General features: G+C 49.0%; 104 protein-coding genes, 1 tRNA gene and 1 riboswitch (1 of these 106 running past the window's edge). Of the genes, 37 read left to right on the top strand and 68 right to left on the bottom strand.

Features of this window, described 5'->3' with window-relative positions:
- Window positions 1-539, top strand: the final stretch of a protein-coding gene (corA, locus tag RBH92_RS07060) for a magnesium/cobalt transporter CorA (RefSeq protein WP_307933877.1). Its footprint begins 577 nt before the window's first position; the window shows 539 of its 1,116 coding nt (coding positions 578-1,116); the start codon falls outside the window, past its left edge; it ends in the stop codon at window positions 537-539.
- A 139-nt stretch (window positions 540-678) separates the two neighbouring features.
- Here corA and RBH92_RS07055 read toward each other — a convergent pair whose 3' ends face one another.
- The 6 genes from RBH92_RS07055 to RBH92_RS07030 form a co-directional block, all read right to left on the bottom strand.
- Entirely contained in the window at window positions 679-1,362 is a 684-nt protein-coding gene (locus tag RBH92_RS07055; RefSeq protein WP_307933876.1) for a PEP-CTERM sorting domain-containing protein, read from the bottom strand.
- Between the two features lie 393 nt (window positions 1,363-1,755).
- Window positions 1,756-2,385 carry a dienelactone hydrolase family protein gene (locus RBH92_RS07050; protein WP_307933875.1) on the bottom strand — a complete coding sequence of 210 codons (630 nt, stop codon included), beginning with the start codon at window positions 2,383-2,385 and terminating at the stop codon, window positions 1,756-1,758.
- Complete coding sequence (gene amrS, locus RBH92_RS07045; protein ID WP_307933874.1) at window positions 2,382-3,479, bottom strand: AmmeMemoRadiSam system radical SAM enzyme; 1,098 nt, start codon at window positions 3,477-3,479, stop codon at window positions 2,382-2,384. The genes RBH92_RS07050 and amrS overlap by 4 nt, the downstream gene beginning before the upstream one ends.
- Entirely contained in the window at window positions 3,472-4,062 is a 591-nt protein-coding gene (amrA, locus tag RBH92_RS07040; protein ID WP_307933873.1) for an AmmeMemoRadiSam system protein A, read from the bottom strand. The genes amrS and amrA overlap by 8 nt, the downstream gene beginning before the upstream one ends.
- 13 nt (window positions 4,063-4,075) lie before the next feature.
- Window positions 4,076-4,858, bottom strand: a complete 783-nt coding sequence (gene amrB / locus RBH92_RS07035; RefSeq protein WP_307933872.1) for an AmmeMemoRadiSam system protein B — start codon at window positions 4,856-4,858, stop codon at window positions 4,076-4,078.
- Between the two features lie 285 nt (window positions 4,859-5,143).
- On the bottom strand, window positions 5,144-6,328 hold the full coding sequence (locus tag RBH92_RS07030) for a Tle-like phospholipase domain-containing protein (protein WP_307933871.1): 1,185 nt from the start codon (window positions 6,326-6,328) through the stop codon (window positions 5,144-5,146).
- 490 nt (window positions 6,329-6,818) lie between these two features.
- Between RBH92_RS07030 and RBH92_RS07025 the strand changes: the two genes are divergently transcribed.
- A complete protein-coding gene (locus RBH92_RS07025) occupies window positions 6,819-7,265 on the top strand; it encodes a hypothetical protein (RefSeq protein ID WP_307933870.1) in 447 nt (148 codons plus the stop codon).
- A gap of 206 nt (window positions 7,266-7,471) precedes the next feature.
- On the opposite strand, the gene lpdA is transcribed toward RBH92_RS07025, so the two are convergent.
- The 14 genes from lpdA to RBH92_RS06955 form a co-directional block, all read right to left on the bottom strand.
- Window positions 7,472-8,932, bottom strand: a complete 1,461-nt coding sequence (gene lpdA / locus RBH92_RS07020; RefSeq protein WP_307933869.1) for a dihydrolipoyl dehydrogenase — start codon at window positions 8,930-8,932, stop codon at window positions 7,472-7,474.
- Between the two features lie 101 nt (window positions 8,933-9,033).
- Window positions 9,034-10,083: a beta-N-acetylhexosaminidase gene (nagZ, locus tag RBH92_RS07015; protein WP_307933868.1), complete on the bottom strand. Its 1,050-nt coding sequence runs from the start codon at window positions 10,081-10,083 to the stop codon at window positions 9,034-9,036.
- Between the two features lie 2 nt (window positions 10,084-10,085).
- On the bottom strand, window positions 10,086-10,463 hold the full coding sequence (acpS, locus tag RBH92_RS07010) for a holo-ACP synthase (RefSeq protein ID WP_292924491.1): 378 nt from the start codon (window positions 10,461-10,463) through the stop codon (window positions 10,086-10,088).
- Complete coding sequence (gene pdxJ / locus RBH92_RS07005; protein WP_292924553.1) at window positions 10,460-11,185, bottom strand: pyridoxine 5'-phosphate synthase; 726 nt, start codon at window positions 11,183-11,185, stop codon at window positions 10,460-10,462. The genes acpS and pdxJ overlap by 4 nt, the downstream gene beginning before the upstream one ends.
- Window positions 11,186-11,230: 45 nt before the next feature.
- Window positions 11,231-12,124, bottom strand: a complete 894-nt coding sequence (era, locus tag RBH92_RS07000) for a GTPase Era (protein ID WP_307933867.1) — start codon at window positions 12,122-12,124, stop codon at window positions 11,231-11,233.
- A gap of 45 nt (window positions 12,125-12,169) precedes the next feature.
- The gene (rnc, locus tag RBH92_RS06995; RefSeq protein ID WP_307933866.1) at window positions 12,170-12,871 is read right to left on the bottom strand and encodes a ribonuclease III; all 702 of its coding nucleotides are present in this window, start codon (window positions 12,869-12,871) and stop codon (window positions 12,170-12,172) included.
- 29 nt (window positions 12,872-12,900) lie between these two features.
- Window positions 12,901-13,272 carry a DUF4845 domain-containing protein gene (locus RBH92_RS06990; protein ID WP_292924495.1) on the bottom strand — a complete coding sequence of 124 codons (372 nt, stop codon included), beginning with the start codon at window positions 13,270-13,272 and terminating at the stop codon, window positions 12,901-12,903.
- A 33-nt stretch (window positions 13,273-13,305) separates the two neighbouring features.
- Window positions 13,306-14,109: a signal peptidase I gene (gene lepB, locus RBH92_RS06985; protein ID WP_292924497.1), complete on the bottom strand. Its 804-nt coding sequence runs from the start codon at window positions 14,107-14,109 to the stop codon at window positions 13,306-13,308.
- 94 nt (window positions 14,110-14,203) lie between these two features.
- Window positions 14,204-15,997 (bottom strand): translation elongation factor 4, encoded by a 1,794-nt coding sequence (lepA, locus tag RBH92_RS06980; protein ID WP_307933865.1) that lies wholly within the window; start codon window positions 15,995-15,997, stop codon window positions 14,204-14,206.
- 95 nt (window positions 15,998-16,092) lie between these two features.
- Entirely contained in the window at window positions 16,093-16,383 is a 291-nt protein-coding gene (locus RBH92_RS06975) for a glutaredoxin family protein (protein ID WP_292924500.1), read from the bottom strand.
- Window positions 16,367-17,782 (bottom strand): DegQ family serine endoprotease, encoded by a 1,416-nt coding sequence (locus RBH92_RS06970; protein ID WP_307933864.1) that lies wholly within the window; start codon window positions 17,780-17,782, stop codon window positions 16,367-16,369. The genes RBH92_RS06975 and RBH92_RS06970 overlap by 17 nt, the downstream gene beginning before the upstream one ends.
- Window positions 17,783-18,279: 497 nt before the next feature.
- Complete coding sequence (locus RBH92_RS06965; protein WP_307933863.1) at window positions 18,280-18,843, bottom strand: sigma-E factor negative regulatory protein; 564 nt, start codon at window positions 18,841-18,843, stop codon at window positions 18,280-18,282.
- A 1-nt stretch (window position 18,844) separates the two neighbouring features.
- Window positions 18,845-19,444, bottom strand: coding sequence for an RNA polymerase sigma factor RpoE (gene rpoE, locus RBH92_RS06960; RefSeq protein WP_292924504.1), 600 nt, complete (start codon window positions 19,442-19,444; stop codon window positions 18,845-18,847).
- A 192-nt stretch (window positions 19,445-19,636) separates the two neighbouring features.
- The gene (locus RBH92_RS06955; protein WP_307933862.1) at window positions 19,637-19,825 is read right to left on the bottom strand and encodes a hypothetical protein; all 189 of its coding nucleotides are present in this window, start codon (window positions 19,823-19,825) and stop codon (window positions 19,637-19,639) included.
- A gap of 322 nt (window positions 19,826-20,147) precedes the next feature.
- Between RBH92_RS06955 and RBH92_RS06950 the strand changes: the two genes are divergently transcribed.
- Window positions 20,148-20,579 carry a hypothetical protein gene (locus RBH92_RS06950; protein WP_307933861.1) on the top strand — a complete coding sequence of 144 codons (432 nt, stop codon included), beginning with the start codon at window positions 20,148-20,150 and terminating at the stop codon, window positions 20,577-20,579.
- A gap of 13 nt (window positions 20,580-20,592) precedes the next feature.
- Window positions 20,593-27,990 (top strand): calcium-binding protein, encoded by a 7,398-nt coding sequence (locus RBH92_RS06945; RefSeq protein ID WP_307933860.1) that lies wholly within the window; start codon window positions 20,593-20,595, stop codon window positions 27,988-27,990.
- A gap of 9 nt (window positions 27,991-27,999) precedes the next feature.
- Here the strand turns inward: RBH92_RS06945 and rng are convergent, their stop codons facing one another.
- The 12 genes from rng to metK form a co-directional block, all read right to left on the bottom strand.
- Window positions 28,000-29,454: a ribonuclease G gene (gene rng / locus RBH92_RS06940; RefSeq protein ID WP_307933859.1), complete on the bottom strand. Its 1,455-nt coding sequence runs from the start codon at window positions 29,452-29,454 to the stop codon at window positions 28,000-28,002.
- A 93-nt stretch (window positions 29,455-29,547) separates the two neighbouring features.
- Window positions 29,548-30,165: a Maf family protein gene (locus tag RBH92_RS06935; RefSeq protein ID WP_307933858.1), complete on the bottom strand. Its 618-nt coding sequence runs from the start codon at window positions 30,163-30,165 to the stop codon at window positions 29,548-29,550.
- Window positions 30,166-30,274: 109 nt separating this feature from the next.
- Window positions 30,275-30,745 carry a 23S rRNA (pseudouridine(1915)-N(3))-methyltransferase RlmH gene (gene rlmH / locus RBH92_RS06930; RefSeq protein WP_307933857.1) on the bottom strand — a complete coding sequence of 157 codons (471 nt, stop codon included), beginning with the start codon at window positions 30,743-30,745 and terminating at the stop codon, window positions 30,275-30,277.
- A 12-nt stretch (window positions 30,746-30,757) separates the two neighbouring features.
- Complete coding sequence (gene rsfS / locus RBH92_RS06925; RefSeq protein ID WP_292924512.1) at window positions 30,758-31,105, bottom strand: ribosome silencing factor; 348 nt, start codon at window positions 31,103-31,105, stop codon at window positions 30,758-30,760.
- Between the two features lie 5 nt (window positions 31,106-31,110).
- Window positions 31,111-31,779, bottom strand: coding sequence for a nicotinate-nucleotide adenylyltransferase (gene nadD / locus RBH92_RS06920; protein ID WP_307933856.1), 669 nt, complete (start codon window positions 31,777-31,779; stop codon window positions 31,111-31,113).
- Window positions 31,780-31,805: 26 nt separating this feature from the next.
- Window positions 31,806-33,116 (bottom strand): dihydrolipoyllysine-residue acetyltransferase, encoded by a 1,311-nt coding sequence (gene aceF, locus RBH92_RS06915; RefSeq protein ID WP_307933855.1) that lies wholly within the window; start codon window positions 33,114-33,116, stop codon window positions 31,806-31,808.
- A gap of 85 nt (window positions 33,117-33,201) precedes the next feature.
- Entirely contained in the window at window positions 33,202-35,862 is a 2,661-nt protein-coding gene (gene aceE, locus RBH92_RS06910; protein WP_307933854.1) for a pyruvate dehydrogenase (acetyl-transferring), homodimeric type, read from the bottom strand.
- 21 nt (window positions 35,863-35,883) lie between these two features.
- Entirely contained in the window at window positions 35,884-36,759 is an 876-nt protein-coding gene (gene folD / locus RBH92_RS06905) for a bifunctional methylenetetrahydrofolate dehydrogenase/methenyltetrahydrofolate cyclohydrolase FolD (protein ID WP_307933853.1), read from the bottom strand.
- 86 nt (window positions 36,760-36,845) lie between these two features.
- Entirely contained in the window at window positions 36,846-37,538 is a 693-nt protein-coding gene (locus tag RBH92_RS06900; protein WP_307933852.1) for a hypothetical protein, read from the bottom strand.
- 163 nt (window positions 37,539-37,701) lie between these two features.
- Window positions 37,702-38,559 (bottom strand): methylenetetrahydrofolate reductase [NAD(P)H], encoded by an 858-nt coding sequence (gene metF / locus RBH92_RS06895; protein ID WP_292924519.1) that lies wholly within the window; start codon window positions 38,557-38,559, stop codon window positions 37,702-37,704.
- Between the two features lie 119 nt (window positions 38,560-38,678).
- Window positions 38,679-40,112: an adenosylhomocysteinase gene (gene ahcY / locus RBH92_RS06890; protein WP_307933851.1), complete on the bottom strand. Its 1,434-nt coding sequence runs from the start codon at window positions 40,110-40,112 to the stop codon at window positions 38,679-38,681.
- A gap of 16 nt (window positions 40,113-40,128) precedes the next feature.
- A riboswitch (S-adenosyl-L-homocysteine riboswitch) is annotated at window positions 40,129-40,206 on the bottom strand.
- Window positions 40,207-40,252: 46 nt separating this feature from the next.
- The gene (gene metK / locus RBH92_RS06885; RefSeq protein WP_292924522.1) at window positions 40,253-41,416 is read right to left on the bottom strand and encodes a methionine adenosyltransferase; all 1,164 of its coding nucleotides are present in this window, start codon (window positions 41,414-41,416) and stop codon (window positions 40,253-40,255) included.
- 272 nt (window positions 41,417-41,688) lie between these two features.
- Here metK and epsL point away from each other — a divergent pair, with 272 nt between their 5' ends.
- Both epsL and RBH92_RS06875 read left to right on the top strand, forming a co-directional pair.
- Complete coding sequence (gene epsL, locus RBH92_RS06880) at window positions 41,689-42,987, top strand: XrtB/PEP-CTERM-associated polysaccharide biosynthesis outer membrane protein EpsL (protein WP_307933850.1); 1,299 nt, start codon at window positions 41,689-41,691, stop codon at window positions 42,985-42,987.
- Window positions 42,984-44,429 carry an undecaprenyl-phosphate glucose phosphotransferase gene (locus RBH92_RS06875; protein WP_307933849.1) on the top strand — a complete coding sequence of 482 codons (1,446 nt, stop codon included), beginning with the start codon at window positions 42,984-42,986 and terminating at the stop codon, window positions 44,427-44,429. Before epsL ends, RBH92_RS06875 begins: the two co-directional genes overlap by 4 nt.
- Before the next feature lie 124 nt (window positions 44,430-44,553).
- Here the strand turns inward: RBH92_RS06875 and RBH92_RS06870 are convergent, their stop codons facing one another.
- The gene (locus RBH92_RS06870; protein ID WP_307933848.1) at window positions 44,554-47,298 is read right to left on the bottom strand and encodes an nSTAND1 domain-containing NTPase; all 2,745 of its coding nucleotides are present in this window, start codon (window positions 47,296-47,298) and stop codon (window positions 44,554-44,556) included.
- Between the two features lie 230 nt (window positions 47,299-47,528).
- On the opposite strand from RBH92_RS06870, the gene RBH92_RS06865 reads away from it, so the two are divergent.
- Window positions 47,529-49,232 (top strand): PQQ-dependent sugar dehydrogenase, encoded by a 1,704-nt coding sequence (locus RBH92_RS06865; RefSeq protein ID WP_307933847.1) that lies wholly within the window; start codon window positions 47,529-47,531, stop codon window positions 49,230-49,232.
- A gap of 65 nt (window positions 49,233-49,297) precedes the next feature.
- Here the strand turns inward: RBH92_RS06865 and RBH92_RS06860 are convergent, their stop codons facing one another.
- The 3 genes from RBH92_RS06860 to RBH92_RS06850 all read right to left on the bottom strand — a co-directional run bounded on the left by RBH92_RS06860 (window position 49,298) and on the right by RBH92_RS06850 (window position 52,705).
- Window positions 49,298-52,090, bottom strand: coding sequence for an EAL domain-containing protein (locus tag RBH92_RS06860; RefSeq protein ID WP_307933846.1), 2,793 nt, complete (start codon window positions 52,088-52,090; stop codon window positions 49,298-49,300).
- Between the two features lie 47 nt (window positions 52,091-52,137).
- The gene (locus tag RBH92_RS06855; RefSeq protein ID WP_307933845.1) at window positions 52,138-52,317 is read right to left on the bottom strand and encodes a hypothetical protein; all 180 of its coding nucleotides are present in this window, start codon (window positions 52,315-52,317) and stop codon (window positions 52,138-52,140) included.
- A 303-nt stretch (window positions 52,318-52,620) separates the two neighbouring features.
- Window positions 52,621-52,705 (bottom strand) — tRNA-Leu (locus RBH92_RS06850).
- 57 nt (window positions 52,706-52,762) lie between these two features.
- Between RBH92_RS06850 and rnr the strand changes: the two genes are divergently transcribed.
- The 11 genes from rnr to RBH92_RS06795 all read left to right on the top strand — a co-directional run bounded on the left by rnr (window position 52,763) and on the right by RBH92_RS06795 (window position 66,760).
- Complete coding sequence (gene rnr, locus RBH92_RS06845) at window positions 52,763-54,988, top strand: ribonuclease R (RefSeq protein ID WP_307933844.1); 2,226 nt, start codon at window positions 52,763-52,765, stop codon at window positions 54,986-54,988.
- Between the two features lie 83 nt (window positions 54,989-55,071).
- A complete protein-coding gene (gene rlmB, locus RBH92_RS06840) occupies window positions 55,072-55,812 on the top strand; it encodes a 23S rRNA (guanosine(2251)-2'-O)-methyltransferase RlmB (RefSeq protein ID WP_307933843.1) in 741 nt (246 codons plus the stop codon).
- An 84-nt stretch (window positions 55,813-55,896) separates the two neighbouring features.
- Window positions 55,897-57,654, top strand: a complete 1,758-nt coding sequence (argS, locus tag RBH92_RS06835) for an arginine--tRNA ligase (RefSeq protein WP_307933842.1) — start codon at window positions 55,897-55,899, stop codon at window positions 57,652-57,654.
- 23 nt (window positions 57,655-57,677) lie between these two features.
- Window positions 57,678-58,484 carry an SPOR domain-containing protein gene (locus RBH92_RS06830; RefSeq protein WP_307933841.1) on the top strand — a complete coding sequence of 269 codons (807 nt, stop codon included), beginning with the start codon at window positions 57,678-57,680 and terminating at the stop codon, window positions 58,482-58,484.
- A gap of 65 nt (window positions 58,485-58,549) precedes the next feature.
- Window positions 58,550-59,587: an IS630 family transposase gene (locus RBH92_RS06825; protein WP_307931811.1), complete on the top strand. Its 1,038-nt coding sequence runs from the start codon at window positions 58,550-58,552 to the stop codon at window positions 59,585-59,587.
- 112 nt (window positions 59,588-59,699) lie between these two features.
- On the top strand, window positions 59,700-60,338 hold the full coding sequence (locus RBH92_RS06820; protein ID WP_307933840.1) for a thiol:disulfide interchange protein DsbA/DsbL: 639 nt from the start codon (window positions 59,700-59,702) through the stop codon (window positions 60,336-60,338).
- Window positions 60,339-60,778: 440 nt separating this feature from the next.
- Window positions 60,779-62,401: an HDOD domain-containing protein gene (locus tag RBH92_RS06815; RefSeq protein WP_307933839.1), complete on the top strand. Its 1,623-nt coding sequence runs from the start codon at window positions 60,779-60,781 to the stop codon at window positions 62,399-62,401.
- 36 nt (window positions 62,402-62,437) lie between these two features.
- Window positions 62,438-63,472 (top strand): IS630 family transposase, encoded by a 1,035-nt coding sequence (locus RBH92_RS06810; RefSeq protein WP_307931601.1) that lies wholly within the window; start codon window positions 62,438-62,440, stop codon window positions 63,470-63,472.
- Window positions 63,473-63,533: 61 nt separating this feature from the next.
- Window positions 63,534-64,151, top strand: coding sequence for a guanylate kinase (gene gmk / locus RBH92_RS06805; protein WP_307933838.1), 618 nt, complete (start codon window positions 63,534-63,536; stop codon window positions 64,149-64,151).
- A 164-nt stretch (window positions 64,152-64,315) separates the two neighbouring features.
- Window positions 64,316-64,519: a DNA-directed RNA polymerase subunit omega gene (gene rpoZ, locus RBH92_RS06800; RefSeq protein ID WP_307933837.1), complete on the top strand. Its 204-nt coding sequence runs from the start codon at window positions 64,316-64,318 to the stop codon at window positions 64,517-64,519.
- Window positions 64,520-64,657: 138 nt separating this feature from the next.
- Complete coding sequence (locus tag RBH92_RS06795; RefSeq protein WP_292924537.1) at window positions 64,658-66,760, top strand: RelA/SpoT family protein; 2,103 nt, start codon at window positions 64,658-64,660, stop codon at window positions 66,758-66,760.
- A gap of 71 nt (window positions 66,761-66,831) precedes the next feature.
- On the opposite strand, the gene RBH92_RS06790 is transcribed toward RBH92_RS06795, so the two are convergent.
- The gene (locus RBH92_RS06790) at window positions 66,832-67,668 is read right to left on the bottom strand and encodes a cytochrome C assembly family protein (protein ID WP_307933836.1); all 837 of its coding nucleotides are present in this window, start codon (window positions 67,666-67,668) and stop codon (window positions 66,832-66,834) included.
- A gap of 143 nt (window positions 67,669-67,811) precedes the next feature.
- Here RBH92_RS06790 and ffh point away from each other — a divergent pair, with 143 nt between their 5' ends.
- Window positions 67,812-69,161 carry a signal recognition particle protein gene (gene ffh, locus RBH92_RS06785; RefSeq protein ID WP_307933835.1) on the top strand — a complete coding sequence of 450 codons (1,350 nt, stop codon included), beginning with the start codon at window positions 67,812-67,814 and terminating at the stop codon, window positions 69,159-69,161.
- Between the two features lie 38 nt (window positions 69,162-69,199).
- Here ffh and dut read toward each other — a convergent pair whose 3' ends face one another.
- Together dut and coaBC are read right to left on the bottom strand one after the other, a co-directional pair.
- Window positions 69,200-69,649 (bottom strand): dUTP diphosphatase, encoded by a 450-nt coding sequence (gene dut / locus RBH92_RS06780; protein ID WP_307933834.1) that lies wholly within the window; start codon window positions 69,647-69,649, stop codon window positions 69,200-69,202.
- Window positions 69,636-70,862, bottom strand: a complete 1,227-nt coding sequence (gene coaBC, locus RBH92_RS06775) for a bifunctional phosphopantothenoylcysteine decarboxylase/phosphopantothenate--cysteine ligase CoaBC (protein WP_307933833.1) — start codon at window positions 70,860-70,862, stop codon at window positions 69,636-69,638. Before coaBC ends, dut begins: the two co-directional genes overlap by 14 nt.
- A gap of 185 nt (window positions 70,863-71,047) precedes the next feature.
- Here coaBC and radC point away from each other — a divergent pair, with 185 nt between their 5' ends.
- The 3 genes from radC to rpmG are packed head-to-tail and all read left to right on the top strand — an operon-like array spanning window position 71,048 to window position 72,219.
- Window positions 71,048-71,722: a RadC family protein gene (gene radC / locus RBH92_RS06770; RefSeq protein ID WP_292924544.1), complete on the top strand. Its 675-nt coding sequence runs from the start codon at window positions 71,048-71,050 to the stop codon at window positions 71,720-71,722.
- A gap of 60 nt (window positions 71,723-71,782) precedes the next feature.
- Window positions 71,783-72,019: a 50S ribosomal protein L28 gene (rpmB, locus tag RBH92_RS06765; RefSeq protein WP_307933832.1), complete on the top strand. Its 237-nt coding sequence runs from the start codon at window positions 71,783-71,785 to the stop codon at window positions 72,017-72,019.
- Window positions 72,020-72,063: 44 nt separating this feature from the next.
- Window positions 72,064-72,219, top strand: a complete 156-nt coding sequence (gene rpmG / locus RBH92_RS06760) for a 50S ribosomal protein L33 (protein WP_292913584.1) — start codon at window positions 72,064-72,066, stop codon at window positions 72,217-72,219.
- Window positions 72,220-72,365: 146 nt separating this feature from the next.
- Here rpmG and RBH92_RS06755 read toward each other — a convergent pair whose 3' ends face one another.
- Together RBH92_RS06755 and RBH92_RS06750 are read right to left on the bottom strand one after the other, a co-directional pair.
- On the bottom strand, window positions 72,366-73,592 hold the full coding sequence (locus RBH92_RS06755; protein WP_307933831.1) for an EAL domain-containing response regulator: 1,227 nt from the start codon (window positions 73,590-73,592) through the stop codon (window positions 72,366-72,368).
- A 102-nt stretch (window positions 73,593-73,694) separates the two neighbouring features.
- Window positions 73,695-74,264 (bottom strand): hypothetical protein, encoded by a 570-nt coding sequence (locus RBH92_RS06750; RefSeq protein ID WP_307933830.1) that lies wholly within the window; start codon window positions 74,262-74,264, stop codon window positions 73,695-73,697.
- A 176-nt stretch (window positions 74,265-74,440) separates the two neighbouring features.
- Here RBH92_RS06750 and RBH92_RS06745 point away from each other — a divergent pair, with 176 nt between their 5' ends.
- Both RBH92_RS06745 and nudF read left to right on the top strand, forming a co-directional pair.
- Complete coding sequence (locus tag RBH92_RS06745) at window positions 74,441-74,674, top strand: hypothetical protein (RefSeq protein ID WP_307933829.1); 234 nt, start codon at window positions 74,441-74,443, stop codon at window positions 74,672-74,674.
- A gap of 75 nt (window positions 74,675-74,749) precedes the next feature.
- Window positions 74,750-75,352, top strand: coding sequence for an ADP-ribose diphosphatase (gene nudF / locus RBH92_RS06740; protein ID WP_307933828.1), 603 nt, complete (start codon window positions 74,750-74,752; stop codon window positions 75,350-75,352).
- 29 nt (window positions 75,353-75,381) lie between these two features.
- On the opposite strand, the gene RBH92_RS06735 is transcribed toward nudF, so the two are convergent.
- The 17 genes from RBH92_RS06735 to RBH92_RS06655 all read right to left on the bottom strand — a co-directional run bounded on the left by RBH92_RS06735 (window position 75,382) and on the right by RBH92_RS06655 (window position 92,247).
- Complete coding sequence (locus RBH92_RS06735) at window positions 75,382-75,696, bottom strand: type II toxin-antitoxin system RelE/ParE family toxin (RefSeq protein ID WP_307933827.1); 315 nt, start codon at window positions 75,694-75,696, stop codon at window positions 75,382-75,384.
- The gene (locus tag RBH92_RS06730; protein WP_307933826.1) at window positions 75,696-75,947 is read right to left on the bottom strand and encodes a type II toxin -antitoxin system TacA 1-like antitoxin; all 252 of its coding nucleotides are present in this window, start codon (window positions 75,945-75,947) and stop codon (window positions 75,696-75,698) included. The genes RBH92_RS06735 and RBH92_RS06730 overlap by 1 nt, the downstream gene beginning before the upstream one ends.
- A 145-nt stretch (window positions 75,948-76,092) precedes the next feature.
- Window positions 76,093-77,394: an MFS transporter gene (locus RBH92_RS06725; RefSeq protein WP_307933825.1), complete on the bottom strand. Its 1,302-nt coding sequence runs from the start codon at window positions 77,392-77,394 to the stop codon at window positions 76,093-76,095.
- A 6-nt stretch (window positions 77,395-77,400) separates the two neighbouring features.
- A complete protein-coding gene (fumC, locus tag RBH92_RS06720) occupies window positions 77,401-78,786 on the bottom strand; it encodes a class II fumarate hydratase (protein ID WP_307933824.1) in 1,386 nt (461 codons plus the stop codon).
- A 238-nt stretch (window positions 78,787-79,024) separates the two neighbouring features.
- Window positions 79,025-79,528, bottom strand: coding sequence for a mobile mystery protein B (locus tag RBH92_RS06715; RefSeq protein WP_307933823.1), 504 nt, complete (start codon window positions 79,526-79,528; stop codon window positions 79,025-79,027).
- A gap of 97 nt (window positions 79,529-79,625) precedes the next feature.
- The gene (locus RBH92_RS06710) at window positions 79,626-80,090 is read right to left on the bottom strand and encodes a mobile mystery protein A (RefSeq protein ID WP_307933822.1); all 465 of its coding nucleotides are present in this window, start codon (window positions 80,088-80,090) and stop codon (window positions 79,626-79,628) included.
- Window positions 80,091-80,178: 88 nt separating this feature from the next.
- Window positions 80,179-80,880 carry a transposase gene (locus tag RBH92_RS06705; RefSeq protein ID WP_307933821.1) on the bottom strand — a complete coding sequence of 234 codons (702 nt, stop codon included), beginning with the start codon at window positions 80,878-80,880 and terminating at the stop codon, window positions 80,179-80,181.
- Window positions 80,880-81,320: a type II toxin-antitoxin system VapC family toxin gene (locus RBH92_RS06700; RefSeq protein WP_307933820.1), complete on the bottom strand. Its 441-nt coding sequence runs from the start codon at window positions 81,318-81,320 to the stop codon at window positions 80,880-80,882. Before RBH92_RS06700 ends, RBH92_RS06705 begins: the two co-directional genes overlap by 1 nt.
- The gene (locus RBH92_RS06695; RefSeq protein ID WP_307933819.1) at window positions 81,320-81,553 is read right to left on the bottom strand and encodes a hypothetical protein; all 234 of its coding nucleotides are present in this window, start codon (window positions 81,551-81,553) and stop codon (window positions 81,320-81,322) included. The genes RBH92_RS06700 and RBH92_RS06695 overlap by 1 nt, the downstream gene beginning before the upstream one ends.
- A gap of 27 nt (window positions 81,554-81,580) precedes the next feature.
- Window positions 81,581-81,709 (bottom strand): hypothetical protein, encoded by a 129-nt coding sequence (locus RBH92_RS06690; protein WP_307933818.1) that lies wholly within the window; start codon window positions 81,707-81,709, stop codon window positions 81,581-81,583.
- 423 nt (window positions 81,710-82,132) lie between these two features.
- The gene (locus tag RBH92_RS06685) at window positions 82,133-82,447 is read right to left on the bottom strand and encodes a hypothetical protein (RefSeq protein WP_307933817.1); all 315 of its coding nucleotides are present in this window, start codon (window positions 82,445-82,447) and stop codon (window positions 82,133-82,135) included.
- 286 nt (window positions 82,448-82,733) lie between these two features.
- Window positions 82,734-83,195 (bottom strand): hypothetical protein, encoded by a 462-nt coding sequence (locus RBH92_RS06680; protein WP_307933816.1) that lies wholly within the window; start codon window positions 83,193-83,195, stop codon window positions 82,734-82,736.
- Between the two features lie 76 nt (window positions 83,196-83,271).
- Window positions 83,272-84,459 (bottom strand): ribonucleotide-diphosphate reductase subunit beta, encoded by a 1,188-nt coding sequence (locus RBH92_RS06675; RefSeq protein WP_307933815.1) that lies wholly within the window; start codon window positions 84,457-84,459, stop codon window positions 83,272-83,274.
- Between the two features lie 30 nt (window positions 84,460-84,489).
- A complete protein-coding gene (locus RBH92_RS06670; protein WP_307933814.1) occupies window positions 84,490-87,291 on the bottom strand; it encodes a ribonucleoside-diphosphate reductase subunit alpha in 2,802 nt (933 codons plus the stop codon).
- A 504-nt stretch (window positions 87,292-87,795) separates the two neighbouring features.
- Window positions 87,796-88,584, bottom strand: coding sequence for a hypothetical protein (locus RBH92_RS06665; protein ID WP_307933813.1), 789 nt, complete (start codon window positions 88,582-88,584; stop codon window positions 87,796-87,798).
- Between the two features lie 36 nt (window positions 88,585-88,620).
- Window positions 88,621-90,012 carry a hypothetical protein gene (locus tag RBH92_RS06660; protein ID WP_307933812.1) on the bottom strand — a complete coding sequence of 464 codons (1,392 nt, stop codon included), beginning with the start codon at window positions 90,010-90,012 and terminating at the stop codon, window positions 88,621-88,623.
- A gap of 3 nt (window positions 90,013-90,015) precedes the next feature.
- On the bottom strand, window positions 90,016-92,247 hold the full coding sequence (locus RBH92_RS06655; RefSeq protein ID WP_307933811.1) for a TonB-dependent receptor: 2,232 nt from the start codon (window positions 92,245-92,247) through the stop codon (window positions 90,016-90,018).
- A 258-nt stretch (window positions 92,248-92,505) separates the two neighbouring features.
- On the opposite strand from RBH92_RS06655, the gene zigA reads away from it, so the two are divergent.
- From zigA to RBH92_RS06635, 4 genes are all read left to right on the top strand, one after another.
- Window positions 92,506-93,720, top strand: a complete 1,215-nt coding sequence (gene zigA, locus RBH92_RS06650; RefSeq protein ID WP_307933810.1) for a zinc metallochaperone GTPase ZigA — start codon at window positions 92,506-92,508, stop codon at window positions 93,718-93,720.
- A 99-nt stretch (window positions 93,721-93,819) separates the two neighbouring features.
- The gene (locus RBH92_RS06645; RefSeq protein ID WP_292925495.1) at window positions 93,820-94,284 is read left to right on the top strand and encodes a Fur family transcriptional regulator; all 465 of its coding nucleotides are present in this window, start codon (window positions 93,820-93,822) and stop codon (window positions 94,282-94,284) included.
- A gap of 23 nt (window positions 94,285-94,307) precedes the next feature.
- Window positions 94,308-95,414, top strand: coding sequence for a CobW family GTP-binding protein (locus RBH92_RS06640; protein WP_307933809.1), 1,107 nt, complete (start codon window positions 94,308-94,310; stop codon window positions 95,412-95,414).
- The gene (locus RBH92_RS06635) at window positions 95,404-95,958 is read left to right on the top strand and encodes a DUF2796 domain-containing protein (protein ID WP_307933808.1); all 555 of its coding nucleotides are present in this window, start codon (window positions 95,404-95,406) and stop codon (window positions 95,956-95,958) included. The genes RBH92_RS06640 and RBH92_RS06635 overlap by 11 nt, the downstream gene beginning before the upstream one ends.
- Window positions 95,959-95,971: 13 nt before the next feature.
- On the opposite strand, the gene RBH92_RS06630 is transcribed toward RBH92_RS06635, so the two are convergent.
- A complete protein-coding gene (locus RBH92_RS06630; RefSeq protein ID WP_307933807.1) occupies window positions 95,972-96,592 on the bottom strand; it encodes a DUF3299 domain-containing protein in 621 nt (206 codons plus the stop codon).
- A gap of 53 nt (window positions 96,593-96,645) precedes the next feature.
- Between RBH92_RS06630 and RBH92_RS06625 the strand changes: the two genes are divergently transcribed.
- Window positions 96,646-97,386 (top strand): ABC transporter ATP-binding protein, encoded by a 741-nt coding sequence (locus tag RBH92_RS06625; RefSeq protein ID WP_307933806.1) that lies wholly within the window; start codon window positions 96,646-96,648, stop codon window positions 97,384-97,386.
- Complete coding sequence (locus RBH92_RS06620) at window positions 97,376-98,632, top strand: ABC transporter permease (protein ID WP_307933805.1); 1,257 nt, start codon at window positions 97,376-97,378, stop codon at window positions 98,630-98,632. The genes RBH92_RS06625 and RBH92_RS06620 overlap by 11 nt, the downstream gene beginning before the upstream one ends.
- Window positions 98,633-98,683: 51 nt before the next feature.
- Here the strand turns inward: RBH92_RS06620 and aroG are convergent, their stop codons facing one another.
- Both aroG and hrpA read right to left on the bottom strand, forming a co-directional pair.
- On the bottom strand, window positions 98,684-99,748 hold the full coding sequence (aroG, locus tag RBH92_RS06615) for a 3-deoxy-7-phosphoheptulonate synthase AroG (RefSeq protein WP_307933804.1): 1,065 nt from the start codon (window positions 99,746-99,748) through the stop codon (window positions 98,684-98,686).
- Between the two features lie 249 nt (window positions 99,749-99,997).
- The gene (hrpA, locus tag RBH92_RS06610) at window positions 99,998-103,759 is read right to left on the bottom strand and encodes an ATP-dependent RNA helicase HrpA (RefSeq protein ID WP_307933803.1); all 3,762 of its coding nucleotides are present in this window, start codon (window positions 103,757-103,759) and stop codon (window positions 99,998-100,000) included.
- Between the two features lie 208 nt (window positions 103,760-103,967).
- Between hrpA and RBH92_RS06605 the strand changes: the two genes are divergently transcribed.
- From RBH92_RS06605 to RBH92_RS06590, 4 genes are all read left to right on the top strand, one after another.
- The gene (locus RBH92_RS06605) at window positions 103,968-104,633 is read left to right on the top strand and encodes a hypothetical protein (RefSeq protein WP_307933802.1); all 666 of its coding nucleotides are present in this window, start codon (window positions 103,968-103,970) and stop codon (window positions 104,631-104,633) included.
- A gap of 365 nt (window positions 104,634-104,998) precedes the next feature.
- A complete protein-coding gene (locus tag RBH92_RS06600; RefSeq protein WP_307933801.1) occupies window positions 104,999-105,268 on the top strand; it encodes a type II toxin-antitoxin system Phd/YefM family antitoxin in 270 nt (89 codons plus the stop codon).
- On the top strand, window positions 105,269-105,577 hold the full coding sequence (locus tag RBH92_RS06595; RefSeq protein ID WP_307933800.1) for a type II toxin-antitoxin system RelE/ParE family toxin: 309 nt from the start codon (window positions 105,269-105,271) through the stop codon (window positions 105,575-105,577).
- A 46-nt stretch (window positions 105,578-105,623) separates the two neighbouring features.
- The gene (locus RBH92_RS06590) at window positions 105,624-106,073 is read left to right on the top strand and encodes a hypothetical protein (protein ID WP_307933799.1); all 450 of its coding nucleotides are present in this window, start codon (window positions 105,624-105,626) and stop codon (window positions 106,071-106,073) included.
- Window positions 106,074-106,097: 24 nt separating this feature from the next.
- Here the strand turns inward: RBH92_RS06590 and RBH92_RS06585 are convergent, their stop codons facing one another.
- Window positions 106,098-107,357 (bottom strand): hypothetical protein, encoded by a 1,260-nt coding sequence (locus tag RBH92_RS06585; RefSeq protein ID WP_307933798.1) that lies wholly within the window; start codon window positions 107,355-107,357, stop codon window positions 106,098-106,100.
- A 272-nt stretch (window positions 107,358-107,629) separates the two neighbouring features.
- Here RBH92_RS06585 and RBH92_RS06580 point away from each other — a divergent pair, with 272 nt between their 5' ends.
- Window positions 107,630-108,160: a Slp family lipoprotein gene (locus RBH92_RS06580; protein WP_307933797.1), complete on the top strand. Its 531-nt coding sequence runs from the start codon at window positions 107,630-107,632 to the stop codon at window positions 108,158-108,160.
- 27 nt (window positions 108,161-108,187) lie between these two features.
- On the opposite strand, the gene RBH92_RS06575 is transcribed toward RBH92_RS06580, so the two are convergent.
- Window positions 108,188-109,270 carry a GGDEF domain-containing protein gene (locus RBH92_RS06575; RefSeq protein WP_307933796.1) on the bottom strand — a complete coding sequence of 361 codons (1,083 nt, stop codon included), beginning with the start codon at window positions 109,268-109,270 and terminating at the stop codon, window positions 108,188-108,190.
- 161 nt (window positions 109,271-109,431) lie between these two features.
- Here RBH92_RS06575 and RBH92_RS06570 point away from each other — a divergent pair, with 161 nt between their 5' ends.
- Together RBH92_RS06570 and RBH92_RS06565 are read left to right on the top strand one after the other, a co-directional pair.
- Entirely contained in the window at window positions 109,432-109,734 is a 303-nt protein-coding gene (locus tag RBH92_RS06570) for an antibiotic biosynthesis monooxygenase (protein WP_292925480.1), read from the top strand.
- On the top strand, window positions 109,734-110,918 hold the full coding sequence (locus RBH92_RS06565) for an iron-containing alcohol dehydrogenase (RefSeq protein ID WP_307933795.1): 1,185 nt from the start codon (window positions 109,734-109,736) through the stop codon (window positions 110,916-110,918). The genes RBH92_RS06570 and RBH92_RS06565 overlap by 1 nt, the downstream gene beginning before the upstream one ends.
- A 65-nt stretch (window positions 110,919-110,983) precedes the next feature.
- On the opposite strand, the gene RBH92_RS06560 is transcribed toward RBH92_RS06565, so the two are convergent.
- The 5 genes from RBH92_RS06560 to aroQ all read right to left on the bottom strand — a co-directional run bounded on the left by RBH92_RS06560 (window position 110,984) and on the right by aroQ (window position 115,267).
- A complete protein-coding gene (locus tag RBH92_RS06560) occupies window positions 110,984-111,790 on the bottom strand; it encodes a zinc-ribbon and DUF3426 domain-containing protein (protein WP_307933794.1) in 807 nt (268 codons plus the stop codon).
- Window positions 111,791-111,875: 85 nt separating this feature from the next.
- Window positions 111,876-112,793, bottom strand: coding sequence for a 50S ribosomal protein L11 methyltransferase (gene prmA / locus RBH92_RS06555; RefSeq protein WP_307933793.1), 918 nt, complete (start codon window positions 112,791-112,793; stop codon window positions 111,876-111,878).
- Between the two features lie 32 nt (window positions 112,794-112,825).
- Window positions 112,826-114,181 carry an acetyl-CoA carboxylase biotin carboxylase subunit gene (accC, locus tag RBH92_RS06550; protein ID WP_307933792.1) on the bottom strand — a complete coding sequence of 452 codons (1,356 nt, stop codon included), beginning with the start codon at window positions 114,179-114,181 and terminating at the stop codon, window positions 112,826-112,828.
- A 24-nt stretch (window positions 114,182-114,205) separates the two neighbouring features.
- Window positions 114,206-114,688, bottom strand: a complete 483-nt coding sequence (gene accB / locus RBH92_RS06545; RefSeq protein WP_307933791.1) for an acetyl-CoA carboxylase biotin carboxyl carrier protein — start codon at window positions 114,686-114,688, stop codon at window positions 114,206-114,208.
- A gap of 123 nt (window positions 114,689-114,811) precedes the next feature.
- Window positions 114,812-115,267, bottom strand: a complete 456-nt coding sequence (gene aroQ / locus RBH92_RS06540; protein WP_292925474.1) for a type II 3-dehydroquinate dehydratase — start codon at window positions 115,265-115,267, stop codon at window positions 114,812-114,814.
- Window positions 115,268-115,343: the final 76 nt, after the last annotated feature.

Genomic DNA, 115,343 nt, shown 5'->3' with positions numbered 1-115,343 from the left:
TCCTTGATACCATCGTCGATGAATATTTTGTCGTGGAAGATAATCTCGACGATATCATGGATCCGCTGGAAGACAATATTCTGTTCAATTCCGGCAAAGAAATGCTGCAGACTGTTCAGCAAATCCGCCGGGGTTTGATTTCAATGAAGCGCAATATCTCGCCATTACGCGAGTTGCTCGCCACCATCCAGCGCATCGATTCACCGCTGCTGCAACCCAAAACATTGCGCTATTACGGTGACGTCTACGATCATGTTTTGCGCGTCAGCGATGCGCTCGAATCGTACCGGGAAAGAATTTCCGCCATGCACGATCTTTATTTGTCGAGTATCAGCAATAAAATGAATGAAACCATAAAATTTCTGACCATTTTTGCAACCATTTTCATCCCGCTGACATTCATCGCGGGTATTTACGGGATGAACTTTGAATATATGCCGGAATTAAAATGGCGCTGGGCTTATCCGGCCATCTGGGGCGTATTTATTACGATTGGTGCCGGCTTGCTGATCTATTTTAGAAAGAAGAAGTGGATGTAACAGGAGATGCGAGGCTTGAATGGAATACGAATTAATTGATTTGAGTCTTATGACAATCTTATAAAAAAGAGAGATTCAAATTACGTCTTGAATCCCTCTTTGAGTGTTTCCTTACTAAAAAAGCAAGAAAAAAGTTTTATTATGCTTTTTTGTTACGCAATGAAAAGCCTAACAATCCTAAGCCAGCCAGCAGCATGGCATAGGTTTCTGGTTCTGGAACAGCCGATGTGACCCAATTCGATGGTGTTGGATGTGGATCCGTCAGAGAATACGGATCAACAGAAATGATACCGAAAATCGGATCTGGCTTACCAGCGGTATGATGCGCTAATGTTCCAGTAAAATCAGTAATATCTACGCCTGTACCGGATATTGTCCAAATACTGTTGGCATGATCGCCATCGAACCGTTCAGCTTGATTAGGCTTAAACCAATCAATCGAAATATACTGATCGTCGGATTTATAACCGCTGTCCATATTCGGATTGGTATGATAATCAAAAGTTTTAATATCCGCACCGTGAACTAATGGTTGTGCGAATGTTGGCGAGGCTGGTCCTTGGTAAACGAATTCGAGGTGATTTACAGTCGAGTCAGAAGGATCAGCAAAACCGGGCGATGACCAATTCGGTATCAACTCAAATGTAACGACACCACTGGCTGTTTCAGTTAATTTAAGTTCAGCTACTACAGGGTATCCAGAACCAAATGATGCCGTAGAAGGTAAGTCAAACTTAAAAGTCACGGTATCACCGATGGCGGCAAGTGCAGGTGTTGCACCGACACTCATTAACAAGGCTGTAACTACTGCTATTTTTTTCATTATTGACTCCTTTATAAAAATTCCAATAAGATCGAAAAGAGTTTCGACCCTCATCGAGTTTTTTTAGATCGCAAAAACTCATTAAAAAAACAAAAATAAATGACTCAGTTGAAGGTAAAGAAAAAACTATAATATTGTTATTACTATTATTATTGTTGTTCTTTCAAATATACTAAAAAAACAATTACACACAATAGCTCATCATGCCTGAATTGATTAGTCTATTTGTCCTAGACAAAGCTAGTAATTTCTTAGTTATGCGCGTAACAAATTCTCACTCACGCGCGTGAATTATAACGCATTCGCAAGCTATCTTTTTGTTTTTTTGATAATTTCTTAATGTTATGGATAAGTTTATACCGGTATCCAAATGAAATTAAATAGAAAATCCATTTAGGACAAGTAGCCAGAAAACCAATCGGCCGCGTACTTTGCCGCTTGCTCCAAAGTGCCCGGTTCTTCGAACAAGTGTGTTGCACCGGCAATGAGCGTCAGCTTCTTTTCACATTTCAGCAACGCATACGCTTGTTCGTTCAATTCGATCACACCGTAATCCTCGCTACCCACGATCAATAGCGTCGGCGCGATGATCTGGCTCAAAGCGCTTTTCCCCGCCAAATCGGGGCGGCCGCCACGGAAAACGACAGCGGCAATCGCATCCCCCATGGCGGCGGCTGCCTGTAACGCCGCAGCCGCGCCGGTACTCGCGCCAAAATAACCATATTTCAGAGATTTCGTTGCGGGATTATTTTGTAACCAGCGGGTAGCGGCGAGCAAACGCTCTGTCAGCAACTCGATATCAAACCGCGCGTCGTAATCCTGATCCTCCGCACGTGTCAGCAAATCGAATAACAGCGTGGCAATACCGTTTTGCTGCAATACGTTGGCGACATACATATTACGCGGACTGAAACGGCTGCTGCCGCTGCCGTGCGCAAACAGCACGACACCCGTAGCATCGGGCGGCACGATCAATTCACCGTTTAGTGTCGCGGAACCCGCTGGAATCTTAACCGATGTCATGCCGATGCTCCGATTCTAACCGGAATACGCTGCCTGCCGAATTGACCGGTAAATTGTTCATAACGTCCGGCAATCCTGGCGTTGCAATGATTGCAATGACCATCCGCCGTCAAATGATAATGTTTGATTTCGTACCAATCGCGCACGATCAATTCGCTGCCGCAGGAGGGACAATACGTCGTATCGCCTTCCACGTGATGCACATTGCCGGTATAGACATAATGCAATCCCGCATCCAATGCGATTTGACGCGCGCGAATCAGGGTTTCAACCGGTGTAGACGGAATATCGGTCAGCTTATAATCCGGATGGAAGGCACTGAAATGCAACGGTACGTCCGGCCCGAGTTCCTGGATGATCCAATCACTCATCGCGCGGATTTCCTGGCTAGAGTCGTTTAAACCCGGAACCAGAAGTGTCGTCAGTTCCAGCCACACATCGGTTTCGTGTTTCAAGTAACGCAACGTATCGAGTATGGGTTGCAAATGCGACCCCGTTTGCTTAACGTAGAATTCCTCGGTAAATGCTTTAAGGTCTACATTCGCGGCATCCATTTTGGCAAAAAATTCGCGCCGCGGTTGCGCATGAATGTAACCCGCGGTCACCGCAACGGTTTTGATGCCATGCGCATGGCAAGCATCCGCCACGTCCATGGCATATTCGGCAAAAATCACCGGATCGTTGTAAGTGAATGCCACGCTTTTACAACCGTGCTTTTTCGCAGACTGTGCAATCGCCTCCGGACTGGCCTGATCCATCAGTTTATCGAAACTGCGCGATTTGGAAATATCCCAGTTTTGGCAAAACTTACACGCCAGATTACAACCGGCTGTTCCAAACGACAGAATGCTGCTGCCCGGATAAAACTGATTGAGCGGTTTTTTTTCAACCGGATCGATACAAAAGCCGGACGAGCGCCCATACGTCGTCAATACCATTGCATCCCCAATTCTGCCGCGGACAAAACAAGCACCGCGCTGGCCATCGTGCAATTTGCAATCGCGCGGGCACAAATCGCATTGAATCCGGCCATCGTCGAGTTTGTGCCAGTATTTTGCCGGATGCCGCTGAGCGGCGCTAATCGGTTCATCCATGAACTGACTCCTCACGAAAATCGGCTTCACGCCATTTTGTTACGGTGTAACGGGATAATTGAACATTACCCGCCCAGAAATCTTGCGGCAATCGGGCTTTCAACTTCAATTGCGCAAGAAATTGCCGCGGCTGCGGCAAGCTTTCCCATACCTGCGGTAAAAACGTGCTGCGATAAGGGCCGCACTCAAATACCACGCCATCGATTGCCGGGCGCAGTTGCCGCAAGGCATCCGCTTCCGTTGCGCAATTCAGCGGCTCCAATTCCGACAGTAATGAAACTTCGATTTCGACGGCTCCAAGTTCAGTAACCGTTAAGGGATTGAATCGAGGGTCATGCAACGCCGCCGACACCGCATTGTTTGTGACGTCATCAATCAACGGATAGAGCGCCTGCAAGGAACCGATACAACCGCGCAATTCTCCTTGCTGAGTCAAGGTGACAAACGTTGCGCCCGGTTTCGATAACCAAATGTTATGCACATCGATTGCCGCCGGTTCCGTTGGCAGCCGCAACGCATCGGCAATGGCTGTGCGGGCGACTTGCAGTAAAACTTTTCCCTGCTCGTTTTTATCCGGTGTCATTGTTTCCTCCTCATCAGGAAAATGCGATCGCAGCATAACCCACCACATGATCGCGCGAACCCGCGGTATCTCCGGAATTTCTTAAATCCAATAGCTGCGGCTTCAGATGATGTTTCCGGGCTGCCAGGATTAAACCATTAATCGGGATATTACCGCATGCTTGCGCTTGCTCAATGGATCGACTGAACTGCAAAATGGATTGCACTGTTCCCAAATCCGTTTGCTGCGCCGCGTCATACGGCAAATAATGCGACAAATCGGAACTGACAACGATCAAAGTTTCCTCGCCACCCCACAAATGATCCAGTACTTCCGCCACCGCTTCCGCCGACGTCATGCCAACCGCCAGCGGCAGTAAAGAAAATTCACCCAGCATGCTTTGCAAAAACGGCAGTTGTACTTCCAGCGAATGTTCCAGCGCATGCGCGGCGTCACTCACCATTACCTGCGGCAAGTGCTCGATTTCTTGGATCAATTTTGTATCCAGTTGCACCGGTCCTAATGGCGTCGCAAAAACATCCACGCTTGGCAATGCCATACCATAGACCGCAACCCGATGAGCCGGCCCGAGTAACACGACCCGTTGAATCCGAGTTGAAATTGTTTTCAAACTGACATAAGCCGTTGCGGCAATGGCACCGGAATAGATATACCCGGCGTGAGGAACGATCAATGCTTTGGGTTTGGTATCGTGAAATTTTGCGTGTGATAGCAATTGCTGCACATCGTGCCGCAATTGCTGAATATCTGCGGGATAAAACAGACCTGCGACCGCAGGTGATCGAATCATTGCCATTGCGCCTCCACAAAACTCAAATTTTAAATAAAACTTTCAAATACAAACACGATTCACAAGCTGCTTTGAATCTTGTTCGTACAGATACATGCCTCGTTTTATTAACAACTTTGAATTGTTGAGGCCCCTACTGATACATTGATTTGTTTAATATGGGCGTAATATATAAATATCAAGAAACAAATTTTATTTCATTCAACTTCTTTCAAGATTGATTAATGAGTACATCAATGGGCAAAAGTAAAACCGCTCCGTGCAATTTTTAACCAGAAGGTACGGTTCCGATCACCAACCATCCCGGTACAAATTCATCAGCCGGGTGGCATTATTGGCCAATCGCGTGATACTGTGCCGGTCAAAGCGCAAATCTTCCAGATCCACTTTGCGGCTGGTCAGCATTTCTTTCAAATCGAAATTGAATTGAATCAAAGATGTAACATGATGAGAATCCAAATAGATGTCGCCGGTTTCATTGGTATTCGATACCGGATCATGCACATCGGCAATCACGTAAATCAAATCCTCGAGTTCCTCGTAAGGCAGTGTAATCCTGTATGTATCGAAAAAATGATCCGGAACCGGCGAAGAGTTGAATGCAAATGTCTCTAAACCCAATGTTGCGCCCACCGCTTGCGCCAATCCGCCGCCTAGCGAATGCCCTGCTACGGTAATTTTTGCGCCTGGATGCTTACTGATTACACTTTGTGCAAAATTGAAGGCATCTTTAAATTGATCGCTGACCCTGCCAATCCCGATTGCCGCATCCGCTAAGGCGTCCCGGGTTGTATCTTCCAATTCTTTAAATGAGCAAGGAAAATCACATGTTTCAGTACCCCGGAATACTAGCGCTAATTCATTTGTATCGCGATTCCTGAAAACGCCCGCGTCCATTCCGGAGCTTTTGCCATTGGACTGAATCAGAACCCAGTTATCGACTGTCACATTATCAAAATCGTAAATCGCATCCGCCAGCTTCGCAAATGGTATCGACCGGATCATCAGATCCACCGCCCGGCGTTCGTTGGAAAGCAGCATTCCGTAAGGTTTCCATGTGACATTGGGTACATATCCGGGGTTGTTGTACAATGCCACATCGGCCAGTTCAAACACAGAAACGATGTCATCGGCATCTTTAACCCAATTCAGGCTGACGTCAAAACGCTCGATTCCATAAAGCTTGGGAACGTCTATCTTGGGCAACCTGAGTTCACCGTTTACGATTGAGAAAGCTGGGCTATCCGCACGCGGGCCTTCATCAAATGCCACGCTGATCAGTTTGAATTGCTTGGGATTTTCAACCCCCAGCCACTGAAGCGCGGCTTTATAGAATTGTTCGCCCGATGCGTCCGTTACTTTGATATTTTGCAAGCAGACTAACCCATCGGATTCAAAAAATGCCGCTGGCGCGGTCAAATCATTGCAATCCTCCGGCATTGCCCGCGTTGCGCCGGTTGCGACGAGAGCAAACACAAAAAATATAAATCGTAATAATTGTACATGCCATTTTTTCATAAACATACCCGAAAAGCTTGAGGTTACAGCATACCGATCAAGAACCGTCGCTGGAGAGAAATAAACAATTAAATTCAGAAGTATATCAAATCGACCCCAGGCGCGTGCCGGATTCCGTAATTTCTTAGTTTTCAGAAACGCAATCGCATCCGGTTAATTTACAACGTTAATCATTTCCGGCCATCAACAAAGCGTGCCGATCTCCCATCACACTCTGATCGCTATTCGTAATTTTCTGAAGAAATTGCTAAAAAATGCTGGCGCATCCCGCACTTGACTTGGCATATCCGCTTCGTCCGTATCCGTCTTTTCTGATACGGGACAATAATGTCCAAAAGCTTATTTTCGAGTATACTGCCCCGCTGTCAGCGTTATCCGGGTTAAAGAATAACTTGGGAATACAACACACTGAATTAAAAAATTTAATTGCAAACCACCAGGAGAACTTATGCGTAAACTAGTAATCAGCCTGTTTTTTATCGCTATTTTCACTCTGCCGTGCAGCATTTCAGCGCATGAAGGGGAAGACCATGATCACGATGAGGCAGCGGAAGATACATCAGCCACGAACCAGGAGAGTGGCATCGGATGGAAGCTCATCCGTAGCCTTGAAATGGGCAATTCCGGGAAATTTGTTCACATGGTACTTGTTGACCATGCTGTCTACACCGATAAAACGGTATATAGCGCCGCTATTAACAGACTCTGCCGCGCTGACGATGAATTTTGCCGGATCCGGTTTTGGAGTCAGGAAAAGTATATTCCTGAAAAAGCTTCTCTGACAACCGAGCAAAACAAACACCTAAGAGCCGATTATTTGGTCAATAAATCCGCGGGCATGCAGCATCTGCGCTGGTCTTGCAGCGTTGATCCGGATAAAGCCAAATGCTTCTAAGCTAAAACACCGGTTATAATCCGGTTAGTATAAGCGCGAGATGCCCGGAACACCGCAACCAAACTATATCAATCCGATAAACAAGGATGCGAGTTCCGCGCAAATAAAGCAATTGGCTCGCGCAACCAATCAATCATGAATTCCACTAATCAACCCAGTATCATTAAGCCCGGATAAGAGAGCGAAAAATCTGCCTGGCGTTTACTTTAAATGTGTAAGGCGCGCTTATCCACACCAAGTGCTGCTTCGTGAAAAACCTCGGATAACGATGGGTGCGCGTGGACAATACAAGCAATGTCTTGACTGCTGGCCGAGAATTTCATTGCCACGACCGCTTCTGTGATCAACTCCGAAACATGCGGTCCTATCATATGAACACCCAGTATCCGGTCCGACTGTTCATCCGCCAAAACTTTGATAAAACCGCTTGTTTCACCCATTGCCCGGGCGCGTCCATTGGCTATAAATGGAAACTGGCCGGCTTTATAGGCAATACCCGCGGCTTTGAGTTGCTGTTCATTTTTTCCCACCCAAGCTATTTCCGGTGCCGTGTAGATCACCCAAGGTATGGTATTAAAATCAACTGCTTCATGCGGATTTTCATGGCCTTGTTCTATCAGTTGGATCATTTCTGCGACCGCGACACCTTCCTCGGATGCCTTATGCGCCAGCATCGGCCCTCGCACCACATCCCCCACGGCATACACATGCGTCAAATTAGTTCGGCAATAATCGTCGACCACGATAAAACCGCGTTCATCCAAAGCCAAGCCTGCTTCTTTAGCGCCTAAACCGGCGGTATTCGGAATCCGCCCGATCGCCGCGATTAATTTATCCACTTCCAGTTGCTGTTCCTGGTTATTGGCGTCACTATAATTCACCACCACTGAGTCTCCGGATAGCTTGACCGAATTGATATTAATACCGGTATTAATCTGCAACCCCGGCTCTTTGGCAAACAAACTTTTAGCTTCCTTGGCGATCTGTTCATCCGCAGCCATCAAAAAACCCGGCATGGCTTCCAGAATAGTCACTTCCGATCCAAGGCGGCGCCATACACTCCCCATTTCCAAGCCGATCACTCCCGCGCCGATGACACCCAATCGCTTGGGCACTTCCGTTAACGCCAGAGCACCGGCGTTATCCAGAATCATGGCATTGTCGATGGACGCAAACGGCAGTGGTCTCGGTGTCGAGCCGGTGGCCACGATCACGTGCTTCGCTTGAATCGTTTCCATCGCGCCATTGTCGTCAACTTTAATTGTCCAGAGATTGTTCGATGCATCATGCGTCAATAACGATCCGCGCCCATGCATCGACTTCACTTTATTCTTTTTAAATAGCGACGCGATACCGGTCGTGAATGTGGTAACAATCTTGTCTTTACGCGCGATCATCACGGGAATATCCGCTGTAACCTGCTGCGCGGTAATCCCATGTGCGGAAACTTTATGCCGGATCTGAAAAAACTTTTCCGAAGACTCTAATAACGCCTTGGAAGGAATACAGCCAACATTCAGGCAAGTGCCGCCAAGACTTGGTTTCCCCTTTGAGTTCTTCCATTCGTCAATGCAAATAGTGTTCAATCCAAGCTGCGCAGCCCGAATAGCTGCAACATAACCACCAGGGCCTGCACCAATGACCGCGACATCAAATGTTTCTGACATAATTCATCCTACGTAAATAGCTTAAAAAAAGTAATTTTAAAATAAAAAACCTGAGCGATATTGATCTTCTACGTCATTCGCTGTTTTTTGTGGCAACCTTACTACAAGGGTAATTCGCCGCTTCCACACCCAATGCCGCTGATTTCCCGGACAGCTTGCACATAATCTCCGCGTTCGCGCAGCTTCGTCATGGAACCGGTTTGGTTCTTTGCATGCAAACGCGCCAACCGGGCCAAACTTGCCGCCGGCATCTCCCAGCGCAACCCATTTAGTACTTCGTCCGCACCCGCCGGGTTGTTGCACACCAATATCATGTCGCATCCTGCGGTTAAAGCGGTCTGCGCTCGTAACAGCATTGAATCGAGGAGTATTCCGGCGCCGCGCATGTTGAGGTCGTCACTAAAAATGCATCCTTCAAACCCCAGCGTCTTCCGTAAAATTTTTTGTAACCAGATTTTAGAAAACCCAGCCGGATTGGGGTCGATTTCCGTATAAATCACATGAGCCGGCATAATACCGGCAATTCCGCTATCAATCAGATGTTGAAACGGAATCAAGTCATTTGCTTCGATCTCGCTATAACAACGTTGATCGACAGCTTTTTCGAGATGAGTATCGGCGCGAATATAGCCATGTCCGGGAAAATGCTTGCCGATTGCCAACATACCGCCTTGCTTAAGTCCCAGCATCAATTGATGCGCCAGATCCGACACGGCATGCGGGTTGCTGTGAAAAGCACGATCTCCGATCACGCTGCTCTGACCGTGATCGATATCCAATACCGGAGTAAAACTGAAGTCGACGCCGCAAGCATTCAATTCAGCGGCTAATACATAACCAACTTGTCTAGCAAGATGACGGGCTTTGGCAGGTTGTTTATCCCACACTTTACCCAGTTCACGCATAGCCGGCAATTGCGTGAAATCCTGTTGAAAACGCTGCACACGCCCGCCTTCATGATCCACTGCAATCAACAGGTGAGGGGTGCGTAACGCATGAATTTGCCGGGTTAATCCGGTTAATTGCCGGTGATCGACATAATTGCGCGTAAAAAGAATAACGCCACCGGTGAGCGGGTGAGTCAGCCTTTTGATGTCATCCTCGGATAGTTCCGTACCGGCAATATCAAGCATGACGGGCCCAAGCGCCACAATTACTTCTCCAATACTACAAATGCACAAACCATGTTGATTTCATCACTAATCGACAGATGATGCTGGATAATACCCTTATCGCTGATCAATTGATTCAGTTCCGGATGAAATTGAAAAAAAGGTTTCCCTAAATTGTCGTGGCTTATCGTGATGTATGTCAAACTAACCGGGTGACGGAGTCCGGTGCCCATTGCTTTGGATAAAGCTTCCTTGGCGGCAAACCGGCTCGCCAGAAATGCGATTGGTTTACTGCTGTTATGATATTCCCGCCACTCCGGATCCGTTAAAATGCGCCGGGCGAAGCGATCGCCATACCGTTCCAGCGACTGCGCAATCCGGGTGGATTCGACAATATCGGTTCCGATACCGTAGATCACTGCCGCGCCTCGATCATCAGTCGTTTCATTTCCTCAACGGCGTGCTTGAAACCGGTAAAAATCGCCCGAGCTACGATGGCATGACCGATATTTAATTCAGAGATTCCGGGAAGTGCGGCAATCGCTTGCACATTCTCATAATGCAATCCATGACCGGCATTGACTTTCAGCCCCAGATCAAGTCCTAGGGCAGTTGCCTTTTGCACCGCAGAGAATTGCAGCTGCTGCATTTCAATCGTGGGTGCATCGGCATAACTGCCCGTGTGAATTTCAATGACCGGCGCAGCCGCGCGCGCAGCCGCCTCGATCTGCCGCGGATCGGCATTGATGAATAACGAAACCCGTATTCCTGCTTCCTTTAATCGCAGACACGCATGCCGGACTTGATCAAAGTGCCGGATCACATCGAGTCCGCCTTCCGTCGTTAGTTCCTCGCGCCTCTCCGGAACCAGGCAAATATCATGCGGTTTAATTCTTAACGCGATGGCGATCATCTCGTCGGTTACAGCGCTTTCCAGGTTCATCCGGGTCGTTAACCGCTCGCGCAATATCTCCACGTCACGGTCTTGAATATGACGGCGATCTTCGCGCAAATGCAGCGTAATGGCATCCGCACCCGCAGATTCCGCGATCAGCGCTGCGGCAATCGGATCCGGATAAGCCGTTCCCCGTGCCTGCCTTAGTGTTGCAACATGATCAATATTGACACCCAGTTCAATCATGGTGCTGCAATTTCCCATACAATCGTGATATCAATCTTTTTTCCCTCACTCATATCCAAGGCTTTTCAGCGTTGCTTCGCTATCCGCCCAACCGTTTCTAACTTTTACCCAAACTTCCAAGTACACTTTCTCACTGAACAATCGTTCCATATCCTTACGCGCTTCGGTCGCGATTTGTTTCAGTTTTTCACCCTTCTTTCCAATCAAAATTGTCTTCTGATTCGCTTTATCGACAAGAATCGTGGCATAAATCTTATATAAATGATTTTCCACATTAAATTGATCGATCACGACACTGGTTGAATAAGGTATTTCATCACCAACCAAGCGAAACAATTTTTCCCGGATAAATTCACTGGCCAAAAATCGTTCACTGCGGTCTGTTATATCATCTTTTTCATAAATAGGCGGATTTCGCGGCAAGAAACCACGGATCGTATTGAGCAATTCCGGTAATTGAATTTTATGCGTGGCACTGACCGGTATGATGGTAGAGAAATCAAAAGCTCCTGCAATGCTGTTCAAGAAAGGCAGCAGCTGATTTTTATCTGCAACCTTATCAATCTTATTGATCACCAGTATGACCGGGATATTCTTCGGTAAGATTTTGAGCGCATCACGGTCTCTTTGATCAAAGCGCATTGCCTCAATGACAAACAATATGGCATCAACATTCTGCACACTTTGAGTCACGACCCGGTTCATGAATGCATTCAACCGGTTAGTATACTGAGTCTGAAAACCCGGTGTGTCCACAAAAATATACTGCGCTTGTTGATCCGTTAGAATCCCGTGAATCCTAAAACGTGTCGTCTGCGCTTTTTTGGATGTGATGCTAATTTTTTGATGCAATAACTTGTTCAACAAGGTTGACTTGCCAACATTTGGCCGGCCGATTATTGCGATATAGCCAGCACGAAACTCATTATCATTAATCATTCGGGAAAAACTTATTCAATGTGCAGCATTACCAGATGCAACGCTTCAGGATTGGCGTTCATGAGGCAAGCAGATTTTTTCATACGCTAGTTTGGCAGCCGCTTGCTCCGCGCCCCGCCGGCTTGCGCCTTCTCCAATCGTGCGGATGTCAAACGATGGAATCATGCATTCAACCTGAAATTTCTGTTTGTGCGCTTTACCTGTTGTTGTTACGACATTATATTCCGGCAACGCTAATTTGCGGCCTTGGAGAAATTCTTGCAGCAATGTTTTGGAATCTTTTCCCTGTGTCTTCAAATCAATAGTTTGGAAAAGAGGCGAATACAACTGGCTGATAACTTGTTCCGCCTGTTCGAAACCGCTATCCAAATAGATAGCACCTAAGATGGCTTCGAATGCATCCGCGAGTATCGAAGGCCGGCTCGCCCCGCCACTTCTCAATTCGCCCTCTCCCAATTTCATCAGTTTATCGATTTGCAAATTTAGTGCAACATTGGAGAGAGCCGCTTGATTGACAAAATTTGCACGTAACCGCGACAAATGCCCTTCCGGTAAATCCGGAAAACTTTTATAGATCAAGCCAGCGATGGCGCAATTCAACACCGCATCGCCAAGAAATTCAAGCCGTTCATTGTGAGGCGCGCTATGACTTCGATGCGTCAAAGCTTCCTGCAATAATTTAGGATCGCTAAAGGAATAACCAAGGCGCTTGCAAAATGCCGCTAAAAATTGATTATCTGTCTGCATGGCTCCATGAGTCATGGTATTTCCAAATATCAATCATTCTCAGCCTGAAAATCAATGTTTAATGAAATATTAGCCGCAAGCGGTATTTTTGCAGTGTATTTCGCGCTTAAAACAAGCCGCCCGTTTTCTTTTTTCATCTGGATATCTTGAGCACCGATGGATTTAATATTGTCGACGGAAGCGCGCTTGACGAAAGACATCCTGATTTGCTGTAAATCCGGAGCTTGCGGATTGGTTTCTTTGGAAATGGATGTGAGATTTCTTTTTATCGAGAAATACTCAAAATAAGCAGGCGCAACTTTTAAAGCGAAAATAGCGAGCATTACGATAACCACCGCCCACAGCAACAGGTCTGAAACCCCCAGACCTTTTTGCTTGTGAAGCGTATTGTGATATCTCATGCTTGCTCCTTTTTAATGAAAATGCATCAAGCATTAATCGATAGACAGCCCGATACGGCTTAGATCGCTGAAATTCCACCAAATCATGAAAGCTTTCCCGACAATATTTTCTTCCGGAACGAATCCCCAGTATCGGCTATCACTGCTGCTGTCGCGATTATCTCCAAGCGTGAAATAACTTCCGGGAGGCACCTCGCAAGTAAATCCCGATCGCCGGTATTTGCAGTTATCGCGAAACTCGAATTGCCTGACATTCGCATACTGAATTCCTTTCACATCCTGGTTAATCAGGATAGAGTGATTTTTTTCAGAGAGATATTCCGTGAATCGATCGGCATAGATATATCCCAATCCCGACTCGATATATTTATAGTCGCCTTCATATTCCAGCTTAACAACTTCACCATTAATGATTAATTGCTTATTATGATACGTGATGGTGTCGCCGGGGATTCCGATCACGCGTTTGATGTAATCGATTGTTGGATCTTCCGGGTACCGGAAAACCAGAACATCACCGCGTTGCGGCTCATTGACATCGATAATTTTCTTATTGATTACTGGCAACCTGATTCCATAGGTATATTTATTAACCAAGATAAAATCACCAACCAGCAGTGTGGGAATCATCGAGCCGGATGGAATTTTAAATGGCTCAATCACAAACGACCGTAAACTGAAAACTATCAGAATAATTGGAAAGAAACTTTTCGGATACTCGATCCACCAAGGTTCACTTTCACCTTCAGCGCGCGTCTTACTCCAGAATAAATAATCCAATAAGTAGATTATGCCTGTTACGACAAGCAATACAAACAAAATCAAGGGAAAATTCATAATAAATCCCTTGATTTCATTTGAGTTTGTTTTTCATTTACGCACGCCAGTTTCTGTTTAAAGCTGGAGACTGGGTCAACATTTTTATTCAACATTATTTATTATCAACCTGCAAAATTGCTAGAAATGCTTCTTGCGGAATTTCCACATTACCTACCCGCTTCATCCTCTTTTTACCTGCTTTTTGTTTCTCCAGCAACTTTCGTTTGCGGGTTATATCGCCACCGTAACATTTTGCCAACACATTCTTGCGCAACGCTTTAACCGTCTCGCGCGCAATGATGTGCGCTCCGATTGCAGCTTGAACGGCGATATCAAACATTTGACGCGGGATTAGTTCGCGCATTTTTTGCACCAATTCACGGCCCCGGTATTGGCTATTGCTTCGATGGATTATCAGTGACAGCGCATCAACCTTATCGCCATTGATCAATACATCGAGCTTGACGAGATCGGAAGCCCGGAATTCTTTGAACTCATAATCCAACGATGCATAACCGCGGCTGGTGGATTTCAAGCGATCAAAAAAATCCATGACGACTTCATTAAGCGGCATCTCATAAGTCAACATCACCTGCTTGCCCATATATTGCATATTGGTTTGGTTACCACGCTTGCTGACGCACAGCTTGATCACGGCGCCAAGATATTCTTCCGGTACGATAATGGTCGAAGTGATGATCGGTTCACGTATCTCAGCGATTTTTGAAAGATCGGGAATCTTGGATGGGTTTTCAATTTCAATGACCGACCCGTCTCGCATCAGCACTTGATAAATCACGGTTGGCGCAGTGGTAATCAAATCCATATCGTATTCGCGTTCCAGCCGTTCCTGCACGATATCCATATGCAGCAACCCCAGAAAACCGCAACGGAAACCAAAACCCAGCGCTTGCGAAACTTCTGGTTCGAAATGCAGCGATGAATCGTTTAGTTTCAGTTTCTCAAGCGCTGAACGCAATGCATCGTATTGATTGGATTCGACCGGATATAACCCGGCAAACACTTGCGGCTTGATCTCCTTGAAGCCCTGTAGCGGTTTATCCGCCGGGCGCGAAACAGAAGTTATCGTATCGCCCACTTTTGCCGCATCGAGCTCTTTAATACCGGAAATGATAAATCCCACTTCCCCTGCACTGAGAGATTCGCGTTGCAGGGATTTGGGAACAAATACGCCCACCTGTTCGCACAGATGCTCGGCTTTCGTCGCCATCAGCAACATCTTCTCACCCGGTTTAAGCGTGCCTTCCATCACTCTGACCAAAACCACGACACCGACATAATTATCAAACCATGAATCGATAATCAGTGCTTTAAGCGGCGCATTCGGGTCACCGGCGGGACCGGGAATCTTTGCGATCAAAGCTTCCAGCACATCTTCAACACCTTGCCCGGTCTTGGCGCTGACACGCACTGCATCTTGCGCATCAATTCCAATGACATCTTCAATGTTTTGGATGACGCGATCGGGATCCGCCGCCGGCAAATCGATCTTATTTAATACTGGAATAACTTCGACACCCTGCTCAATTGCGGTATAGCAATTGGCGACTGTCTGCGCTTCCACACCTTGCGACGCGTCAACTACCAGCAATGCACCTTCGCAAGCCGCCAGTGAACGTGAAACTTCATAAGAGAAATCGACATGTCCGGGTGTGTCAATCAGATTTAGCAAATAAACTTGACCATTTCTTGCTTTATATTGCAATGCTACGGTCTGGGCCTTGATGGTAATGCCTCTTTCACGCTCCAAGTCCATGGAATCCAACACTTGCTCTTCCATCTCGCGATCTGAAAGACCACCGCATAAATGAATAATACGGTCCGCCAAAGTAGATTTGCCATGATCAATATGGGCAATGATGGAAAAATTGCGAATATGCTGCATTGAGATATGAAATTATTTAAATTAACTTCCAGAGCAAACGAAAAAATCAATCCGGAAATTAAAATATTGTATCAATAGATAAAAGAGGCAGCATTCTAACGAAATTTAGCAAGATAATCATCTAATGCTGCTAAATTCAGAAAGTGGTGGCAGATTTCCTGATCGGTAGCCGTCGACATCAGCACGGGGACTTTCTCTCCATACAAAGCAACCAGCCTTGGATCGCTATCAATATCAATGACTTGAAAATCAAATGATACTTGCGTTTGCAACTCTCGTAATGCAAGTATCATGTTCTGACAAAGATGACATTCCTCACGCCCATACAATATCAATGTCTTTGCGGGTTCAGAAACATCCGAATCCGATTTATGGTTTGTTGTCATCGTCAGTAAGTTTCATCGTAATAAAAGTCGTCATTTCGCCTCGCTTAACCAATAAAGCGATATTTTTTCCGTTCTTCACTTGACTGAGCAGCTCGTTAAACTGTTCAAGGGTTCTAATATCTTTACTATTAAAACCCATAATAATATCCCCGATACGTATTCCTGATTGGCTGGCAATTCCCGGTTGCATATCCTCGACCAGCAATCCATTTGCGATCTCCAGTTGTTTCTTTTGCGCGACTGTGATTTCACTCAATATTAACCCCAAACGATTCGGGCGTTCGGTCTTTATGTCCGGTTTTTGTTTACGTTTTTCCACGGCTTTATCAGAAGGCGTATCCCCGACTTCGATCTTGATTTTTTTCAAAGCACCATCCCGCCAGACTTGCAGGAACACTTTTGAACCCGGTTTGGTATTTCCGACTATCCGCGGCAGGTCAGCAGATGTCGCAACTTCTTTCTCGTCAAACAACAGAATAATGTCGCGCGCTTTTATACCAGCCCGGTCTGCTGGACTGCCTTTTTCAACTGATACCACCAGAGCGCCCTTGCTTTCGGATAATCCAAAAGATTCCGCCAATTCTTTGGTAATTTCCTGAATCATCACACCAATTCTTCCACGGCTTACTTTGCCGCTGTCTTTCAATTGATCAGCGATTTCAGTTGCAACATTGATAGGTATGGCAAATGATAGTCCCATAAACCCGCCAGTCCGGCTGTAAATCTGGGAATTAATTCCAACCACTTCACCTTTCATGTTAAATAATGGTCCACCCGAATTGCCGGGATTAATAGCCACGTCGGTTTGAATAAACGGAACATAATTTTCCTGAGCTAAAGAACGTCCTTTTGCACTCACAATCCCTGCCGTTACACTGTGTTCAAAACCGAATGGAGAACCGATGGCAATCACCCATTCACCGACTTTTAAATTATCCGGATTGCCTTGTGTCACTTCGGGTAAGTCGGTCGCATCGATTTTGATCAGTGCAATGTCGGTTTTCCGATCGGTGCCGATAATCTCTGCAGCATATTCACGCTTATCATTGAGTTTCACGGTAATTTCATCCGCAGTCTCAATTACATGTGCATTCGTCAGAATGTAACCATCGGAACTAATGATAAACCCCGATCCCAAAGACTTCGGTTCCGATTTTCGCGGCCCTGGAAACGGCTGCATATGCCGCTTGAAAAACTCATAAAAAGGAGAATTCTCCGGGATTCCTGGCAACTCAGGAATCATTTGATTATTTGATGTGCTCGCGCTTTGTACGGCGCTAATATTAACTACTGCAGCCCCATGTTTTTCAACAAGTCCTGTAAAGTCGGGAAGCTCATTAGCTTGCGCATAAACAAAAGTTGAGAATAATGCTAATGGAAAAAATAGAAACTGAAACATGGCACTGATCCTTACGGTACGGAACTAGCAGTTATTTTATGAAAAGATTTAGCGGTAATTGAACGTTCAATCCAACAACCTATATCGAGAATGCCATATTCATCCTTATAGTAATTCTCATCAATATCATCAAGCAAATGTGGAATGTAATTTAGAAGAAACTTTCAAAACCCGTGTTTTCTCGTGTGAATCATGCTCGCCGGTAAAAAATATTTGATTTCATCATTACGACGAAAAACATTGCGGGCGCACGCGCTCACCTATAACTTCGATTCTTTGATACTCACCGGACATCAATTTTGTGAGAAATACGAAAGGCTTCTATCTGGATGATCCGTATGATACGTAGATGTGCTCGAGAAATTGTATTGGCGGAGTGCACTGATCATTTTTTATCCAAGCTAACGAGCCTTCCGAAGAAGGTGGTAACTCTTGTGCCCATGCTGCATGTAAACAAATAATAAAAGAATAGAAACAATCCGACTATTATGCCCCCATCATCTCCCATATCTTTCATGATATTCAGTAGCACTGTTTACAGTGGTTACATGTCCTCGCGGAGTTACCCCTGGTGAAAATTCCCGATGAACAAACAGATAGTCATTCATTTCAATGGGCGGATGCGAGAAATTATGAATAGATGGTGGAGTTGAAACCATGGCAGGCGCAACATTCAAGTTACTTTCACGATTGGTTTGTTCAGCAATTAATAAAGTTGGTGGTTCATATATGTTTTGCATCACCAACCATCCGGAAACCATGGCAACGACCGAGGCTGCAATTGAAAAAGCAAATACCTTATATCTTTGTTTTTTAGTATTACTGGTTGAGGTCATTGAAACAACTGGAGAGAAAACGGTGGGCTCGGATTTTAATTTCTTACTGACGCTAGGAGAAATATTCATCGATAGTCGTGATGATTGCCGCAGTGAATCTCCAATTAAATGATAAATTTTCCACTGCTCATACAATTCACCTTCTTCTTTGATCGCAGTAATAACATTTGATATATCCTTCTGTTCAAGCTCACCATCCATAAATGAAGATAACTTATTTTTCACCTTACCACCTCTTGTCTTTACTTGTCCCCAGCAAAGGACGCAATTGTTCAGATATCGCTTCTCGCGCACGAAAAATGCGCGAACGTACGGTCCCAATGGGACAATTCATAATATTTGCAATTTCTTCATAACTTAACCCATCAATCTCTCTTAAGACAATCGCGGTTCTTAACTCCTCAGGCAATGAATCTAAAGTCTGATTAACTGTTTGAGCAATCTGTTGGCTCATCAGTTCACTTTCAGGAGTATTCATTTCCTTTAATAAACCGCTATCCTCGAAGTCATCACCGTCCTCGTTCTCAAAACCTTGCAAGGTTGGCAATTTACGACCTTGAGATACTAGAAAATTCTTGGCGGTATTAATGCCAATCCGATATAGCCAGGTATAAAAAGCACTATCACCACGAAATGAGGGTAACGCTCTATAGGCTTTTATAAAAGCTTCTTGTGTAACGTCCTCAACTTCGGCCGAATCACGTATAAATTGCGACAATAAACGTGCGAGCTTACGTTGATACTTAATAACTAGTAGATCAAATGCATGCTTATCCCCGGCTTGAACTCTTTCTACTAACTGTTGATCGATCTCCCGATCACCCATACAACTTGATCCCTGAGCATTTTGAATGAATTTAAATTTTATACTTGTTACATTATCGGTTACATAATGACACAACAAATCAAGTATACCTATCCAATTCAATCTCGGGAACTAGGTTAACGACGTTACTGGTGACAAAGACAATTAACCCTACTGATAAGTTCACAATTAATCATACTTATTCAGGACGGTTTACTTCCATAATGCCGCTCGACAATCCCGATATACAATCGCAGCTGGCCACATCGACGAGGCAACTACCCCGACGCTGCGCTCGCCGGCAGTATAACTCTCGACCACGATGCACTCCCCGCTCACATTCCTGACTGCTTGCCGCTCGACCAGCAGATCGTTTAATGTCGATGATAGATAGACGCGCATCGATGGGATTAGAAAAATGCCAGTGAAAGAAAAATTCGAGTGGCTTGTCGCGTCATAACGCTTGACAGCGAAAAAGAAAACTCGAGCAATTGCAGCAGTGCTCCATTACGGAAACCATCCCTGCGTAAATTTGATAACTTGCCATGGCAGGCCTTTGATAAAAGAATCATTCATCATAACAATCGCACAAATATTACATCTAAAAATATATTCACTTTAATTTGATTTAGTGCCGTTAGCATTGCATCCTGGTTTGAATGGATAAGCAACGGCGCACTGCGTTCCGCTTAATATCACCTCACACTATCAAGGAATTATCTCTATGAGAATCATTTTTTGGCTGGCATTCGCTTCAACTCTGATCTATGCCTCTTTTTTTACAGAAAAAGACCGCCTGGACAGGGAAGTAAAACGACTTTGCGCGATTGATGGAGGGATTAAAGTTTATGAAACGGTAAAGTTGCCGGCGGAGCGGTTTACTCAACTCGGCTTTATAAGCATTCCTTACAAGGAGATTGCTAAGCCTGAAGATGAATATTATTACGAATCATATACAGACTATTTAATAAGAGGAAATCCAGAATTAGTCAAATATCGTTACTTAGTTTATCGGCAATTCGATCGCAAATTACTCGGAGAAATTACCCATTATGCAAGGCGTGGTGGAGGCGTGCCAGGACCGTGGCATATGCCAGCATTTCGTTGCCCCGAAGAAACGGATGCAGATTTAAACAAGCTAATTTTCACAAAATAACCAGGAGAAGGTCATGGGGCAACAAATTGAATATTTTAAACAAGCAGAATTGGCATTAGCTGCTTATGCTAACTTTACTTCGGATATACCAACTCAAGCTGAGTTGAGAGATGCCGATTTTTCTACTAGTCAAGCAAATATTTTCGCCTCCACCTACCGTATAGCCGATCGTCAATATAACGACCCAATAACCGGCCTTTCTGCAACAGTGTTTATCGACAAAGTTTCCGGAGAAACCTTCCTCGCCGTACGAGGTACTGAGATTAACGATGTCAGAGATTTTGCTACTGGAGTCTTTGATATTATGCTATTTGGCAGTACTCAATTGCATCCGCAATATCATAGCCTTAAAGCTAAAGTTACAGAATGGCTGAACGATGGCACATTATCCCCAACGTTCACTGTCACTGGCCACAGTATGGGTGGTTTTCTGGCGATTGGCTTAGCCGACGATCCGCTTTTTACTAATAATGTTTCTCACGCTTATCTTTTTAATGCGCCGGGATTAGGTGGTTTCACAGGGCCTTTTATCAATACCGTGCTTGACTGGATGGGTCTTGCCCCCGCCTACGATCAATCTAAAATCAGCAATATCATCGCGGCAACGGGTGTCAGTCCCATCGCGGGTCTCGGTTTCGATGTCGCTCCGCCGGTTGACATCATAATCGAAGACCAAATGGCTTCCGATATCAGCAATCCTCCCGGAGCACGCAATCATAGCCAACAAGTATTAACTGATGCCTTAGCCATTTACTCCATTTTTTCGCAACTGGCTCCTAGTCTGGAATTGCCGAAGCTCAGCAGCCTGGTCGACGCATTCGGCTCGACCAAGGATGTCATCGGGGCATCGAACAGCAAAACGCTGGAAGCCGCGCTCGATGCATTGCGCATCATTATTTTGAATTCCGCGGACGGCAAGATTGCATTGGCTGATACTCAGAAAACGGAAACGGGTAATCGCGATAAATTCTATTCAAGTCTTTATGAGCTGCAGAACAGTGCAAAATTTCAAGAACTGGCGGGAAAGGCTCAATTGACGATGCTATCCGATCTATCTCCGGGTGAATTCATTACCAAATTGGAAAGAAATGACCAGCAAGGGCTGGCAGCCCGCTTTGCATTGGTTGCGCTGAATCCTTTTATATTGGAAAACGAAAATCTCGATTACAGCATTTTTAACGGAAGCGATGCATTGGCGCGTTTTGATCCAGTATCGGGGAATGGCGCGTTAACATCCGCGTATTTAGTGGATCGCATGACCATGCTGATTCGCAAGAATTGGTTCAATACCGAGGACAAAAATCCGCTGGATTCATCGGTTACGTTCAGTTCAAACAACCATAGTTTTCAAAACATCAATGATTATTTTGAAGATGTCACTTCCGGTTACAAGATTTCTCAAGGCGAATTAACTGCTGAAACACCGCGTTATTTCTTTGGCGGAGGTGACGCGGACAACCCGGCTGCTTCCGCTGTTGAAGATCACCTATATGGGGGTGGTGGAGATGACACACTGAAAGGCCTTGAGGGTAATGATTATCTGGAAGGTGGGTTCGGGGTAGATACCTATATCATCAATCCCGGTCATGGTACCGATACGGTATTGGATACCGACGGACTCGGTGTCATTCAATTCGGTGCCGTCATCGCACAAGGCAGAAGCGGTGTCGGTAGCAATAAAAACTGGATCAAGGTGGGCGGATCATGGATGGATCTGCAGAACGATTTAGTCTATCTCCTCGTGGCCCAAGAGAACGGATCCAATGATTTGCTTGTAAGCTTTGTCGGCTCCAGCAATAGCGCCAGAGTCAGAATTAAAAATTGGAGCGACGGCAAACTGGGTATCACACTCGGGGATAATGCCCCTGCCGATACGCCGGTTCTGGATCATGTCATTACCGGTGATTTAAAACCCGAAGAACCGATGGATTATGATGAACTGGGTAATCTTATCGTCGGCGCGGAAGAAGATCCTGATCGCGAAGATTTTTTGTACGGCAGCGCTGAGAATGATCATATCCGGGGTCGCGGCGGTAATGACGAAATCGATGGCAAAGACGGCAAAGATAGAATTGAGGGCGGCAGTGGAGACGATATGCTGACAGGCGGTGTTGGCGACGATATCGTGCTGGGAGGTAGCGGCAACGATATCGTTAAAGGGCACTTGCACAACGACCGGCTGTATGCGGACACCGAATACAGTCTGGATACGGCTTATTTGCTGAGCAACACGCAAACCGGAACCGGTAAAAGAGGCGATCTGCTGGATGGTTATACCGGCGACGATACGCTTATCGGCGATGCCGGAGACGACATTTTGATGGGAGGTCACGGCAACGATATTTTGATTAGTCTGGGCGGCGACGATACCATTGAAGGCGACTGCAACATTGAATTGGCGGATCGCGATTGGAAAGTCACGCGATCAACCGATACCAAGGACAAATTAATCACGTACCTCCGGGATTACAAATTCAGCGTGTCACCTGCCGAAACCGCCATGATTTCAGGCGGTGACGATGTAATTTCAAGCGGCGCCGGTAGAGATTGGATTTTCGCAGGCGGTGGTAACGATTTTGTCGATACCGGATCCGATAGTGATGTCACCTTCGGCGACGCCGGCAACGATACTATATTGGGGAATGACGGCGATGATGCGTTATTTGGCGATAATCACCCTAGCAGAGTTGATCCATCGCTGCATGGCAACGATTATTTAAACGGCGGTAGCGGTAATGATCAGCTGATCGGATTCGGGGGGTCCGATTATCTATCCGGCGATGCTGGAAGAGATATCCTGGTTGGCGATGACAATGGAATTTCTCTGCAATTCCATGGCGATGATTATCTCGACGGCGGCAACGATGATGATCTGCTGATAGGCGGCGGCGGTAGCGATACGCTGGTTGGCGGCACTGGAAACGACGGATTATTCGGCGGCGCGGGCAATGATATCTATATTGATGTTGAAGCCGGCGATTTCATCAGCGATCTGGAAGGCCAGAATACGATTTTGCTGGCTGAAACCAACACCGCCATTCCTCAAGCGGATTTTTCAGTTAAATTCAATGCCGATCCTCAGGACTCAGTTGCTGCGACCGCGGCTGCCAATGCCGCAACTTCAGGCAGATTGATGAATCTTGCCTGGTCAGGTGAAACCAGTACTCTGCAAATCTTCCTTAACACCGGTGGCACATTGGATCTGCAAGATGCGCTGTATGGCATGAATGCGCAATTCCAGTTTGATCACGGCCGCAATTCAATCGATTTGGAAGCTTGGGTCAGCGAGAATTTGCATCAAGCGGTTGTTCTGAATTTATCCACCTTTGCCGGAAATACTGAACAGCCGGTTACAAAAGCATACGGCGGCAAGGGCGCTGATTTAATCCAAGGCGGCATCAACAACGACACCATTAACGGCTACGGCGGTGACGATTATCTCCTTAGCGGCGGCGGCGATGACAAACTTATGGGCGGATCAGGCAATGATGCGTTATTCGGGCAAGCCGGCAGCGATTCCTTGCAAGGCAGTATTGGTGACGATCTTCTTACCGGCGGCAGCGGCGATGATATTTTTATGTTCAATCTCGGAGACGGCGCTGACACTATCATTATCGCAACCGCGGATGATGCTGTCGGCGATATGGTGCAATTGGGAGCCGGTATCGCTGCAACGGATCTTCGTTTCTTCAAGCTGGCCGATAGCAGTCTAATGATGCGGATTGCAGGTACTCAGGACAGTATCCTTTTCAAAGACTGGTTTACTCAAGGACCCAATGTCGCAGCATTGCGACTGAGCGATTCTTCACTCATCGATGCCAATAAAATGGCGATGCTCGCAACCGGTATTCTCGGCGGCACAATGGGCGATGACATTCTTACAGGCACGGCCGCCGATGATCATATCGAAGGATACGCGGGTAACGATAGCCTGGAAGGTAATGAAGGTAACGATTTATTACTCGGCGGCGATGGCGTTGATAGCTATCCGTTCGGCTGGAATTCACTCGGTGACGATGTAGTCGTCGAGGATCCAACCGGTGCGAACACTATAAAATTGACCGCAGATACATCACTGAATGATTTACGGCACGTGCGAACCGGTGATGATTTGGTTCTGATGCTACGAGGCGGCGGTACGACATTGACGCTGAAAGATTATTTTCAATCAGAACAAATCTGGAACATTCACGCAGATAATGATGTTGTCGTGGATCTGGCCGAGTGGTTATCCAAACCGAAGCCGACCATCGATATCACGCAACTCAAAACGGATTTCCTGGATGCCGCGCATGCGCAATGGTTAAATGACCTGAGAAATAACGCGGGAGATCCGCATTTTGGTTTATATACACGAATCGATGATACAACTTATCGTGGGCGTTCGATTTCAGAAAATGAAGTCCGCATTGCTGAACAACGCTTTACGATAATCGACACCGTGAATGATGCGCCCACGATTCGCCGTCTATCTGACGGTTTGGATTCGTCCGTCACGACAGTCAATCTCGTCCAACCACCGCCTCTGGAGATACCGGAAGACCTACCGCCGTTCGAACAGCGATTCATTTCTATTCTCGAATGGCATCGGATCACCAACAATCAAGGTCTGCCGATAGGCGTTACCAGCATCAACGGTATGTACCCTGTTTACGATGGCGATATCTTGATAGGCTTCATTGCCGACAACCGGTTTCCGGAAACGCCTGATGCGATCCGGAGTTTCTTGCAAACAACCGTCGCTGTTGATACACAGATCGAGCGTATAGAGGGAAGCGCCGGTGACAATATCATTGAAGGCTTTAAGAAAGGGAATTTTTATCAGTCTAGTAACGGTAGCGGCCACAGCGACTTGATCCGGGGAAGCGAAATCTCACTAATTGACGGTGGTGGCGGGAATGATACTCTCTATGCTTCCGGAACAATTCGATTGAATGATGAAGTGTTCTATTTTGCCGATACAGCGCCGAATCTTGGCGGGTTTCTTTACGGCAATTCAGGAAACGATAAACTGTATGGGAGTTATGCGAGAGATACTTTAATTGGCGGTGACGGCAATGATTACCTGGATGGCCGATTCAGCCAGGACACTTATGGCGTATTTGCAGATGACTCCGGTGTCGATACCATTTGGGATTCCGGAACGCAATTATGGCAAATCAAAAACACCGGCGCCGAAACCCTCGAGTCTTATCTGTACTTAAGTAACCGGCTCGAGCCACGTCCGATCGCACAGGATACTTTGAAATTATTCGGTGTTGACCCGGATCACATTCGCTTTGCTTGGGGACAACGTGTGGTCGAAGGAGCACGTGATTACTGGCAAGGTGCCGTCGAGGAATTTGCCGACGTATTGTACAGCCAAACCGCGCACGCTACCCTTATCATGTCGTGGGCAGGCGGCGGCGTCGAAATCGTTTTACCGAACTCGACCGATTTGCCTGGAATGGGGCTTGAGCGCGTACAGTTTGATGACGGTACGGTACTCACTTTACCGGAATTGCTAGCGCTTGCCGCTCCTGTACCGGAACTGAATCCACAAGATACCGATAATCTTATCGCAGGCCGGAATGAAAATGACGTGATTTATGGCGAAGGTGGAAACGATACGCTGAATGGCAACGGCGGCGACGATGTTCTGAACGGCGGTACCGGCAATGATTTTCTAACAGGCGGCAGTGGTAACGATGTCTACTTGTTCGGCAAGAATTCCGGTCACGATACGGTTAACAGCTATGACACGGGTGCCGGTAAAATAGATACGATTTTACTGGATTATGGGATTTTCCCCGATGATATACGCCTCAGCCGCTCCGGCAATAATTTAGTTCTTACTATTATCAGTAGCCACGATACACTCACTGTCCAGAATTACTTGGAAAACGACGGTATCACGCCCTTCTCCGTTGAACGGATCACATTTAACGAAAATGGTGCAACCTGGGATCTGGCGACAGTCAAAACCAAACTGGCGAATAGTAATCAAGCGCCAGTGTTACTCGCTGCTATCCCGGATCAATCCGCTTTTGAAGGAACAGTGTTTAATTTCTCGATTGATCCCGGCGCATTCATTGACTTCGAGGGTGATACGCTCAGATTTGTCGCCTCACTGGCGGACGGCAACCCATTGCCCGCCTGGCTTCATTTCGATGAAATCACACGTACTTTCAGTGGAATACCGATTACATCGGACACATTGAGCATAATGATCACAGCTAACGATGTTGAAAATTTAGCAGTATCAGACACCTTCGATATCAACATCGCGGCTCAAAATCTTACGCTGAGCGGTACTTCAAAACCGGATATCCTGACTGGCGGAAATGGAAATGACATGCTGAGCGGTTTCGCCGGTAATGATGTGCTGGAAGGCAAAGGCGGCGATGACCGGTTGAATGGCGGAAAAGGCATCGACATTATGACTGGTGGAGCCGGAAATGATATCTACTGGACCGATCATTTAGAAGATAATGTTATCGAATATCCTCTTGAAGGAATTGACATCATTAGATCAAGCATTAGCTACGCACTTACAAGCAACGTTGAAAATCTGATACTTACCGGAACTGAGAAAATTACTGGCAGCGGCAATGAACTGGATAATGAATTGACCGGAAACAGCGCTGACAACGTACTAATTGGGAATGCCGGCAACGACAAACTCGACGGCAAGAGCGGCGCAGATATCATGTATGGCGGCGATGACGATGATATTTACATCGTTAATCACCCGGGTGATTTAGCAGTCGAACCATTTAGCGGCGGCCATGATACGGTAATTGCATCGGTTGCTTACACTCTCGGTGATCATTTGGAAAATCTTACACTTTCCGGTGCTTCAGCGATTGCCGGCGCTGGTAACTCAGAAAATAATGCGATTACAGGAAATAAAGCCGCGAATGACTTGTGGGGCCGGGCCGGAGACGACTCGCTTTTTGGGGATGGCGGCGCGGATACGCTATATGGTGAAACCGGAAATGATACGCTGGATGGCGGGTACGGCAAGGACATCCTCGTCGGCGGCGTAGGAAATGACTCTTACGTTTTCGGGCGCGGATATGGAAAAGATACGATCATCGAAGATGATTCTGCGATTGATACCGCCGATCGAGTGACTTTTTTACCGGCTATCAATCCGGATCAAATCTGGTTCCAGCATATTGGGGATAACTTGGAAGTCAGCATCATCGGTACCCATGACAAATTGATCATCAACGATTGGTATTTAAAATCAAATCCTCTCATTGAACAATTCACGACTGCGAATGGTTTCACGGTACAACATCAGAACATTGAAAATTTGGTGACAGTCATGGCGACTCTCGCGCGTCCGGAAACCGGCCAAACCGATCTGCCTGCGGGGTATGAAGCAGTTCTCGATCCGCTGATTTCAGCTTTGTGGCTGGCATAATGCCAGCCGCTACATCAAAATGACATCGTACTGTTCCTGCGTATACGATTCTTCGACTTGCAGGCTGATCGGTTTCGCGATGAAATCACCCAATTGCGCCAGACTTTGCGATTCTTCGTCGAGGAACAGGTCGATGACTTGCTGGGATGCCAGTATGCGAAATTCGTTGGCTTCGAACTGCCTGGCTTCGCGCAACAATTCACGCAGAATCTCGTAACAGACGGTTTGGGCGGTTCGAATCTCCCCTCGCCCCTGGCAGGTCGGGCAGGTTTCGCACAATACCTGCGCGAGGCTTTCGCGGGTGCGTTTACGCGTCATCTCGACCAGCCCCAGCGCGCTGAATCCGCTGACGGTAATACGGGTCCGGTCTTTTTGCAGCGCCTTATTCAGCTCCGCCAGAACCGCGTTACGATGCTCTTCGGAATCCATGTCGATAAAGTCGATGATGATGATGCCGCCGAGGTTGCGCAGCCGCAGTTGCCTGGCAATGACTTGCGCGGCTTCAAGGTTGGTTTTAAAAACGGTATCGTCAAAATTGCGGATGCCGACAAAACCGCCGGTATTCACATCCATCGTGGCAAGCGCTTCGGTCTGATCGATGATGACATAGCCGCCCGATTTCAAATTGACGCGTTTCGCCAGCGATTTGCCGATCTCTTCTTCAACGCCGTAGAGATCGAACAACGGCCGGTCGCCGGTGTACAACGTCACTCTTTCAGCGATATTGGTCATGTAATTCCTGGCGAACCGCACCAGGCGGTGATAATTTTCACGCGAATCCACCAGAATGCGGCCGGTATCGCCGACGACAAAATCACGGAGCACCCGGTGGCTCAAGTCCAGGTCCTGATACAACAGCATCGGCGCCGCAATCAAGATCGATTGCTGCTCGATATCGTGCCACAGCCGATGCAAATATTCGAAGTCGGCGCGCAAGTCATCTTCGTCCGCCGTTTCCGCCATGGTGCGGATGATATACCCGCCCTTTTCTTCGGGAGGCAGGATTTGCTGCAGTCTTTCACGGAGCATTTCGCGTTCGCTGTTGTCTTCAATCCGCTGCGATATGCCGATATAGGATTCTTGCGGCAAATAGACCAGCAGCCGCCCTGCCAGGCTGATTTGTGTCGAGAGCCGCGCCCCCTTGGTGCCGATCGCATCCTTGATCACTTGCACCAGAATGGAATTGCCTTCATACAGGAGCTTCTCGATCGGCTTGACCACATCTCCCTCTTGCGCTGAATTGCGGATATCGGCTACGTGCAGAAATGCCGCCCGGTCTAGGCCGATATCGACGAAAGCCGATTGCATGCCCGGCAGAACCCGGCTGACGCGGCCGTTATAGATATTCCCGACGATACCCCGGCCGCTGGTGCGTTCGATATGTAATTCCTGCGTCACCCCTTGTTCCAGAATTGCCACCCGGGTTTCTTGCGGTGTGATATTCACCAGAATTTCATTACTCATGCCAGTGACGAATTATTTCCAATAAATCAATTGAGTGATTTCGAGCGTGCATTTCAATTTTTGGTATTTTATAACGTGCGATAAATTGCCTGATCAAATGATTGTTATACCCGCTTCCTCCAGTAACTGCGCGGTTTCATAGAGGGGCAACCCCATAATCCCGCTGTAACTGCCGGAAATATCCACGATAAATGCTGCCGCCATCCCTTGAATCGCGTAAGCGCCCGCTTTATCAAGCACATGATGATTGGTTACATAATTCCGGATTTCTTTTTCACTGAGTTCACGAAAGCGGACTGTCGATGTGGATAGCCGGATTTGCAAAACATCGTTTACCGCGACGCTTATCGCGGTCATCACTTGATGCGAGCGGCCGGACAAGGTTTTCAGCATTTCCACGGCATCCTCTTTATCGCGCGGTTTCCCGAGAATGCAACCGTCTATCGTCACAACGGTATCGGCCGCGAGCACCGGAAAAATCGGCAGGCGCCGTTGCAACACTTTATTCCAGCCTTCACTGGCTTTGGTTCGTGTAATCCGATAAATGTAATCCGTTGGCGCTTCGTTATCGAGTGGTTGCTCATCAATGTCGATAGCGCGGCCAGCGGTTTCACGCATCATCAATAAATTAAATTTCACGCCGATTTGTCTCAACAATTCGCGCCTTCTGGGGCTTCGTGAAGCGAGGTATATTTGATTATCAAGAAACATAAAGAGAGCAAATTACAATCAAAGAAACATTAAGTGGCGGTTGCGATCAATCAGTTTTTGCATCTTACAATGAAGAGAATTGTTCGTGATTCACGGTAACTGCCAATAATCAATCCCGGTGATAGGGATGATTCTTGATAATCGATACCGCGCGATATAATTGTTCCGCCAGCAATACCCGGGCGAGCCCGTGCGGCAAAGTGAGTTTCGACAGCGCGATCAATTCGTTACCGGCGCTTTTGATATCGTGGTGAAGACCATCAGCGCCACCGATCACAAACGCCACCGGATCGCCGCGAACCATCCACTCTTGCAGAGCGAGCGCAAATTCTTTGGTGGACCGATGCTGACCGCGTTCATCGAGTACTTTGATTTGGCATTGCGGCGGCATCGCGATCTTGATTCGCTGATATTCTGACGATAATAGCTGCTCGATCGACTTTCCGGCGGTACGTTTTTCGGGTTTCACCTCAATCAGATTGATCATGATTTCTCTTGGCAGCCGCTTGATATATTCGTTATAACCGCTGTTGATCCAGTCAGGCAACTTATTTCCCACGGCAATGATGAATAGTTTCATGATTGCCAATTATCAAGCGGTATCGGATGAAACCGCAACCTGGCCCGACCATAAAGCCTTTAAGTTGTAATAATCACGAATGGCCGGCAGCATGATATGCACGATTACGTCTCCCAGATCGACCAATAGCCATTCTCCGGTTTGTTCTCCTTCCACGCTGTAGACCCTACCGCCGGCGGCCTTGATTTTTTCTTGCACGTTGCCCGCGAGCGCTTTTGCTTGCCGGGTCGAATCGGCGCTGGCAATAACAATGTATTCAAACATAGAAGTGATTTTTGCGACATCGATCACCTCAATATCGCGCGCCTTGATTTCTTCCAGCGCATCAATCACATGGGTAATAAGTTCTTTAGAATTCATATTGTTCAGGTATATAACCGGTTGCTTTTAATATAGCCGAGCACCTTCTCCGGAAGCAGGTAGCGAGCACTTTTACCGGTGGAAAACAATGTTCGGATTTGCGATGCGGATATCTCCAGCATCGAAGTCTGTGCAGTATAGATGAAACCGCTGGATTGAAGGGCTAAATCAGAGCCGTTCACGATATGGCGGGAGAAAAGTTCCTGCTGAACGGCGGCAGACAATTGCCGGGTTTCTCTCAATGAAGTAAAGCCAGGGCGAGGGACAATAATAAAATGGCACAAATTGAATAATTCCGGCCATTCGGTCCAATGATCGATCTTAGTGAAAGCATCGATCCCCAGAATAAAACAAAGTGCGGCATTATCCCCTGCTTCATGTTGATATTCCCGTAATGTTTGCACCGTCGCCGTGACACCCGGCCGGTTGATTTCCCGGGTATCCAATTCGAATCTCGGATTATCCTCGATTGCCAGACGCACCATTGCTGCGCGATGATCTCTGGATGCTGCGGGCGCTTGCCGCAAACGGGGAACGCCTGAAGGTACAAAGGAAATTTTGCGGAAACCGATCATGTCGCACAGCTCTTCGGCAATCCGCAAATGACCGAAGTGGATCGGATCGAATGTGCCGCCATAGATGCCGGTTAAAGGCAGTTTATTGATAATTGGCACCTTTTATCAATAACAATGCGAAATCATCAGAGTAAAGCCAGGCGCATATCGGTCAGCACTTCCGACAAATGCGTTGTAAACCGTGCTGCGGTGGCGCCATCAATGACGCGGTGATCATACGATAGCGATAATGGCAGCATTAAGCGCGGAATGAATTGATTGTCACGAAAAACCGGTTTAATACCGGCTTTTGAAATCCCTAAAATAGCAACTTCCGGCGCGTTAATAATCGGAGTAAACGCAGTCCCTCCAATGCCGCCGAGACTCGAAATGGTGAAACTGGCGCCTTGCATGTCGGCTGGCTTGATTTTTCCTTCCCGGGCCAGCGACGATAACCGGGTCAATTCCTCCGCAATCGTGATAATTCCTTTCTGATCGACATCTTTAATCACCGGCACAACCAGGCCATTGGCGGTATCGACTGCAAAACCGATATGATAATAGTGTTTGATGATCAGATTGAGTTCACCCTCGACATTTCTATCCAACGATGCATTGAATTCCGGAAATTTCTTCAGCGGCGCCACCAATGCTTTCATTAAAAAAGCTAAAAGCGTCAGTTTCACCGGACTGGTTTTGGCATGCTCATTCGATTCTTTTCGTAAGGCTTCCAGTTCCGTGATATCCGCTTCATCAAACTGGGTGACATGAGGAATCATCACCCAATTCCGATGCAGATTGGCGCCGGAAATTTGTTTAATGCGCGTCAGTGACTTGATTTCAATCGCACCGAATTTTGCAAAATTAACTTGCGGCCACGGCAGCAAATCCAGTGCGGTTCCATTGCCATTTGTCTTGGATTTTGCAAGCTCGGCTTTCACGTACGCTTGAACATCTTCTTTTAGAATGCGATGTTTAGGGCCACTGCCCGTCACCAAGTCGAGATTCACGCCAAGTTCCCGCGCAAAACGCCGGATCGACGGGCTGGCGTGCGCTTTGGAAAAAACAATGCGAGTGGTTGCGACTTGTTGCGGTAGCGGTTTGGGTATTTCTTGAGCCGCTTCCGGCAGGTTTGCCGGTGCGGATAAAGCAGTATCCGTTTGCACAGAAATTGTACTGGCTTCAAGTTGTCCAGCAGCCTCCGTTTGCGTATCCCCAGTTATCTCAATGGCGAGTATGGCATTACCTTCGGATGTCTTGTCGCCGGCTTTGACAAATATCTCCTTGATAACTCCCGCATAAGGCGAAGGGATCTCGATGGTGGCTTTGTCGGATTCCAGCGTTATCAGCGAATCTTCCACACTGACGGCATCGCCGGGCTTCACCAGGATATCGATTACCGGAACGTCTTTAAAATCACCGATATCAGGAATTAAAACTTTTTTTATTTCCGCCACAGGTTATCCCTCGAAAAACTCATCTAACAACGAAGCCTCTCGTTAATTCAATCAAGAAATGCTATTCGTCTGCTTTTTCATGTACTCAGCTAATCACCGGATCGGGTTTCTCCGGGTTGATGCCATAGCGTTGTATTGCGTCGGCCGCTTGCTGTTGAGGAATCTTTCCATCTTCCGCGAGCGCATTGAGCGCTGCGACAGTAATATAATATCGATCCACTTCAAAAAAATGCCGCAGCTTTTCCCTTGTATCCGAGCGTCCGAAGCCATCGGTTCCCAATACGCGGTATTTTCCCGGTATAAATTCCCGGATCTGATCGGCGTATATTTTCATAAAATCCGATGCCGCGATAACGGGTCCGGATCGGTCATTCAAGCAATTTTGCACATGCGATAACCGCTTTGGTTGCGCGGGATGGAGCATATTCCAGCGTGCCACGCTTAAAGCTTCACGCCGCAATTCATTGAAACTGGTTACGCTCCAGATATCGGCATGGATCTGGTACTCGGATTTGAGAATCTCGCTGGCCGCAATGACTTCTCGCAGAATGGTACCGGCTCCGAGCAACTGCACACGCGGGTTGCCATCATCGCTACCGCCTTCCTTGAACAAGTACATGCCCTTGAGAATGTCATTCTCCACACCGTTTGGCATAGCGGGATGCGAGTAGTTTTCGTTCATGACGGTGATGTAATAATAGATGTCTTGTTGCTCTTGATACATCCGCCGCAAGCCGTCCTGAACAATCACCGCCAGTTCATAAGCGAAAGCGGGATCATACGATACGCAGTTCGGAATGGTCGAGGCAACGATATGACTGTGACCGTCTTCATGCTGCAATCCTTCGCCATTCAATGTCGTACGCCCCGCCGTACCGCCGATCAGAAAGCCGCGGCAGCGCATATCGCCGGCAGCCCAGGCTAAATCACCAATGCGTTGAAAGCCGAACATCGAATAAAAAATAAAAAACGGGATCATCTGAACACCATGCGTGCTATACGAAGTCGCCGCGGCTATCCAGGATGACATGGCGCCCGCTTCACAGATTCCTTCTTGCAAAATCTGGCCGTGCTTGTCTTCTTTGTAATACATCAACTGATCCGCGTCTTGCGGTGTATAAAGCTGACCGACTGAAGACCAAATACCCAATTGCCGGAACATCCCTTCCATGCCGAAAGTACGCGACTCATCCGCCACGATGGGAACAATATGCTTGCCGATCTGCTTATCCTTAACCAGGATATTCAGTATGCGCACATACGCCATGGTCGTCGATGATTCGTGTCCTTCACCGCTGGCTTTGAGTAACGGTTCAAAAGCCGATAATGGCGGCACTTGCAATGATGGCGCCGAGGTTTTGCGCCGGTGAAAGTTACCGCCCAGCGCATCCCGGCGTTCTTTCATATACTTAAATTCGGGAGAGTCTTTAGCGAAGGTGAGATAAGGTATTTCGTCGATTTGGTCATCCGGTATATCCAAACCGAACCGATTCCGGAACGCCTTCAGCGAAGTCGTTCCCATTTTTTTCTGCTGATGCGTGATATTTTGGGCTTCTCCGGCTTCGCCCATGCCATAGCCTTTGATCGTCTTGGCTAAAATTACGGTTGGCTGTCCGGTGTGCTTGGCCGCCGCTGCATAGGCCGCATAAACTTTATAAGGGTCATGCCCGCCTCGATTCAGCCGCCAGATGTCATCGTCCGACATATTGGCGACCATTTCCAGCAGCTCGGGGTATTTGCCAAAAAAGTGTTCGCGTACATAAGCGCCATCGCGGGCTTTGAAGTTTTGATATTCGCCGTCGACACATTCCATCATGCGTTTTTGCAGCAAACCTTTGGTGTCTTTGGCCAACAGCGGATCCCAATAGGATCCCCAGATCACCTTGATGACATTCCAGCCCGCGCCGCGAAATGCGCCCTCCAATTCCTGAATGATCTTGCTATTGCCACGGACAGGGCCATCCAGTCGCTGCAGGTTACAATTGACAACAAAAATCAGATTATCCAGATTTTCCCGCGAAGCCAAAGGAATAGCGCCGAGCGATTCGGGTTCGTCCATTTCGCCGTCGCCCATGAAAGCCCAGACCTTGCGTTTGGTGCGATTGATCAATCCCCGGCTGTCGAGATATTTCATGAACCGGGCTTGATAAATCGCCATCAATGGACCCAATCCCATCGAAACGGTGGGGAATTGCCAGAATGTCGGCATTAACCATGGATGAGGATACGACGATAATCCGTTACCGCCGGCTTCCTGACGGAAATTATCCAGTTGCCCCTGGCTGAGTTCTCCGGAAAGAAATGCATAAGCATAAGCGCCGGGCGACGAATGTCCTTGCACATAAACCAAGTCACCGCCATGGGTCTCGGATGGCGCGTGCCAAAAATGATTGTAACCAACATCATATAAGGTAGCAGCCGATGCGAAGCTGGCAATATGACCGCCTACGTTTGTTTTTTTGTTAGCGCGCAATACCATCGCCATGGCATTCCAGCGCACGTATGAGCGAATGCGGTGCTCAATGGTGTTATTGCCCGGCGAACGTTCTTCTTTTCCGGTCGGTATCGTATTGATATAAGCGGTAGTGGCGCTATAAGGCAGATAAGCACCCGAACGGCGGGCTTTCTCGATCAATTTTTCCAGCAAAAAATGAGCACGCTCGCCGCCCGCATGAGTAATCACCGAATCCAACGCATCCAGCCATTCCTGAGTTTCTTGCGGGTCAATATCCGGTTGTAATTCCATATTAGGTATTATTGTGAAAGGTTATTTCGAATAGCTCACCCTAACGCCAGCCTGAGCACGTTCCGCCGCTAAAATAGTATTGCAAAGCAACATGGTAATTGTCATAGGGCCTACACCTCCCGGCACCGGCGATAAATAACCGGCAGTACCGCTGACGGACTCGAAATCAACATCGCCGCATAGCTTCCCATCCGCCAGCCGGTTGATACCCACATCGATTACGACCGCGCCGGGTTTGACCATCTCAGCCGTAATCAGACGAGGTTTTCCGATTGCAACAATCAAAATATCCGCACTTCTAGTAAATTGGGAAAGATCGCGGGTTTTGGACGAGCAGATCGTGACAGTCGCGCCTTGCTCTAACAGCATCATTGCCATCGGCTTGCCGACGATATTGCTGCGTCCGACTACCACTGCATGCTGCCCTTCAACATTAATCAAATTACGTTGCAGCATTACCATCACACCATAAGGCGTGCAGGGGGAAAAAATGGTATTACCGGTTACTAAAGCGCCTACATTATAGAAATGAAAACCATCTACATCTTTTTCAATCGCAATAGCAGTGATTATCCGATTATTTTCAAAGTGCGCGGGCAATGGTAATTGAACTAATATTCCATGAATATGAGGATTATTATTCAGAGTTTGAATGCATGTCAGAACCTCATTCTGATTCGCAGTCTCAGGAAAGCTATGTACTTCGGAATAAATGCCGATGTCACTGCAAGCTTTAACTTTATTTCTGACATAAATAGCAGAAGCCGCATTATCACCGACAATAATGACAGCCAACCCGGGTTTAATACCTAACTGAGCCAGTTTCTCAGCCCGCACCCGCCATTCTAACCGAACTGACTCGGCTATCTTCTTGCCATCAATTATCTGCGTGCTCATTTATTGAAGAATAGCCATTGTTTGCTATTTATTGAATACCTTTCAGTCAATAATCAAAAAAACCGTTCTGGAAAAAACCAGAAATATTAACTTGCTTGTTTAGTTTTTTTTAGCTTGGTGTGATAGATAAAAACGCCGATCAAGAATACCGGGATTACAAAGATCGCAGCAGATATGAGTCCTGCCGCAAGAATTGCTATCGCACTATTCCCAGGCATGAACAATGTGATGAACCAAATTACCAGAAAAGCGATGCCTAACCCGCCATACAACATAATTTTTTTACCGCGGTCGTATAAACGCCAGAATGCGCCCGATACTTGCAAGTCATCCACATAATGATCAAAAACCTCAGCAAGGCTATTATCATCCGGTTCAGATTCATAACCGATAGCTACCGCAAGCGCATCGTGATCATCTTCAAGTTTCGACATTTTTCTCAGAAATTCGGTTCTCTTGATAGCTTTCTGCTTTTGCAGTTTATCTTGCATCATCATTGTCTGCAAAGCAGAGAATGCCAGTTCACGCGCATTTTCAACATTGCTGCCTAAGCTTTCCGCAAATTTCCACATAACTCCGAGCAAGTAGAGCTGAATGGTTAAATCCCGGAACTCTGGCGCAAAATCATAATTTTTACTTTTGATCAGTTCGAGTTGCGCATCTTTTATTTCTCGGGCATGCGAGATACAAGCATCAATTGTAGATACATCAGGATTTTTTGCTTCTTCAGCCGGTATTTCTGCCACCAAAATATTGTCAGTTGTTTTTTTATCTGTCATATCGAAGTCTCGTGCTTTCAAATTTTACTTTCACAGTGATGGCCTACATTATATCCGAGTCAGATAATCAGGAAAAAGATCATTTCTGATTCATTGTTTGATTTTCACCAAATCGATTGCAATAAGCGTTTCTTTAAAAGCAACAGGAACGTGACAAATGAAGCTAAATACGGCTAGAGAGCTGTAGCCGTTGCCAAATAATGGAAGTGAGATTCGCGGAATTTAACGTATAGAAATGTAAGCCTGGCGCACCGGCAGTAAGCAGTCTTTCACAAAGATCGGTCACAATATCAAGTCCGAATGCTTGAATCGATTCGCTGTCATCGCCATATCCTTCGAGTTTTTTTCGAATCCAGCGCGGGATCTCAGCACCGCAGGAATCCGAAAATCTAACAAGTTGTGAAAATTTATTAATCGGCATGATCCCGGGGACTATGGGAATATTCACGCCAACGGCTTCGCAAGATTCAACAAAATGAAAATATGCGTCGGCATTATAGAAATATTGCGTAATCGCCGAGTCAGCGCCACTCTCAACTTTTCGTTTAAAATTCTCGAAATCGAATTGCGCGTTCCGCGCTTGCGGATGATATTCCGGATAAGCTGCCACATCGATATGAAATGAGGAACCAAATTCATCTCTGAGAAAAGCAACCAATTCACTTGCGTACCGGAATTCTCCCGGTTGTGCCATGCCGGAGGGTAAATCACCCCGTAAAGCAACAATTTGCCGGATACCCGCTTGGTAATATTTTTCCAAGATGGAGTGGATATTTTGGCGTGTCGATCCAATACAAGACAGATGAGGTGCAACATTATGACCTTCTGCATGAATCTCCAATACCGTTTCCAGTGTTCTTTCCCTGGTTGAACCTCCCGCACCAAAAGTTACTGAAAAAAACTTCGGATTCAGCTTTGCCAACTGCTGCCGGGTTAATCGTAATTTTTCGATCCCTTGTGGGGTTTGGGGAGGGAAAAGCTCAAAACTGAACGCAGGAGAAAATTTTTTCTGTGATTCCATTTCACAAGTTTAGCTAAAATTGGATGTCATCGATAGCTATGCTAACACCAAGTTAATCATAAAGAAGCGGGAATTAATCAAATCGAAACCTTTCAATTAATTCCCGCAACCTGCATTCATCAATAACGATACATTTCAGGTTTATAAGGACCTTCTTTGTTTAAACCCAGATATTTAACTTGTTCATCGGTTAATTCTGTCAGCTTTACACCAAGCTTTCCGATATGCAGTCTTGCAACTTTCTCATCCAAATGTTTGGGCAACACATAGACATTTTTCTGATAATTTGTGCCATGCTGCCATAACTCCAGTTGCGCTAATACCTGATTGGTAAATGAACTGGACATCACGAAAGATGGATGTCCTGTTGCACAACCAAGATTCACCAATCTGCCTTGTGCCAGCACGATAATGCGCCGCCCGGTCGGGAATATGACATGATCAACCTGTGGTTTGATATTTTCCCAGGAATATTTCTGTACCGATGCAATATCAATTTCCGAATCAAAGTGACCTATGTTGCAAACAATTGCTTGATCTTTCATTTGCAACATATGATCGTGCGTAATTACCCGCAAATTACCCGTTGCAGTTACAAAAATATCCGCTTGGCTGCAAGCATCGTCCATGGTAACCACGCGATAACCTTCCATCGCCGCTTGCAACGCGCAAATCGGGTCAATTTCAGTAATCCAGACAGTGGCTCCCAAGCCCCGCAGCGACTGCGCGCAACCTTTACCGACATCGCCATAACCGCATACCACTGCAATCTTTCCAGCGATCATAACGTCTGTTGCCCGTTTAATGCCATCCACCAGCGATTCTCTGCAACCATAAAGATTATCAAATTTCGATTTTGTAACAGAATCATTGACGTTAATGGCTGGAAACGGAAGTTCACCGCTTCTCTGCATCTCATACAACCGGTGCACACCCGTTGTGGTTTCTTCCGTTACACCACGAATTCTTGCAAGATTCTTGGAATACCAATCAGGATGAGTAGCCAGTTTAGCTTTGATTGCTGCAAACAGCGCAGATTCTTCTTCATTATTTGGATGAGCGATAACTGCCGGATCTTTCTCCGCTTTGGTGCCTAGAATCAGTAATAACGTGGCATCACCGCCATCATCCAGAATCATATTAGCGCCACTTGGTTGACCGTCAACGGTCCACTCAAAAATTTTGTGCGCATATTCCCAATAATCTTGCAGAGATTCGCCTTTATAAGCAAAGACTGGAATATTCTTGGCCGCAATAGCTGCCGCTGCATGATCTTGCGTTGAGAAAATATTGCATGATGCCCAACGCACTTCTGCGCCCAACGCCACTAATGTTTCAATAAGCACCGCTGTTTGAATCGTCATATGTAAAGAACCCGCGATCCGGGCCCCCGCCAACGGTTTCTGGTTTGCGTATTCTTTACGCAATGCCATCAATCCGGGCATTTCCGTTTCAGCAATCGCAATCTCCTTCCGTCCCCATTCCGCCAGGGAAATATCCGCTACTTTATAGTCATTAAAAAAACCGCCATTTGAATTTGGCACAGCGTTCATAATCATCTCCTAAAAATATGAACGAGCGCAGTTGTAATATGCCCCATCTATGCTGAGCCTCACGGAAAAAACCGTTGCAGCGCTCCTCAGCATAGCGGAAATAATAAGATCGATGGTTGACGGCACTTATTGAAGAAAGTTTAAAGCCCGGCATCGGCACGCAATTGCGCCGCTTTATCCGTAGCCTCCCAGGTAAAATCAGGCAGTTCACGGCCAAAGTGGCCGTAAGCTGCTGTCTGTGAATAAATTGGACGCAGTAAGTTCAATGTATGAATAATCCCCCGCGGCCGCAAATCGAAATGTTTCTCTATTAATTGAACAATTTTTTCATCAGCGATTTTACCCGTTCCGAATGTATTGACCATTAATGAAACCGGTCGCGCAACACCGATTGCATAAGCTACCTGGACTTCACATTTACTGGCGATTCCGGCAGCCACAATATTTTTAGCAACATAGCGGCCAGCATAAGTGGCGGAACGATCAACTTTGGATGGATCTTTTCCTGAAAAAGCGCCGCCGCCATGGTGTGCTGCCCCGCCATAACTATCGACAATGATTTTACGTCCGGTTAAGCCGCAGTCCCCCATCGGACCTCCAACAACAAACCGTCCTGTAGGATTCACCAGGTATTTTATATGGCTACTGATCATTTCGGCCGGCAGTATCGGCTTGATAACTTCTTCAATCACCGCCTCTGATAATGCTTGGTGTGAAATATCAGGGTCGTGTTGGGTTGAAATTACAACCGTTTCAATATTCTTCGGTTTGCCATTTTCGTAACGCACCGAAACTTGTGATTTCGCATCAGGACGTAACCAAGATAATTGGCCTTTTTTCCTTAGCTCAGCTTGACGCTCCACTAACCGGTGCGCATAAAAAATTGGCATTGGCATCAATTGCGGCGTTTCATCGCAAGCATAACCAAACATAAGCCCTTGATCACCGGCACCTTGATCCATTTCTTCTTCTTTGGTCCGATTGACCCCTTGCGCAATATCCGGCGATTGCTTATTAAAAGCCGTTAATACGGCGCAAGTCGTCGAGTCAAAGCCAATATTCGAACTGGTATAACCGATACGTTTTACCGTCTCGCGCGCAATAATATTGTAATCAACCGATGCATGCGTAGTAATTTCCCCGGATAATACAATCAAACCTGTACTGCACAGAGTTTCGCACGCAACCCTAGCATTTGCATCTTGACTCAAAATTGCATCTAGAACCGCGTCGGAAATTTGATCTGCCACTTTATCCGGATGGCCTTCGGAAACTGATTCGGAAGTAAAAAGATAATCGTTCATAGTTTGTCAAAAAAAATTAAAAAGTGTTGATTATACCTAATTTTTTAATCAATTCATGTAATTTAACTTAGCTATTCGAGTTATTTATCATTGAAAATTAAAGATGCCGAACTGAAAATACCGTCAAACTGTTGTAAGTAAGACGAAAGGGAAGAATTAGATTTGCAAAAAGTGTTGGTATCAAATAGTTTATAAGAACATATCGTGCAAAAGCGGTATGCTCTGCCAGGAATCACTGATATCCGATGACGGGAAGATCCGAGATCAAGTCAATGAGGTACTCATTCATAGAAGCCAAATCCAACTACATGCAACGGTATTTTAAGCGCAACCCGGTTCGCGTTGCGCGGCTCTTTTTGTGCCTGCTATTTTCATGGATTGTGCTGTTTTCCAGCCCGATGGCGCTTGCTTCGGTGATCGGCCGTGTCGTGAAGCCTTATGGCAACTACACCTTCACTGCTGACGACAACATGTTGCGCATCCGCGACAAAGCCGACCCCCTGCCATTGCTTGGCACAACGAATCTTTTCGATATTTCCCACCGCCTCACCGGCGGTGTAATGCTGGAAAAGCAAATCAGCCGGCAGCGCTTGAGCGCCAATGCGAATTTTACCCATACGCGCTATGAACGATTCAGTCAAATCAACAATGATCTGAAAAGCTTCAACGGCAATTGGAACTGGTTTCTCGGCAACCGGCTGGAAGGCAATATGGGGGCCAGTTATGTGCAATCGTTAGCGCCGTTCTTGTTTCAACCGGGGTTAAAAAATATCCGTACCGAGCAAACCGCGTTTTTCAATGGCGCGTGGCGCTTTCATCCGAGCTGGCGCCTGACCGGCGATTATTTGCGCTATGAGCTGGATACGGGCGGTTCTAACGGCATATTCCGTTTTCTTAACCGGATTGAGGATCGATTCGAAGGCGGGATTGATTACATCACCGCGCACCAGAATACTTTCGGTGTCGACTTTCGTTATATCATCGGCGATTTTCCGGTATTGGTAAGAGCGCCGGATGGTTCCGCCAGAGACAACAGCTACGATCAAAAAGAGGTGATGAGCCGGGCGGTCTGGGCGGTCACGGGAAAGTCCAATTTTAACTGGCGCGGCGGGTGGGTCGAACGAACCAACGCCAGCTTCCCGGAGCGCGATTTCAGCGGGTTTAACGCCCGCTTGGCTTATCAATGGCAGCCGACCGAAAAAATTGGCCTGACTATCAACGGCTGGCGCGAAACTTCAGCGATGCAAGTGCTAACCGCCAGTTTTGGCCTTAATACCGGCGTCAGTGTTTCACCTTCCTGGAATATCTCGCGAAAAGTAAGGCTGGAGGGGGATTTTTCCTATGAAACGCGGAAATTCAATAGCTTCGTGCTGCTTACCGATAGCTTATTGCCCGTAGGTACCGACAATACCATCCGCAATGCAACCATGCGGCTCATCTACGTGCCTTATCGCGGATTGCAACTCACCGCTACGGCTTATCATAATGATCTGAAGACAGACAATGCTTTGGGCGGATTTAACGCCAATGGCGCCACCCTCGGCCTGCAATACACTTACGGAAGACCATGACAGTCAACGATTTACCCATCGTCGCTTTTTTCAAGCATTTGCTCGACCCTTTTATCATTTGGAGCATGCTGATACTGACCACCTGGATATATCACGAAGACTTCACCAGCTACTATCTGGTGCTGGTCATCATCACCTTTTTTGTTTCCACCTACATTTACGAGCGTATTCTGATTTATCGCAATTGGCGCAAGGGACGGCTGCTGGCATATGTACGCGATACCATCATGGGTTGGCTGTTGATTGTCGCCATTCTGATATTTCTCGGTTATGCCACCAAATTTCACAACCAGTTCTCCAATCAGGTGTTATTGACTTGGTTCATTGTCACGCCGTTGATGTTGATCGCAAGTCATATCACCGTGCGCAGCATCGTCACCAATCTCTATGACAAAGGCGAATTACGCTCGGCCGTCGTCATCGGCGCCAACGAAACCAGTCTGCAATTCATCAAGCACATCGCCGATCTGCCCTTCTTGCTGATCAGCTATCAAGGTTTCTTTGATGAACGCAGCAGCTCGCGGATCGCCGGTATTGCAGGATCCCATACCGATGAGCAAGCCGGTTTGCAATTGACTGCAGCGGTTACCCGCTCCGGCAGTTTTGGTTCGCGGTTAGGCGGTTTGACCGATGTCGTGCCGTACGTCCAGAAACATAATATCGAAATGGTTTTTATCAGCCTGCCGATGGCATCGCAACCGCGCATTCAAAAACTGATGGATGAACTGCCGGATACCACCACGTCGATCTATTTCCTGCCGGATATTTATATTTTCGATTTGATGCAGGCGCGCTTCGAATACGTCGGCGATCTTCCGGTGGTCGCCATGAACGAATCACCGTTCACCGGTATCGACGGCGTGGTCAAAAATACCAGCGATTTTGTGCTGGCGCTGCTGATTATCTTGCTGATATCCCCGATCATGCTGTGCATTGCGTTAGCGGTAAAGTTAACTTCTCCCGGTCCGGTTATCTTCAAGCAACGGCGTTATGGTTTAAACGGCGAAGAGATTATCGTCTATAAATTCCGCTCCATGACCGTCACCGAAGACGGCGCCAATATCCAGCAAGCCAAACAAAACGACCAGCGGCTCACCAGAATCGGTGGCTTCCTGCGGCGTACTTCATTGGACGAACTGCCGCAATTCTTCAACGTGCTCGAAGGTAAAATGAGCATCGTCGGCCCGCGGCCTCATGCCGTCGCGCATAACGAGCTCTACCGCAAACTCATCAAAGGCTACATGCTGCGCCACAAAGCCAAACCCGGCATCACCGGATGGGCCCAAGTCAACGGCTGGCGCGGCGAAACCGAAACCCTCGAAAAAATGAAAGCACGCATCGAACACGACCTCTACTACCTCAAAAACTGGTCCATCTGGCTCGACCTCTGGATCATCTTCAAAACCGTCCTCGTCGTATTCAAAAAAGATAATGCTTATTAATTGATCGGATTGCATTTAAACGTAGCGGCAAAATGATCCGTGAACAAAAAAAATTCATTCGTGTCAGTGAGAAAGCGGTATAAACCAAACCATCGATGGTCACCAAATCGATCACTCTCAGTGTTCAGCACGCCAGCTTTTCAGCGTTCAGCGGTGTTGCGGACAGCGTTTCAACGATGGGGGACTCGCATAACACCCGGAAACCAAGTCCATTGCCACGAGCGCCCGGAGGTGCTCCGTTGCGCGTCGCCGAGCGCGCGTCCTCTACAAAAACACTCCAGGAACCACCGCGCACTACACGGGCATGATCGCCATTTACGGAAACATTACGGGGTTCGCCATCCGCATTCAAACACCATTGATCGATATTGCCTGCCATATCTCCGACACCGAATAGACTACGACTCAGCGGATACATACCGACCGCCATCGTACGGTTGATGCCAGCGTATTTATGATTTAATCTCGCTAGCAGCATTAGTGAGGGTTTTCCATGGTAGTCAACATGCTTTCCCTCCCAAGGATAATCCTGCTTGGTGTTGCCAACAGCGGCCCACTGCCATTCCCACTCTGCCGGTAAGCGGATGGGCAGTTTACATTTCGCGCTCAACCAACGGCAGAACGCTATGGCGTCGTACCAGGAAACTTTAATTGCCGGATAATTCGCAGATGCCCACAGTAAATCACCTGGTTCGCTTGCTTTTTTCAAACCGTCCCACCATTCTTCGTTGCTGTATCCGTCGTTGGCATCGACAAACGCGCGATACTGTACCCAAGTGATCGGATAGCGCGCGATGCGAAAGCCTGGAAATTGAAAATAATCACCGGTTTTTAGCGTTAATTCCCCAGCCGGTATATCGATCCACGTAATATCCGGTAATCCCTGCTCATCCAGGCCAACCCCGCGGCGTGGATCGCCCATTTGATTGAGCCGCGAGCCGATTTCTTCGCGCCGCAGGTGCGTGGTCTCATCGGTGTTGAGTTCGCCGAGCAACCGCAACGGTTCCGGGTACAGAAATTGCCGTAATGGTGGCTCCAGTTGCGATTCCAGCAAATTCCAAACAACGATAGCCGGATCACTGAAATCCGCATCCAGCGCAGGTGCGACAAGCCGATGCAATTGCGCCAATGCGAGAATGGCAGTTTTTTGCCGTTCCCAGTGCCATTGGAATAGCAACGAGCGTTGCCGGTTATACCATTCACGCGCGGCTTGTTCGGCTTGGCGACGCAACGACAGATCGTCGGCATAGTGTGCGTGCCAATCCTTGAATCGTTGCCAATGATCGAACACGGCTTCGTGCCCAACCTCAATGATCGCTGGTTGGCCCTTGCCGTCTTGGCGGCTGACCAGAATGCGCCGTTCGATCAACTGCTGCGCCAGCAGCAAAGCCGGAGGTGATAACTCATACGGCCGCGCCCGGCGGCGCACCACCGCTAACGCCCCGGTATCGTCGTCGTTGCGCTGTTCGACATTGGCAATGGCAATAAACAAGCGCGAAAAGGTTTCCTCGTCCAGGTTGTTGGCTTGTTGCACACGTGTCACCGCTTCCTCGGCCAGACCATTAATAGCTCCGGCGATGCCGCCGATCGCATCATACGCAGCTTCGGTAAGTTCATTGCCGATTTTGCGCGCATACAACTGCGCCAACGCGAATTCCGCCAACGCCAACGCGGTGCCGGTATCGTTGAGGATGCGTTGCACCAGCCGCGGCGCAATGGTGAGTCCGGCAGCTTTGGCGGGCTCGACAATTATTTTTTCCAACGCGGCGGCGCCGGGCGTGACGACGGAATAATGCCCGCTGTGAAGCAATGCGGCACTGGCTCCGTCCTGCGGCCAGTGGCCGTAGAAATCGGAACGCATTGCCACCACGACGCGCAACCGCGGACTGGCCGCCGCAGCCACGAGCAATCGAAAGTACGCATCGCGCGCGGCTGTATCGACTTTTGCCGCAAACAGTTCTTCAAACTGGTCGATAAACAATAGCAATTGCGCATTCGCGCCCTGCGGTTGCAATGCTTCGTCGGCGATCAATGAGATGCTTGCGGGATCGGCGCGCAGTCGCTGCGACAGATCCGGCACGCGCCAGCCGCAACCGGGAAAGGCTTTGTTCAAAGCGGCTACCAGAGGCAGGAACGGATCGTCACCCAACTCGCGCGGAGAAAAACTGACTGAGTACCAACGCATACCACCGGCATGACTTTGGCTCAGCGCCGGGATCAATCCAGCATACACCAACGACGACTTGCCCGAGCCGGATGGCCCGATCACCGCGATGAAACGGTCGTTACGCGCCAGCAGCCGCTCGATCAAATCCTCGATCTCAACATCGCGCCCGAAAAAACGGTCGGATTCTTCCGGCCGGAAAGCGCGCAAACCAGGGTACGGTTCGCCTTCGATACGTTTTCGTTGCGGTGTTTGATGTCGCTGAAGGTGATGGAAAAAAGCCTTCACGACTCGTGCCTTCAAATCTTCCACTGTTTTAAAAAACGCGGCGCGGCTGGCGATCTGCTGCCGGAAGGCTTCGATCAACTGCGGCGGATTTTCTTGGGTGACGGCATCGTGGAATTTGCCTTTGATCTCGTCATCGTCTTTGATAAAAACCAAGGTTGGGATATTGCATGCTACCGCTTGGTGGTATTCCAGTTCAGTAATGGAAAGGTTTTCTCCGTCGGGTATGTGCCCATAACGCCGCCCGATGATGCCGATATACAGCTCGCAGCCAGCCACATCGGCGAGACAGCTATCCCGCACACTGCGCTCGTCGGCAGTGTAACTTTCGACCACTACGCACTCGCCGCCCAATACTTCCTTGACTGCCTGCCGTTCAGGGAAAAGATCGTTTAAGGTCGACGATAAATAAACTCGCATAACAATCGGATGAAATTAATAAGTGCTTCGAAAACAAATGATTGATCACAGCGTTCCGGATCGGCGCCGATTCGCATTTTAGCAATGGGCTGCATTGTCATGCCGGTCAAAATAGCTTATCGTGTCACATTGCAGTGGAACAACAGCAATAAAAACCTCCCATTTGCGATAAGCAAATCGTATCACGATTAAACCTCTCGAACCCTCATTCAGCCTACAGGAGGTCTCTCATGAAAATCTTTCAACTGATCGTGTTTGTTGCATTACTAGGCTTGACATGCCAGGCAATCGCGCTGGATGCCGCTACCAATGACACAGCTTTAGCCAAGCGATTGGATAATCCAATTCCTGCAGTAATCGAGAAAGGTGCCATCCGCTTGCGATTGAAAACTGTCGCAACGCGTTTGGATGCACCGAACTGGGGCGTTTCAGCGCCGGGTGACTCCGAGCATTTATATGTCAGCGATCAAAACGGTAAATTGTGGCGAATTAACTTGACCGATGGCAGTAAATTATTTTTCGATTTATCCACGCTGCTGGTGCCGCTGGGGGCTTTTGGCAGCGAATCGTACGATGAGCGCGGATTCCTTGGATTCGCCTTTCATCCGCAGTATGCCGACAACGAGCTGGTATATACCTATACTTCGGAACCAGTCAGCGCGAATAGCGATTTTTCAACTATTCCTCCCGGCGGTTCGGCCAATCATCGTTCTGTCATTCGCGAATGGAAGATGAATTTCTCAAAATTCGCCACAGAACCCGAACCAATGGATGTTCGCGTGCTGCTGACTGTCGATCAGCCGCAATTCAATCATAATGGCGGCGCGCTCAATTTCGGTCCGGATGGAAGACTTTATATCGCTTTTGGCGATGGCGGCGGCGCTGACGATCGCGATGGCCAAACATTCATCGGCGCGCCGATGAGCGGCCATGGCGCTGACGGCAATGGACAGAATCCAGCCAACCCGCTCGGCAGTTTGCTGCGGATCGATCCGCTGGGGACGAATTCGGATAACGGCCTCTACGGCATTCCGGGCGATAATCCCTTCGCCAGCTCATCGACTGTTCTTCGCGAAACTTATGCATACGGTTTCCGCAACCCGTTCCGCTTTTCTTTCGATTCGCAAACCGGCGCATTGGTGTTAGCCGATGTCGGACAAAACGCGATCGAAGAAGTCAATCTGGTTCAGGCAGGCGGTAATTATGGCTGGGGATTGAAGGAAGGCAGTTTCCGTTTTGACCCGAATGGTACTAGTGCCGGGTTTGTCACCGATGAAGCGGTATCGGGCGATTTTAAAGATCCGGTGGTGCAGTACGACCACGACGAAGGCACCGCCGTCATCGGGGGATTTGTCTACCGCGGTAACACCATCACCGATCTGCAAGGCAAATATGTATTCGGCGATGCTTCCAAAACCGGCAACGGCGATGGCCGGATCTTTTATACCGATGGCGGCGCTATCTTTGAGCTGGAGCTTGCGGATCGCGCACAACCGGGTTTTTGGGTATTGGGATTCGGACAGGACGGCGATGGCGAACTCTACGTGCTCGGCAACACCACCGGCACCCCATTCGGCGAAACCGGCACCGTTTACAAACTGATTCCCAATGCCGGATTCGACGGCAGCGCGGTGGATATCCCCGCTGTCACTGCAAGATTCTCCGGTGGTGGCGACACCGTTTACCGCGTTCGCATGCAAATGCTCGCCGGAAGCGCGCCGCTTCGATTCGAAGTGTCACAAGTTGAACCGCTGGCTGAACGTTTCCGTGACGACGCGACAGTTTTCACGCAAGCCACGGGTCAGTTGCAAATTCCGTTTATCAATGTCACCAATGACAGCGGAAGCATCGCTACGTATGCCGTAGTATTGCAACAGATTACTGATGCACCGGCACTGACATTTGAATTGGTTAATGCCAGTTTAGTAAAGTAGCGGACAGTATTTCAACCGGATGATACCGCCTGGAACGGATGATTTGCCGCTCAGGCACAAGACCTTCACATTTTCTGATGCGCCAGCAGGCGCTCAAATTCATCTGTTTGAATAGCAGGAGAATAATAAAAACCTTGCACGTAATCACAACCGAACTGAATTAATAAATCCTGTTGCTCTTTGGACTCCACGCCTTCCGCAATCGTGAATATATCCAGTTTATGGGCCATTACGATAATTGCTTCAACCAATGCGCGATCGGTTTCATTGTTAATCAAATTGCTGATAAACGAACGATCGATCTTGAGATAGTCAATGTCGAATCTTTTCAGATAAGACAGCGAGGAAAAACCGGTACCGAAATCATCAATCGACACTTCAATGCCGGCGTTGCGGTATTCCAGCAGGCGGTCCTTGACATCGGCAGTATCCTTTAATAGCAACCCTTCGGTGATTTCAACGTTGATACAATTTCCCGGCAGCCCTAGCTCATTCAGTTTCTCCGACCAGGCGTACTTGTTGAAATATTTAAACTGAATGGGCGAAACGTTGACACTGATTTGAATGATGGTTCCAAATTCATCCAGCCAGCGCTTAATCAAAGCACAAGCTTGCATAAATACCCAATTGCCGATTTCGTTGATCAATCCGCTCTCTTCAGCAATTGGAATGAAGATCGAGGAATCGATCAATCCCCGGTTTGCGTGATTCCAGCGCAATAACGCTTCGGCCTTAATAATGCGCTTACTGGATAAATCCAGAATCGGCTGGTAGTGCACCTGCAATTCGTTTTTGGCCAATGCACTTCTGAGTTGATGGGTAAGCGTCATTTTTTCATACGCTTCAAATTGCATGGAACGCGTAAAATAGCAAAAGCGGCTCCGCCCCTCTATTTTTGCCTTATACATGGCTTGATCGGCGTGTTTCATGAGACTTTCCAAGTCCAGTCCATCCGCCGGGTATAACACAATACCGATGCTGGTCGAAATAAAATGCTCAACCTTATTTTGATCCAGAATGAACGGCTTATTCAATGCTGCAATGATATTCTGGGCGATCATTTCAATTCTCGGCTTGGTGATATCGGGGAGAATGACTGCAAATTCATCGCCACCCAAGCGCGCCACGGTATCGGTTTCCCGCACGCATTTCAGGATGCGTGACGAAACTTCCGCCAGCAATTTATCGCCGATCGCATGTCCCAAGGTATCGTTGATATCCTTGAAATGATCCAAATCCAGAAACAACAAAGACAGCAGCAAATTGTTGCGGCGCGATTTCTTGATTTCCTTATTCAATTGATACTTGAATAAACTTCGATTCGGCAAATTGGTTAAATCATCGTAATTTGCCTGCGCTAAATATAATTCATCCAATTTCTTTTTTTCAGTGATATCGGAGAATTGCGCGACATAACAGTAAATCCGTTGATCCGCCTGACGGATGATGCTGATATTCATCCATTTTGCTTGCACGCTACCGTCTTTATGAAGATCCCAGATTTCTCCTTGCCAGTGATCTTCCGCCAGCAGCTTCTGCCACATTTTCTGATAAAAGGATTTTTTGTGCCGGCCGGAATTAAAAATTTGCGGATCTTTCCCTTTTACATCATCCAGTTCATAACCGGTCATGCGGGTAAAAGCCGGGTTAACGGCCATGATCAGATTATTCTCATCCGATACCATGATGGCTTCGTTACTATAATGATAAATAGCGGATGCCAACCGCATGGTATCGTTTGACTGTTTTTGCTCGGTGATATCCTGATAAATGCCGAGCACCCCAAAGACTTCATGGTGAGTGTTACGCAACGGCACTTTAGAAGTTTGCAGCCAAATCGTGTTACCGTCCGAAGTATTCAACGGTTCTTCGTAATAAAGCTTGGATACGCCTGAATCGATTACCTGCCGGTCATCGGCGCGATAGTGATCGGCTTGTTCTTTAGTCCAGCTTAAATCATAGTCATTCTTGCCAATGATTTGCTGCGGAAATTTCACGCCGGCATCCTTGGCGAACACAGGGTTGCAACCTAAATAGCGCGATTGTTTGTCTTTCCAGAAAATACGCAACGGCACGGTATCAATAATGGTTTTCAGCAAATTCCGCGAATCGTATAATGCAGCCTCTTTTTCCCGGCTCTCGGTGATATCGCTTCGGTAACCGGCAACCTCCACGGCCGTGCCACTTGAATCCGTAATCAAAAAAAGTTCGTCCCTAAGCCATTTCCATTGCCCATTCTGATGTTTAAACCGGTATTCATGGAGTTGTCTGCCGGAAAAAAACAACAGCGAAAGGTTGGCGAATACTTTATCGCGATCTTCCGGATGAATGCGGTTAATCCAGAAATCCGGCGCGGAAAGAAATTCTTCCACGGAATACCCAAGAATTTTGGTTAAGTTGCTACTGATATAGTTTGCTGTAAATGGGGAAAAAACATCGCATTTGTAGACAATCACGGGGGAGAATGCGAACAAATAATCGTTCTGCTGAATTGCTGAGCGACCGGTAACGGCTTCCGGATTTTGCTGAGAATCTTCGATAATGAATATGCGAAATACGGACAAACCCAATTCATCTTTTTGATAAAAATAGTGAAGATTTGAAAGAAAAATAGAACCATCGCAGCGCAGCAATCGCAATTGCAGATTTCCTTTCAATTCATCTTCATTTCTACCTGAGAATAATTGATTCCATAAAGATTTGTCTTCTGTAAGAATAAAATCGGAAAAATCTTGCTGCAGCAATTCGTTTTTTTTGATTCCAAAAATCTTGCAAGCAACCGGATTTATTATTTGAATCTGGCCAACCGGATTCAACATCAGATAGCCAATGCGAAACAATTCACATGAATCAGTCATTTTATTATTTTAGCCGGATTGACTTAACGGGATCTGCAGCCACTGAATCAATAAACAAAAAAAAGAACACCACCAATACCATACAAACACCCACCTGCAATCCGCATAGCACGGGCTGCTAATATTTCTTTGACTGCTTTGAAAAAGCTTGAAGATCCGATGTAATCATCAATAAGTTTTGCTTGAAATTTTGTGACTTTGCATAATTTATCATTACATTGACCCATTACCCTAATATTTTTCTTGTACTTACATGGCAAGGTTTTTGTCTGCTGGAAACAATGAAACCAGTCTGCAAGCTATTAAAGCAAAAATTGCATTAACCTTGGGCGGCAATCGTCGATTGATTCCATTTTTAAATGTAATTCATCAGAATGTGATATAAGATTTATATCGAATTGGGAAGATAAAATTCTTCCGGAAAATTGATCGAAAATCCCCCAGCAAATTTTTTTAGGCGCAGCTTTAGGCATAGAAAAAATTTTTATGGAAATATTTTCTATTAAATCTAATGAATTAATTGCTTTTGATGGTGCCCAGAAGAGGACTCGAACCTCCACACCCGAAGGCACATGGACCTGAACCATGCGCGTCTACCAATTCCGCCATCTGGGCAAGATGCAGCCAGATCAGGCTGCCGGAAAACGCGTCATTCTATAGGAAATCACTGTTTTGTCAAATAACAAGAAGCAAAAATTGCGTGATCTGGATCCCTTTCTCCAGCGGGAGAAAGAACGTTATCCGCAGCCCCTGCCAAGCCGCGAATATATCTTGCAGATTTTGAAGCAACAAGGCATTCCGGTTGCCGAGCAAACACTATACAAACTGCTATCGATTACAAAAAAAGAGCAGGCATTGTTTAGCCGCCGATTGGCGGCAATGATGCGCGAAGGTCAGATTTTCCGTAACCGCAAAGACGATATTTGCGTGATGGAAAAGCTGGATTTGATCAAAGGCCGGGTGCAAGGACATCCGGATGGTTTTGGTTTTTTAATCCCCGATGATGGCAGCAGCGATCTGTATCTAAGTGCCAAGGAAATGCACAAAGCGCTACACGGCGACCGGGTTCTCGTGCGCGAAATTGGTTTGGACCGGCGTGGCCGCCGTGAAGCGGCAATTGTCGAGATACTGGAATCGGCTAATACAAAATTGGTTGGGCGGTTACATATCGATCACGGGATTTTGTTTGTCGTCGCGGAAAATAAACGTATCAGCCAGGATATCCTGATTGCCAAGGAACATTCGTTAAAAGCCAAAGCCGGTCAGGTTGTGATGGTGGAAATCATTCAACAACCCAATAAACACGCGCAACCGATCGGCAAAATTGTTGAGATCCTGGGTAACTACACCGCGCCGGGAATGGAAATTGAAATCGCGCTGCGCAAACACGATCTCCCCTACGAGTTTTCTCCCGAAACCGGCAAATTGTCAGCGAAATTTCCGAAAAATGTGCTGAAGAAAGAATGGTCGGGGCGCCGGGATCTCTGTCAGTTACCGCTGGTGACCATCGACGGTGAAACTGCGAAAGATTTTGACGACGCTGTGTATTGCGAGAAGGATGGCAAAGACTACCGGTTGTTCGTCGCCATCGCGGATGTCAGCCACTATGTCAAACCACGTGACGCAATCGACCAGGAAGCCTATACCCGCGGCAACTCGGTGTACTTTCCGCGGCGCGTAATCCCAATGCTCCCTGAAGTTTTATCGAATGGGTTGTGTTCACTGAATCCAAACCAGAAACGGCTATGCATGGTTTGCGAAATTCGTTTTAAAACCAGCGGCGAGATTATCGATTACACATTTTATCCTGCCGTGATGCGGTCTCACGCCCGGTTAACCTATACCCGCGTCGCCGCCATGCTGGCAAACAACAGTAGCCAAGAAGCCGAAGAATATGCGGAATTGCTGCCGCATTTGCAATTGCTCGACAAGCTCTTCAAGGCATTATTGAAAGCACGTAAGAAACGTGGCGCCATTGATTTCGAAACGACTGAAACACAGATGTTTTTCAACGATCAGGGCAAAATCGAAAAAATCGTACCGGTACAACGCAACGATGCGCACCGTTTAATCGAAGAATGCATGCTGGCAGCCAATGTTTGCGCGGCGGATTTTTTGCAAAAGAACGGCCAGACCACGTTATACCGCATTCACGAAAGTCCGGTTCCCGAGAAAATTGAAACACTGCGGAATTTCTTGAAAGAATTCGGCATTCCACTCGGCGGCAAGAATAAACCCAGCGCCAAAGACTATGCGCAAACATTGCTTAAAATCCAAGACAGACCGGATGCGCAATTGTTGCAAACAGTCATGCTGCGTTCTTTGCGGCAAGCCATCTATAGCCCCGATCTGACCGGACATTTCGGTTTGGCTTACGATGCTTATACGCATTTTACGTCGCCGATCCGGCGTTATCCCGATTTGCTCGTTCACCGGGCAATCAAAGCTGTTTTGAATGGTGAAATCTATCAACCGGGTGACTGGAATATGCTCGGTCAGCATTGCTCCATGACCGAACGGCGCGCCGACGATGCCACGCGTGACGTCGAAGCGTGGCTCAAATGTTTTTACATGCAAGATAAAATCGGCGAATGTTTTGATGGTGTTATCAGCAGCGTAACTGGATTCGGTTTGTTTGTGGCGCTCGACGAAGTGTATGTCGAAGGATTGGTGCATATTTCCGATCTGCCCAGCGATTATTTTCACTTCGATGCGATAAAGCACATGCTGCTTGGCGAACGCAGCGGCAAGCAATTCCGGCTTGGCGACCGGGTACGCGTGCAAGTAGTCCGCGTCGACCTGGAAACCAGCAAAATTGATTTTGTATTGATCGAGGCTGAGAAGAAACAGAAGCGATCTCAAGCAAAAGAGCGCGTTAAAAAAAAGAAAGCTCCTTAATGGCTTGAATTTACCATACAATATTACCCAGCAATTTTTCGTGATCACGCATTCACTGCTTCCAACTCTCAATTAACCGAACTGTGTCAGGTATCCGCTTCATTATTGGTTTTCACGCCGTCACCAGCCGTTTGCGGCAAAATCCCGGCAGTATCAAAGAAATCATCATCGATGCAACGCGCGATGATCATCGCGCGCGAAATCTGTTGCAGCTTGCCGGAAACCACAAAATCCGTATTACCGCCAGTAACAGCGCGAAACTGGCCGAGATTACCGGCAGTCATCGTCACCAAGGTGTGGTTGCGAGTATTGATGCGACACACCAGCATTTCGACCTTGACGATATTCTCGATAGCTTGACCGAACCAGCGCGATTGCTGGTATTGGACGGGATTCAGGATCCGCATAACTTAGGTGCGTGCCTGCGCGTGGCCGATGCATTCGGTGTTCATGCCGTGATTGCTCCCAAAGACCGGGCAGTCGGCTTGACGCCCGCGGTCTACAAAGTCTCCAGCGGTGCCGCCGATACCGTGCCGTATATCGCGGTCACCAATCTTGCGCGCACGCTCCAACAATTGAAAGACCGGAATGTTTGGATTTACGGAACTGCAGAAGACGCCGAACACGATCTGATTCATTTTCAATTAAAAGGCGCCGTCGCGTGGGTATTCGGCTCCGAAGAGAAAGGCATGCGCCGCTTGACACGGGAAAATTGCGATCAATTGGTACGCATTCCCATGCTTGGCGGAGTGGAAAGTTTGAACGTTGCGGTCAGCGCTGGGATCTGTTTATTTGAAACCCACCGCCAACAATCTTTGGCTTGATACCGCGACCTGGTAAAATACCGGCTACAACCGATTCCAATCTCCGGCTATACCAACCAAATTGATAACGCTATTCCCTAAACCATGACTTCTTGTGATTGCCCGAATTTCAAAACCCATTTCTCCGGACTTTTAGAACAAGCGGCTCGCGCCATCACATCCCCGGATACGGTGCTGCGCATAGAATTAACCCGTACCAAACAGGCCAGTCATGGCGACTATTCCTGCAATCTGGCCATGCAATTGGCCAAATCATTGCACAAAAATCCCCGCGAAGTTGCCAGTTTGCTGATTGCTGCTCTCCCCTCATCGCCGTATCTGGATAAGGTGGAAGTCGCCGGCGCCGGCTTCATCAATTTGTTTTTAACCCACGCCGCCAAGCAGCAATACGTGCATCAGGTACTGCAAAGCAAAGCCGCCTATGGCCATGGCGATTCTGGGCAAGGTAAAAAAATTCAAGTGGAATTTGTATCCGCGAATCCGACCGGTCCGTTGCATGTCGGCCATGGCCGCGGTGCCGCCTATGGCGCGAGCCTTGCAAATGTTCTGTCAGCAGCGGGTTTCAATGTATCGCGGGAATTCTACGTCAATGACGCCGGCCGCCAAATGGATATACTGACACTTTCCACTTGGCTGCGGTATCTGGAACTCAACGATATCCACATACCATTCCCGCAAAACGCGTATCAAGGAAGCTATGTAAGCGCCATGGCGCAATTAATCTTCCAGGCGCATGCAGAACGGTATGTCCACCAACCGGCATTATTACTGGATGGTCTGCCTATCCAAGTATTAGAGACCGTAGTTACAACCGATGAGCATCTGGATCTATTAATCGCCAATGCCAAAAAAATCCTGGGTCAAGATTATGCGTATTTTCATAATTTCGTGCTGACCGAGCAACTTGGGGATTGCCGCAACGATTTGATGGAGTTCGGCGTTGAATTCGATATCTGGTTTTCGGAACAATCGCTGTACGATAATGGTTCCGTTGCTCGCACCATGCAATTGCTCGAGGACAAAAAATACCTATACGAACAAGATGGCGCAATCTGGTTTCGCTCAACCGATTTCGGCGACGAAAAAGATCGCGTCGTACAACGCGATAATGGTCAATTTACCTACTTCGCTTCAGACATAGCCTACCATCTGAATAAATTTGAACGCGGCTTTGATCAAGTCATTAATATTTGGGGTGCCGATCATCACGGCTATATCCCACGGGTAAAAGGTGCTTTGCAAGCACTTGAACTGGATCCGGCAAAACTTGAAATTGCCTTGGTGCAATTCGCCGTGCTCTATCGCGACGGCAAGAAAGCACCGATGTCGACACGCTCCGGCGAGTTTGTCACTTTACGGGAACTACGCGAAGAAGTTGGTAAAGACGCGGCTCGTTTTTTTTATGTGATGCGTAAAAGCGATCAGCATCTGGACTTCGATTTAGACTTGGCGAAATCGCAAAGCAACGAGAATCCGGTCTATTATGTGCAGTACGCACATGCGCGGGTATGCAGCGTTCTGGCGCAATGGGATGGTCAAGTAGACGAACTGGTCTCGGCGGATACCACGATTCTGACGAACCCGCTTGAATTGGCGTTGTTACAAAAACTCATCGATTTTCCGGATACTGTAGAGATGGCTGCACGCGAATACTCGCCACACCTGATCGCCTTCCATCTCCGCGAACTGGCAAGCGAATTTCATAGCTACTATAATTCAACGCGTTTTCTGGTACCGGAAATTCCATTGCAATACGCTCGTTTGGCACTAATTGCAGCCGTCCGCCAAGTGTTAAATAATGGTTTGACATTACTCGGTGTCAGCGCGCCTGATAAAATGTAACCAAAAATTACTGAAGGATATTCATGAGTCGAGATTATAAATCCCGCAAGCCTGCCCGATCGTCACCGGAAAAAAGCGGCTCGGCATTCTTGGGCGGATTTGTGGGTTATGCATTGGGACTTGCCAGCGCCATCGGTATCTGGGTGTATTTTAACTACGGCCCGAATCCCTTTCTCGCAACTGAGAAAGTGCCCAGTTCGGCAGAGATCCATCAAAAACAATCGACTGTAGAGGCGTCCGCCCCTCCGGAAAAAGCAGAGAAAGAAGAACCGGTTCATTTAGTCGAAGAAAAACCAAAGTTTGATTTCTATAAAATATTACCCGGCGTAGACGAACCGGAAATCGATCATCACTACCGGCCGGCTGCCGAGCCGCCACCGGTTGAGCCACCCGTCAGCGTCAAAACGCCGGAGGTTATCAATAAACCCGCTAAACCTGTTGAGCCGACACCGCTACTGGCGCCGCCGCGCCCCACGCCGGTCATAACACCACCGGAACCCGCTCCGCAAGTCGCAGCAATTCAGCCACGCATTGTTCCTGCAGAGCCTGCGCCGCCACCGGCTGTTCCTCCTGTCAGTGTTACGCCGCCGTCTCATGAGAAATTTTTTCTGCAAGCAGGGTCGTTCCGGAAAAACGATGAAGCTGAAAACCTTAAAGCACGATTGGCGTTGTTGGGCTTATTCGCCACGGTTCAACCGATCGATCTGGCGGATAGAGGCATGTGGTACCGGGTTCGAGTTGGCCCCTTCAATAATCGGACGGACGCCGATCGAGCCAATGTCTCATTGAAGGAGAATGGAATAGAAGCTCAATTTGTGAGAATTCAATAAATCCGTAACTATTGACTCGGCACAATAATACTTGAAATTTATGAATCGCCCCCCATCTTGTTGAAATGGAAAAAGACGACGCAAGATATTCGACGCTGGAGCAACTGCATGAACGGCGCAAGCAAGTGGTGCGGTTGCATCGCAAGGGCTACGGCGTGATGCAAATTGTTGAGCTCAGTGGGCTTTCGTATCCGACAGTTCGGTTTGCGATAGATCGGTATGAAGAAGGCGGATTTTCCGCCCTGAAGCCAGGGATGCGAGGCAAGCGTACTGGTCAAGGGCGGTCACTGACAGAGGAGCAGGAACAAGCCATCCGCAAGATCATTTGTGACAAGCGTCCGGAGCAACTGAAGATGGAATTTGCGCTGTGGAATCGGGCGGCGGTCATGCAACTGATAGAGCGGGAGTACAGCATCAAGCTGTCGGTGCGCGGCGTAGGCAACTATCTGTCACGTTGGGGTTTCACTCCCCAGAAGCCGATCAAGAAGGCCTATGAGCAGCGGCCTGAAGCCGTACAAGCCTGGCTCAACGAGCAATACCCGGAAATTGAGAAGCGCGCCAAGGCGGAAGGCGGCGAGATTCACTGGGGCGATGAAACCGCCTTGGTCAATACCGATGTGCGCGGTCGTTGCTATGCTCCGGCAGGCAAGACGCCAGTCACCTACGCGGCTGGTGGTACGCGACAGAAGCTATCGATGATTGCCGCAGTGACGAATCAGGGCAAAACACGCTGGATGATTATCGACGAGGCCTTCAACGCCGACAGGCTGATCGAATTCCTCGAAGCGCTGATCAAGGATGCCGGGAAGAAGGTATTCTTGATTCTCGACAATCTGCGGGTTCATCACAGCAAACAGGTCAAGGCATGGGTCGCTGAACGACAAGACAAAATCGAGCTGTTCTACCTGCCCAGCTATAGCCCGGAACTGAATCCGGAGGAACGCCTCAATGCCGACCTCAAGCATGCCATCGGGACGAAAGTGCCGGTGCGCACCAAGGCCAAACTCAAACTCGCTGCCACCGAACACATGGTTAAACTTGAACAATCACCCGAACGGGTCAAAAGCTTCTTTCAAGATCCGAGGGTCAAATATGCCGCTTGAAACTTCAAACTTCATCTGGCCGGATCAATAATCTTTTTAGCGCACTGTTTCAAAATACGCCTCACCGATAACTACTTTTCTCTTACTTTCAAACTTTATTGAAGGAGTAAAAATGAAGCGACGTCAGTTTCTCTCAGCTTTCTTGTTGTTAGGTTTCTCTTTTGTTTTTGTTCCTGACGCCCAATCCGAAATCATTGAAGGCAAAGATTACGCTGTTCTCGCCAAGCCGATACCCGTTGAAAATACCGGCAAAGTCGAAGTTCTGGAGTTTTTCTGGTACGGTTGTCCGCATTGCTATAACTTGCATCCCCATCTTGCCACCTGGCTGGCCAATCTTCCGGCGGATGTTAACTTCCGCTATGTTCCCGCGATTCTGCGCGCTAACTGGGTTCCGGCTGCAAAAATATTTCACACCATCGAAGAGATGGGGATTACCGGTACTTTGCATGATAAAGTTTACGATGCGATCCATCGCGATAAAATTGATTTGAATAACGATTCGGTATTATTCGAGTGGGTTGAAAAACAAGGTTTCGATAGGAAAAAATTTGAAAATACCTATCAATCCTTCACCGTGCAGAATCTCGTTGCCAAATCGACACAAATGACGCGTCAATACGAACTCAATGGAGTTCCCGCTCTGATCGTTAATGGCAAATACATCACCAGCGGACGAATGGGCGGCACCCCGCAGGATACCATCAAGACTCTGAACGGACTCATAGAAAAAGTCCGTAAAGAACTCCGATAGCATCCATCATCAATTATTCCAGGAAAAGGATTCTTCAAGCATCGCCAGCCTCGAAAATAGCACGGCCTTTCCGAAGGCCGCGCTTAGTTGTTTCAAGATAACCGCAATTGCGTTATTTTTGATTTCCGCCCAGCTGTCGATGTCGTGCAGCAACGATCAAGCAAAGCCGCAAATCGAGTCCATTTTAAAAACTTTTAACTCTGCCATTTTTCCGAAAGAAGAAATTCATTCGCAGAATTTCTTCTGACGCATGCGTTTGTATTTTCTTTTTGACGATACTTATCGAAACGCGATCTACATTTCTTATTAATAACCAGATCGCCATGCCGATATCTAATGGCATTAAATATTTAGACTTCTTAGTTATTTAAATACACTGGCTGATTCAGTTTATCCGGATTTGTTATTTCAATTAAGCATATCTCTAAAAGAATACGACGATGCGATCAATACATACACCCTTTACACCACATGGCTCATCGCATGATCCGGCTGTAACCGCCGCGAATACCGCAACGATTAAAACCAGCTTACTTGAAGCTATTGCTAACGACCCCGATCTTCCGACGCTGGGCAGCTCCATTTCTCGTATCGTGCAACTATCATCTTCCGATCATGAATCCATCCGCCAGCTATCCTATTTTGTTTTATCCGACGTTTCATTAACACAAAAGATTCTGCGTTTATCCAATTCCGTTGCATTCAGACCGTCTTCCAATAAAATTATCACCAGTGTTACTAAAGCAATTTTTCTAATGGGTTTTAATTCTGTCAAAAACTGTGCGCTAGCCATGCTGCTTGTCGATGGCATGTCAGGAAAGCAGGTCGAGCATGTTCGAACCGAGTTGATTCATACTTTGGCCGCCAGCATGGTAAGCCGGGAACTAGCAAAACACAGCCAATTTGGTGATGCCGAAGAAATAGTCGTGGTTGCGCTTTTTAAAAATCTTGGCCGGTTATTACTCGCCGCTTATGATCCCGAGCACTATCAAAAAATGACGGCATTGATTGCACAAGGCGCCCATACGCCGTGGCAGGCGGCCATGCAAATATTAGGCTTCAATCTGGAAACGTTGACCGAAAACATTTTAGAAAACTGGAATATTCCCGGCAGTATTATCCAGGCGCTCAAAAATAGGCCCGGCGGCAATCTCAATCTGGCAAAAAGCAAACACGAATGGATGCAGCAAGCCGCAGAATTCAGTGAAAAAGCTGCGCCGCTTGTGTTGACATGGACGCAGACTAACAATCCAGCCTGTAAAGAAAAGCTTCTTAGCCGTTTTGGTAAAGCATTGTGTCTCGACACTATAAAACTGGATCAATTGATTGCCAATGCCGGCGAAGAAACCTATGCGCTATTAATGGATACGGATCTAATCGCATTAGAAAATAAACGAACGAACAAACCGAGTTCGTCGCCAACTGAATTTAGCCCGGAGAATGAAGAAGATGCATTGACAGACTTGATACTCGGAACGGACCAAAACGATCATCATCAAATTACTCAACGATATCCCAGCGGTAAGCCCTATAATGCATCCACCTTGCTGCTATCGGGAATTCAAGACGTAGCGGAAATCATGGCTTCCGGTTACTATAAACTTGATGATTTGGTTATGCTTGTGCTCGAAACTTATTATAATAGCCTGGGATTCCGCTTTATCACGTTTTGTTTACTAGACTCTAAAATTAACCAGTATCGCGCGCGAAGTTCACTCGGACAAAACAACATGACTTATCAAAAAGCTTTCAATTTTCCGGTCACGCCCTCTATTGATTTGTTTCACGGCGCTCTGAAGAAAAATGCAGATTTGCTGATTTCCGATGCTTCTACTTGCAAAATTCGTAAGCTTATCCCGCAATGGCATAAGGATTCACTGCCCGACGCACGCAGTTTTATGATTCTTCCTTTAGTTACCCGTCAGAAACCAATTGGACTTTTCTATGCTGATCGTGATGTCGAAGCACCGGAAGGTATTTCTTCAGAAGAGACAAGATTAATCAGAACATTGAAAGGTCAGGCACTTACGGCTTTTAATTCTATAGACCCGGCCAATAAATAGTTTGAACTTTGAGTGATATTGCATGCCCATAGAAGAATGGAGAAAATAGATGCAAGAACCTTAAAGGATGAAGCGCTGCATGAACGGCGGCGGCAAGTGATTCGTCTTTACAAGCGAGGCAGCACTTCTGTGCAAATAGCGCAAATAACGGAACTGAGCGACACGGCTGTGAAGAAGATTATTCGACTTTATGAAACAGCTGGCGCAGCTGGACTAAAACCTGGTAGACGGGGACGAAGCGTGGGTGACAAGCGCAGCCTCAGCGAAGAGCAGGAGTTGAGATTGCAACGGCTTATTTGCGATAAGCGTCCTGAGCAACTGAAGATGGATTTTGCATTGTGGAATCGTGGCGCGGTGAGTCAGTTAATCCAGCAGGAATGTGGCCTATCCATGCCGATACGTACGGTGGGGCACTACCTTAAACGATGGGGGTTTACCCCGCAGAAGCCGATCCGGCGTGCTTACGAACAACGCCCGGAAGCGGTAAAGCAATGGCTCAATGAGCAATACCCGGAGATAGCCAGACGCGCTCGAACTGAAGGCGGTGAAATTCACTGGGGTGATGAAACAGCACTAGTCAACACGGATGTGCGAGGACGTGGTTTTGCACCCAAGGGAAAAACGCCGGTAGCCTATGCGCCTGGTACACGACAACGACTGTCAATGATTGCCACAGTGACAAACAAAGGTTGTGCACGGTGGCAGATTATCGATGGCAATTTCAATTCGGATCGGCTCATTGAGTTTTTTGAGCTTCTGATCAAAGATACGGAGAAAAAAGTGTTCTTGATCCTGGATAATTTGAGAGTACACCACAGCAAACCAGTAAAGGCTTGGCTGGAAGAAAATAAGGAAAAAATCGAATGCTTTTATTTGCCCAGCTACAGTCCGGAATTAAATCCAGAAGAGCGATTAAATTCAGATTTGAAACAGGCTATCGGTTCTAAAGTGCCGACGCGTACCAAGGAAAAATTGCGTAACGCTGCCAACGATCACATGACGATGCTGGAGAACAATCCAGAGCGTGTTGCTTCTTACTTCCAAGATCCATATGTAAAATATGCCGCTTAAAACTATTTAATGGCCGGATCAATAATTAATCCCGGATCGATCATTAGCGACAATACTTCAAATGATTAAAACAGACGGTTGTTTATTTATCATTAGCGCGCCATCCGGTACCGGAAAAACAAGCCTGGTTAGAGCCTTACTGCAATCAAATCCCAATCTCGCTCTTTCGATTTCGCATACCACCCGGCCGCCGCGCCCGGCAGAAATCAATGGCCGCGATTATCATTTTGTCACTACGGAAACCTTCCGTGAAATGCAGCTCAATGGAGAATTTATTGAAAGTGCTGAGGTTTATGGCAATCTTTATGGTACTTCTCAGCAGTGGGTCAATAAAATCATCTCGTCCGGGCAAGATATTCTGCTGGAAATTGATTGTCAGGGTGCTCAGCAAATACGCAGGCTATTTCCACAAGCCGTTGGAATTTTCATTATTCCGCCTTCTGTCGAGGTGCTGGCAACCCGATTAAAAACGAGAGCGCAAGACAATCCGGAAATTATCCAAAAAAGATTGGCGGCCGCTCGTGAGGAAATCAGTCATATCGCCGAATATGATTATGTGATTATCAATGATATCCTTGAGCACGCGCTCAGCGACCTGGCAAGCATTGTAAAAGCCGAACATTTAAAACAAAACCGTCAATTAATCAATTGTTCTGAATTAATTGCGCAATTCTCCTGACTTGCAACTACGGAATAATCAAGGAAGCGGATTTTCAGTACTACCCCGGCATCGAAGAATATTCGCACAAACGAACAATCAGTATTACTCAAGCATTAATTCATGCTTACATTGATAATATAGTAAAATTTATCATCAAATTTTTTAACTAAAAGGGAAGATCCATGGCACGCATTACAGTAGACGATTGTTTAAAACTGATTCCTAATCGATTTGAAATGACATTAACAGCAACGACACGGGCAAGGCAACTCGCTATCGGTTCTGCACCGCTTGTTGATCCGGGGCGAGACAAACCGACAGTCATTGCATTACGCGAATTGTCTCAAGGAAAAATCGGGATCGATATCCTCAATTCCAAAAATTAGCCGCTTTATCCGGCTTATCCCAACATTGCCTCAATATCTGGAAACTTCTAACCTATCAGCAGCTTAAGAACGGGTCTGCAAAAAGCGATTCACTCGCGCTAAAGTTATTGCCGGATGCGAATCTACATCTAAAACGTCATGCCAGAAGCAGAGTTATTATTTTCTGAATCATCCCAATATCTCAAACCGGAAGATATCGCGCAGCTCCGCAACGCCTATTCTTTCGGGCAAGGCGCGCATTCCGGGCAATTCCGGAAATCGGGCGAACCCTATATTTCTCACCCAGTCGCGGTCGCAAGGATACTCAGCACACTGCATCTCGACACGCCGACGCTAACAGCCGCGTTGTTGCATGATGTCGTGGAAGATACCGATATCTCCAAAGCCGAAATCAGCGAACGATTCGGAGAGCCGGTTGCGGAATTGGTTGACGGTGTATCCAAACTAACAAAAATTGAATTCCAGACGCAGGAAGAAGCGCAAGCGGAGAATTTCCGCAAGATGCTGATGGCGATGGCCCGGGATGTACGCGTTATCCTGATTAAATTAGCAGACCGGCTCCACAATATGCGCACGCTGGAGGTCATGCTGCCGCAGAAACAACGCAGTATTGCCCGCGAAACACTCGAAATTTATGCCCCGATCGCGCACCGTCTGGGACTGAATACCATTTATCAAGAATTACAAGAGCTGGGCTTCCGCTATTCATACCCGTTGCGTTATAAGGTTTTGATTAAAGCCACGAAAGCGGCGCGCGGCAACCGCCGGGAAGTCGTAGGAAAAATTCTCGAAACCATTACACAAAAACTAAAAGATGCCGGATTGGAAGCGGAAATAAGCGGCCGCGAGAAGCACCTCTACAGCATTTACACGAAAATGGTCGAGAAACATTTATCTTTTTCCGAAGTGCTGGATATTTACGGCTTTCGCGTCATCGTCAAAGACATCCCGTCCTGCTATATCGCATTGGGCATGTTACACAGCTTATACAAGCCGATACCCGGAAAATTCAAAGACTACATCGCAATTCCCAAGGCCAATGGCTATCAATCACTGCATAGCACGCTGCTGGGGCCTTATGGCATCCCCATCGAAATTCAGATTCGTACCGCTGAAATGCATCGGATCGCCGAGAACGGCGTCGCCTCACATTGGCTTTACAAGAGCTCGGATATTGATTTCAATGAATTACACTCAAAAACCAATCAGTGGTTGCAGAGTTTGCTGGAAACACTCAGTGGATCCCGCGATTCACTAGAATTTCTGGAACACTTAAAAATTGACTTATTTCCCGGCGATGTTTTCGTTTTCACACCGCAAGGAAAAATATTGACACTCCCAAGAGGCTCAACCGCGGTGGATTTTGCCTATGCAGTACATTCCGATGTAGGTAATTGTTGTGTCGCTGCTAAAATCAACGGTGAGAATGCGCCGCTGCGTTCTCAGCTCAAAAGCGGCGATCGGGTTGAAATTGTGACCGCGCCGTACGCAAAACCGAATCCTGCGTGGCTGAGTTATGTTGCAACCGGCAGAGCCCGCTCGCACATCCGCCATTTCCTCAGAACCATCCAATACGACGAGTCGGTCAAATTGGGTGAACGTATGTTAATTCAAGCATTGCTCTCATTTAATATCAATCCTGAGACCATCAGCGATGTGCAATGGGATAAACTGGTTCGCGACAGTGGCGTCAAATCCAAAGATGAGCTATTTGCTGAAATGGCTTTGGGCAAGCAATTACCGGTTGTTGTGGCAAAACGATTAGCATCGCCTGAATCCATTTCCAATCAACAAAGCGCGGGACCGATTACCATACTTGGCACCGAAGGTGTTACCGTTCAATTTGCAAAATGCTGCCGCCCGATCCCCGGTGATACCATCGTTGGCATTTTCAAAAAAGACTCGGGTCTTATCATCCATACATTTGATTGCAACTATGTCACCAGCAGTCAAAAGAATTCCGATAACTTCATGGATGTGACATGGGGTAAAGACATCTCTAAAACTTTTGAAGCCAGCATCAAAGTTACCACTGCCAATAAACAAGGCGTACTTGCACATGTCGCAGCTGAGATTGCCAAAGCCGATTCCAATATTGACGATATTGCCATGGAAAGCGAGGGAGATTACATGCACATGCGCTTTATCATTCAAGTGAATAACAGACATCATCTCGCGCAAGTGATGCGCAGTCTCCGGCGTCTCAAAGAAGTTGTCAGAATAAACCGCACCAAAAATTAAAATTTTTAGACGCGCGCTTTTATCCGTTTTTCAGCGTTTATTCCACATGCATTTGAAGACCGATTACCTTCCTAGTAGCGGTTAAGAATAATCTCCAGCACGAATTTACTTCCGATATACGCCAACAATAATGTAATGAAGCCCGCCAAAGTCCAACGGATTGCAATCCGCCCGCGCCATCCATAAAATTGCCTGCCCGCCAGCAAGGCTGCGAATACACCCCAGGATATGAATCCGAAGAGTGTTTTATGTGTAAATGTCAGCGGCTGCCCAAAAACCTCTTTAGAAAAAACCACTCCGCTCATCAGTGTCAATGTGAGCAAAATGAAACCCACCCAAATAATATGAAAGAGCAATTTCTCCATTGCCAGCAGCGACGGCAGATTGTTGAATATCGACCGCGTCGCGGGATGATGCAAATGCCGTTCTACGACAATCATCAACAGCGCGTGCATTGCAGCGATCGTCAACAGGCTATAAGCCATCATGGCAACCAGCAAATGTGCTTTGAATGCCGGTAATTCGGTATTTTCAAGAGGGCGGATCGACGGAAACAGCAGTGGTAACAGCATTGCAACGGCAGCCGCGGCGGCAACCGGCGCGACCAGCGTTTGCATCCCTTGCAACCGTTTAGAAAAACCGGAAAACCAATAAATAAATGCGGTTAACCACACAATCGACGAAACTGCGTTACTCAACCCGAAACTGAGACCGCTGCCAACAAACATTGATTGATAAAGTGTTGCGGCATGAAGCAATAGTGGAATCAGCATTCCATAATGCGCCCAGAGAATATTCACGGATTGCCCGCTTGCTTCCGCCGATTGATTCCAAGTATTCTTCCAAAAAAACCAACCGATCAGTAAGTAAAGCAAAAACGCAACGAGATAAGTTAAAATGCCGGTCATCAGAAGTTCAAATTTTGTTAAATTGAAATAACTGGTTAGTCTACATGGCACTTTAACAAATTCAAAGAGCCAGCCATCATTATATTGATAAAATTTGAAACACCTTTATGTTATGTAATCATCGACCTTTATGAGGCTTCCAAATGTTTGAAAATCTTACCAGCCGATTCAGCGGTATTATCAAAACTTTACGCGGCGAAGCGCGGCTGACCGAAAGCAATATTCAGGATGCGTTGCGCGAAGTCCGCTTGGCGCTGCTTGAAGCGGATGTTGCGCTGCCGGTCGTCAAAGATTTCATTGCCCGCGTCAAGGAAAAAGCCGTCGGACATGATGTGCTGAATAGCCTCACCCCAGGTCAAGCGCTTGTCGGCGTGGTTAATCAAGAATTAATCAACATCATGGGGGGTGAAAAAGCGGATATTAATCTTGCAACCGTACCGCCCGCGGTTATCCTCATGGCAGGCCTGCAAGGCGCGGGCAAGACAACGAGTAGCGGTAAGCTTGCCAAGTGGTTAATGGAGCAAAAGAAAAAGAAAGTGTTGCTGGTCTCTTGCGATATTTATCGTCCGGCTGCGATTCATCAATTGGAGCTCTTAGCCCAGCAAACCGGCGCTGATTTTTTTCCGGTTACGGATGGACAGAAACCCGGGGAAATCAGCACAGCCGCATTGGATTATGCGCGCAAGCATCATCACGATGTCATGATTGTCGATACCGCGGGCCGGTTAGGGATTGATGAAGCGATGATGCGTGAAATCAGCGAGCTGGAAGCGCTGTTGAGGCCCATTGAAACGCTCTTTGTCGTCGACGCGATGCAAGGTCAGGATGCAGTCAATACCGCAAAAGCTTTCTCGGACGCACTACCTTTGACGGGTGTCGTTTTAACGAAAATGGATGGTGATGCGCGGGGTGGCGCCGCTTTATCAGTGAAGCATATCACTGGAAAGCCGATCAAATTTGTCGGCGTCGCGGAAAAACTGACGGGGCTCGAAGCATTTCATCCGGATCGGATGGCCTCCCGCATTTTAGGCATGGGCGACGTACTGGGATTGATTGAAGAAGCTCAGCGTAGCGCCGATCAGCAAGAAGCTGAAAAGCTGATGAAAAAAATGAAATCGGGCAAAGCATTTGATTTGGATGATTTCAAAGCGCAATTTCAGCAAATGCGAAATATGGGCGGGATGAATGCCTTGATGGATAAATTGCCGGCGCAACTCAGTCAAGCCGCACAAAATATTAAGGTAGACGATAAACAGCTCGGCCGGACGGAGGGTATTATCAATTCCATGACCAAGCAAGAACGGACCAAGCCCGAAATCCTCAAGGCTTCGCGGAAACGCCGCATTGCTGCCGGAGCGGGCGTTTCGGTTCAGGAAGTCAATCGCTTACTGGCGCAGTTTGAACAAGCCCGGAAAATGATGAAAATGATGAACAAAGGTGGAATGGCCAAAATGATGCGCGGAATAAAAGGCATGCTGCCCCGCTTCCATTAATTTCCGGCAGCACTGACAGCACCCTAGCTGTCAGTGCGTCAATGCTTACCCGTACTGCCGAAGCCATCAGCGCCGCGATGACTCTGGTCGAAATCATCCACGCAATTGAATTCGACCTGAATGACAGGAACCACAACGAGTTGCGCAATGCGTTCCATCGGATTCAAATGAAATGCGGTATCGCCCCGGTTCCAGCATGAAACCAGGATTTGTCCTTGATAATCGGAATCGATGAGTCCGACTAGATTGCCGAGAACGATTCCGTGTTTATGCCCAAGCCCGGAGCGTGGCAGTATTAGCGCCGCCAACCCGGTATCGGCAAGATGCATGGCCATGCCGGTGGGGATAAGGCAGGTCTCTCCCGGATGGATGGTCAACGGCTGCTCGACACAAGCGCGTAAATCCAATCCGGCGGAGCCGGGCGTTGCATAAGTAGGAAGCTGTTCATGCAAGCGTTGATCAAGAATTTTGATATCAATCTTTCTCATGTTGTTGATGTTCCTGGTAATAAAGTAACTGAACATGGTTTATCAAGCGCCGCGCCTGTTCGATTTTGGGCGCTTTAGGAAGCACATGCTCGCCGTTGTCATCGAACAAAACCAGCTCGCTTTCATCAGAACCGATAGTTTCCTGAGCCAAGTTGGCCGCCAATAAAGGCAATTTTTTTTGCGCACGCTTGATTGCGGCATTTTGTTCCAGATCATCGGTTTCTGCTGCAAAACCGACACAAAATGGCGGCTCCGGAAGACTCGCCACCCACATCAGAATGTCCGGATTAGGGTGCAATTCGAGGGTCAGTTGTTTGTCCGATTTTTTTATTTTTTGCTGGCTGGCGTTCACTGAGCGGTAATCCGCCACGGCGGCAACACTAATAAAGATATCGGTATGTGATATTTCTGCTTGCACCGCTTGCAACATGTCTGCAGCGCTCACCACCGGTAAAAACTTGTTGACCATAGGCGGTGCCAGACAAGTTGGCCCGGAAACCAGCGTAACCGATGCGCCCGCCTCAACCGCCGCTTGAGCAACTGCATACCCCATCTTCCCGGAGCTTTTGTTGGTAATTCCGCGCACCGGATCAATCGCCTCGTAAGTTGGTCCGGCAGTCACCAAAATGTTTTTCCCGGCCAGCTGCCGATTACTGAGCAAGCAGCTTTGCACCGTTTGCAGCAACTCATCAACCTCCAGCATACGGCCCATCCCGACCTCGCCACAAGCTTGCTCGCCACTTGCCGGCCCCAGAATTCTCACCCCGTCTTGCCGTAACCGGCTTACATTACGCTGCGTCGCCGGATGTTCCCACATTTGCCGGTTCATCGCCGGTGCGATCAGCAATTGACAGTCCCTTGCTAAACACAATGCCGTCAGCAAATCATCCGCCAGACCATTAGCGATTTTCGCTATGAAATCGGCACTCGCCGGGGCCACCAGGATCATATCGGCGTCACGGGATAGATGAATGTGCGCCATGTTATAACTGGCATTGGTCTCCCATAAATTTGTATAAACCGGCCGTCCGGTTAACGATTGAAAGGTTGCCGGAGCTATAAACTGACAAGCCGCCTCAGTCATTACCGTTTGCACTTCAATCGCATTCTGGGTTAACAAGCGCGCTAATTCAGCAACTTTATAGGCAGCCACCCCGCCGGTAACACCCAGTACGATGCGTTTCGCAGATTCGGCAGAAACCAGGATTGTCATGAAATGAAATACCTTAATTACATCACAGCCATTCAAGGCATCAAAATTGTGTTAAAACCAATACATTCTCGTAATTGTTCAATCTTTCATATTGTGTGCCGCTAACTGAAAAAAGGCAATTCTCCTGTATTTCATAAAATTTAAGACTGATTAATATCACAACGCAACGCAAACAGCACCATTTTATGGCAATCACCCATTGGCCCCTATCCGAACGCCCTCGCGAGAAACTGCTGCAAAAAGGTGTAAACACACTGTCGGATGCTGAACTACTCGCGATTTTCTTGCGCACGGGCATAACAGGCAAAAGCGCTGTCGATCTTGCGAGGGAATTACTGTCTCATTTTGGTAGTTTGACCAGTATTTTTGCAGCCAGCCAAAATAATTTTTGCCAGATCCCCGGTATGGGAATTGCCAAGTATGCCCAATTACAAGCCGTACTGGAAATGTCCCGGCGCGCACTGGGTGAAGAACTGAAAAAGGGAAATACCTTGAGTTCGCCGGAATTGGTTCGGAATTTTCTACGCCTTAGCCTGGCAAACAAACAACACGAAGTTTTTATCGGTATCTTTCTGGATGCCAAAAATCATGCGATCGCAACCGAAGAACTCTTCAGCGGAACATTAACACAAACCAGTGTTTATCCAAGGGAAATCATAAAACGCGCGCTCTTTCACAATGCAGCCGCCATCATCTTCGCGCACAACCACCCTTCCGGCGTAGCCGAACCGAGCCATGCCGATAAAATTTTGACGCAATCACTCAAACAAGCATTGGCATTCATTGATGTAAAAGTCCTTGATCACTTCGTGATTGGCAACGGTACCGCGTTATCATTCGCCGAACATGATTTAATTTGAGCAAATCACGCAAATCAGGATATAATTTAAGCTTTTAAGAATTTTGGAGAGCGCATCATCATGGCACGCGTATGCGAAGTAACGGGTAAAAAACCAATGTCTGGTCACAATGTTTCTCATGCTAACAACAAAACCAAAAGGCGTTTTCTGCCGAATCTGCAGCGTCGCAGATTTTGGATCGAAAGCGAGAATCGCTGGATCAGCATGCGACTAACGAATGCCGCATTGCGTACGATCGACAAAAACGGTATCGACGCTGTCTTGGCAAAAATGCGTTCTGAAGGTAAATGCATTTAAAGTAATGATATTAGTGACAATTGATAAGTTAGGAACTCATCGGAATGCGTGAAAAAATCAAACTGGAATCTTCAGCCGGCACTGGCCACTTCTATACAACGACCAAGAATAAACGGGCAAAACCGGAAAAAATCGAAATCATGAAATTCGATCCGGTTGCCCGTAAGCATGTGAAATACAAAGAAACAAAGCTTAAATAACCGTTAAAGCACCCCGTTGCTGGCACACGGGGTATTAATCTGCGGTTTTAATCACAGTTTCCCCATCCCAAGCATGCGGTAAGCTGGAGAGGAGACGCAGTGATTAAATCAGAAATTGAATCACAACGGATAGAATCGAACGGGCTTTACTGCCCGGATACCAGTGATTCATCCAGAATTCTTTGATGCCAAGTTTTCTGCCAGTTCGGAAGGTCTGCAGGCAATAATGGTTCAGAAATAAAATTTCCTTGCGCCATATCGCAGCCCGTTTGCCGTAAAAGATCCCAATCATTCCGGTCTTCCACGCCTTCGGCGACGATATCCATACCCAACTGCTTACCCATCGCCAGACTGGCATCATAAATCGCGCGTAAAGTATCGTCCTGCCATGCACGATGCACAAATCCCTGGTCGATCTTCAGTTCGTTGAAAGGAATATCCCGCAATTGTGCTAATGACGAATGGCCGGTGCCAAAATCATCGATCGACAAATGAAAGCGTTTCAGGCGCAAACGCGTCAGAATCTCCAGCGGCACCCGCGCATCCGGCCCCATCACTTGACTCTCGGTGATCTCAATCACAATTTTCTGCGGCGGCAGATTATTCTCATTGACCAGATTAACCACCATGTCTTGAAAATCCAACGAAGCCAGGTTATCCATGGTGACATTGATGGATACGCGCAATGTTTGACCTTCCTGATGCCATTTCCCGGCTTGGATAATCGCTTGCGTCAACACCGAGCGTGTCAAATCATCGATCAAGTTGTTTTCTTCGGCAACCTGAATAAACCGGTTCGGCGTGATGACGCCATCTTGCGGGTGGTGCCAGCGCACCAGTGTTTCCACTCCGATCACTTCGCCGCTGACAATCGATACCTTCGGTTGGTAGTAATTGACCAATTCCTGATGGGTAATGGCTGATTGGATATCCGCAGCGCTATAGGCTTTGCTGACCGGTAACGGCGAAGCCGCAATGCTCTCCGTCCATTTTTGCAGAATTTCCGATAATTTGTCCGGATCAACGGGTTTGTGCAAATAGCCCAGCATCGGGATTTTATGCGCTTGTACCAGCTTTTCGGCGGTTCGCAACATCCGCTCATCCTCGCCGCTAACCAGAATCAGCTTGCCACGATAATCGCGGTCAACCAGATAACGGACAAACTCGATACCATCCATATCCGGCATATTCAGATCGAGCAAAATCAACTCCGGCCGCGTATCGATCTGATCGATTTTCCTTAACGCATCGGAGCCATTATCGCAAGTGGTGACAGCGGAATAACCCAACTTTGCCAGCATCCGGGTTAACAGCTTGAGCATGAACGTGTCGTCGTCCAGAATCAGGATTTTAATAGTGGCGGGCCCCTGCATAGTTTCTTATTAATTAATTATTAAAATTCACGAATCGGATATCGCGGTGAGGCGGTCTCCAAGATCATACACTGTACCGGAAGAAAGCGGATAATTATCGGCTCAATCGTCGATCAGCAGATGACCGAGCAGCGCGAAAATCCCGATGGCGATGCCGGTGACAAACTGCGCATGCACCCAATAGGAAAACTGTTTCAACTCCACCGGCGAATAGCGCAACGTCAGAAACATCCCGAAAACGCCCTGCCAGATCACCAGACCCAGCAACGCCGGGAAAAACAAAATATGGCTGTAACGCGAAAAACCCATCAGCGCAATGTGCAGCAAAATCACTGCGACAGCCGCGATACCGAAATAAATGTGCGTACGGTTCAACCAAATCAATAAACGATTCAAATACGTAGAATCCACGGGAGGCACATAATCCGGAAGCAAACGTTGCGACAGTTTTCCCTGCCCCAGCAACAATTTCAGCAAAGTACGGCCATAGATAAAAATTAACAGCGCCAAGCCAAACTTGCCGAATACTTCGCCAATTTCAGTCAGAAAGGTCTCGCGTTCTTCGGGAATCGGATGAACCGCGTAGGCATAGAAAAAGTACGCCAACGAAATCAAACCCACAATTGCGGTATAGATCAGAATATTTCGAATATTTTTTAACGATTGCTGCATATCAAAAAAGCGAACAAAATGATGATTCAAGTGACAAATATAACGGATTCATGATTAAAGGCCGGTTATGATTGGTAAAGCTTGAAAATACCGGGAAAAACCGCATTTTATCAATCAATGCGCAACAATGCAGTGTGATTCAATAACATCTCTTCAATAAAATTGCATGGAGATTAATGATGATCAAAGAACTCTCGTTCGACGATGACGACGGATTTTATCCCATTGATAATTTGGCCGAGGACGAAGAACTTATCGTCGAAGACAAAATTCCACGCGGAAAACTCGCGAAAATCATTGACGAATATGAAACCGTCAAAGATGATTATGATGATGGCGCTGATGTTGGTGTCGACGTGGATGTGGATGACGACGACGATATCACCATGGATTCGCTAGGGCTGCGTTAGTACCGGACTTGACCGCCACGTCATTGTCGCTTACCAGCGCAGCGTTTAACACAACTGCGCCGTAAGGATCGTGCAATGACTAAAGATTTTGAGGTTGTTGAGAAAAACGTCTGTTATCAAGGTTTTTTCCGCTTGGAGAAATACCACCTCCGGCACCGGTTATTCAGTGGTGAATGGAGCGCTTTGCTGACACGGGAAATGTTCGAACGCGGTCACGCGGCGGCCGTGTTGCCGTATGATCCCGTCCGGGATGAAATCGTCATGATTGAGCAATTCCGGCCCGGTGCGATCGATGCACCCGGCGGTCCCTGGCTATTGGAAATCGTCGCCGGCATGATCGAAACCGGTGAAACCGCCGAAGCAGTGGTCAAGCGCGAAAGCATCGAAGAATCCGGTTGCATCGTCACCGATTTGATTCCGCTGTATGATTTTCTAGTCAGTCCCGGCGGCACCACGGAACGCATCGCGCTATTCTGCGGACGTGTCGATGCGGCGAGCGCAGACGGTATTCATGGCGTCAACGAAGAAGGCGAAGACATCAAAGTGCATGTCGTCACGTTCGACACCGCGATGGCGCTGCTGAAATCCCAGAAAATCACCGCCGCCAGCGCGATCATCGCATTGCAGTGGCTGGCGCTCAACCACGGTGAAGTCAGAGCGCGGTGGATCGCCGGTTAATCGGCTTCAACGAATACACTCGATATCAATCATAGTATCAATCGATGCTTAAGCTTTTGCATGAGATCCATCCGTTCATGCAACAAGGCCAGGATGACCGATTTCTTGCTGTCCTTTGGCTGCCAATAAAAAATGTAATGATGTCCGCAGTGCGAATACAGCAAATCCGGCCTGCTTCTCAGAAATACTTTCGGAACAATAATACCTTGCGCAATCGCATCAAACCGCTCTGATAATAGCGCGGCATAGCGTTCAGCTTGCGCTGCTCTCCACTGTTCAAGCGTATAACGGGCAATCGCCCGGATATCCGCTTCAGCTAGCGCAGCGATTTCATAGCCGGACATTACTTCGTGCTTTCGTTATAGACTTCCTGAAAGATTTCGGTGACTGATTTTTGGCTAATCTCTCCAGCCTGTGCGGATTTCAAACGCTCATCCAACAACCTTTCCAATTTCTGCAAGACTATTTCATCTTCGTCCGATGCAGGCAAAATTTGGGCCAGCACATATTCCTTAATGGATTTTCCTTGCATCGCGGCCACCGCCTTGATTTTTTGGTGCTGCTCCGGTGTCAGGTCAATCGATAAGCGGCTCATGGCTTTCATCCTGTTATGAATTGTGAAGTCTCTTGCTGAATGCTGCATCATTGTAATAAACGGTGAACAAATGCACAAATGTTCATGACGGCGATGTTGGCAATCTTATTTCTGGCAATGCTGAATGCTATTGAAGCGGCAAACCTCAATAAACAACCTTCGCCATTTCCCGTCCGCGCTTCTCATCGACCGCTGCCAACATCAATAAACCGGCAACAAAAAATGCCAGCGTGCTGAGCAACGCCGTGCGGTGATCGCCTGCAAACACATACACCATGCCGCCGTAGGTCAACGGCCCGATGATCGCGGATAGTTTGGTCGCCAATCCCCACAAGCCGAAAAATTCGCCCTGCCGCCCTTCCGGTGTGAATTGCCCGACCAGCGCGCGCCCGGCGGATTGCGCGCCACCCAAGGCCGTGCCGATCAAATTGGCGGCGACCCAGAACAAAAATTCATCGACGGCGAAATACGCGCAGACGATTGCCGCGATCCAGATCAGCAGCGTGATAGCGATACAGCGTTTCGAGCCGATGCGGTCTTGCAAATGGCCGAACAAAAATGCGCCGATCGCGGCGGTGACGTTGACCACCATGATCAAAATAATCGTATCCTTGGTTTGAAACCCCATCACTTCCTGCGCGTACACCGCCGCCAGTACGATGACGATGTAAATCCCGGCGTAGTAAGTCGTCAGCGACGCCAAGAAACGGAACAAATCGGTATGTTGCCGCGCCTGACGCCAGGTCGCGCCCAGCCGCTGGAAACCGGCGCGGATTAGTGAAGCGCCATTGGCAGTGGCGGAAACGGTGACGCGCTCACGCAGCCATAACAGCGTCGGCAATGCGGCAAGACCGAACAACACCGCGACGATCAGATTCGTCACCGGCACGTATTCGGCCGCCGATAATCCCTGCTCTTCGGCATGCGTGACATAAACCAGGCACAACACCAGTGACAGCAATCCGCCGAAGTAGCCAAGCGCCCAGCCGTAACCGGACAGCCGCCCCATCGTCTCCGGCGTGCTGATTTCCGGCAGAAACGCCGCGATCAGATTCTCGCCGCTGGAAAACATGAACGTCGCCAGGATCACCAGCGCCATCGCCAACGCGATATCGCCCGGCCCGGCAAAATACAGCAGCGCCGTGAATACCACGCAACCGACGGTGGTCGCGGTCAGAAAGCGTTTTTTCGCACCGGAGTAATCGGCAATTGCGCCTACCACCGGCGCGCTCAACAACACCAGCGCATTGGCCGCCGCCATGGTCAGTGTCCACAGCAGCGTCGCAGAGCCGTTGCCGCTCTCGGCGGCGATCACGCCGACAAAATAAGCATTGAAAATGGCGGTCAGAATGACCGTGGTATAGCCGGAATTGGCGAAGTCGTACATGCACCACGCGAAACGCTCGCGGCGCGTGGCGGGTTCGGAAGTATGGGAAAAAGCAGCCATCAAATGCTATTTACCGACCATCTTTTCCGGTACCACCCAGGCGTCGAATTGCTCCGCCGTGACATAGCCGGTGGCAATCGCGGCGGCTTTCAACGTTGTGCCTTCGCGGTGCGCTTTTTTGGCGATCTCGGCGGCTTTGTCGTAGCCGATGTGCGGATTCAGCGCGGTCACCAGCATCAGCGAGTTGTGCAGCAGTGCATCGATGCGCTCGACATTGGCTTCAATGCCGGTGGCGCAATGGTCGTTGAAACTGACCATGGCATCCGCGAGCAAGCGCACGCTCTGCAGGAAATTATGGATGATCAGCGGTTTCATCACGTTCAGCTCGAAATTCCCCAGCGCCCCGCCCATGTTGACCGCCACATCGTTGCCCATGACCTGGCAGCACACCATGGTCATCGCTTCCGATTGCGTCGGATTGACCTTGCCCGGCATGATCGAACTGCCCGGCTCGTTCTCCGGAATGCGCAATTCGCCGATGCCGCAACGCGGCCCGGAAGCCAGCCAACGGATATCGTTGGCGATTTTCATCAACGACGCGGCCAGCGTTTTCAGCGCGCCGTGCGCATGCACCAGCGCGTCGTTGCAGGCCAGCGCCTCGAATTTGTTCGGCGCGGTGACGAACGGCAACCCGGTCAAACGCGACAACTCCGCCGCCACGCGCGCGGCGAATTCCGGGTGCGCGTTCAGCCCGGTGCCGACCGCCGTGCCGCCCAGCGCCAGTTCGCATACATGCGGCAACGCCGCCTGCACATGCTTCAACCCGTGATCCAATTGCGCAACATACCCGGAAAATTCCTGACCCAGCGTCAACGGCGTGGCATCCTGCAAATGCGTGCGGCCGATTTTGACGATGGCCTCGAACGCTTGCGCCTTGGCCGCCAAAGTGCCGCGCAACAACTGAATCGCCGGAATCAAGCATTGCTGCAATTCCTGCACCGCGGCGACGTGCATCGCGGTCGGGAATACGTCATTGGACGATTGCCCTTTGTTGACGTCGTCGTTCGGATGCACCTTGCGATCCGCGCCGCGCCCGCCGCCGAGAATTTCCGACGCGCGGTTCGCCAGCACTTCATTGACGTTCATGTTGGTCTGCGTGCCGGAACCGGTTTGCCACACCACCAATGGAAACTGATCATCGAAATGGCCCGCGGTCACTTCGTCGGCCGCCTCGATGATCGCCGCCGCACTCGCCGCGTTGAGTAAACCCAGATCGTGATTGACCTTGGCGGCAGCGCGCTTGATCCGCGCCAGCGCATGAATCAACGCCACCGGCATACGCTCGCCGGAAATCTTGAAATTCTGCAACGAACGTTGCGTTTGCGCGCCCCACAATGCGGCGGCGGGTACTTCGACCACGCCCATGGTGTCGCGTTCTTCACGGGTTTGCATAGATAGTTACCTCATCAAATTGAATCATTGAATAAATTGCGGTTCTGGTTTACCAACGAATCGCTGAATTACTATGAGTTTATCATTCCAACAGTTAACAGGCCGTTGAAAAACGTTTTCGAGGTAGCCGATGCAAGGCAAAAACAGGCGAAAAAGCGCAGTTCATGCATAATAAATGAGCACTGTGAGCCTGTTTTTAACACCGCAGCGGCAACGCAGATAGTTTTTCAACGACCTGTTAAGAACGCGCAAATAACAGCAGTGGCTTTATATCGTGATTGTCAGCGGCGCGTAAGGCTTCAATATAGCGAGCGCGGGTTTCTCCGGCATCGACCGGATTTGCACGCCCCCATGTGAATGGTGCCTGTCCAAGCTGTTGGGCGAGAAGATCGCCGATAAGACGCGAGAAGCGTCTGTTTCCGTTGGGAAACGGATGGATTGCAACAAGGCGGTGACTAAACCGCACCGCAATTTCATCCGGGGGATAAGTTTTATGTTCAATCCAGTAACAAGCATCGTCAATGGTTTGATGCACATCCATTGTGATCCGATAGGCATCGGCACCGATGTTGCGGGCTGAGGTGCGATATTGCCCTGCCCAACGCCACACATCCCCAAACATGCGCTTGTGCAATTGGCGCAAGAAATTTTGATCAAGCACATCCCGCTTCTTGCGTGCGGCAGCCCAGCGCAACGCCTGGCCGATGTTGATTTGCTCCGCTTCGTTGAGTTCGTGCCGCAACGTGATATAGGCGGGAATAAGCTGCTCACGCTCTTCGGCTGTCAGTGGGGTATTCGCATTATCGTCATCGAAAAATAATGGATCTGGCGTGACAATGCTACTTATCCTCCCATAACCCTTTTAGTGAGCCTGATAGGATAAGTTCGACCATGCGCCGCTGCTCATCGTCGAGATCGGATTTGAGCAAAGCTTGATTTTCCAGCCGCATGGTGTGATCGAGCCGGGCAATGTCTTTGCGCGTTTTCTGGATGGCACGCTCACGCAGAATATCATCGAGCGGTTTTACCGGCACGAAGGCATACACAAAGGTACAGTTCATTGCCTCGGCAGCTTCACGCAAGGTCTTGATCGTTGTTGCGCCAGTCACTTCCGCTTTTTCAATCACCGGAATACGTGAAGGGGACGCATCCATCCGCGCGGCAAGCTGGCGGGCAGTCATGCCAAGTGCTTCACGAATGGCCTTTATCCATCCTCGTGGCGGCGCAACAATCCCTGTCTCACGCAAGAGCGCGAGACGTCTCTCCAATTGTTTTCTGGCTAGCAATGCCTGGTATTTGTTCATATTAATATGTCCATATTATCGATCATACTAATACATAAATATGAACATATCAACAATTAATTGACATTAATATATGAACAAAATTTCTTTAATTATCTCTATTTGCGTGCACTGTTGGCCTACCGCGCTTACTGTAACCGACACGGCCGCCGATAACAGACTCGATCTTTTGCTTAAAATGATCACAACCCAGCGGCGTACCCGAATGTAAGCAAGCACGGATTAATTCAAGTTCATCCAACCGGGTTTCACTATCAAATCCGGCACGATAGACAGCTTGACGGAACTCGTGAGACTCGCCCAATGCCAGATACAACGCATGCGGCTGTAGAATCGCATTATCAACCCCATGCGCATTCGCCGCATAGCTGGACCACCGGTACTGCCCAGGGTGCTCAACCATTGCAGCGCGCACCGGATTCATCTCGATATAGCGCATGCAAATCAGAAAATAAGCGTCCGATTCTAAAATGTTCCCCTTATGCCGTCCTTCCCACAAACTTCCTCGGCGGCGATAGGTTTTATTGATATAAGGCACAAAATGACGCCCAATATTTTGAAACAACAGACTAATATCATTCTCAGCTTGCGGTGTTACCAATAAATGCACATGATTGGTCATCAACACATAAGCATGGACCAAACACCCAAAATCATCGGCTGCAGCTTTCAGGAAACGCAAATAAGCCAAATAATCCTGATCATCAAAAAATACCGGTTCTTTATTATGTCCGCGTTGGAACGCATGTACCGGCACCCCAGGCTGATAAAAGCGCTTTTTCCTTGGCATCAGGTATTAAACAAAGTAAGTGGATGGCGTACTTTTAAACCTTTAAATCGTTTAAAACCCTTATCTGTCGTCACCCACACACAATTCCATTCCATCGCCAAAGCCGCATGATAGGCGTCGGCAATATCGTTCCCTTTCGCATCAATTTGTTCAATACACGCCAAGAATATCTTCCAGTGCATCGGCCCGGGCGCAAGGCAAACTGCAGACCGCGACTCTCTAACCTGATTTGCGAAACGAATCGCGCCGGACAATGTAGACGGTACCTCAAAAATTCTCGGATGCGTAACCACTCGCAAGAAACCGCTTAATACCAACTCCGAATAACCATAAGGAACAGTATCATTAATGGCTGACTCCAACCATTCGCGATAAGCGGAATGTTCCGGCGTATCCTCCCGATGTGCATAGACCAAGACATTCACATCCATTAGAAACATTAACGATCATCCATAATGTCGCGCAAACTGCGGCTATTATCCAAATCAATACCCGGCTTGAGACCGGCGCCCGAGGCTGTTTCTAACTTTACCGAATCGTGTTTCAAAAGATGGCGAGAAAAAGACTCACGCAGCGCATCTTCAATAACCTGTTTTAATGTGCATCCCTGTTGAACCGCTTGGAGTTTGGCATAAGCTAATAATTGTTCATCGATATTAATGGTCGTTCGCATGATTTAATGTCCAAAAATAAAATCGTATCATAGGCTGACGAGCATCACACATAAATATGATTTCTTTTTATGGGGTCTGACCCCTTTTTTTATTTTCGTTTTTTCGACGGGCACTTCAACCACGCCCATAGTGTCGCGTTCTTCACGGGTTTGCATAAGTATTTTCCTCGCCAGATTGGATAAATTGGAGTACCGGTTTACTAAGAAGCCGCTGAATCATTCTAAATTTGTCATTCCGGCGAAGGCCGGAATCCAGAAAAACCAACGAACTGGACACCGGCCTTCGCCGGTGTGACGAATAATTCAGTGTTCTCATAAGACTCCGGTTTAGCGTTTCATTCATTGCATATGTGACATTTTCTGTCCGAGGTTGGCACGACTGCTAAACGTTTTATCCGATCACAAGGCTCCTCGCGATTGCAACCAGCATTATGAGCGAAATATAAAACCCCATACTGGCCGCGGAGCACCGCATCATCTTCAATGACACAACCCGTAGGTTGAGCAGAATGAAATGAAGCCCAACGATTGGCGACTTTGTTGATGTTGGGGTTCGTGCCTCACCCCAACCTACGAGCTTCATTCAAAGTAGGTAGAAATCGATCCGTTGCCTTTGCCAACAAGAATGGCTTCACCACGGATAACCCCCCGATTCGTCGTGCAGACTTTGTATAAATTACCACAGTCAAGAATGGCCACAACTGGTTCATCATGCGTACCGTAGTAAGAAGGGGCCTCACCGCCCACTTCGCACGACATCAACATGCCATTATGTTTCCAAGCAAGCGCGCAGATCCTTCGGACTGAAATCGGGGCGTTATTGAACTTCGCCACTGCTTCATAGACCTCCTCTGCTTCTTTGGCATCTTTTGCTGCAGGAATAAAGAATTTCATTCACTCTCCTCTTTACAGTATTGGCTTCGGCAGCGATTATTCAACAACCCTCAATCCCAACTCAAAGCGCCCCCCGTTTGATACTCGGTCACGCGTGTTTCAAAGAAATTCTTCTCTTTCTTCAACCCATAGGATGGATTGAATGAAATGAAGCCCAGCAATCGGCGGCTTCGTTGATGTGGTGTTCGTGCCTCACCCCAACCTACGAGCTCTACCTTACGTGGAAGTGAATGGTGCTGAGCCGATAGGTGAGGCGTCCGATCGTTTACAGGATTAAGCCTCATAATTATGTCCCGTAAACCCTCGGATTGAAATGGGTCGGCGATTTCACCCGGTAGTTGAATCCGCACCCCGTACAGCGGTAGGTACCAGCCATTAACTTATTGTCTTGGAGAATGTGAACCTCGCGTTTGTTGAAACAACTTGGGCAAGCAAAGTGATCTGGCTGTCCTTTGTATCTGTAAACAACGGCGGTTCCTGGCGTAGTTGTGAGTTCATATTGATCAGCCTGACTCTGCCATGCCTCAGCATTCGCCAACTTTGCCTTCAAATCGTCGCGCTCCTGCTGGAGTTCTGAGAGACGTTCCCTCAATATAAATAAAACATCTTGTACTTCACCGAGCTTTCCTTGTGCTTCAAGAATCTTAGGTTTTACCTCCGCATCCACCTTTGCTTCGAATGCCGTAGTCAGAATTTCCTTGACTGCCTTCAGTCCTTGATATGCACCTGCAATAGAGATTACGTCCATTAAGTTTCCTTATGAAGCTTAACCTAATATATACATCAAAAAAATCGCATAACCTGATTGCATCTGGCTGCAACCCTCAATCCCAACTCAACGCCCCCCCCGTTTGATACTCGGTCACACGCGTTTCAAAGAAATTCTTCTCTTTCTTCAGGTCGATCATTTCCGACATCCACGGGAACGGGTTGTTGGCGTTCGGGTACAGCACGTCCAGGCCGATTTGCTGGCAGCGGCGGTTGGCGATGTAGCGCAGGTACTCCTTGAACATCGGCGCGTTCATGCCGAGCACGCCGCGCGGCATGGTGTCTTCGGCGTAGCGGTATTCCAGCGCCACGGCTTTTTGCATCAGCGCGCTGATTTCGTCGCGGAACGCTTTGGTCCACAAATGCGGGCTTTCCATTTTGATCTGGTTGATCACGTCGATGCCGAAATTGCAGTGCATCGACTCGTCGCGCAGGATGTATTGATACTGCTCGGCTGAGCCGGTCATTTTGTTCTGCCGCCCAAGCGCCAGGATTTGCGTAAAGCCGACATAGAAGAACAAGCCTTCCATGATGCAGGCGAATACGATCAGGCTTCTGAGCAACTGTTGATCGGTTTCCAAGGTGCCGGTTTTGAAGCCGGGATTGGTCAGCGTATCGATGAACGGAATCAGAAACTCATCCTTGTCGCGGATCGACGGGACTTCATGGTAGGCGTTGAAGATCTCGCCTTCATTCAACCCCAATGATTCGACGATGTACTGATACGCATGGGTATGAATCGCTTCCTCGAACGCCTGGCGCAGCAAATACTGGCGGCACTCCGGGTTGGTGATGTGGCGGTAGGTGCCGAGCACGATGTTGTTCGCCGCCAGTGAATCGGCGGTGACGAAAAAACCAAGGTTGCGCTTGACCAGGCGGCGTTCGTCCTCGGTCAGGCCGTTCGGGTCTTTCCACAGCGCGATGTCGCGGCTCATGCTGATTTCCTGTGGCATCCAATGGTTGGCGCAAGCACCGAGGTACTTGTCCCACGCCCATTTGTACTTGAACGGCACCAGTTGATTGACGTCCGCGCTGCAGTTGATGATGGATTTGTCCTCGACTGAGATGCGGCGGTTGGCGCTGCCCGCCACATCTTCCGCGCTAGCCTGACTGCCGCTGCTGTGATCGCGGCCGTCCTGCCCCGGTGTAGCCAGCGGCAATTCAAAATCGTGCAAGGCGGTACGCGGCATAGCGTTGACCGGCGGTGTTTGCGGTTGTTGCGGTTCGTCTTCAAATGTCAGCATAATTATTAACTCCTTTTCTATTTTTCCGGATTATTGGCAGGATTCGCAACTCTCATCATCAATGGCGCAGTATTTGATTTCGACCGTGGATACTTCCACCGCCGCTTTGACCACGCCGCCATCGGACGGCACCGCATTCAACGAACCGGCGCGCACCGTGGATTTTTCCGCTGCCGTCGCGCCCATCGAACGCAAGTAGTACGTGGTTTTCAGACCGCGCAACCACGCCAGTTTGTAGGTTTCATCCAATTTTTTGCCGGAAACCCCGCCCATATAAATATTCAGCGATTGCGACTGGTCGATCCACTTTTGCCGCCGCGCGCCCGCTTCGATCAACCAGAGCGGATCCATCTCGAATGCGGTGGCGTACAGTGTGCGGATATGGTCCGGAATGCGGTCGATTTTGCTGATCGCGCCGTCGAAGTATTTCAGATCCGAAATCATCACTTCATCCCACAGATTGAGTTTTTTCAGATCGTTGACCAGCGATTTGTTGGCAATGGTGAATTCGCCCGACAAGTTGGATTTGACGTACAGATTCTGATACGTCGGTTCGATACTCGCCGATACGCCGACGATATTGGAAATCGTCGCGGTCGGTGCAATCGCCAGGCAGTTGGAATTGCGCATGCCGTATTGTTTAATGCGCGCACGCAATGCGTCCCAATCCAGCGTCGCCGACAAATCGGCTTCGACAAACCCGCCGCGCTCGTTGCGCAACACTTCCAGCGTGTCGTGCGGCAGGATGCCGCGATCCCACAGGCTGCCTTTGTAGCTGCTGTAGCAGCCGCGCTCTTGCGCCAGTTCGGTCGACGCCCAGTACGCGTGATACGCCACCGCTTCCATCGAACGGTCGGCGAATTCCACCGCTTCCTGCGAGCTGTATGGAATGCCCAGTTGATGCAGGCAATCCTGGAATCCCATGATGCCCAGCCCGACCGGACGGTGTTTCAGGTTGGCGTTGCGTGCTTTGGCCACGGCGTAGAAATTGATGTCGATGACGTTGTCGAGCATGCGCATGGCAATGCGCACGGTGCGCTTCAATTTGTCCAGATCGAGCGCGCCGTCTTTCAGATGCGCGACCAGATTGACCGAACCCAGGTTGCACACGGCGATTTCCTTGTCGTTGGTGTTCAGCGTGATTTCGGTGCATAAATTCGAGCTGTGCACCACGCCGATATGATTCTGCGGCGAACGCACGTTGCACGGATCCTTGAACGTAATCCACGGATGGCCGGTTTCAAACAGCATGCTCAACATCTTGCGCCACAACTGCACCGCCGGAATTTTTTTGTACAGCGTCAGTTCGCCGCGCTCGATTTTCGCTTCGTAAGCCAGATACGCCTGCTCGAATTGCTGGCCGAATTTCTCGTGCAAATCGGGTGTATCCGATGGCGAGAACAACGTCCAATCGCTGCCGTCCATGACGCGTTTCATGAACAGATCGGGAATCCACGTCGCGGTATTCATGTCGTGCGTGCGGCGGCGGTCGTCGCCGGTGTTTTTGCGCAACTCCAGGAATTCCTCGATATCCAGATGCCAGCATTCCAGGTACGCGCACACCGCGCCCTTGCGCTTGCCGCCCTGATTGACCGCCACCGCGGTATCGGATACCACTTTCAGGAACGGCACCACGCCTTGCGATTTGCCGTTGGTGCCCTTGATGCGCGCCCCCATCGCCCGCACCGGCGTCCAGTCGTTGCCGAGACCGCCGGCGTATTTGGCCAGCAGCGCGTTTTCCTTGATCGCTTCGTAAATACCGTCGAGATCGTCCGGCACGGTGGTCAGGTAGCACGACGACAATTGCGAGCGGCAAGTTCCGGAGTTGAACAGTGTCGGCGTCGAGCTCATGAAATCGAAACTCGACAACACGTGATAAAACTCGATGGCGCGCGCTTCGCGATCGATCTCGTTCAACGCCAGCCCCATCGCCACGCGCATGAAGAACGCTTGCGGCAATTCGATGCGCTGTTCTTTGATATGCAGGAAATAGCGGTCGTACAGCGTTTGCAGCCCGAGATAATCGAACTGCAAATCACGCTCCGCATTCAACGCTTCGGCCAGGCGCTTCAGATCGAATTGCGCCAGCCTCGGATCGAGCAGCTCGGCTTCGATGCCGCGTTTGATGAATACCGGGAAATAGTCCTGGTACTGCGTCTGCATCGCTTGTTGCGTCACTTCCTCATCCAGCACTTCGAGGCGGATATTGTTCAGCAGCAAACGCGCGGTCACGTAACTGTACGCCGGGTCTTTTTCGATCAGCACGCGCGCCGACAGCACGACGGATTTGCGCACTTCGTCGAGCGATACGCCGTCGTACAAATCTTTCAGCGTCGCTTTCAGAATCAGCGATGGATCGACGGTATTGCCGAGACCCACGCAGGAGGATTCGATCAGTGCGGATAATTTAGCGACATCGAGCGGCACACGCTGGCCGTTGTCGGTTACGGTCAATGTTTCCGCCACCGCTTCGGCGCTTTGCTTCAGCTTGGCGCGTTCACGCGCCCGCGCTTCGCGGTACAGCACATACGCACGCGCCACATCGTGTTCGCCGGAGCGCATCAGCGCCAGTTCGACTTGATCCTGAATATCCTCGATATGGAACGTGCCGCTATCCGGCTGGCGGCGCAGCAACGCACCGACCACGTCGTTGGTCAAACCGGCCACGACTTCGCGCACTCGCACCGACGCCGCGCCCTGCCCGCCGTCGACGGCAATGAACGCTTTGGTCAGCGCCACCGAGATCTTGCCCGGCTCGAACGACACCACCGAACCGTTACGGCGGATGACTCGATGATTCGGAAACGGTGAATGCTGTGTGGATGTATCCATAACACTTTGACTTCCGGAAACGGGTTTGTGGGGAGTTGGTTCTGTCGCAAGCTGCATCGGGGGTTCCTCCTGGCTGGTAATTCATCACAGAAAAGGCAAACTTCCATTGATTCAATGAAGTAGTATCATTCATCAACAAACCACAATATCTAGTAGTCAATGAATATTACTATGGCACCAATGGTACAACACAAAATTATTTTTGTGCAGAAAATTTTTTGAAAATTTTGCCGGATAAGGGTAGCGGCACTGACTAATTCCCAGTAAAAACAGCGGTTACCGGTTGCTGGAAACGGTGTTTCCGGTTGATGTTTTTTTACAACTGGGAATTTGCCGGACTTAAGGAGACGTAGCGAGCAAAGTCGGAGAACAAGCGCAAATTCTCTCAATCTCCAGTCGCATAATGAGGCTATGCAACGCAATTGCGCGCCCGGGCAGCACGGAAAAGGCAAATACCGTGAGACCGGTTTCAGGCGCGCATGTATGCAGGAATTTGACCGGATCTTATTCCGCCGCAGAAATTTGCTTGGCCTCGATCAATTGGAATTTATCGCCGCCCAAATGTTGCAGCTTCACTTGATAACGGGTTCCCAGCGCTTTGACGCTCTGGATCGTCAATACCCCGTTCCCGTCAGAAAAAACCGCATTTTCGGAAAGATCACCGGCGGCGGCGACGGCCGTTTCAAAGCTTTCGTTCGTCAGTCCGCGATTGAAAACGATTGCGATCGGCGCCGATGCCACGGAAACCGAGGTATCGTTGTTCGCTTTCGATTCGAATAACTTAAATTGGATACGGTACGCGCCGGCGGTGCCATTCGGCGTATTGGCGGCATCGAGCATTTTGAAGCTGAGGTGCTCGTGCAGATCGCCGCCGCTGCCGAATTCGCCGATCACCCCGGCGGTTTCGCTGACGCCGCTGCCGGAAAAAGAAATCACGCGATTCAGCGCATCGGTCACATCGATTCTTTCGCCGTTCGGGATGGTTTCACTCCATTGCGCGCCATTCCAATAAAGCAACTTCCCAACCGGCTGGAAACGCAACCAATTGCCGGACGTGAAAGCGCCTTTGGTAATATTGACATCGACGCCCGGATCGTCGGTTTCGAACGGACCACCGCTCAGATCGCCAAAATCGGCTTCGAACAAACGGCTATTCACAAAAATTTCCGCGCCGACCCGCCATGGCTGAATATCTCCTGCATGCGAATCATCTGCCGCTGCAATCGTGTGCGCGGAATTGAAAATCGAAACAAACATAAATACAAAGACTAATAGTTTCATTTTATTGAACATTTTTCTGACTCCTTAGTTGGTATTGTTAATAAACTTTTATTTCTCAAGAATTCCACTGATTTCTTCCAGTTGAATCACCTGAAATCTTTTGGCATCGATCGCACGCAACGTTGCTTGAAAAAACTTCCCGTTAATAAATACCGCCGGGATCGTCAGAATGCCGGCGGCGCTATCATAGCGCGCGGGGTTTGCATAGCGCGATTGGTCGAGTTGCAGCGAAGTCAACAGCAAGGATTGGTCTTCCTGAATTTGCAACTGCGCGCGGAAGTGTTGCGCACCGGCTTCGATATCGTTCAGATTCAGGATTCCGGCTTGATGATCGAAGATCGCCGCGACATTCAGCGAAGTCGCCGGCGCATCCAGCGGGCTATTGCACAACCGCAATGTGCACAAGGATTTCGCCAGTAAGGCATCGGCTCGGGTAATGACGCCGTCCTTGTCGGCGTCTAACGCGGAATTCGCGGGCTTGACTGCCTCGTTATTCTGCGCGGCGAGTAAAATCAACGCGACATCGATGCGGTCGACATCGCCGTCCAGATCCGCATCGCCGGGTATCGATACCGGTTGAACCGGTTGCGGGCGCGGATCGATACCATCCGGTTCGCCGGTTAATGCAACCAAAGCGGCGGCGAATTGTTCCGGCTCAAGCCCTGCATTGAACAGAATCAGGAATGGCTCGGTTGGGAAAAAACGCGCATTGGAGAGCAATCGCATTTCGACCAGATAAGCACCGATCGCCCCGCCGGGTTGCCCGTCTTGATTCTCAAGAAAGAAACTTAGATGGGTATGCAAGATGCCGTTCGCGCTGGTAATGTCGACAACCAGTTCCGCACTGCCGAGAATGCCGCCGCCGGTGAAGACAGTGCTGCCGTCCGTGCCAAAACTGCCCTCGCTGAAACAAATCAGTTGCCCGGCGCATTCGGAGTAATCGCGCAATACCTCGGTGTTGGCTTCCAGCCCGCCGAACAAGCGGATTTGCACATCCGGCGGCGCATCGCGCCAAACCGATAGCGCCGGATCCCAATAACGCAACCGCCCCGATGCGCGATAACCGAGCAATTCATTGGGCAACAGCGCATTTTGTATCGACTGGAACCCCGGATTCCGCGTCCTGAAAGGACCGCCGGTAAGATCCTGAAAATCGGCGGGGAAAATCAGCCTGCCGGTGGCGGCCTCCACCGGCAAGGTATTGGCCGGTAAACCGGTCGCCTCCGCCAAGCCGTCGAGATCGCAGCCAGTGATGCCCGGCGTGCGGCAGTATCCCGCAAACAAAGCGTTGCCTTGACCCCAGACTTCAATGTCCAGATGCACCGCACCGGCAGAACGAATCGATAACCCTTCGAGCGCCAGCACATTGACGCACAAAGCAAAGCAGCCGATGAACAGTCTCCATTGCACGCCGGTCATTTTGAAAGATAGATAGCGCATTGTCTAAAATGTGGCGCGCACGCCAAAAATGAAGCTGCGCCCCGGTTCCGGCGCGAAATTTCGCAAAAACGATACGGAATTGCGGATTTCTTCGTTGAGCAAGTTATGCCCTTTGGCGAATAACCATAAATCGCCCCACTTTCCCGCTTTTAATTGATAATCCGCTGATGCGGTCAATAAATGGTAGCTATCCGTCGCCGTTTCATTCCTGCCCGGATATCGCTGCGCTTCCGCCCGCGTGTAGCGCAGCGCGGCATTCCAGATGGGATTGCCGAGTCCCAATTCGGCACCGTAACGCAACGGCGGCATGCGCGGCACATCATCCCGGTCGCCGCCGGTAAAGCGGCCGCGGACATAGTCCGAAAACACGGTGAGCAACACATTGTTGCCGCCGGGCAGTTGATAAAGCGTGCCGTCGACCCGCGCTTCAAACCCGGCAAACTCGGCGTTGCGCTGGTCATACGCAAAAACCGAAACGCATTCGGCATCGCTGACGCAACGCTGGCGTATGGTTTCATTATCGACTTCATACACCAGCCCGGTATTGCGCAGGTAGATATAGTCATCGGTGCGGTTGTAATAACCGTTGATGCGCGAACTGACACGGTCCGATTTCCAGTCGAGCGCCAAGTCGGCCATATTCACGGTTTCGTTCTTCAATTGCACGTTGCCGATTTCAAAACTGCGGGTCGACAAATGCGGACCCAGCGCCAGCAGTTCCTGTATGTCCGGAGGCCGCTTGCCGCGATTCAGCGTGAAGGTCAACGCCGTATCTTGCCGCAGATTCCATTGCAACGCGGTTGAAGCGGAAAACGCCAGAAAATCCAGGGAACCCGGCAGCGGCACGGGCGGCAATGCGCTGCCGCGCAACTTCAATTGCTGCGCATCAGGATTGATCCGCGCATGCTCCAGCCGGACGCCGCCGCGCACGATCCAGTTATTCCAGGTGTAGTCTTGCGTCGTATAGAATCCCACCGATTGCTGCTTGGTCGGCGGCACGAAGGTTTCGACGCCCAGCGCGGAAAAATTCCGGTCGATCCAGTGAGCGCCGACGGTTCCAGTTAAATTGGGTAAAGCGTTATGCCGCGCCTCCAGCCGGCCTTCGCCAACATCGTTTTTGAATCGGGTAAAAGGCGAACCGCCTTCGAGCTCGGTATGCCGGTAGTCGACCAGGCCATAACGGAAGCTGACGCTTTCGATGCCGCGCACCGGTTCATACCATTCGGTTTTGAAATCGTAGCGGGTTTGCTGCATGTTCAGGCGGATACTCGGGAACAACGCTTTCGGCCCGAAAATATCCTCGAATCCGCTCAAATCTCTAATCCGCGGCAAAATGTTTTCGAGACCGTCGAGATGATTGGGATCGAGATGATGACTGCCTTTAGGAACACCGTAGCGGTTATCGGTATGGCTCACCGACATGCCGGCCATGAAATTGTTGCCGAACCATGAAACACCGGTATAGCCGCCGATGCCTCTGCTGTCGGTATTGGGAATCCTGCCCGCTGCATTCGGAATATCGGTCAGACCGAATTGTTGCTCGATCAATGCCTCGTCGATGGCTTTTCCCGGAATCCGCACATCATCCCGCTGGCGGAAGAAACCGCCGAGGTTGAATGCAAACCGGTCTTTCCCGGTATTCAACCGGAATGCCGAATGCGTGCCATGGCCGTTGGTATCGTAACGGCTTTCTGCGGAACCGCTAACCGGTTGTTTGACTTTTCTGTCGGGGATGCGGTTATCGCTGACATCCACCACCCCGCCGATGGCATTGCCGCCATAACGGATCACTTCGGGTCCGCGAAAAATCTGGATGGCATCCGCCAATAATGAGTCGATCGCGACCGCGTGGTCAGGACTCAGACTGGTGGCGTCATGACTGCCGACGCCGTTTTGCAATATCCGCACGCGCGAGCCGGTCAAGCCGCGTATCACCGGTATGCCGACCCCGGGACCGAACGATGCATTGCTGACACCAAGTTCCTGATGCAACGTCTGGCCAAGCGTATCGCCTTGCTGCAACCTTAAGGAGCGGCCTTTCAAGGTACTGCTGTTGGGCTTGGGCGGTTCATCGCCGGTGGTGCCGATGACCTGGATCGGCGTCATTTGAATGACCGGCTTGGGTTTATCCGTTTCAGCCGCTGTTGCTGCGGACGCCGGGTTTTTAGCGTCCGCAGCAGAATCCGCCGCAACGGGTTGAACCTGTCCCATCGCGAACACCAACACCAGGGTCATCGCTAGTTTCCGCAACGGTAGCGCCATACGTCGCGGTTAATCGGCGCGGAAATTTCGGGACACCGCATGTTACGCGCTTTCATGCCGGTTCGATCATAGTGCAAAGATTGGGTGAAAAATTGATTCATGCTCGTGTTTCTGTTGTTTAATCCGCTAAATTCATTGATTAATAAGCTTCTGAGGCAACGATGATCCAAATGACATTGGATTGAATGAATGATATGTTATATCATATCGGGTATCAACATCAAACAATCAATGACCGCAATGACTATTGAGCAACTACCTGTAACGGTGCTGTCGGGTTTTTTGGGCGCTGGAAAAACCACCGTACTCAATCATATTTTGAGTAACCGGCAAGGAATGCGCATTGCCGTGATCGTCAATGACATGAGTGAAATCAACATTGACGCCGCGTTGATTGAAAAGGAGATTTCCTTCAACCGGTCTGAAGAAAAGCTGATCGAAATGAGTAACGGCTGCATTTGCTGCACGCTGCGCGAGGATTTGCTCATCGAAGTGCGGAAACTTGCCCGCGAAAAAAAATTTGATTATTTGGTCATAGAATCCACGGGCATTTCGGAGCCGCTGCCGATCGCGGAAACCTTCACTTTTGCGGACGGCAGCGATGTCAGCCTGTCCGGCGTGGCGCGCCTCGACACAATGGTAACGGTGGTGGATGCAGTGAACTTCCTCAAGGATTTCGATGAAGCCAAAATGCTGCAAGAAACCGGCGAGAGCTTGGGGGCGGATGACGAACGCAGCGTCACCGAGTTGCTGATTGATCAAGTTGAATTCAGCGACGTGATTTTAATCAACAAAATTGATTTGATCAGCCCCGAAGAATTGGATAATCTGCGCGGCATTTTACGCAGCTTGAATACCGAAGCGGAAATCATCGCCATCCAGAACGGCTGTATCGATGCAGCCCGGATATTAAATACCGGTAAATTCAACTTTGAAAAAGCGCAACAAGCACCCGGCTGGTTGAAGGAAATGCGCGGCGAGCATATTCCTGAAACAGAAGAATACGGGATCAGCAGTTTTGTTTACACTGCGAGAAAGCCCTTTCATCCGCAACGATTCTACGACTTTCTCCATCATCCTTGGAATGAAGGCAAACTGCTCCGCTCCAAGGGTTTTTTCTGGCTGGCCACGCGCCCGGATCAAGCCGGCCAATGGAATCAGGCCGGTGGAATTGCGCATTACGGTTATGCCGGCATGTTTTGGGCAGCCGTCCCCAGAGATGAATGGCCGGAGGATGAAGTCTCCGTGCAGTCCATCATGGAAGATTGGGAAGAACCGTGCGGAGACCGGCGGCAGGAATTGGTGTTTATCGGGCAGAACCTCGATCAGTCAATCATCCGTCAATGGCTGGATGAATGCTTATTGACGGACGCAGAGCTGCAAGCCGGTGAATCGCATTGGCCCGCCCTGCCCGATCCGTTTCCGGTCTGGGTTGAAGAACAATAACCGGTGAATGACGGTCATGATTTTCAAATTTTCACAATTTCACGTAATATGTTCATGTAATCAATGGATTCTTGATTCCTGAAAGCTTAAAAATTCAAAATGTCAGCGGATATCGATCAAATCATCAAGCGATCACAAGAAGTTTGCGCAGCAACCGGCAGCAAATTGACGGAAAAGCGCAAAAATGTGTTGACGGTATTACTGGCTTCCGCCACGCCGCTATCGGCCTATGAAATCGTCGACAAATATAAAACCCAATTTCAGGAATCGCTGCCGGTGATGTCGGTTTATCGCATGCTGGAATTTCTGATCCGGGAAAAATTGGTGCATAAACTGGAAACCGCCGGTCAATACATGTCATGCGCGCATATCACCTGCAGCCACCGGCATGAAACCCCGCAATTTCTGATTTGCGACCGCTGCGGCAGCGTCAAGGAAATCGGCATCAAAAAACATATCATCGAAGATCTCGAGCAGAGCATTCGCAGTACAGGGTTTGCATTGGCGCACCAGCAACTGGAATTGCACGGTATCTGTAAGCAGTGCCAGATTATTTCCGAATAACCGGATTTATTTGAATTTCTCCCATGGAAGATCGCAACGCACGGATTCCCGTCATTTTGCTGACCGGTTTTCTGGGCAGCGGCAAAACCACGCTGCTCAACCAACTGGTGCGTCAGTCCTTTTTCAGCAAGACTTTGGTGATCATCAACGAATTCGGCGAAATCAGCCTGGATCATCTGCTGGTCACGCAAAGCACCGAAACGGTGGTGATGGAAATGGGAAACGGCTGCGTTTGCTGCTCGATTCGCGGCGACTTGGCAAAAGTGCTGAAAGATGCCACCTGGCGGTTCGCCCGCAACGGCACGCGCAGTTTTGACCGGGTCGTGATCGAAACCACCGGGCTGGCCGATCCCGCGCCGGTGCTACATACGCTGATGACCAGCCAGCACATCGCCAGCCGCTATCGCCTGGATGCGATCGTGACAGCCGTCGACAGTGTCAATGCGATGGAAACACTCGATCGCCACACGGAAGCAGTCAAGCAAATCGCCGTTGCCGACCGGATCATTTTGACCAAAAGCGATCTCGTCGACGAACAAACGCTCAGCGCCGTGCAACAACGCGTACACGCCCTGAATCCGTCCGCGATGCAATTGCCGGCGGTCAACGGTCTGGCGGATTTGCAACCGGTTTTCAACAACACGGTATTTTCGATCGATCAGAAAACACCGGATGTGATGAAATGGCTCAACGCGGAATCGTATGAATCCAAGCCTGCCAATCGTTACCAGCCTGTCAGTCCCGGAGACAATCCATCCCTTCGCACGCATCCGCCGGTTACGGCTCAGTCCGGCGTCAACCGCCACGACGATCATGTGCAGGCTTTTTGTTTTACCTTCGAAGACCCGATCGAACCGGCGCTTTTCGACGATTGGCTGAATCTGTTGATGGCTATCAAAGGCCCGGATATTTTACGGATCAAAGGCATCTTGAACATGAAGAATCACGCTACGCCGTGGGTTATTCATGGCGTGCAACATATCTTCCATCCGCCCGTGGAATTACCCGGATGGCCCTCGGAGGATCGCCGGACCCGGATCGTTTTCATTACGCGCGATGTTCCGTATTCCGTGATCAAAGATACCTTCATCGCGCTGGTTGGCTCAGCCCGGGCAAGCCATGCATCGTAAACTGAGCGCACCCGGCTGGCTGCTATGGTTTGCCGCATCATCCTGCGTTGCGGTTGCAGCGTCCGGGCACCCGGCGCACGAACCGCATGTGCATGGAATCGCCGCGTTGAATATCGTTCTGGAAAATCATGACGTGCATTTAACGCTGGAATCCCCAGCCGTGAATTTGCTCGGATTCGAGCACGCACCGGTTACTGCTGAACAAAAGACGGCATTTCACGCAACCCGGCAAATCTTGACCAGGCCACCCCGGTTATTTGCATTGCCAGGCGCCGGTTGCCAACTGGTGGATAGCGATATCCGGATGCCGGAAATCCATTCGCATACGGATGGCGACGATGGCCACGATCATCATGAAGAACACGCGGATATCCATGCCAATTACCATTTTCAGTGTTCGCGGATTGCGGAATTGAACGAAATCCGCATTGACTTGTTCGCTATTTTTCCGGGGATTCAACAAATTAAAGCGCAATGGGTTACCGGCCGGTCGCAAGGCACGCAACTATTAACACCGGCGGCCAATCGTCTGAAAATCAAGTAAGCCGGGTATCGGATCACTCGGTATAAGGTTTGATGTCCGCTACCTGTAACGTATAAGCGGAAGTCGCGACATCGTTTTCGGTCAATGTCGTCTTCAGCAAACCGGTCAGCCAGAAAGCTTCCTGCAAATGATTGAGCTTGAATCCTTTGTCGTAAACGCCATAGATGATTTGATTCGGCGGCGGCGGCGGCACATGAATACAGGCGCCGAAATACGGCACCAGGAAAAAGCGCGTCACCAATTGATTCTTGCCGAACTCCAGCGGCACGATATAACCTGGAATCCTGATTTTCCGGTTATCGAATTCCGGCATGATCCGCGTGGATTTCAGCGCTTGCTGATAGCGATCGTCTTCCGCTGACGGCGTTGCAGGCTTGAGTTGACTGTTCAGCCTGTCTTGTTCCGACCCGTCCTCGATGTCATCGAGATAATCCGGCGGATTCAGCAACGCTTCCAGGTCATCCGCCGGCATCAAGTCGACCCATTCGACAGTGCGGTACGCCGCCGTACCGGATTGCGCGACCGAATCAACGCCCTGCGCGCCAATTATCAGCAATGCGGCTGTCGTACCGGCAAAGATCAACCGCTTCGCGGTTTGGAAAGATAGCTTGCGATAAAATGCTGTTGTAATCATACGGTGCAGTATATCATCCGGAAACAAACGAAGAAAAAAGCAAGGAGGTTTTGTTGACGGTCATTTCTCCAGAAATCCCGCTGAAAGCGGCCGCTACGCCGGTACCCGATGCAATAAAAATCAACCGGCTGGCTTTTTCCTATCCGGGGAAAAACTCACCGGCGGTCCTCGATATTCCAAGCTGGCATGTTCAACAAGGTGAGCGAGTCTTTCTTCAGGGACCTTCCGGATCAGGAAAATCGACCTTGCTCAATCTGCTGGCGGGAATTTTGACAACGGCTCACGGCAGCGTGGAAATACTCGGTCAAGATTTAGCCACGCTCCCGGCGCATCAGCGGGATATTTTCCGGGCCCGGCATATCGGCATCGTGTTTCAGCAATTCAACCTGATCCCCTATTTAAACGTGCTCGACAATATCCGCCTGGCTGCGTATTTCGGTAAAAAAACGAATAGCAGCATCGAACCGCAAGCATTGCAACTGTTTACCGCATTGGGACTGGATCGCTCCCTGCTGCGCCAGCAAACCGGCGCACTGAGCGTGGGGCAGCAACAACGGGTTGCAATCGCCCGGGCGCTCATCAACGCCCCGGAGATTCTGATCGCCGATGAACCGACATCGGCATTGGACAGCGACGCCCGCGCCGCTTTCATGCAGTTACTGCTTGAGCTTTGCAAGGATCAGGGCAATACCTTGATTTTTGTCAGCCATGACACTTCATTGACGCAATATTTCCAGCGGATTGTAAATCTGACCGCAATCAACCGCGCGGGAGCGGTGGTTCATGCTAGCTAAAATCGCCTGGCAAAGTTTGCGCAGCCGGCGCTATACCGCATGGCTGACGTTGCTTTCCATTGCCATCAGCGTGTTCGTATTGCTCGGGGTCGAGCATATCCGCTTCGAAGCCAAGGAAAGTTTCAGTAAAACCGTCTCCGGCGTGGATCTGATCGCCGGTGCGCGCACCGGCCAGCTCAATCTGCTGCTGTACTCGGTTTTTCGCATCGGCAACCCCACCAATAATATTTCATGGCAAAGTTACCAGGCATTTGCCAACGATCCCAAAGTGGCATGGACGATTCCGATCTCGCTGGGCGATTCGCATCGCGGTTTCCGCGTGGTCGGCACCACCGGCGACTTTTTCGAACGGTTCCGCTTTGGTGAAAACGCCAGGCTGGATTTTTCCGAGGGCCGGGCATTCGCGAAAGTATTCGATGTCGTGCTTGGCGCCGATATCGCCAAAAAACTCAATTACCGTTTGCACGACCCCATCGTATTGGCGCACGGACTCGGACAAGTCAGTTTCAGCTCGCATGACGACAGATCCTTTACCGTCACGGGCATTCTCAAACCGACCGGAACACCCGCCGATCAAGCGTTATATATTAGTCTGCAAGGGATGGAAGCAATCCACCTCAATTGGCGGGATGGCGTTAAGATCCCGGGCAAGCGGATTATGGATGAGGACATCGAAAAGCGCGATCTCACGCCGAAAAGCATCACCGCTTTCATGATCGGGCTACAGTCCAAAATGGCGACTTTCCAGGTACAGCGCCAGATCAATCAATACGCCAAAGAACCCTTGCTGGCGATTCTTCCCGGCGTGACATTGATGGAATTATGGGAAATGATGCGGGCGATGGAAAATACGCTGCAATTGATATCGTATCTGGTATTGTTCTCGGCGTTATTAGGCTTGAGCACCATGCTGCTGTCATCGATCCGCGAGCGGCAACGCGAAATTGCGGTGATGCGCGCGATCGGAGCGAGTTCCTGGTTTGTGTTCCTGATCATTCAACTGGAAGCGTTGTTGATCGTGCTATCCGCTATTATCCTGGCGATATGCTTACTAGCGGTTGCGCTCCATTTTTCCAAAACCTACCTGGCTGAAAATTTCGGCATTTTCATTAGCAATTTGGTGATGAATGACTCGATCATCATGCACCTTGGCATCATCGTGGCCAGCACCTTCCTGCTGAGTTTGATTCCGGCTTTAAGCGCTTACCGGTTGTCGTTGCATCAAGGTTTGACGGTCAGAAACTAAGGAAGCGCTGATTAATTCGCTTGCGCAGGCAATTAGTCGGCGCTAAACGCGTTATTTTCTCTTCCGGCGCTTCTCAACGGCTTTGGCCAGTTGCTGCAACACTTGCTCGGTCATTTCAAAACCGATGCAACCATCGGTAATGCTTTGCCCGTACAACAATTCCTCACGTTTCTTGCCGTCGGCTTTTTGATTGCCCTCGACCAGATGGCTCTCGATCATCACCCCGCAAATCGCCCGATTTCCGGCGGCAATCTGCTCGGCCACATTAGCGGCGACTTCGGCTTGGCGGCGGTAATCCTTGTGGCTGTTAGCATGACTGAAGTCGATCATCAGATGCGGCGGCAACTTGGCTTTTTGCAATTCTTCGGTCGCCGACTCGACGCTGGCGGCATCATAATTCGGCTTCCTGCCGCCGCGCAAAATGATGTGGCAATCCTCATTACCCTTGGTGGCAAAAATCGCGGTGTGCCCTTCCTTGGTCACCGATAGAAAATGATGCGGACGCGAAGCCGCGGCGATGGCATCGATGGCGATATTCAGGTTGCCGTAAGTGCCGTTTTTAAATCCGATCGGACAGGAAACGCCGGAAGCCAATTCGCGATGCCCCTGACTTTCGGTCGTGCGGGCGCCGATTGCCGCCCAACTGATCAGGTCGGACAGATATTGCGGACTGATCAAATCCAGGTATTCCGTCGCCGACGGCATGCCGATGGTATTCAAATCCAGCAGCAACCGCCGCGCCATCCGCAAGCCTTTGTTGATATGGAAGCTGTTATCCAGATCGGGATCGTTGATCAATCCTTTCCAGCCGATGGTCGTGCGCGGTTTTTCGAAATAGACGCGCATGACGATGTGCAAATGCGGTTTCAATACCTCGCGCAAGTGCTTCAGCCGCGCCGCGTATTCCAGCGCCGCGTCGACATCGTGAATCGAGCACGGTCCGACCACTACCAGCAAGCGATCGTCTTCACCGTGCAAAATCCGATGCGCGCTTTGCCGCGCCGAGTAGACCGTTTCGGTGGCGATCTCCGTCATCGGATATTCGCGGTGCAATTCGACCGGTGGTGTGAGTTCATGCACGCCGATAATGCGCAGATCATCGGTTTGGTATTTCATGTGGCTTCCTCGGTTTCGAAAACTTGTTAGTATTTACTGGATTTTTCTGCAACAAACCAGTAATCAATAAAAAATAGAGCGCATTTTAACCTATGCGAAGAATTTCTTCAGAATCATTGGTGTAATAAAAGCCGCGACCTGTACAAATATCCTATTTTTTCACAAAAAAAGAGGATCTATAAACAAATGACCACGGGATAATCGTGCTAAGTTGCACAAACGACAAACCGGAGCCGCGGCTCCCGTTTTTTATGGCCGCACGCTTTCCCACAATTTCTGCAAACGCTTCGGCGATACCGGTGCAGGCGTTTTCAACTCCTGCGCAAATAACGACACGCGCAATTCCTCGATTTGCCAGCGGAATTCTTCCAGATTGTCATCATGCATGCTGGTCTTTTGATGTTTCTCGAATCGCTGTAAATATTGCTGCCAGAACGGCGCTACTTCCGCACTGATGCGCTGATCCCGCTCGGGATTCGCAGCGAGTTTTTCCAATCGCAACGCCATGCCTTTCAAATAACGCGGCAACTGCTGCAGGCGTTTCCAATCAGTCGCGCCGAGAAAACCGGGATACAGCAAATGATCGAGCTGCTCCTTTAACTCCGACTTCACCCGCTCGTTGCGAACCGCCGGTAGGCGCGCAGTCAGCGCTTGATAATCGGCGCCAGCCTGTTGCAGCAATTTCGCCAGAGCTGCGGATACTTCCGGCAAACGGCTTCTGGCGCGCTGGCACTGCGCGGTAAACCCGGCCTCGCTGCGCGGCAAGGGATCATCGTTGAGCAAGGCGCGGTCGAGAATCGCGTTCAGCATATCCTGTTTCAAATCGCCGGGATTCATCCGGCTCGCCAGTTGCATGCTGGCTTGTTTCAATCCGGGCAGATTCTTGTCCAATTGCTTAATTTGTTCTTTCAACACCAAGCTTAACAGCCGCCGCACACCCGGGCGCATCGCTTGATCCGCCGCTTCCTGCGTATCGAACAAGCGGATCGCGACGCTTTCGTTCTGATCGATCAGCGCCGGATAACCCGTCATCGGTTGTCCGTTTCGCATGAAAGCAACTTCCAGCGGCAGATCGCCGAAATCCCATTGCGTGATCTGATCACGCTCAATCGCAATTTTTTCGTTGGCGGCACCCCGCTTCACAAACGATTGCTGCGCGGCTTGCCCAAGTTGCCGTTGCAACCCGGCAAGATCGCGGTTCATCGCCAATTCCTCACCGGCATCGTCAACCACGCGGATGTTCATCAACAAATGCGGCGGTATTTGCGCTGCTGGCCAAGTATCCGGCGGCACCGTCAGCGTGGTTTTTTTAACAATGAATTGTTCGAGTGCATCGGTCAACGGTACTGGATGCACGGCATTCGAATGGCTCACCAGAAATGCCGTCACCGTTTCGGGCAAAGGTACCAGCATGCGGCGGATTTGCTTCGGCAGCGCCTTCAAATACCAGGTGATTTTCTCGCGGATCAATCCCGGCACCAGGTAATCCAGTTGCCTGGCTTCCAGCCGGTTCAGCAACGGTAGCGGCACGGTCAGCGTCACACCATCGAGTGGATGACCGGGTTCAAACCGGTAGCTAAGCGCTAACTCGCTGCCGTCCGGCAACGTCATCCGTTCCGGGAATTGCACTTCGGTGACGTGCCCGGCTTCGTGGCGCATCAGCAATTCCCGCGTTAAATACAGCAAACGCGGATTCTGCTGCTCCGCCTGCTTGCGCCATTTTTCAAAAGCGGCGCCGTTGGTAATGTCCTGTGGAATGATCGCGTCGAAGAACGCAAAAATTTCCTGCTCGTCGACCAGCACATCCTGCCGCCGCGTTTTGTGTTCCAGCTCCTCGATTTCCTGAATCAACGCTTGATTGTGCAGAAAAAACGGCGCTTCTGTGTTGTATTCCCCGGCGGCCAATGCCGAGCGGATAAAAATCTCGCGCGCTTCTTTGGGATGAACCGGTCCGTAATTAACCGGCCGTTTCGACACGATGATCAAGCCGTACAACGTGACCTGTTCAAACGCAACCACCTGCGCGCGTTTCTTTTCCCAGTGCGGATCGAAGTAGTGCCGCTTGCACAAATTCCCGGCGATCCGCTCCAGCCAAACCGGATCGATTCTCGCCACGCAGCGCGCATACAGCTTGGCGGTTTCGACCAATTCCGCCGCCACTACCCACTTGGCTTTGCCTTTTTTCAACACCGAGCCGGGAAAAATGGCGAACTTGATGCCGCGCGCCCCCAGATATTCCCCTTCTTTCTCGGTTTTAAAGCCGATATTGCCGAGCAAGCCGGGCAACAACGCGCGATGAATCTCATCGTAACCCGCCGGAATTTCGTTCGGCTTGAAGCCCAGTTCCGCCATCAGCGTATGCAATTGCCCGTGAATCTCGCGCCATTCGCGCAACCGCCGGTACGACAAAAACAGCTCACGGCATTGCGCCATCAGCTTCTTGCCGGATTTTTTATGCTTCAGCAGTTCGTCGTAGAAATCCCACAATTTCAGATACGCCAGAAAATCCGAACGTTCGTCCTGAAAACGCCGGTGCGCCTCATCGGCGGCGGCCTGGTGTTCGAACGGACGGTCGCGCGGATCCTGCACGCTCAGTGCCGATGCGATGATCAGGATTTCGTGCAGGCAATTTTCCTGTTTCGCCGCCAGAATCATACGGGCGATCTTGGGATCGAGCGGAAACTTCGCCAGCCGCCAGCCGGTGGCGGTCAGATTGCGGTTGTCGTCGACCGCGCCGAGTTCCGCCAGCAACTGATAACCGTCAGCGATCATGCGCGGCGATGGCGGCTCCAAAAACGGAAAATTCTCGACATTGCCGATCTTCAGCGATTTCATGCGCAGAATCACTGCCGCCAGCGAAGAGCGTAAAATTTCCGGATCGGTAAATTCCGACCTGCCCTGAAAATCCTGCTCGGAATACAAGCGGATACAAACCCCATCCGCCACCCGCCCGCAGCGCCCGGCCCGTTGATTCGCCGACGCACGCGAGATTTTTTCCACCAGCAACTGCTCGACCTTGTTGCGGTAACTGTAGCGGTTGATCCGCGCTAGCCCGGTATCGATCACATAATGAATCCCCGGCACCGTCAGCGACGTTTCCGCGACATTGGTCGCCAGCACGATACGTCGGCCGCCGCCCGGCTGAAACACCCGTTCCTGCTCGGCGACCGACAAACGAGCAAACAGCGGCAAGATCTCGATACGCGAATGAATGGGATGAAACGCATGCTTGCGCAAGGTTTCGGCGGTCTCGCGAATCTCGCGCTCACCTGGCAGAAACACCAGAATATCGCCCGAACCCAACGCCATCAACTCATCGGCCGCATGGATGATGGCTCGCTGCACATCGCCATCGCTATCATCATCCTCATCGGCCAGCGGCGAACGGTAATGGATCTCGACCGGATACAACCGCCCGCTGACCTCGATCACCGGCGCATCGTTAAAATGCCGCGAGAAACGCTGCGCATCGATGGTCGCCGAGGTCACGATCAGTTTCAAATCCGGCCGCTTCGGCAGTAGTTGCTTGAGGTAACCGAGCAAAAAATCAATATTCAAACTACGCTCGTGCGCTTCGTCTATGATCAACGTATCGTAAGCCAGCAACAGCGGATCCCCCTGCGTCTCGGCAAGTAGAATGCCATCGGTCATCAATTTGATATACGAATCCGCGCTGATTTTGTCGGTAAACCGCACCTTATAACCGACCGCCTGCCCCAGCGGACTATTCAATTCCGCCGCAATCCGCCCCGCCACCGTCCGCGCCGCAATCCGCCGCGGCTGCGTGTGCCCGATCAGGCCATGCACGCCGCGCTTCAGCTCCAGACAAATTTTAGGGATTTGCGTGGTTTTGCCCGAACCGGTTTCCCCGCAAATGATCACGACTTGATGATTTTCGATGGCCTGCTTGATTTCTTCACGGCGGGCGTTAACGGGTAGATCTTCCGCATACGTTGGATGGGGAAGATGGACCAGCCGCTTGGTGATAATTTCGGGGAGGAGTTTTTTCATTGGAATTTCAGTTGTATGCCGACATAAACAAATAACTTGGGCATTTTATCAATCAATTCGATATGGAAGATGCTGCATATTTTTTGTAATCAAATCTGTCTTGATCAATTTCTTCATTTATATGATGATCAGCTATAACCATGACTTTATGACATCACACCCAAAATTTTGGGCGAAATGTTTCATATATTACATTTGGCGACACTTCATGTCCGATGAAATCGAAAAACTTTTGGCGGCCCTGAATGAGGGTCACGATGCTGTAAAAAATCGCGGCAAGCACATGTATGAAGCTTATGATCATACATTTTACGGATTAGATTTTCTTGCCGGTGCAGCCCTTAATCGAACAATGGCAAATATCGATGCTTTCAATACCTTAATACGAGCCAGAAACTTAGTTATTGCAGGTGCACTATTAAGGATGCAGCTAGATACGGCTCTCAGATTCTATGCAGCGTTTCTTGTGGAGAAACCACATGATTTTGCTTTAGAAGTACTTAAAGGTATTCGGATCGATAAGCTTCAAGATATAAATGGCAATCGGCTCACTGACAGCCATTTAGTTAAACTCTTATCTCAGGAATTTCCATGGGTTAAGCGAGTTTATCAAGCTACCTCCGGATATATACACTTGTCTGGAACACATATTCACCACACTATTAACGAAGTCAGGGAAGATAGAAAATTTAGTGTTAAATTATCCCCTAAAGATAGAGATCTTCCTGACACACTATATACGGAAGCGATTGAAGCATTTATCGAATCCATAAAACTTTTGCTCAAATACATTGATGGTTGGATATTTACTAAAAACAATCCTCAATTAGTAGCTGAAGTGCGCGCAAGAATCAAAGAAAATGAGAATCCGTAAGGCGGAAGCACGATAGGTTATTCCGCCGTTTGTAACCCGCTATGTTCGATCTTTATTTCCATAAATTTGGTAAAAACCACCGTCTTTAGACAGTGACTTTGACTTTAAATGTGTTGATTCATGCGCGTTTAGCTTGGTGCGGGTAGACGACTTTAGTCGTCTGCACCCAAGCTGCGCTAACCCACCTACTTTCAGTGGGTGGTAGTTTAGTGGCTCTTGGCACCTTTACAGGATGGGAGTTGAAGAATTGGTTGAAATCAAATCGCCTATACTGGTCAGCAGTCGCGATTGGTCTTTTATTAGCCTTCTTGACCGGTGCTGTTAACAGGTGCTATAAATGGCTTCAAGATACCCTGGAGTTAATCATGACTATCAAATTCTCAGAAGATGTAATTCCCCTTTCGGATTTAAAGATCAATCCCGGGCGCGTTGTCAATCAAGCCAAGGAAACGCACAGACCCATTCTTTTAACCAACCGCGGCCGGGGTGTGGCCGTAGTGCAGGATCTCGATGAATACGAGAAAAACCAAGAAGAATTGGCTTTCGTCAAAGCTATTGCGCAAGGACTCATGGACATTAAAGAAGGCAATACTTTGTCATTGGCCGAGGCAAAAAAGCGCTTAGGCATCGAATGAATGAAAGTCAGCATTTCCAATTCGGCCTTGAAAGACTTGGAAAACATGACCAGTTATTACACTGAAGAAGGTATTCCACAGATCGGTTTGAAATTTGCCAAAGAAATTATCAAGCATATTCAAATGCTGGCCGATCATCCGGATATGGGCAGAATCGTTCCTGAGCTTCAGCTCCCGCATATTCGAGAAATGATTGTTGCGCCTTTCCGGGTGGTCTATCTGAGGGAAGAAAGCGCCATCAAAGTAATCCGTGTTTGGCGCAGCGAGCGGCCGCTGGTTTTACCGGTCGAAACAGAAGGCCAGTGCTGAGAGTCACGTGTTATGTTCCAGCTTAGCTTTACTTTGAGTTATTTGAATGACCACTGCGATCACAAAACGTAGGATTCTCCTGGCTGGTATAAGTCTTTTCGTGGCCACCTGGGCTGCCGCTTACTTTCTCTGGCCAAAATTCTCCTTTGACGACGGGCCGTTTTTTACCGAACCCTTTGCTGCCGACCTTGGCGTTTTGTCACCGGTATCGTCCGTCGATCTCAGTCTGCTTGGTGTGACGTTGTTCGTGCTCGAAACCCACGCGACACGCGATCCTGATCCGAGAACCGTGTTCATTTTGAGGAACGCTAGCAACGATGTTCGTTGGGCGAAGGTAACCTCGACTGACTTTGGGCGCATTGAGATCATCGGCCGCACGCCGCGCTGGTACATCACTGGCGGCTGGATTGTAGCGATAAAGCCGGAGAATACCGAAGGAGGCAAGCTGTATCTTTCGCCGTTTGGCGGGTTCCGGTTTTTTTTCCTGAGCTGGTAGCAAGAGAAACTCCTGAAATCGGAGTTAGTCCCGGAGCTTCAACTGAAACCGCGGCGCCCGTTGCTGCGCCGATGACGACAAGCGGTTGAGTCCCAGAACGGTAACGCGATGCGCGCTGTTGAAACTGGGCGCGCCGTCCTGGTCGCGCAGGATGGACGATACTTTGTATTCCAACCGGTGCGAACGCGGGTCGAAGCGGATATCGTGAATCCAGATGCCGGCGCGTTGCAGCTTTTGCTGTTCGCATTCATGGGTGAGATCCCAGCCGGTCAGCATCGGGATGGCGTAGTCGAAGGGTAATTCGTCGATTTGGATGGTTTGGGTGCGAACCACGCCATCGACGCTTTTGCGGCAGGTGTCGGCTTTACCGCTGCGGGGATTGAGCGCCAGAAAATCGGCGCGTACTTTAATGCTGCGTCCGTGGATTAAAGCCGCGCGGGTTTTGATGCGATGGGTGCGGATATCGTTGTCTTTGAAAATGGTCTGGGTGGCCCAGTTCGGGCTGCCGGATTGATTCGGCGTGGCGCTGGTTTGCGATAGATTGTAGGCCATTTGCAGCAACGGATAATCGACACGATCGCTCCATTTGCACGGCGACCAGCGCCATTCGCATTCAAAGCTGTCGGCAAACTGAAAATCGAAACCGCGCGGAATGATCGCGAGCGCATCGTAACGCCGCACCGTGCCTTTGTGGCCGCTATTTTCCAGAGTGGCGACCGCGCCTTGTTTTTTATCCTGCAGCATCGCTGCTTCCATTCCGGCGTAATCTTCATCGATGACCGCATCGACTTCGACTGAGCGATACCCGAATGCGGTGAAAAATACGCAAAATTCAAAGGCATCGTTGCGATTTTGATCTTCCAGCTTGCCTTGCGCTTCGAATACCAGAAAGGTCGACCCGGTATTTTTCACCAGTTTACTGCGGGTAATCTCGGCGCGCAGCGAATTGACTTCGCGATCTTGTTTCAAATAGCGCAAATCCCAGCCATTCAGCACGACCGTGCCGCTATCGACATAACCGGGCATTTCGAGCCATTGGGTGATGACCGCCGGCTCCATGCCGTTATCGCGTTGCATGCATTTGCTGCCTTCGAGCATGATGAACTTGCCGTGATCTTCAAAAACGGTTTTACCTTCCGCCTTGAAAGTCAGTTGTTCGAAGGGTGTCGGCGCCGCTGCATTCCCCGCCGCAACAAGCGCTTTCCTATCCGGTGCTTTACTGGCGCAGGCGGAAAGCAACAACAATGTAAGCAACGCTAAAGTAATATGGAGACTGCGAATCATTGCTACCCTCGATTGGTGAACGTCGCGATCAATGGATGAAAATGCTGCCGATGATATCGAAATCGCCAGCCAGTTTGTATTCTACCATTCCAGTGCGACAGTTTTGACGTCATCTGCGAAGGGATAGAAAAATGCCATTCGATTCCATCGGGTGAATTTTTGAAGTCCTGTCTTGCCTAAAATGATGTGTGACGCTCATTGCAGGCGGCACACGATTGCAATACCGGATTGTGGCACCATTTATTACCTATCTATCATTCTCGGGAGGCATCATGAAAATTTTCTTTCTATTACCCGTCTTGCTGCTGAGCGCCTGCGCCGGATTGCCGCCTTCCATCGCCAATGCGCCCGCGACCGAAGTTTCCTACCAGCAGGTGAGTCTCGATCCCAATAGCTTCAAAGATGTTCCGGTGCGCTGGGGCGGCGTGATTATTGATGTCGACAACGAAGAACATGACAGTATGCTGCAAATCGTCGCTTACCCCTTGGATTATACCGGCCGTCCGCAAACACAAAGAGCCGGTGAAGGCCGTTTCGTGGTGAAAAGTCCGGAGTTTCTCGATCCCGCGGTGTATGCCAAAGACAAAGAGATTACGATTGCCGGGGTTATCACCGGCGATACCGAGCTGACGGTCGGTAAGCGGGTCATCCGCGTTCCGTTGCTAAGCGCCACCGCAATTTACTTGTGGCCGAAATTGGCCAATTATAATTACTATAGCCCTTATTACGGGCCTTACCCCTACTATCCCGGTTATTATCCGCTCTATCGCGGAGGATTTTATGGGCCTTTTTTCCGGTGGTGATCGATCGTTTAAGGATCGCATCGAACGTTAAAAGAAATCGATAGAACCGCTTTCCTTATTATCTTCGATGCAGCCGCTTTCAAGCAGTATTTCATGAAAGTGCAGCTGGTTCTTGCCATTATGTTTGGCATAATAAAGCGCCTGATCGGCTCGTCCTAGAATCTCCGAGGCTAGATGGCACATCCCGCTGATCAGGGTTGCTCCAATACTCACGGTAATCGTATTGATCTGCGGAAAACGGTAAGTTTCAATTTTGGTGCGGAAGCGTTCCAATATTTGATAAGCATCGGCTTGGTCAGGCGCATGAAAAATCACCACGAATTCTTCTCCGCCAAAACGAAACAACAAATCCTTTGACCTGAAATTCTGCTTCATCACATAAGAAAGCAACAGCAAAACCTCGTCTCCCATCACATGACCGAACTTATCGTTGATCGACTTGAAATTATCGATATCGATAATGGCCAAGCAAAATTTTTCCGTGCCGGTTTTGGGTCTCCTCCGGTTCCGGTTACTGGTATCTTGATACCGGCCAAGCTCGGCATTCAAGATCAAAGAGCTGATCTTATTGATGTTCGCTTCGAACGTTTGGCGATTCAACAAACCGGTGAGTTTATCCTTCTGGCTTTCATCCAGTAAACTGCGGAAATTATGCGTGATGCTCAAAAGACTTGTAATGATCAGCATCTCGCCTTCCGTGAGCATATGCGGCAGCTCGAAAGTCAGCATGCTTTCAATTTTACTGGCGGCCAGTACCGGATAAATCACCAGAAATTTTTCTGATTGCAAATGAATATAAGGTTTTTTTGTTGTTTCCACCCACAATTGCGCTGACCGGATCTCATCCGGAATAATTATTTCCGAAGTATAAATTTCCTGGGATTCGGAAAGCTGCCGTTTATTGCCATCTTCAATCAGTTTGGCTGAATAAGCGGACAACCAGCATGTCTTGTTATCCGGATTCAGTTTATACATCGATATCTGGTTGACTTTTAAAAGCTCAGCTAATGTTTTCAGCAGGCTAAGCTCGAACAATTCAATGTCGCGAATCGTCGTTAAGGAGACTAAGCGATTGAGCAGAGAAGGCGTGCCGACATCTTTATTTGTCATGAAAATGCTTGAAAATTGGCGAGACGAACGTAAACAAACAATAGTAATTTTACTTAAACGGTCAAACTTCAAAATACATAATAGCCCGGCAAAAGCCATCGTTTACAAAACAGGATTTTAGTACAATACAAGCCGTCCAATATTCACGAAGGAAAGCGGTTATGTATGTAACAATCGTCTATGCATCTGTTAAACCGGACAAAGTGGAAGCTTTCAAGGAAGCTTGCCGCGTCAATCACGAAAATTCCATTCGCGAACCGGGTAACTTGCGTTTCGATATCTTGCAATCCGCCACCGATCCAACCAAATTTGTTTTTTACGAAGCCTACAAAACCCAGCAAGATGCCGCAGCCCATAAAGAAACCGCGCACTACCTGACGTGGCGGGATACCGTCGCGGATTGGATGGCCGAACCGCGTCAAGGCGTGCCGTATCAAGGTTTATTCCCGGAGATCGCCGGCTGATGTTCAATTTCTCCGTCTCCCGGCTGCCCCGCATTGAATTCGGTAGTGGAACCATCGGAAAATTACCGGATATCCTCTCCAGTTACGGCTCACACATTTTACTGGTGACCGGTGCGCATTCATTCATCAATACCGGCGGCTGGAACGTTTTGCTCGGTGAACTTAAGCAACGTTCGATTACCTGGCAACATTGCACGATTGCCGAAGAACCATCCCCCGAATTGGTTGACGATCTGGTCAAGTCATTTGCGGGTGATTCTTTTGACGCCGTTGCCGGTATCGGCGGCGGTAGTGCGTTGGATGCCGCCAAAGCAATAGCGGGATTATTGAAAATACAACGTTCCGTAATGGATTATCTGGAAGGCGTCGGCACCGAATTGCCCTATCAAGGCCCTGCGGTACCGTTTATCGCCGTACCCACAACTGCCGGCACCGGCAGCGAAGCGACAAAAAACGCGGTACTCAGCGTACAAGGTAAAAACGGCTTCAAAAAGTCGTTCCGTCATGACAAACTGGTTGCTGAATACGCCATCGTCGATCCCGATTTGTTAGCCAGTTGTCCGCCTGGCGTAATCGCCGCCAACGGCATGGATGCGATCACGCAACTGCTGGAATCGTATGTTTCCACCCGATCTAACGCCTTTACCGATGCGCTTGCGATCAGTGGCTTACAGGCCGCGCGCGATGCGTTAATGCCGCTGTATCGCCAACAAGGCGAGTTGGCCGGGCATCGCGAAAAAATGGCCTATGCCGCGCTGCTCTCGGGTATTACCTTGGCGCAAGCCGGTTTAGGCTCGGTGCATGGCTTGGCTTCCCCGCTCGGCGCTTTTTATCCGATTCCGCACGGCGTTGTTTGCGGCACTTTGGTTGCAGCCGCGACCCAGGTAAATATTGAAGCCATGCTCGCGCGCGAGCCGAATAATCAAGCACTGGCAAAATATCTGCATATTGCCGAGATACTGTGCGAAAAACGGTTTATCGATCCCGCCGCTGCTTTTAGTGCGCTGATTGATAGACTTTCGCGATGGACTGACGAACTCAACTTGCCGAGGCTTTCGCATTACGGCTTGCAACCGGACGGTTTAAACAAAGTTATTGCCCACTGCCGTGGTAACAGCATGAAAACTAACCCAATCGTGCTCGACGACCAGGAAATTCATCAACTCTTGCTGGCGCGTTTATAACGATTAGAAAACACAGATTGCCGTAGCTGTTACGGCAGTTTGCATGTATGAATTCCGCTGCGCTGTCAGGGGTAAAACAAAAGCAGGCGATAACCCAGCGCACTTAGTCCGGTACTATCAAAGTCCAGGCGTATCTCAATTTCCTGTTGCGCCGCAATAAACAATCGCTGCTTATCTCCTTCTTGCAAATAGTCATCCGCCGTAAAAATCCGGCTGGTGATAACGTTTTGCTGCGCATCGAGCAATATCAGGTGTAATGCCGGAAAAGCTTGCGGGAACGGCGCGGTGTTATGAATAATCGCGCGCATGGTCGTGACTTCGGGTTGACTTGCCGGATTCTTTTGCAAATCGGACGACTCGATGCCGATTTGCTGAATATCTTGCGGATAAGCGACCGTGCAATTAAGCAGTTCACAAAACCGTTCCAAATGAGGCCTGAAATGCGGTGCGAGAATGGTCAGTTGCGTCCGATAATGATGCGCCACCTGGCCAAACAACAGCAGCAATAACATCACGCTCGCAATTCCCCACATTGGCGACAATCGCTTGACCGGTTCTTCATCGTCGAACAATCGATCAGAAGGATCCCGTATATCCGGCTCACTTGCGAGAACGGGTACTGGATTAATGGCTTTGCTCGAATCCGGATTGATATTAGCGGTTTCAGCGGATGAGTCAGGCGCAGCATCCGGTTGCGGCCGGACGGTTAGCGGATATTCGATGGTTGATTCATGCGCGGTAATCAGAGTGGCGAAACCGTTAAATACCCGCTGACATTGCCCGCAGCGGACATCACCGCCATGTGCTTGGAGTTGCGCCGCATTGACACGAAATGTCGTACTGCAACTCGGACAGCAAGTTACCAACGCCATGTAAGACTCGCTGTTTTGGATTGCTTGTATTTTAATGACTGGTTATTGAAACGCATTGGCCATCAACGTTTTAGAGATCATTATTTCATCTTTTGCTGCCCGTTAACAACACCCAGCCTTCTTGCACTGCCACCGTGTGCATATCAAACCATTGCCGGTAAACTTGTTTGACTTCGTCAGCTTGCTCTTGAAGTATTCCTGACAATACGATATCCCCTCCGGCGCGCACCGCGCCAGCAAGTACCGGTGCCAGCAACATTAATGGATTTGTCAGAATATTGGCGACGATCACATCAACGGGATGATCCGGCGATATATTTGATCCGATCGTATGCTGCGGAGTCACAAAACGAAATTTCTCAGGATCGCACTGATTTCTTAGCGCATTTTCCTGGCTGGCTTCAATGGCTTGCGGATCGATATCGATACCGGTCACATGCGACGCACCCAGCTTTAGCGCGGCGATGGCGAGTATTCCGGAGCCACAGCCATAATCAATCAGTTTGCCGCCGGGACTCAGATTCTGATCCAACCAGCCTAAACATAATTGCGTGGTGGGATGGCTGCCGGTGCCAAAAGCCAATCCAGGATCAAGAATTAGATTGATTGCCGCAGGATCCGGAGAGGAATGCCAGGTCGGAACAATCCATAGCCGCTGAGAAATCTGAATCGGATCAAACTGTGATTGCGTCAGGCGTACCCAGTCCTGTTCTTCGATTCGTTCCAAGTGATACTCGAGATCTTCACCGGATGGCATGATACTCGAAACATTGCGCAAAACTTCTGCAATATCCGCTGCTTGCTCGAACAGCGCCGAGATCTCCGCATTTTTCCAGATTTCACCGCTAGGCTCACCCGGTTCGCCGAACAGCATTTGCTCGTCTTGCGTATCGGCAGCGGCATCGTGAATTTCGACGGACAATGCGCCTTGTTCCAATAGTGCATCGCTCAGTGCTTCAGCATGTTCGGCATCCGTTCTGATAATCAGCGTAATCCAGGTCATGCGTCAGCAGAAATCAATGAAAAAATCGCGCCTTAATCGGTTTTATTATGCAACGCCAGTTTTTGTTCCAAATAATGAATCGAAAAACCGCCGCGCAAGAATGTGGCATCGTTGAGTAAATCCCGATGCAATGGAATATTGGTCTTGATGCCGGCCACGACCATCTCCGACAATGCGATCCGCATGCGCGCGATGGCCTGTTCGCGGGTATCGCCATAGGTGATGATTTTTCCGATCATCGAATCGTAGTATGGTGGCACCATATAATTATGGTACACGTGTGAATCAACCCGTACGCCAGGACCACCTGGCGCATGATATTGCGTAATACGGCCGGCAGAAGGCGTCAGTTTGTAAGCATCTTCTGCGTTGATGCGGCATTCGATCGCATGCCCTTTAAACATAATATCTTTCTGACTGACCGGCAGCGTTAAACCGGCTGCCACGTTGATTTGCGCTTGCACGAGATCAATACCGGTGATTGCTTCAGTAACCGGATGTTCAACTTGTAAACGGGTATTCATTTCGATGAAATAAAATTCATTGTTTTCAAAAAGAAACTCGAACGTACCGACGCCGCGGTATTTGATCCGGCGGCAGGCATCGGCACAGCGCTCACCGATTTTATTGCGTAATTTCTCCGGTATGCCAGGTGCAGGGGCTTCTTCGAGAATTTTTTGATGCCGTCGTTGCATCGAGCAGTCCCTTTCCCCCAAATGCACTGCATTGCCGTGCGCGTCGATCAACAATTGAAATTCGATATGACGCGGATTCTCCAGAAATTTCTCAGCATAAACTGTCGGGTTGCCAAATGCTGCTTGCGCTTCATTGCGCGTCATGATGACTGCATTCGATAGTGCCGCTTCGGTATGCACGACTCGCATGCCTCGGCCGCCGCCGCCGCCAGCAGCTTTGAGAATGACAGGATACCCGATTTCCTTGACAATCTTTTTTACTTCATCGATATTGTCCGGCAATGCACCATCGGAGCCGGGAACGCACGGTACACCGGCATTCTTCATGGCATTCTTGGCACTGACTTTATCACCCATCAAGCGGATCGTTTCAGGCCGAGGACCAATAAAAACAAACCCGCTTTTTTCAACCCTTTCAGCGAAATCAGCATTTTCGGACAAAAAACCATACCCTGGATGAATGGCTTCAGCATCGGTGACTTCCGCAGCGCTGATAATGGCCGGAATATTGAGGTAACTCTGTCCAACAGGCGCAGGACCGATACAAACCGATTCGTCGGCTAACATCACATACTTGGCTTCCGCATCCGCTTCGGAATGGACAGCTACCGTTTTGATGCCCATCGCGCGGCATGCACGCTGAATCCGTAGCGCAATTTCACCCCGATTCGCAATAAGAATTTTTTCAAACATGATTATCTGATCTCTCTCAGATATTTATTCGATAATAAAAAGCGGCTCGCCGTATTCCACAGGCTGTCCGTTCTCAGGCAGGATTGCTTTAATCACGCCGTTTTTATCCGCTTCGATTTCATTCAGCAGTTTCATTGCTTCAATAATACACAGCGTATCGCCCATTTTGACACTTTGTCCGATTTCTACAAAAGGATTGGCACCCGGTGAAGCGGCCCGGTAAAAAGTTCCAACCATCGGGGATTTAACAATATGACCATCCAATACGGCTTTAGCAGTCGATGCAGCCGCATCCGGCGCATCGGTATTTCCCGGATTTGCGGTCGTCGCGGACTGTGTCGCAGCTTGCATCATGGCCGGCATGGCTTGCGGCATAATGGCATAATTCTGCACCCCGGAACCCGGTTTGCTAATCCTTACTTTCTCTTCACCTTCCGTAATTTCCAGTTCGGCAATACTTGATTCTTCAACCAGTTCAATGAGCTTCTTTAGCTTTCTTAAATCCATTTTTCAATCTCCCGAGGTAATGCCTCGCTCCAAGGTCGTTTTATCAACAATTCGTTCGTAGTGAAAAAACCGCAACATCACACAACTCCTTGACATTGCAAAAAGAAAAAGTTTACAAATCTATCAGTAGGAAGTCATGGCATATTCCAGCGCCAACTCGTATCCTTTAGCACCCAGACCACTGATGACACCGATCGCCAAATCCGAGAAATAAGAATGATGCCGGAAGGTTTCGCGAGAATAGATATTCGATAAATGCACTTCGATAAAAGGTAGTCTTACCGCTGCAATCGCATCACGCAACGCGACACTGGTATGCGTGTATGCAGCCGGATTGATTATGATGAAATTCGTTCCATCCTGCATTGTTTGCTGTATTCTTTCGATCAAAGCTGATTCCGCGTTATGCTGAAAGAAATCCAGCTTAAAGTCAGTATTTTCGGTTAAATTGCTTAATTTTCTGTTAATATCTTGCAAAGTAATTCCGCCATAAATCTCCGGCTCACGAACCCCCAAAAGATTCAAATTGGGTCCATGGATAATCAAGATATTTTTTACGATTGCTTTCGTAGAATCCATTTGTGAATTATGGACTGTTGCGACTAAAATGTACAGTTTTTTGATGAATATCGCCGAACTTAGGCGAAGATTATCA

This window comes from Nitrosomonas sp. sh817, assembly GCF_030908545.1.
In the GTDB taxonomy this organism is placed as follows: domain Bacteria; phylum Pseudomonadota; class Gammaproteobacteria; order Burkholderiales; family Nitrosomonadaceae; genus Nitrosomonas.
Note: the sequence above shows the minus strand (reverse complement) of the source record. Positions and strands in the feature narration are given on the sequence as shown.

What these genes read in the sequence shown, in the direction of transcription:
- RBH92_RS06860 (WP_307933846.1), bottom strand. Translation starts at nt 52,090, where the DNA reads ATGACTGATTCATGTGAATTGTTTCGCATTGGCTATCTGATGTTGAAT.
- era (WP_307933867.1), bottom strand. Translation starts at nt 12,124, where the DNA reads ATGATTAATGATAATGAGTTTCGTGCTGGCTATATCGCAATAATCGGC.
- fumC (WP_307933824.1), bottom strand. Translation starts at nt 78,786, where the DNA reads ATGCAAACCCGTGAAGAACGCGACACCATGGGCGTGGTCGAAGTACCC.
- RBH92_RS07025 (WP_307933870.1), top strand. Translation starts at nt 6,819, where the DNA reads ATGCGTAAACTAGTAATCAGCCTGTTTTTTATCGCTATTTTCACTCTG.
- RBH92_RS06820 (WP_307933840.1), top strand. Translation starts at nt 59,700, where the DNA reads ATGAAGCGACGTCAGTTTCTCTCAGCTTTCTTGTTGTTAGGTTTCTCT.
- RBH92_RS06580 (WP_307933797.1), top strand. Translation starts at nt 107,630, where the DNA reads ATGAAAATTTTCTTTCTATTACCCGTCTTGCTGCTGAGCGCCTGCGCC.
- ffh (WP_307933835.1), top strand. Translation starts at nt 67,812, where the DNA reads ATGTTTGAAAATCTTACCAGCCGATTCAGCGGTATTATCAAAACTTTA.
- aroQ (WP_292925474.1), bottom strand. Translation starts at nt 115,267, where the DNA reads ATGGATTCTACGAAAGCAATCGTAAAAAATATCTTGATTATCCATGGA.
- rsfS (WP_292924512.1), bottom strand. Translation starts at nt 31,105, where the DNA reads ATGAATTCTAAAGAACTTATTACCCATGTGATTGATGCGCTGGAAGAA.
- nudF (WP_307933828.1), top strand. Translation starts at nt 74,750, where the DNA reads ATGACTAAAGATTTTGAGGTTGTTGAGAAAAACGTCTGTTATCAAGGT.
- RBH92_RS06970 (WP_307933864.1), bottom strand. Translation starts at nt 17,782, where the DNA reads ATGTTTCAGTTTCTATTTTTTCCATTAGCATTATTCTCAACTTTTGTT.
- rng (WP_307933859.1), bottom strand. Translation starts at nt 29,454, where the DNA reads ATGAGTAATGAAATTCTGGTGAATATCACACCGCAAGAAACCCGGGTG.
- lpdA (WP_307933869.1), bottom strand. Translation starts at nt 8,932, where the DNA reads ATGTCAGAAACATTTGATGTCGCGGTCATTGGTGCAGGCCCTGGTGGT.
- RBH92_RS06810 (WP_307931601.1), top strand. Translation starts at nt 62,438, where the DNA reads ATGGAGAAAATAGATGCAAGAACCTTAAAGGATGAAGCGCTGCATGAA.
- RBH92_RS06605 (WP_307933802.1), top strand. Translation starts at nt 103,968, where the DNA reads ATGTCCGATGAAATCGAAAAACTTTTGGCGGCCCTGAATGAGGGTCAC.
- RBH92_RS06710 (WP_307933822.1), bottom strand. Translation starts at nt 80,090, where the DNA reads ATGAACAAATACCAGGCATTGCTAGCCAGAAAACAATTGGAGAGACGT.
- RBH92_RS06755 (WP_307933831.1), bottom strand. Translation starts at nt 73,592, where the DNA reads ATGCAGGGGCCCGCCACTATTAAAATCCTGATTCTGGACGACGACACG.
- RBH92_RS06815 (WP_307933839.1), top strand. Translation starts at nt 60,779, where the DNA reads ATGCGATCAATACATACACCCTTTACACCACATGGCTCATCGCATGAT.
- RBH92_RS06790 (WP_307933836.1), bottom strand. Translation starts at nt 67,668, where the DNA reads ATGACCGGCATTTTAACTTATCTCGTTGCGTTTTTGCTTTACTTACTG.
- RBH92_RS06945 (WP_307933860.1), top strand. Translation starts at nt 20,593, where the DNA reads ATGGGGCAACAAATTGAATATTTTAAACAAGCAGAATTGGCATTAGCT.
- amrB (WP_307933872.1), bottom strand. Translation starts at nt 4,858, where the DNA reads ATGGCAATGATTCGATCACCTGCGGTCGCAGGTCTGTTTTATCCCGCA.
- RBH92_RS06705 (WP_307933821.1), bottom strand. Translation starts at nt 80,880, where the DNA reads ATGCCAAGGAAAAAGCGCTTTTATCAGCCTGGGGTGCCGGTACATGCG.
- RBH92_RS06830 (WP_307933841.1), top strand. Translation starts at nt 57,678, where the DNA reads ATGAGTCGAGATTATAAATCCCGCAAGCCTGCCCGATCGTCACCGGAA.
- RBH92_RS06635 (WP_307933808.1), top strand. Translation starts at nt 95,404, where the DNA reads ATGCATCGTAAACTGAGCGCACCCGGCTGGCTGCTATGGTTTGCCGCA.
- amrS (WP_307933874.1), bottom strand. Translation starts at nt 3,479, where the DNA reads ATGGATGAACCGATTAGCGCCGCTCAGCGGCATCCGGCAAAATACTGG.
- RBH92_RS06900 (WP_307933852.1), bottom strand. Translation starts at nt 37,538, where the DNA reads ATGACAGATAAAAAAACAACTGACAATATTTTGGTGGCAGAAATACCG.
- RBH92_RS07055 (WP_307933876.1), bottom strand. Translation starts at nt 1,362, where the DNA reads ATGAAAAAAATAGCAGTAGTTACAGCCTTGTTAATGAGTGTCGGTGCA.
- RBH92_RS06640 (WP_307933809.1), top strand. Translation starts at nt 94,308, where the DNA reads ATGGAAGATCGCAACGCACGGATTCCCGTCATTTTGCTGACCGGTTTT.
- lepA (WP_307933865.1), bottom strand. Translation starts at nt 15,997, where the DNA reads ATGCAGCATATTCGCAATTTTTCCATCATTGCCCATATTGATCATGGC.
- aceE (WP_307933854.1), bottom strand. Translation starts at nt 35,862, where the DNA reads ATGGAATTACAACCGGATATTGACCCGCAAGAAACTCAGGAATGGCTG.
- hrpA (WP_307933803.1), bottom strand. Translation starts at nt 103,759, where the DNA reads ATGAAAAAACTCCTCCCCGAAATTATCACCAAGCGGCTGGTCCATCTT.
- RBH92_RS06855 (WP_307933845.1), bottom strand. Translation starts at nt 52,317, where the DNA reads ATGGGTCAATGTAATGATAAATTATGCAAAGTCACAAAATTTCAAGCA.
- RBH92_RS06565 (WP_307933795.1), top strand. Translation starts at nt 109,734, where the DNA reads ATGTTCAATTTCTCCGTCTCCCGGCTGCCCCGCATTGAATTCGGTAGT.
- accB (WP_307933791.1), bottom strand. Translation starts at nt 114,688, where the DNA reads ATGGATTTAAGAAAGCTAAAGAAGCTCATTGAACTGGTTGAAGAATCA.
- RBH92_RS06655 (WP_307933811.1), bottom strand. Translation starts at nt 92,247, where the DNA reads ATGACCCTGGTGTTGGTGTTCGCGATGGGACAGGTTCAACCCGTTGCG.
- pdxJ (WP_292924553.1), bottom strand. Translation starts at nt 11,185, where the DNA reads ATGATTGAACTGGGTGTCAATATTGATCATGTTGCAACACTAAGGCAG.
- metK (WP_292924522.1), bottom strand. Translation starts at nt 41,416, where the DNA reads ATGAACGATTATCTTTTTACTTCCGAATCAGTTTCCGAAGGCCATCCG.
- ahcY (WP_307933851.1), bottom strand. Translation starts at nt 40,112, where the DNA reads ATGAACGCTGTGCCAAATTCAAATGGCGGTTTTTTTAATGACTATAAA.
- rpoE (WP_292924504.1), bottom strand. Translation starts at nt 19,444, where the DNA reads ATGGGTGATCGGGAGATCGATCAACAGTTAGTAGAAAGAGTTCAAGCC.
- coaBC (WP_307933833.1), bottom strand. Translation starts at nt 70,862, where the DNA reads ATGACAATCCTGGTTTCTGCCGAATCTGCGAAACGCATCGTACTGGGT.
- RBH92_RS06595 (WP_307933800.1), top strand. Translation starts at nt 105,269, where the DNA reads ATGAAAGTCAGCATTTCCAATTCGGCCTTGAAAGACTTGGAAAACATG.
- RBH92_RS06730 (WP_307933826.1), bottom strand. Translation starts at nt 75,947, where the DNA reads ATGAGCCGCTTATCGATTGACCTGACACCGGAGCAGCACCAAAAAATC.
- RBH92_RS06735 (WP_307933827.1), bottom strand. Translation starts at nt 75,696, where the DNA reads ATGTCCGGCTATGAAATCGCTGCGCTAGCTGAAGCGGATATCCGGGCG.
- RBH92_RS06825 (WP_307931811.1), top strand. Translation starts at nt 58,550, where the DNA reads ATGGAAAAAGACGACGCAAGATATTCGACGCTGGAGCAACTGCATGAA.
- gmk (WP_307933838.1), top strand. Translation starts at nt 63,534, where the DNA reads ATGATTAAAACAGACGGTTGTTTATTTATCATTAGCGCGCCATCCGGT.
- RBH92_RS06665 (WP_307933813.1), bottom strand. Translation starts at nt 88,584, where the DNA reads ATGTTCAATAAAATGAAACTATTAGTCTTTGTATTTATGTTTGTTTCG.
- RBH92_RS06575 (WP_307933796.1), bottom strand. Translation starts at nt 109,270, where the DNA reads ATGACAAATAAAGATGTCGGCACGCCTTCTCTGCTCAATCGCTTAGTC.
- lepB (WP_292924497.1), bottom strand. Translation starts at nt 14,109, where the DNA reads ATGAATTTTCCCTTGATTTTGTTTGTATTGCTTGTCGTAACAGGCATA.
- metF (WP_292924519.1), bottom strand. Translation starts at nt 38,559, where the DNA reads ATGGAATCACAGAAAAAATTTTCTCCTGCGTTCAGTTTTGAGCTTTTC.
- RBH92_RS06700 (WP_307933820.1), bottom strand. Translation starts at nt 81,320, where the DNA reads ATGTTTCTAATGGATGTGAATGTCTTGGTCTATGCACATCGGGAGGAT.
- RBH92_RS07050 (WP_307933875.1), bottom strand. Translation starts at nt 2,385, where the DNA reads ATGACATCGGTTAAGATTCCAGCGGGTTCCGCGACACTAAACGGTGAA.
- accC (WP_307933792.1), bottom strand. Translation starts at nt 114,181, where the DNA reads ATGTTTGAAAAAATTCTTATTGCGAATCGGGGTGAAATTGCGCTACGG.
- rpoZ (WP_307933837.1), top strand. Translation starts at nt 64,316, where the DNA reads ATGGCACGCATTACAGTAGACGATTGTTTAAAACTGATTCCTAATCGA.
- RBH92_RS06685 (WP_307933817.1), bottom strand. Translation starts at nt 82,447, where the DNA reads ATGAAATTCTTTATTCCTGCAGCAAAAGATGCCAAAGAAGCAGAGGAG.
- epsL (WP_307933850.1), top strand. Translation starts at nt 41,689, where the DNA reads ATGAGGTACTCATTCATAGAAGCCAAATCCAACTACATGCAACGGTAT.
- RBH92_RS06695 (WP_307933819.1), bottom strand. Translation starts at nt 81,553, where the DNA reads ATGCGAACGACCATTAATATCGATGAACAATTATTAGCTTATGCCAAA.
- folD (WP_307933853.1), bottom strand. Translation starts at nt 36,759, where the DNA reads ATGAGCACGCAGATAATTGATGGCAAGAAGATAGCCGAGTCAGTTCGG.
- prmA (WP_307933793.1), bottom strand. Translation starts at nt 112,793, where the DNA reads ATGACCTGGATTACGCTGATTATCAGAACGGATGCCGAACATGCTGAA.
- RBH92_RS06745 (WP_307933829.1), top strand. Translation starts at nt 74,441, where the DNA reads ATGATGATCAAAGAACTCTCGTTCGACGATGACGACGGATTTTATCCC.
- RBH92_RS06585 (WP_307933798.1), bottom strand. Translation starts at nt 107,357, where the DNA reads ATGATTCGCAGTCTCCATATTACTTTAGCGTTGCTTACATTGTTGTTG.
- rlmH (WP_307933857.1), bottom strand. Translation starts at nt 30,745, where the DNA reads ATGAAACTATTCATCATTGCCGTGGGAAATAAGTTGCCTGACTGGATC.
- RBH92_RS06935 (WP_307933858.1), bottom strand. Translation starts at nt 30,165, where the DNA reads ATGTTTCTTGATAATCAAATATACCTCGCTTCACGAAGCCCCAGAAGG.
- RBH92_RS06950 (WP_307933861.1), top strand. Translation starts at nt 20,148, where the DNA reads ATGAGAATCATTTTTTGGCTGGCATTCGCTTCAACTCTGATCTATGCC.
- RBH92_RS06645 (WP_292925495.1), top strand. Translation starts at nt 93,820, where the DNA reads ATGTCAGCGGATATCGATCAAATCATCAAGCGATCACAAGAAGTTTGC.
- rpmG (WP_292913584.1), top strand. Translation starts at nt 72,064, where the DNA reads ATGCGTGAAAAAATCAAACTGGAATCTTCAGCCGGCACTGGCCACTTC.
- RBH92_RS06590 (WP_307933799.1), top strand. Translation starts at nt 105,624, where the DNA reads ATGACCACTGCGATCACAAAACGTAGGATTCTCCTGGCTGGTATAAGT.
- RBH92_RS06865 (WP_307933847.1), top strand. Translation starts at nt 47,529, where the DNA reads ATGAAAATCTTTCAACTGATCGTGTTTGTTGCATTACTAGGCTTGACA.
- RBH92_RS06725 (WP_307933825.1), bottom strand. Translation starts at nt 77,394, where the DNA reads ATGGCTGCTTTTTCCCATACTTCCGAACCCGCCACGCGCCGCGAGCGT.
- RBH92_RS06750 (WP_307933830.1), bottom strand. Translation starts at nt 74,264, where the DNA reads ATGCAGCAATCGTTAAAAAATATTCGAAATATTCTGATCTATACCGCA.
- dut (WP_307933834.1), bottom strand. Translation starts at nt 69,649, where the DNA reads ATGAGAAAGATTGATATCAAAATTCTTGATCAACGCTTGCATGAACAG.
- RBH92_RS06975 (WP_292924500.1), bottom strand. Translation starts at nt 16,383, where the DNA reads ATGACAACAAACCATAAATCGGATTCGGATGTTTCTGAACCCGCAAAG.
- argS (WP_307933842.1), top strand. Translation starts at nt 55,897, where the DNA reads ATGACTTCTTGTGATTGCCCGAATTTCAAAACCCATTTCTCCGGACTT.
- RBH92_RS06795 (WP_292924537.1), top strand. Translation starts at nt 64,658, where the DNA reads ATGCCAGAAGCAGAGTTATTATTTTCTGAATCATCCCAATATCTCAAA.
- RBH92_RS06670 (WP_307933814.1), bottom strand. Translation starts at nt 87,291, where the DNA reads ATGGATACATCCACACAGCATTCACCGTTTCCGAATCATCGAGTCATC.
- RBH92_RS06690 (WP_307933818.1), bottom strand. Translation starts at nt 81,709, where the DNA reads ATGCAAACCCGTGAAGAACGCGACACTATGGGCGTGGTTGAAGTGCCC.
- RBH92_RS06990 (WP_292924495.1), bottom strand. Translation starts at nt 13,272, where the DNA reads ATGAGATATCACAATACGCTTCACAAGCAAAAAGGTCTGGGGGTTTCA.
- RBH92_RS06570 (WP_292925480.1), top strand. Translation starts at nt 109,432, where the DNA reads ATGTATGTAACAATCGTCTATGCATCTGTTAAACCGGACAAAGTGGAA.
- rnc (WP_307933866.1), bottom strand. Translation starts at nt 12,871, where the DNA reads ATGCAGACAGATAATCAATTTTTAGCGGCATTTTGCAAGCGCCTTGGT.
- RBH92_RS06680 (WP_307933816.1), bottom strand. Translation starts at nt 83,195, where the DNA reads ATGGACGTAATCTCTATTGCAGGTGCATATCAAGGACTGAAGGCAGTC.
- rpmB (WP_307933832.1), top strand. Translation starts at nt 71,783, where the DNA reads ATGGCACGCGTATGCGAAGTAACGGGTAAAAAACCAATGTCTGGTCAC.
- RBH92_RS06870 (WP_307933848.1), bottom strand. Translation starts at nt 47,298, where the DNA reads ATGCGAGTTTATTTATCGTCGACCTTAAACGATCTTTTCCCTGAACGG.
- RBH92_RS06660 (WP_307933812.1), bottom strand. Translation starts at nt 90,012, where the DNA reads ATGCGCTATCTATCTTTCAAAATGACCGGCGTGCAATGGAGACTGTTC.
- zigA (WP_307933810.1), top strand. Translation starts at nt 92,506, where the DNA reads ATGACCGCAATGACTATTGAGCAACTACCTGTAACGGTGCTGTCGGGT.
- RBH92_RS06560 (WP_307933794.1), bottom strand. Translation starts at nt 111,790, where the DNA reads ATGGCGTTGGTAACTTGCTGTCCGAGTTGCAGTACGACATTTCGTGTC.
- aroG (WP_307933804.1), bottom strand. Translation starts at nt 99,748, where the DNA reads ATGAAATACCAAACCGATGATCTGCGCATTATCGGCGTGCATGAACTC.
- RBH92_RS06875 (WP_307933849.1), top strand. Translation starts at nt 42,984, where the DNA reads ATGACAGTCAACGATTTACCCATCGTCGCTTTTTTCAAGCATTTGCTC.
- RBH92_RS06600 (WP_307933801.1), top strand. Translation starts at nt 104,999, where the DNA reads ATGACTATCAAATTCTCAGAAGATGTAATTCCCCTTTCGGATTTAAAG.
- amrA (WP_307933873.1), bottom strand. Translation starts at nt 4,062, where the DNA reads ATGACACCGGATAAAAACGAGCAGGGAAAAGTTTTACTGCAAGTCGCC.
- RBH92_RS06620 (WP_307933805.1), top strand. Translation starts at nt 97,376, where the DNA reads ATGCTAGCTAAAATCGCCTGGCAAAGTTTGCGCAGCCGGCGCTATACC.
- RBH92_RS06955 (WP_307933862.1), bottom strand. Translation starts at nt 19,825, where the DNA reads ATGCGCGTCTATCTATCATCGACATTAAACGATCTGCTGGTCGAGCGG.
- radC (WP_292924544.1), top strand. Translation starts at nt 71,048, where the DNA reads ATGGCAATCACCCATTGGCCCCTATCCGAACGCCCTCGCGAGAAACTG.
- RBH92_RS06675 (WP_307933815.1), bottom strand. Translation starts at nt 84,459, where the DNA reads ATGCTGACATTTGAAGACGAACCGCAACAACCGCAAACACCGCCGGTC.
- RBH92_RS06630 (WP_307933807.1), bottom strand. Translation starts at nt 96,592, where the DNA reads ATGATTACAACAGCATTTTATCGCAAGCTATCTTTCCAAACCGCGAAG.